Origin of the sequence: Mangrovicoccus sp. HB161399 (assembly GCF_013184745.1) — a bacterium.
Taxonomy (GTDB): domain Bacteria; phylum Pseudomonadota; class Alphaproteobacteria; order Rhodobacterales; family Rhodobacteraceae; genus Mangrovicoccus.
Window position 1 is genome coordinate 1 of the sequence record NZ_JAATVU010000025.1, and the last position, 90,046, is coordinate 90,046.

General features: G+C 69.5%; 76 protein-coding genes and 1 pseudogene. 42 read left to right on the plus strand and 35 right to left on the minus strand.

The window, feature by feature from the left end; translation table 11 throughout:
* The 5 genes and pseudogenes from HCC78_RS33750 to HCC78_RS15310 all read left to right on the plus strand — a co-directional run.
* A pseudogene (locus HCC78_RS33750) lies at positions 1-194 on the plus strand (IS5/IS1182 family transposase); the annotation flags it as partial.
* 493 nt (positions 195-687) lie between these two features.
* Entirely contained in the window at positions 688-1,041 is a 354-nt protein-coding gene (locus HCC78_RS15295; RefSeq protein WP_216671174.1) for a hypothetical protein, read from the plus strand.
* Between the two features lie 56 nt (positions 1,042-1,097).
* Positions 1,098-1,475 (plus strand): DUF305 domain-containing protein, encoded by a 378-nt coding sequence (locus tag HCC78_RS15300; protein ID WP_172329662.1) that lies wholly within the window; start codon positions 1,098-1,100, stop codon positions 1,473-1,475.
* Between the two features lie 103 nt (positions 1,476-1,578).
* Complete coding sequence (locus tag HCC78_RS15305; RefSeq protein ID WP_172329663.1) at positions 1,579-2,307, plus strand: class I SAM-dependent methyltransferase; 729 nt, start codon at positions 1,579-1,581, stop codon at positions 2,305-2,307.
* A gap of 26 nt (positions 2,308-2,333) precedes the next feature.
* The gene (locus tag HCC78_RS15310; protein WP_253949188.1) at positions 2,334-2,645 is read left to right on the plus strand and encodes a hypothetical protein; all 312 of its coding nucleotides are present in this window, start codon (positions 2,334-2,336) and stop codon (positions 2,643-2,645) included.
* 518 nt (positions 2,646-3,163) lie between these two features.
* On the opposite strand, the gene HCC78_RS15315 is transcribed toward HCC78_RS15310, so the two are convergent.
* The 4 genes from HCC78_RS15315 to HCC78_RS15330 all read right to left on the minus strand — a co-directional run bounded on the left by HCC78_RS15315 (position 3,164) and on the right by HCC78_RS15330 (position 9,351).
* Positions 3,164-4,696 carry a Ppx/GppA family phosphatase gene (locus tag HCC78_RS15315; protein WP_172329665.1) on the minus strand — a complete coding sequence of 511 codons (1,533 nt, stop codon included), beginning with the start codon at positions 4,694-4,696 and terminating at the stop codon, positions 3,164-3,166.
* Between the two features lie 554 nt (positions 4,697-5,250).
* Entirely contained in the window at positions 5,251-7,473 is a 2,223-nt protein-coding gene (locus HCC78_RS15320; protein WP_172329732.1) for an RNA degradosome polyphosphate kinase, read from the minus strand.
* A complete protein-coding gene (locus tag HCC78_RS15325; protein ID WP_172329666.1) occupies positions 7,470-8,225 on the minus strand; it encodes a chromosomal replication initiator DnaA in 756 nt (251 codons plus the stop codon). The genes HCC78_RS15320 and HCC78_RS15325 overlap by 4 nt, the downstream gene beginning before the upstream one ends.
* Before the next feature lie 7 nt (positions 8,226-8,232).
* Positions 8,233-9,351, minus strand: coding sequence for an AI-2E family transporter (locus tag HCC78_RS15330; RefSeq protein ID WP_172329667.1), 1,119 nt, complete (start codon positions 9,349-9,351; stop codon positions 8,233-8,235).
* Between the two features lie 222 nt (positions 9,352-9,573).
* Between HCC78_RS15330 and HCC78_RS15335 the strand changes: the two genes are divergently transcribed.
* From HCC78_RS15335 to aqpZ, 3 genes are all read left to right on the plus strand, one after another.
* Positions 9,574-9,723, plus strand: a complete 150-nt coding sequence (locus tag HCC78_RS15335; RefSeq protein WP_172329668.1) for a hypothetical protein — start codon at positions 9,574-9,576, stop codon at positions 9,721-9,723.
* 557 nt (positions 9,724-10,280) lie between these two features.
* Positions 10,281-11,621 (plus strand): proline--tRNA ligase, encoded by a 1,341-nt coding sequence (proS, locus tag HCC78_RS15340; RefSeq protein WP_172329669.1) that lies wholly within the window; start codon positions 10,281-10,283, stop codon positions 11,619-11,621.
* A 174-nt stretch (positions 11,622-11,795) separates the two neighbouring features.
* The gene (gene aqpZ, locus HCC78_RS15345) at positions 11,796-12,512 is read left to right on the plus strand and encodes an aquaporin Z (RefSeq protein WP_172329670.1); all 717 of its coding nucleotides are present in this window, start codon (positions 11,796-11,798) and stop codon (positions 12,510-12,512) included.
* A gap of 36 nt (positions 12,513-12,548) precedes the next feature.
* On the opposite strand, the gene HCC78_RS15350 is transcribed toward aqpZ, so the two are convergent.
* From HCC78_RS15350 to ade, 4 genes are all read right to left on the minus strand, one after another.
* On the minus strand, positions 12,549-13,211 hold the full coding sequence (locus HCC78_RS15350) for a DNA-3-methyladenine glycosylase I (RefSeq protein WP_172329671.1): 663 nt from the start codon (positions 13,209-13,211) through the stop codon (positions 12,549-12,551).
* Between the two features lie 30 nt (positions 13,212-13,241).
* Positions 13,242-13,712: a DUF302 domain-containing protein gene (locus tag HCC78_RS15355; protein WP_172329672.1), complete on the minus strand. Its 471-nt coding sequence runs from the start codon at positions 13,710-13,712 to the stop codon at positions 13,242-13,244.
* Between the two features lie 68 nt (positions 13,713-13,780).
* The gene (locus tag HCC78_RS15360; RefSeq protein ID WP_172329673.1) at positions 13,781-14,461 is read right to left on the minus strand and encodes a hypothetical protein; all 681 of its coding nucleotides are present in this window, start codon (positions 14,459-14,461) and stop codon (positions 13,781-13,783) included.
* A complete protein-coding gene (gene ade / locus HCC78_RS15365; protein WP_172329674.1) occupies positions 14,454-16,148 on the minus strand; it encodes an adenine deaminase in 1,695 nt (564 codons plus the stop codon). The genes HCC78_RS15360 and ade overlap by 8 nt, the downstream gene beginning before the upstream one ends.
* A gap of 172 nt (positions 16,149-16,320) precedes the next feature.
* Here ade and HCC78_RS15370 point away from each other — a divergent pair, with 172 nt between their 5' ends.
* Both HCC78_RS15370 and HCC78_RS15375 read left to right on the plus strand, forming a co-directional pair.
* A complete protein-coding gene (locus tag HCC78_RS15370; protein WP_172329675.1) occupies positions 16,321-17,109 on the plus strand; it encodes an SDR family oxidoreductase in 789 nt (262 codons plus the stop codon).
* 174 nt (positions 17,110-17,283) lie between these two features.
* Positions 17,284-19,629 (plus strand): Tex family protein, encoded by a 2,346-nt coding sequence (locus HCC78_RS15375; protein WP_172329676.1) that lies wholly within the window; start codon positions 17,284-17,286, stop codon positions 19,627-19,629.
* Between the two features lie 114 nt (positions 19,630-19,743).
* On the opposite strand, the gene argE is transcribed toward HCC78_RS15375, so the two are convergent.
* The 13 genes from argE to HCC78_RS15440 all read right to left on the minus strand — a co-directional run bounded on the left by argE (position 19,744) and on the right by HCC78_RS15440 (position 35,440).
* A complete protein-coding gene (gene argE, locus HCC78_RS15380; protein WP_172329677.1) occupies positions 19,744-20,835 on the minus strand; it encodes an acetylornithine deacetylase in 1,092 nt (363 codons plus the stop codon).
* Positions 20,832-22,445 carry an amidohydrolase gene (locus HCC78_RS15385; RefSeq protein ID WP_172329678.1) on the minus strand — a complete coding sequence of 538 codons (1,614 nt, stop codon included), beginning with the start codon at positions 22,443-22,445 and terminating at the stop codon, positions 20,832-20,834. The genes argE and HCC78_RS15385 overlap by 4 nt, the downstream gene beginning before the upstream one ends.
* A gap of 56 nt (positions 22,446-22,501) precedes the next feature.
* Positions 22,502-23,515, minus strand: coding sequence for an extracellular solute-binding protein (locus HCC78_RS15390; RefSeq protein WP_253949189.1), 1,014 nt, complete (start codon positions 23,513-23,515; stop codon positions 22,502-22,504).
* Positions 23,516-23,550: 35 nt separating this feature from the next.
* On the minus strand, positions 23,551-24,357 hold the full coding sequence (locus tag HCC78_RS15395) for an ABC transporter permease (protein ID WP_172329679.1): 807 nt from the start codon (positions 24,355-24,357) through the stop codon (positions 23,551-23,553).
* Complete coding sequence (locus HCC78_RS15400; RefSeq protein WP_216671176.1) at positions 24,354-25,244, minus strand: ABC transporter permease; 891 nt, start codon at positions 25,242-25,244, stop codon at positions 24,354-24,356. The genes HCC78_RS15395 and HCC78_RS15400 overlap by 4 nt, the downstream gene beginning before the upstream one ends.
* Positions 25,241-26,314 (minus strand): ABC transporter ATP-binding protein, encoded by a 1,074-nt coding sequence (locus tag HCC78_RS15405; protein WP_172329680.1) that lies wholly within the window; start codon positions 26,312-26,314, stop codon positions 25,241-25,243. The genes HCC78_RS15400 and HCC78_RS15405 overlap by 4 nt, the downstream gene beginning before the upstream one ends.
* Positions 26,315-26,356: 42 nt before the next feature.
* Entirely contained in the window at positions 26,357-28,420 is a 2,064-nt protein-coding gene (locus HCC78_RS15410; protein WP_371743843.1) for an FAD-dependent oxidoreductase, read from the minus strand.
* 436 nt (positions 28,421-28,856) lie between these two features.
* Entirely contained in the window at positions 28,857-29,795 is a 939-nt protein-coding gene (locus tag HCC78_RS15415; RefSeq protein ID WP_172329682.1) for a LysR substrate-binding domain-containing protein, read from the minus strand.
* A 76-nt stretch (positions 29,796-29,871) separates the two neighbouring features.
* Positions 29,872-31,353 carry an aldehyde dehydrogenase gene (locus HCC78_RS15420; RefSeq protein WP_172329683.1) on the minus strand — a complete coding sequence of 494 codons (1,482 nt, stop codon included), beginning with the start codon at positions 31,351-31,353 and terminating at the stop codon, positions 29,872-29,874.
* Positions 31,353-32,027: a DUF1028 domain-containing protein gene (locus HCC78_RS15425; RefSeq protein ID WP_172329684.1), complete on the minus strand. Its 675-nt coding sequence runs from the start codon at positions 32,025-32,027 to the stop codon at positions 31,353-31,355. The genes HCC78_RS15420 and HCC78_RS15425 overlap by 1 nt, the downstream gene beginning before the upstream one ends.
* Positions 32,028-32,041: 14 nt before the next feature.
* A complete protein-coding gene (locus tag HCC78_RS15430; protein ID WP_172329685.1) occupies positions 32,042-32,455 on the minus strand; it encodes a Rid family hydrolase in 414 nt (137 codons plus the stop codon).
* Between the two features lie 21 nt (positions 32,456-32,476).
* Positions 32,477-33,751: an NAD(P)/FAD-dependent oxidoreductase gene (locus HCC78_RS15435; RefSeq protein WP_172329686.1), complete on the minus strand. Its 1,275-nt coding sequence runs from the start codon at positions 33,749-33,751 to the stop codon at positions 32,477-32,479.
* Between the two features lie 99 nt (positions 33,752-33,850).
* Entirely contained in the window at positions 33,851-35,440 is a 1,590-nt protein-coding gene (locus tag HCC78_RS15440; protein WP_172329687.1) for a GMC family oxidoreductase, read from the minus strand.
* A gap of 266 nt (positions 35,441-35,706) precedes the next feature.
* Between HCC78_RS15440 and HCC78_RS15445 the strand changes: the two genes are divergently transcribed.
* The 5 genes from HCC78_RS15445 (at position 35,707) to HCC78_RS15465 (ending at position 42,951) form a co-directional block, all read left to right on the plus strand.
* Entirely contained in the window at positions 35,707-36,555 is an 849-nt protein-coding gene (locus HCC78_RS15445) for a class I SAM-dependent methyltransferase (RefSeq protein ID WP_172329688.1), read from the plus strand.
* A gap of 101 nt (positions 36,556-36,656) precedes the next feature.
* Positions 36,657-38,945, plus strand: a complete 2,289-nt coding sequence (gene rnr, locus HCC78_RS15450) for a ribonuclease R (RefSeq protein WP_172329689.1) — start codon at positions 36,657-36,659, stop codon at positions 38,943-38,945.
* Positions 38,946-40,329: 1,384 nt separating this feature from the next.
* Positions 40,330-41,619, plus strand: coding sequence for a lytic murein transglycosylase (locus HCC78_RS15455; protein WP_172329690.1), 1,290 nt, complete (start codon positions 40,330-40,332; stop codon positions 41,617-41,619).
* A gap of 161 nt (positions 41,620-41,780) precedes the next feature.
* Complete coding sequence (rpmB, locus tag HCC78_RS15460; protein ID WP_172329691.1) at positions 41,781-42,071, plus strand: 50S ribosomal protein L28; 291 nt, start codon at positions 41,781-41,783, stop codon at positions 42,069-42,071.
* A 190-nt stretch (positions 42,072-42,261) separates the two neighbouring features.
* The gene (locus tag HCC78_RS15465; RefSeq protein WP_172329692.1) at positions 42,262-42,951 is read left to right on the plus strand and encodes an amino acid racemase; all 690 of its coding nucleotides are present in this window, start codon (positions 42,262-42,264) and stop codon (positions 42,949-42,951) included.
* A 48-nt stretch (positions 42,952-42,999) separates the two neighbouring features.
* Here the strand turns inward: HCC78_RS15465 and HCC78_RS15470 are convergent, their stop codons facing one another.
* Entirely contained in the window at positions 43,000-44,106 is a 1,107-nt protein-coding gene (locus HCC78_RS15470; protein WP_172329693.1) for a mannitol dehydrogenase family protein, read from the minus strand.
* 103 nt (positions 44,107-44,209) lie between these two features.
* Between HCC78_RS15470 and HCC78_RS15475 the strand changes: the two genes are divergently transcribed.
* On the plus strand, positions 44,210-45,085 hold the full coding sequence (locus tag HCC78_RS15475; protein ID WP_172329694.1) for a GntR family transcriptional regulator: 876 nt from the start codon (positions 44,210-44,212) through the stop codon (positions 45,083-45,085).
* Between the two features lie 3 nt (positions 45,086-45,088).
* Here HCC78_RS15475 and HCC78_RS15480 read toward each other — a convergent pair whose 3' ends face one another.
* A complete protein-coding gene (locus HCC78_RS15480; protein WP_172329695.1) occupies positions 45,089-46,228 on the minus strand; it encodes a lytic murein transglycosylase in 1,140 nt (379 codons plus the stop codon).
* A gap of 222 nt (positions 46,229-46,450) precedes the next feature.
* Between HCC78_RS15480 and HCC78_RS15485 the strand changes: the two genes are divergently transcribed.
* From HCC78_RS15485 to HCC78_RS15505, 5 genes are all read left to right on the plus strand, one after another.
* The gene (locus HCC78_RS15485) at positions 46,451-47,299 is read left to right on the plus strand and encodes a GH25 family lysozyme (RefSeq protein ID WP_172329696.1); all 849 of its coding nucleotides are present in this window, start codon (positions 46,451-46,453) and stop codon (positions 47,297-47,299) included.
* 108 nt (positions 47,300-47,407) lie between these two features.
* Positions 47,408-48,412: a helix-turn-helix transcriptional regulator gene (locus HCC78_RS15490; protein ID WP_172329697.1), complete on the plus strand. Its 1,005-nt coding sequence runs from the start codon at positions 47,408-47,410 to the stop codon at positions 48,410-48,412.
* Between the two features lie 43 nt (positions 48,413-48,455).
* Positions 48,456-48,851, plus strand: a complete 396-nt coding sequence (locus tag HCC78_RS15495; protein ID WP_253949190.1) for a Rid family hydrolase — start codon at positions 48,456-48,458, stop codon at positions 48,849-48,851.
* Positions 48,852-48,960: 109 nt separating this feature from the next.
* Positions 48,961-50,154 carry a serine hydrolase gene (locus HCC78_RS15500; RefSeq protein WP_172329698.1) on the plus strand — a complete coding sequence of 398 codons (1,194 nt, stop codon included), beginning with the start codon at positions 48,961-48,963 and terminating at the stop codon, positions 50,152-50,154.
* An 85-nt stretch (positions 50,155-50,239) separates the two neighbouring features.
* On the plus strand, positions 50,240-51,124 hold the full coding sequence (locus tag HCC78_RS15505) for an AraC family transcriptional regulator (protein ID WP_172329699.1): 885 nt from the start codon (positions 50,240-50,242) through the stop codon (positions 51,122-51,124).
* Between the two features lie 90 nt (positions 51,125-51,214).
* On the opposite strand, the gene HCC78_RS15510 is transcribed toward HCC78_RS15505, so the two are convergent.
* Positions 51,215-52,849 (minus strand): NAD(P)/FAD-dependent oxidoreductase, encoded by a 1,635-nt coding sequence (locus tag HCC78_RS15510; RefSeq protein ID WP_172329700.1) that lies wholly within the window; start codon positions 52,847-52,849, stop codon positions 51,215-51,217.
* Between the two features lie 255 nt (positions 52,850-53,104).
* On the opposite strand from HCC78_RS15510, the gene HCC78_RS15515 reads away from it, so the two are divergent.
* The 3 genes from HCC78_RS15515 to HCC78_RS15525 are packed head-to-tail and all read left to right on the plus strand — an operon-like array spanning position 53,105 to position 55,682.
* The gene (locus tag HCC78_RS15515; RefSeq protein ID WP_172329701.1) at positions 53,105-53,758 is read left to right on the plus strand and encodes a protein-L-isoaspartate O-methyltransferase; all 654 of its coding nucleotides are present in this window, start codon (positions 53,105-53,107) and stop codon (positions 53,756-53,758) included.
* A gap of 54 nt (positions 53,759-53,812) precedes the next feature.
* Positions 53,813-55,231 carry a TolC family outer membrane protein gene (locus HCC78_RS15520; protein ID WP_172329702.1) on the plus strand — a complete coding sequence of 473 codons (1,419 nt, stop codon included), beginning with the start codon at positions 53,813-53,815 and terminating at the stop codon, positions 55,229-55,231.
* A 34-nt stretch (positions 55,232-55,265) separates the two neighbouring features.
* On the plus strand, positions 55,266-55,682 hold the full coding sequence (locus HCC78_RS15525; RefSeq protein ID WP_172329703.1) for a hypothetical protein: 417 nt from the start codon (positions 55,266-55,268) through the stop codon (positions 55,680-55,682).
* A gap of 87 nt (positions 55,683-55,769) precedes the next feature.
* On the opposite strand, the gene HCC78_RS15530 is transcribed toward HCC78_RS15525, so the two are convergent.
* A complete protein-coding gene (locus tag HCC78_RS15530) occupies positions 55,770-56,090 on the minus strand; it encodes a DUF6280 family protein (protein WP_172329704.1) in 321 nt (106 codons plus the stop codon).
* A gap of 209 nt (positions 56,091-56,299) precedes the next feature.
* Between HCC78_RS15530 and efp the strand changes: the two genes are divergently transcribed.
* Positions 56,300-56,863 carry an elongation factor P gene (gene efp, locus HCC78_RS15535; RefSeq protein ID WP_172329705.1) on the plus strand — a complete coding sequence of 188 codons (564 nt, stop codon included), beginning with the start codon at positions 56,300-56,302 and terminating at the stop codon, positions 56,861-56,863.
* An 80-nt stretch (positions 56,864-56,943) separates the two neighbouring features.
* Here the strand turns inward: efp and HCC78_RS15540 are convergent, their stop codons facing one another.
* Entirely contained in the window at positions 56,944-58,161 is a 1,218-nt protein-coding gene (locus HCC78_RS15540) for an FAD-dependent monooxygenase (RefSeq protein ID WP_253949191.1), read from the minus strand.
* Between the two features lie 86 nt (positions 58,162-58,247).
* Between HCC78_RS15540 and HCC78_RS15545 the strand changes: the two genes are divergently transcribed.
* The 4 genes from HCC78_RS15545 (at position 58,248) to HCC78_RS15560 (ending at position 64,800) form a co-directional block, all read left to right on the plus strand.
* A complete protein-coding gene (locus HCC78_RS15545) occupies positions 58,248-59,576 on the plus strand; it encodes an amidase (protein ID WP_172329707.1) in 1,329 nt (442 codons plus the stop codon).
* A 223-nt stretch (positions 59,577-59,799) separates the two neighbouring features.
* Positions 59,800-60,984, plus strand: a complete 1,185-nt coding sequence (locus HCC78_RS15550) for an aminotransferase class I/II-fold pyridoxal phosphate-dependent enzyme (RefSeq protein ID WP_172329708.1) — start codon at positions 59,800-59,802, stop codon at positions 60,982-60,984.
* 11 nt (positions 60,985-60,995) lie between these two features.
* Positions 60,996-64,010 carry a DNA translocase FtsK gene (locus tag HCC78_RS15555; RefSeq protein ID WP_172329709.1) on the plus strand — a complete coding sequence of 1,005 codons (3,015 nt, stop codon included), beginning with the start codon at positions 60,996-60,998 and terminating at the stop codon, positions 64,008-64,010.
* A 178-nt stretch (positions 64,011-64,188) separates the two neighbouring features.
* A complete protein-coding gene (locus tag HCC78_RS15560) occupies positions 64,189-64,800 on the plus strand; it encodes an outer membrane lipoprotein carrier protein LolA (RefSeq protein ID WP_172329710.1) in 612 nt (203 codons plus the stop codon).
* A gap of 12 nt (positions 64,801-64,812) precedes the next feature.
* Here the strand turns inward: HCC78_RS15560 and HCC78_RS15565 are convergent, their stop codons facing one another.
* The 4 genes from HCC78_RS15565 to HCC78_RS15580 form a co-directional block, all read right to left on the minus strand.
* Positions 64,813-66,012, minus strand: coding sequence for a GNAT family N-acetyltransferase (locus HCC78_RS15565; protein WP_172329711.1), 1,200 nt, complete (start codon positions 66,010-66,012; stop codon positions 64,813-64,815).
* An 18-nt stretch (positions 66,013-66,030) separates the two neighbouring features.
* Positions 66,031-66,825 (minus strand): glycerophosphodiester phosphodiesterase family protein, encoded by a 795-nt coding sequence (locus tag HCC78_RS15570; RefSeq protein WP_172329712.1) that lies wholly within the window; start codon positions 66,823-66,825, stop codon positions 66,031-66,033.
* Positions 66,822-67,289, minus strand: coding sequence for a RidA family protein (locus HCC78_RS15575; RefSeq protein ID WP_172329713.1), 468 nt, complete (start codon positions 67,287-67,289; stop codon positions 66,822-66,824). The genes HCC78_RS15570 and HCC78_RS15575 overlap by 4 nt, the downstream gene beginning before the upstream one ends.
* 81 nt (positions 67,290-67,370) lie before the next feature.
* The gene (locus HCC78_RS15580; RefSeq protein WP_172329714.1) at positions 67,371-70,061 is read right to left on the minus strand and encodes a PAS domain-containing protein; all 2,691 of its coding nucleotides are present in this window, start codon (positions 70,059-70,061) and stop codon (positions 67,371-67,373) included.
* A 733-nt stretch (positions 70,062-70,794) separates the two neighbouring features.
* On the opposite strand from HCC78_RS15580, the gene HCC78_RS15585 reads away from it, so the two are divergent.
* The 8 genes from HCC78_RS15585 to eutC all read left to right on the plus strand — a co-directional run bounded on the left by HCC78_RS15585 (position 70,795) and on the right by eutC (position 78,943).
* Positions 70,795-71,625, plus strand: coding sequence for a DUF6502 family protein (locus HCC78_RS15585; protein ID WP_172329715.1), 831 nt, complete (start codon positions 70,795-70,797; stop codon positions 71,623-71,625).
* Positions 71,622-72,752: a DUF5666 domain-containing protein gene (locus HCC78_RS15590; RefSeq protein ID WP_172329716.1), complete on the plus strand. Its 1,131-nt coding sequence runs from the start codon at positions 71,622-71,624 to the stop codon at positions 72,750-72,752. Before HCC78_RS15585 ends, HCC78_RS15590 begins: the two co-directional genes overlap by 4 nt.
* Before the next feature lie 227 nt (positions 72,753-72,979).
* Positions 72,980-73,744 carry a DeoR/GlpR family DNA-binding transcription regulator gene (locus tag HCC78_RS15595; protein WP_172329717.1) on the plus strand — a complete coding sequence of 255 codons (765 nt, stop codon included), beginning with the start codon at positions 72,980-72,982 and terminating at the stop codon, positions 73,742-73,744.
* Between the two features lie 93 nt (positions 73,745-73,837).
* Positions 73,838-74,281: a TRAP transporter small permease subunit gene (locus HCC78_RS15600; protein WP_216671178.1), complete on the plus strand. Its 444-nt coding sequence runs from the start codon at positions 73,838-73,840 to the stop codon at positions 74,279-74,281.
* On the plus strand, positions 74,278-75,606 hold the full coding sequence (locus HCC78_RS15605; RefSeq protein ID WP_172329719.1) for a TRAP transporter large permease subunit: 1,329 nt from the start codon (positions 74,278-74,280) through the stop codon (positions 75,604-75,606). Before HCC78_RS15600 ends, HCC78_RS15605 begins: the two co-directional genes overlap by 4 nt.
* 65 nt (positions 75,607-75,671) lie before the next feature.
* Complete coding sequence (gene dctP / locus HCC78_RS15610) at positions 75,672-76,706, plus strand: TRAP transporter substrate-binding protein DctP (protein WP_216671181.1); 1,035 nt, start codon at positions 75,672-75,674, stop codon at positions 76,704-76,706.
* Positions 76,707-76,802: 96 nt separating this feature from the next.
* Positions 76,803-78,185 (plus strand): ethanolamine ammonia-lyase subunit EutB, encoded by a 1,383-nt coding sequence (locus tag HCC78_RS15615; protein ID WP_172329721.1) that lies wholly within the window; start codon positions 76,803-76,805, stop codon positions 78,183-78,185.
* Entirely contained in the window at positions 78,182-78,943 is a 762-nt protein-coding gene (eutC, locus tag HCC78_RS15620; protein WP_172329722.1) for an ethanolamine ammonia-lyase subunit EutC, read from the plus strand. The genes HCC78_RS15615 and eutC overlap by 4 nt, the downstream gene beginning before the upstream one ends.
* A 181-nt stretch (positions 78,944-79,124) precedes the next feature.
* Here eutC and HCC78_RS15625 read toward each other — a convergent pair whose 3' ends face one another.
* Positions 79,125-79,403 (minus strand): hypothetical protein, encoded by a 279-nt coding sequence (locus tag HCC78_RS15625; protein WP_172329723.1) that lies wholly within the window; start codon positions 79,401-79,403, stop codon positions 79,125-79,127.
* A 159-nt stretch (positions 79,404-79,562) separates the two neighbouring features.
* Here HCC78_RS15625 and HCC78_RS15630 point away from each other — a divergent pair, with 159 nt between their 5' ends.
* Positions 79,563-79,745: a hypothetical protein gene (locus tag HCC78_RS15630; RefSeq protein WP_172329724.1), complete on the plus strand. Its 183-nt coding sequence runs from the start codon at positions 79,563-79,565 to the stop codon at positions 79,743-79,745.
* Here HCC78_RS15630 and HCC78_RS15635 read toward each other — a convergent pair.
* Positions 79,733-80,503, minus strand: coding sequence for an alpha/beta fold hydrolase (locus tag HCC78_RS15635; protein ID WP_172329725.1), 771 nt, complete (start codon positions 80,501-80,503; stop codon positions 79,733-79,735). The genes HCC78_RS15630 and HCC78_RS15635 overlap by 13 nt on opposite strands.
* Positions 80,504-80,626: 123 nt before the next feature.
* On the opposite strand from HCC78_RS15635, the gene HCC78_RS15640 reads away from it, so the two are divergent.
* A complete protein-coding gene (locus HCC78_RS15640; protein WP_172329726.1) occupies positions 80,627-81,013 on the plus strand; it encodes a hypothetical protein in 387 nt (128 codons plus the stop codon).
* A 135-nt stretch (positions 81,014-81,148) separates the two neighbouring features.
* Here HCC78_RS15640 and HCC78_RS15645 read toward each other — a convergent pair whose 3' ends face one another.
* Positions 81,149-82,033, minus strand: coding sequence for a calcium-binding protein (locus HCC78_RS15645; RefSeq protein WP_172329727.1), 885 nt, complete (start codon positions 82,031-82,033; stop codon positions 81,149-81,151).
* A gap of 266 nt (positions 82,034-82,299) precedes the next feature.
* Positions 82,300-83,595: a serine hydroxymethyltransferase gene (gene glyA / locus HCC78_RS15650; protein ID WP_172329728.1), complete on the minus strand. Its 1,296-nt coding sequence runs from the start codon at positions 83,593-83,595 to the stop codon at positions 82,300-82,302.
* A 182-nt stretch (positions 83,596-83,777) separates the two neighbouring features.
* On the opposite strand from glyA, the gene HCC78_RS15655 reads away from it, so the two are divergent.
* Together HCC78_RS15655 and HCC78_RS15660 are read left to right on the plus strand one after the other, a co-directional pair.
* The gene (locus HCC78_RS15655; protein ID WP_371743844.1) at positions 83,778-84,545 is read left to right on the plus strand and encodes an NAD kinase; all 768 of its coding nucleotides are present in this window, start codon (positions 83,778-83,780) and stop codon (positions 84,543-84,545) included.
* A 45-nt stretch (positions 84,546-84,590) separates the two neighbouring features.
* Positions 84,591-84,854 (plus strand): hypothetical protein, encoded by a 264-nt coding sequence (locus tag HCC78_RS15660; protein ID WP_172329729.1) that lies wholly within the window; start codon positions 84,591-84,593, stop codon positions 84,852-84,854.
* 1,812 nt (positions 84,855-86,666) lie between these two features.
* Here the strand turns inward: HCC78_RS15660 and prpE are convergent.
* Positions 86,667-88,562 (minus strand): propionate-CoA ligase PrpE, encoded by a 1,896-nt coding sequence (prpE, locus tag HCC78_RS15665; RefSeq protein ID WP_172329730.1) that lies wholly within the window; start codon positions 88,560-88,562, stop codon positions 86,667-86,669.
* A 357-nt stretch (positions 88,563-88,919) separates the two neighbouring features.
* On the opposite strand from prpE, the gene HCC78_RS15670 reads away from it, so the two are divergent.
* Entirely contained in the window at positions 88,920-89,810 is an 891-nt protein-coding gene (locus tag HCC78_RS15670) for a hypothetical protein (protein ID WP_172329731.1), read from the plus strand.
* The last annotated feature ends 236 nt before the right edge of the window (positions 89,811-90,046 follow it).

Here is a 90,046-nt window from a genome sequence, read left to right on the forward strand (position 1 = left end):
CTTGCATCCCCGGCCGGAGGAAACGGAAGACGTCCGTCCGCCACGGCAAGCGCCGATGCAAGCGGCGCCACCGCAGCGGGATCTTGTCCGGCAAGCTGAAGGACTGGCGGAGGGGCGCGACACGCTACGGCCGCTGCCCGAAAACTGTCTTCCCAGCGATCGCCCTCGCCGTAACCGTCATCTTCTGGCTTTGAGAGAGAACGAGTCCTCACCCGAGATTCCCAGCCTGGCCCGGCACTTTTGCCGGGCAGCAAAGGTCAGGCGCAGGGCGTCCGCGCCGCTTGGCGGATTTCCGTGTATCGGCCTGGACCCTGGCAGCCCTCGCGGCATTCGCCGCGGGGCCGCGTGCAGAGGCGAACGCTCGCTGGCTCGGGAGGCATGGGACGCCCAGCAGTGCGTATCCCATTGCACGGCCCGGATAGGGCCGGTCTCCGCCGTTGCGGCAGGGTGCACCCGAAGGCGGCGGCCAGCTGGGACATGCCGTCCGGCCGGGTCGCCGGCCCGGAGCCGGGCTGGGCACTGCGGGGCATCCTGCCGGCGGGGGGACATGCAGCGCAGGCCGCCGCGGAACTTCCGGCAGGAGGCGCGTCTGTCCATGCGGTCCGGTGGGTGCGGTGGCAGCGCGACTTTCCGGCCTTCACGCCGGTGTCATTGGACTTGCCGGTGCGGCCGGTGCTTCCTGCCGCCATGATCCGAGCCCTCCGCAGCGCCCTCATGGTTCTCGTGCTCGCCGCGAAGCTCGCGGCGCTGGCCGTGGCCATTCCCGCGCTGCAGGCCGCCGCCGCCCATGCCATGGATGCCGCGACGGGCGCGCAGGCCGCCGCGGACATGCACCATCCGGGGGGCGGGACGGCCGCGGCTCAGCCCTGCCATGCCGGGGATGCCACCGGGACCGGGGCCGCCCTCTGCTGCGCGCCGCTCGCGCTCCCGTGCTCCGGCGCGGCCGGCGGGACGCTCCGCCAGATCCGCTATGCGCGGCCGGGAATCGAGCGGCTGGCATCGCCGGGGCTTTCCGGTCCCGACCATCCTCCCAAGGCGTGACCGCTCCGCCCGCAGGACGGGCAGACCCGAGACCGCACCTTGAAGAGGACAGACAGATGACCCGATTCCCACTCGTTGCAGGCGCTGCCCTGCTGCTTGCCGCGCCCGCCTTCGCCGAAAGCGCCATGACCATGTCCGGAATGGACCATTCCGCCCATGGGCACGAGGGCTCCGGCGCGGCCATGCAGGGCTACATGGACGCAATGGACGACATGATGGGCGCGATGGCCGAAATGCCCTCCACCGGCAATGCCGATGCCGATTTCCTGGTCATGATGATCCCGCATCACCAATCCGCCCTCGACATGGCGAAGGTGGAGCTCGCGCACGGCACCGACCCGGAAACCCGCGCGCTTGCGGAGCGGATCATCGCTGCGCAGGAGCAGGAGATCTCCGAGATGACGGAAATGCTGGCCCGGCTCGCCGCCGATTGACGGACGGCGGGAGGCCCGGCCAGGGCCTCCCGCATGCTGCCGTTAACCCCGGCTTCACCATGTCGGGCCAGCCTGCCCGCGCAGGAGCGCGCAGGGGGCAGGCATGGCAGGCATACGCGAGAGGCTGGGGCTGGAGGATCCCTTCGCCAGCTACGTCCACGACCCGGGCCGGGCCGACCGGCAGGGCTGGAACTCGTCCCATCCCTTCCTCGAGGCGGCGCTGCGCGAGGTGGAGCCGCGGCTGGTGATCGAGCTCGGCGTCTGGAAGGGCATGTCCGCGATCCACATGGGCGGGCTGCTGCAGCGCCAGGGCAACGGCGCCGAGATCCTGGCGATCGACACCTGGCTTGGCTCGGCCGGGCATCTGGCGGCGGCGGGACGGCGGGCCGAGCTGGCGCCGGTGGACGGCTATCCGACGCTCTACCGCACCTTCCTGGCCAATGTCTTCGAGGCTGGGCTGCAGCAGGCGATCGTGCCCTTGCCGATGGACGGCCATTCCGCGGCGCGGGCACTGGCGGCGCTCGGCGTGACGGCCGGGGTGATCCATGTCGATGCCAGCCATGACCATGCCGCCTGCCTGTCGGACCTGCGCGGCTACTGGCCGCTGCTGGAGCCCGAGGGCATCCTCGTCGCCGATGATTACGGGACCTGGCCGGGAGTGACCCGCGCGGTCTGCGAATTCGCCGCCGAGGTGGGACGGCCGGTCTTCGGCTCGATGGGCAAGGCGCTTCTGCCAAAGGCCGAGGGCCTGGGGTTCGAGCTGAAGGTAGCGCGGGCGCGGCGGCGGCGGGGCGCGGCGATGCCGCATCGCCGTCCGGCCGGAGCAGGGTAGAACGGGACGGACCGCCAGCAGAACGGATGCCGCAGATGCCCTCGCTCCATGTCCTGATCCACGCGCCGACCGAAGCCGCCCTGGCCCGCGCCCGCAGCAATGCGCGCAACCTGATGAAGGCGCGGCCCGACGCGCTGGTCGAGATCGTCGCCAATGCCGCGGGCGTTGCCCCGGCGATCGCGACGCCGGATCCCGCCACCGATCCCTTCCTGCGGCTCTGCGGCAATTCCCTGGCCGGTCAGGGGCTGGAGGCGCCCGTCCACCTGGCCGTGGTGCCCGCCGCCGTGGTGCACCTGGCCGAGCGCCAGGCCGAGGGCTGGGCCTATATCCGGGCCTGACGCCGGCCGCTTCGAGGCGGGCCGCTCCGGCAGCTGTCCGCGCGGGCTTTCCGCGGCATGGGGCGCGCCAGCCACCTGATGCAGGCGGGCCGGTGGTCTCCGGCAGATGAATGGTGCCGTGGCCTTGCCTCCGCCAAGGCGGGGCTGGAGGCAGGGGAACTCCGCCGTCTTGCGGCGCGGCACCGGCCGACAGGCGCGCGCGGCTGCCGCGGTGCAGTAAAACTGTCCGGACCCGCCGCTTCTGCGCCCGCGGCAAGGGCAGGGTCGTGCTGCGGGTGCGGCCGTCGCCTCCGGACGGACCTGCCCGTGGGGGCAGCGGCAGTCCAGGTTGGGCAGTGCGGATCGGAGCCATCCTGCGCCGCAGGACGCGGCTCTTTCGCGGCGCCTGCCGCTGCAGGCAGATGACGCGCAGTCGATCATCCCCGCGCGGAGTGGCCCGGTCCGGTCGCCGGTTCTCGTCCGATGCCGCCGCTGCGCCGGGCATGCCGGTCCGGCGGAGCCGGCCGCTCCGGGGCCGTTCAGCCCGCCAGCGATTCCGGCGCCAGCACCGACACCTCGGCCTCCAGCGCCTTTGCCAGCGCCATGAAGCGCGCCTCCGAGACTTCGCCGAACAGCGGCTGCGTGTGGTCCGACAGGTGCAGCACCAGCCGTTTCGCCGCCGGATCCCAGTCGAGCCGCCCCATGTCTTCGTCGCCGCCCAGCGTCAGCATTGCCCCGAAGCGCAGCGCGCGGCCGAGGATCTCCGCCTCGCGCACCTCTTCGTCGGTCAGCAGCGGCCGCAGCGCGTCGAAGCGGGTGCCCGCGCGGTTGTTCTTGTAGCGGTGCAGCAGCGCCAGCCCCAGATAGACCCGCTCGCCATGGCTCAGCCCGCCCATGTTGGCGCGGGCGGCATAGTCGAAGCACACCTCGGCGCGGTAGTCCGGATGGGTGCGCCAGCTGACGTCATGCAGCAGGCAGGCCGCCTTGATCAGCCGCAGCCGCGCGCGGTCGGCATCGGGGAAGAGGCTGCGCACGTAGCCGTATAGCGTGGCGCCGAAGCCCGGCACGCGGGCCGAGCTCATTTCGGCATGGCGGCAGGATTCGATCAGCGGATCGGCGGTGCGCAGCGCTTCGGGCATCTCCTCGTAGAGCAGCCCCTCGCGCAGCCCGTAGGCCGAGACGAAGATTTCCTCGGGCTCCAGCACCTTGAGCAGCCCGCGCAGCACCTGGCCCGCCATCGGCAGCAGCGCCATGCGCTCGCCCGAGATGCCGGCCTGCTTGCGCAGCGTGTAGGGATCGGCGCTGTCGATCAGGTCGAGCGTGGCCGGCAGGGTGTCGCGGTCGAGCCGGTATTCGTGCAGCACCTGCAGCGGGTATTCGCGGCGCACCATGTCGATCTTGGCGATCGCGCGCCAGGAGCCGCCGACCAGGTACAGCCGCGAGGGCTGGTCCGGCATCGCCTTGCGCAGCCGCTTAAGCTGTTCCTCGACGCGGGCGCGCACGGCCTTCTCGGAGCCGAGCTGCGACAGCGCCAGCGGCCCCAGGGCAGAGGTGTCGCGCCAGCCGATCTCGCCCGCGGAAACCTGTGCCAGCTCCATGGACGACCCGCCGATGTCGCAGACATAGCCCGACGCTTCGGGCCAGCCGAGCAGCACGCCCTGGGCCGCGAGCCGGGCCTCCTCGGCGCCGTCGATCACGCGCAGCCGCATGCCGGTGCGGTCCAGGATCTCCTGCTGGAAATCCGGCCCGTCCTCGGCCACCCGCATCGCGGCGGTGGCCACGGCCAGCATCGGCGTGATGCCGAGGCTTTCGCCGATGTGCTGGAAGCGGTTGAGCGCGGCCAGCGCGCGGGTCTTGCCTTCGGGGTTGAGCCGGCCGGTTTCGGCCAGATCGCGGCCGAGCCCGCAGAGCACCTTCTCGTTGAAGAAATAGGCCGGGGAGCGGGCCGCCCCGTCGAAGATCACCAGCCGGACCGAGTTCGAACCGACATCGACGACGCCGACTCGGGACAGGCGCTGGACTTCTGCCGGATCGACCGGCGGCGGGCCGAAAAAGCCTGGATCAGGTGACACGTGCTTGGGTTCCGTTGATGCCAATCCGGTGTCTACCTAGGGCCATTGGGGACGGGGACGCAACCTCCGCGTTCCCGCCTGCGACGCAGCGGCGGCAAGGACCGGAACCGCGCAGCGGGTTGCTGCAGCGCGGCAGGGGCCAGGGCGGTGCGTCGGAACATGATGGCCGCGCGGGCGGGGGCGCAAGGATCATGCTTCTCTGCAGGCCCGCCGCCGATGGGATAGCGGCTACAGGTGTCCTGCCTTGGGACGGCTGCGACCGGCTGCGGCAGCCCGATCCGCCAGCCGGTTTCCCCGGGCATGCCGCGCGGGCGGCCACTTCCGCGGAGCCGCCGCGCTCGATCAGATCTCCGGGCAGTGGCAGGAGGCCGTCATGCGACCGATGCTGCACCGGGAAGGTTGTCCCTCCCGTAACGTAAGGCGCACACGCTGCTTCCGGCAAGCACCGGCAGCCTCTGCGCGGACGTCCCCGGCACGGTCGCCTGCCGGTTCCGCCGGGCCGCTTTGGCCGCCGATGGCGATGCGCCCCCGCTGCGACGGCGGAGGCGCGGATGTCAGTCGCGGGCCAGGGGCGCGCGGTCGGGATCGTTGCCGGGGCGGATCTCCTGCGGCAGGGTGAGCTGCGGCACGTCGCCGATCCCCGCCGAGCCGCGGCCCGAGAGCGAGGGCGTCTTCATGAAGAAGTCGTGGCAGCTGAAGGCGCCCGGGGCCTGCGCGGTCTCGGGACGCATGAAGTGCCCGTCGGGCATCAGCACCCAGCTATGCGCCTCGTCGCGCAGGTTGGCGGCCATGATCTGCTCGACGATCTGGTCGCGCACCGTGTCGTTGTGGATCTCCACCAGCGTCTCCACCCGGCGGTTCAGGTTGCGCCCCATCCAGTCGGCGGAGGAGATGAAGACCCGCGCCGCATCCGAGGGCAGCCCGCCGCCGTTGCCGAAGCAGACGATGCGCGAATGCTCGAGAAAGCGGCCGACGATCGACTTGACCCGGATGTTCTCGCTGAGCCCCGTAATGCCGGGCCGCACGCCGCAGATGCCGCGCACCACGAGGCTGATCTTCACCCCCGCCTGGCTGGCCTTGTAGAGCGCGTCGATCACCTCGGGGTCGATCACCGCGTTGAGCTTGGCCCAGACCTCGGCGGGCCTGCCCTGCGCGGCATGCAGCGCCTCGCGCTCCAGCGCCTCCAGCAGGAAGGGCTTCAGCATGTGGGGGCTGATCTTGAGGTTCTCCAGCGTGTCCGGCTTGGCATAGCCCGAGAGGTAGTTGAACACGCGCGTCGCGTCGCGCCCCAGCGCCTCGTCGCAGGTCAGCAGGCTGACATCGGTATAGATGCGCGCCGTGATCGGGTGGTAGTTGCCGGTGCCGTAATGGGAATAGGTCACCAGCCGGTCGCCTTCGCGGCGCACCACCGAGCTGATCTTGGCATGGGTCTTGTAGTTGGTGAAGCCGTAGACGACATGCACGCCGGCCCGTTCCAGCATCCGGCTCTGGCGGATGTTGGCAGCCTCGTCGAAGCGCGCCTTGAGCTCGACCAGCGCGGTGACCGACTTGCCGTCCTCGGCCGCCTCGCAGAGCGCCGCCACGATCGGGCTGTCGCGCGAGGTGCGGTAGAGGGTCTGCTTGATCGCCAGCACGTTCGGATCGCGCGCCGCCTGCTGCAGGAAGCGCACCACCATGTCGAAGCTCTCGTAGGGGTGGTGCAGCAGCATGTCCTTCTGGTGGACCGCGCCGAAGATGTCGCCGTCGAAATCCTGCACCCGTTCCGGGACGCGCGGCGTGTAGGACGGCCACAGCAGGTCCGGCCGGTTGTCGAGCACCAGCTCCTTGAGGTCGACGACGCCGATCATCCCCTTGATGTCGACGACTTCCTCGTCCTTCAGCCCGGTCTCGCGCACGATCATCCGGCGCAGCTCCGCCGGCGCGCCGCCGGAGATCTTCATGCGGATCACCTCGCCGCGGCGGCGGCGCTTCAGCGCGACCTCGAATTCGCGCACCAGGTCCTCGGCCTCTTCCTCCACTTCGAGATCCGAGTTCCGCAGGATCCGGAAGGCGCAGTCGCCGATCAGGTCATGGCCGGGGAAGAGGTGTTCGACATGCATCAGCAGCAGCTCTTCGAGCGGCAGGAAGCGCTGGCGGCGGCTGCGGTCCCTGGGCAGCGACAGGAAGCGCGGCACCTGTCCCGGCACCGGCAGCAGCGCGCGCAGGTGGCGCTTGTCGCTGCGCCGCTCCAGCATCAGCGCCAGCGAGAAGCCGCCATTCGGGATGAATGGGAAGGGATGCGCCGGATCCACCGCCAGCGGCGTCAGCACCGGGAAGACCTGGGAGAGGAAATGCTGCTCCATCACGGTCCTGTCGGCGGCGTTGAGCCCCTTGCGGCCCACGACGACGATGCCCTCGGCCTCCATCTCCTTGCGGAGCAGGTTCCAGCAGCGCTGCTGCTCCAGCATCAGCGCGCGGGCATCGGCGTCGATCAGCGCCAGCTGCTCGGCCGGGGTGCGGCCGTCGGCGGCCGGGGTGGTGATCCCGGAATTGGCCAGCTCGCGCAGGCCCGCGACCCGCACGGTGTAGAATTCGTCGAGGTTGTTGGCGGAAATCGAGACGAAGCGCAGCCGCTCCAGAAGCGGCACGTCGGGATTGCCGGCCTCTTCGAGCACGCGCCAGTTGAAGGCCAGCCAGCTCAGTTCGCGGTTGAAGAAACGCTGCGGACCCTCGGGATCGAACCCGGCAAGCTCGGTCGGTTCGGGAAAATCTGAATTCAGGAAATCAGCGGTGCTCAGCGCCGCGGAATTCGTGGGCGGAAAGGCGATGTTAATTCTGGGCCTCCTCGGGGATCGGGTCCCTCTTGTTCTTGTGTAAGGATCTCGCGGATCATGCTGCGGTCGATCCTGCGGTTCCGCAGCAGGTTGGTCTGGTCGAGCGCGGCAACCAGGGCGGAGGCCGCGGCGAAGGACCGTTCCATCCGCTGTAGGGCATATTCCACCGTCTCCGGCGGGACTGCAAGCTGACGGTCGGAAAAAAGCTTGATCAGCACCATCCTGAGCGTGTCCATGTCGGGGTTCGTGACGCGGATCTGTGCAGCCGCGGTAAGCCGGCTCGACAGGTCGGGCAGGCTGAGCCCCCAGTCGCGCACCGCGCCGCGCCCGGTGACCAGCATCGGATGGCCGAGGTCGCGGGCCTGGTTGAACAGGTGGAAGGCGATCTGCTCGCGGATCGCGTCCCCGGCCAGCCGGTGGGCATCTTCCAGCACCAGCGCCGGGCGCTCCGCGGCGCGCGGCACGCTGTCGGCGGCCAGCCGGTCGGCGGAGAGCGCCAGCGCCCCGGTTTCCTGCGCGAAGACCTGCGCCAGGTGGCTCTTGCCGACATTCGCGGTGCCGGTCAGCACCCGAGGCTCGCCGTCCCAGAAATCCGAAGTCAGGATCTCGGACAGGGCGACGGTGTTGCAGGGGCCCTCGAAGAAGCTGCCGCGCGTCATGCAGACCGTGCCTGAAAGCACGTCTAGGACAAGCTGGGCTTCGGCGGCGTCGGTCATCCGGGGCTTACGGGCTTTCTGTCGGGTCGGGTCTGTCGTGCTGCGGATCGGGGGCGCCGGGACGCCGGGTCAGCGCCTCGTAGCCCAGGTAGAGTCGTCCCGTCTTGTACTGGTCCACGAAGAACCGAACAAGAACGCCGATCATCGCCGCCAGCGGAACGGCGACCAGCAGGCCGACGAAGCCGAAGATCGCGCCGAAGACCGACAGCGCCAGCAGCAGCCACACCGGGTGCAGCCCGACGGACTCGCCCACCAGCTTCGGCGTGATCAGGTTGCCTTCCAGGAACTGGCCGAGGAAGAACACCCCCGCCACGGCGCCGATCATCAGCGGCGTGTCCCAGAACTGGACGATGGAGACGCCGATGGCCAGCACGCCGCCCAGGATCGCCCCGACGAAGGGAATGAAGGTCACGATGCCCGCCAGCGTGCCGATCAGAAGGCCGAAATTCAGCCCGGTCAGCATCAGCCCGATGGCGTAGTACGCGCCCATGATCAGGCAGACCGTGCCTTGGCCGCGGATGAAGCCCGACAGGGTCTCGTCGATTTCGCCTGCGATGCGGCGGATCGCCGGGGCGTGGTCGCGCGGCAGAAGTTCGTCGATCCGCGCGATCATCCGGTCCCAGTCGACCAGCAGGTAGACCGACACGACGGGCACGATGACGATCAGCGTCAGCACGTTGACGAAGCTCATCGCCGAGGAGAGCGCGGTGTTCAGCAGCTCGCCGCCGCGGGATTTCAGCGTCTCGATCACCGTGGACAGCCCCTGCTGCAGCGCGGATCCCTCCTGCAGCTGGTCGGGGAAGCGCGCGGCGAGGAAATCGCGGAAGGCCTGCAGGTAGCCCGGCAGCGCCTCGACGAAGGAGACCGACTGGCTGACCAGCGACGGGATGATCAGCAGCAGGCAGATCGCGAAGACCAGCACTGCCACCAGCGAGATCACGGCGACGGACAGGGCGCGGCTCAGCCCCGCGGCCTCCAGCCGGTCGGCCACCGGGTCGAGCAGGTAGGCGATCGCGGCGCCCATCACGAAGGGCAGAAGCTGCGGCCCGAGGAACCACAGGACGGCCAGGGTCAGGACGGCGGCGACGCTCCAGATCTTTGCCTGGGTCTTGGAGGGCAGGGCCATGAAACCTCTCGCTGGTTACCTTGCACGCGGGGCGCGCGGCCTCTGCCGCAGCCCCCTTCCGGACTATAGCGGGAAGTTCCCTTCCGGGGAGGGCCGTTTTCGGCAAATGCCGCGGCATGGCCGCCTGCAGGGCAAGGTTATCCCGACCCTGCCTCCGGGGCGGAGTGACAGGCGGGACCGGACCGGGCACGATGTCCGGATTGCCATGAAGGAGATTGCCCCATGAAATCCGCTCTCGCCGTCGTCCTGCTCGTCCTGTCGGCCGCATCTGCCCATGCCGGGTTCTTCGGGACGCCGACCGAAGGCTTCGGCGTCAAGGGCAGGGCCGAGGCGCCGCCCCCCGACCGGCCGTCCCCCAAGCCCGGAGACTGAGGGGCAACCCGCTTCCCGAGGAGCCTCCTGGCCCGGTTGCCGCCGTCCCCGGAACCGATGCGCGGGAATGGCCCCGGCAATGTCCGGTGCCGCCCGCCGCGGTGACTGCCGATCCGGACGCGGAGGGAACGTCTCCGGCCGGTGCTGTCATCCGGGGCCCCGCGCCAACGGCATGCTTTCCGTGCCCTCTGCCGGGAACGGACCAGCCATGCAGCACCCCATGCCGCGGTCCCGGTCTCGGGTGCGGTCCTGACGATCGGCCGGCCCGCGGCCGATGCCGCCGGCAATCCAGGGGGCATTTCCGGCACCGGCAGCGCAAGCACCGGCGGCGGCCTGTCCTGCATCTGGCCTGCACGGCGCCTTGCCCGGCCCGGGCGCCTGCGGTCCGGCAGGGCCGCGCGCCGCGGAGATGCCGGAGCGCCTGCCGCTCCCGGCGCGGGCCCCGGGGCTTGCGGTGTCCGGCTTCGCCGCCGCTCCGGCCGAAACCGCCGCCCTCCCTTGCCAAGCGCCGCGCAATCGCCGAAAACCCGCCCGACCGTTTTCCAAGGGGACCATCCATGCGCCTGAGCCGCTACTTCCTGCCCGTCCTGAAGGAGACGCCCGCCGAGGCGCAGATCGTCAGCCACCGCCTGATGCTGCGCGCGGGCATGATCAAGCAGGCCTCTGCGGGCATCTATTCCTGGCTGCCGCTGGGCTTCCGCGTGCTGGAACGCATCCAGCAGATCGTCCACGAGGAGCAGGAGCGCGCGGGCCACATCCCGCTGCTGATGCCGACGCTGCAATCCGCCGACCTGTGGCGCGAATCCGGCCGCTACGACGCCTATGGCGAGGAAATGCTGCGCATCAAGGACCGCGGCGGCCGCGACCTGCTGTTCAGCCCCACGGCCGAGGAGCTGATCACCGACATCTTCCGCAGCTACGTGAAGTCCTACAAGGACGTGCCGCTGACGCTGTACCAGATCCAGTGGAAGTTCCGCGACGAGATCCGGCCGCGCTTCGGCGTGATGCGCGGCCGCGAATTCCTGATGAAGGACGGCTACAACTTCGACCTGACGAAGGAAGCCGCGCTGCATGCCTACAACCGCCACCTGGTCAGCTACCTGCGCACCTACGAGCGGATGGGCCTGAAGGCGATCCCGATGCGCGCCGACTCGGGCCCGATCGGCGGCGAGGACACGCATGAATTCCTGGTGCTGGCGGAAACCGGCGAGTCCGAGGTGTTCTACGATTCCGAGGTCACCGATCTGACCTTCGGCGACCGCGCCATCGACTATGACAGCGTCGAGCAATGCCAGGGCGTGCTGGAGGAGTTCACCTCGCGCTATGCCCGCACCGACGAGACCCATGACGAGGCGGTCTTCAACCAGATCCCCGAAGAGCGCCGCCGCGTCGCCCGCGGCATCGAGGTCGGCCAGATCTTCTATTTCGGCACCAAGTATTCCGAGCCGCTCGGCGCCACGGTGCAGGACGCGGAAGGCAACAAGGTGCCGGTCCACATGGGCAGCCACGGCATCGGCGTCAGCCGCCTGCTGGGCGCGCTGATCGAGGCGAACCACGACGACAAGGGCATCATCTGGCCCGAAGGCGTCACCCCGTTCCATTGCGGCATCGTCAACCTCAAGCAGGGCGACGCGGCGGCGGATGCGGCCTGCGAGAACCTCTACGACCAGCTGAAGACGGCTGGGCTGGAGCCGCTCTACGACGACCGCGACGAGCGGGCAGGGGCGAAGTTCGCGACGATGGACCTGATCGGCCTGCCCTGGCGGATCACCGTGGGTCCCCGCGGCCTGAAGAACGGCGTGGTGGAGCTGACCTCGCGCCGCACCGGCGAAAGCGTCGAACTGGCGCCCGAGGCGGCGGTCCACCAGGTCACCGAGATCTACCGCAAGCATCCCTGACCTTTCCGTGCCGGGCGGCAGCGCGCTGCCCGGCACATCTCCCCGCACCGGAACAATTTCCCGCATTCCCGCCGATTTGCGCAGGTCCGAAAATTTCCGCTAGGGCATTTTCCGGCTCTCCCTGTACGAATTGACCATTGCAGCAGCTTTGCTGCGGGTTGAGGAGATTGAGAGATGTTCCAACGTGCCCTGGCCGAGTTCCTGGGAACTTTCTGGCTTGTATTTGCGGGTTGCGGCAGCGCGATCCTGTCGGCGGGCGTTGCCGATGTCGGGATCGGCTGGCTCGGCGTCAGCCTCGCCTTCGGGCTTTCCGTCACCACCATGGCCTATGCGGTCGGCCATATCTCCGGCGGGCATTTCAACCCGGCCGTGACGCTCGGCCTCGCGCTTGCGGGGCGGTTCGATCCCAAGGACGTCGCGCCCTACTGGCTGTCGCAGGTTGCGGGCGCCATTGCCGCCGCGGCGCTGCTCTATTTCATCGCCGCCGCGCAGGACGGCTTTGCCGGGACCGGCGGCTTTGCCACCAACGGCTTTGCAGAGGCCTCGCCCGAGCATTACGGCATGGTGGCGGCCATCGTCACCGAGATCGTGCTGACCGCCATCTTCGTGATCGTGATCCTCGGGGCCACCGCGCCGCGCGCGCCCGCGGGCTTCGCGCCGCTGGCGATCGGCCTGACGCTGACGCTGATCCACATGATCTCGATCCCGATCGACAACACCTCGGTGAACCCGGCGCGATCCACCGGCGTGGCGCTCTTCGCCGAGGGACCGGCGCTGCTCCAGCTCTGGGTCTTCTGGGTCGCGCCGCTGGCAGGGGCCGCGCTGGGCGCGTTCATCTGGCAGGGGCTCGAGGGCGACGATCCCTACGGCATGCGCCATCCGGCCGAATGACCTTCCGGGGCGGGGCCGTCCGGTCCCGCCTCCGCCTCAGATGCTGGCAGCGAGGACGCGGCTGATCTGGCTCAGCCCGCGGCCCGATTCCGCCGCCCAGGCGTTGAAGGCGGCCTGCACCTTCTCCATCGAAGATTTCGACCCCGGCGCCTTGTCGACCACGCCTTCGGCGACCAGCCGCGCGGTGACGTCCTTCGACAGGACCCAGCCGTCGCGCCCCAGCGTCCTGAGCGCATAGGGCCCGGTGCTTCCGCCCAGCCGCGAACCGCGGTCCTTCAGCATCGCCACCAGCTTGTGGTACTCCGTGCCCGGCCAGTCCGCCACCACGCGGCCTATCCCGCCCTCGGCGCGCAGCTCGCGCAGGAAGACGGCGTTTTCCTGCACCGCGCGGATCTTGGCGCCGTGCCGGACGATGCGGGTGTCCGACAAGAGCGCGTCCAGCCGGTCCTCGACGATCATCGCGCAGGCATCGGGATCGAAGCCGTCGAAGGCCTCTTCGAAGCCCGGCCATTTCGCCTCGATCACGGTCCAGCTCAGCCCGGTGGCGAAGAGATGCCGCGCGAAGGCGGCAAGCCAGCGGTGCTCGGGGATGGCGGCCAGCGCCTCCGGCGCGATCGGCACCGGCAGCAGCGCCTCCATCGCGGCGGCGCCGCCCTTGCGGTCCGCCGCGATGGCGTAGATCTCGTCGAAGCTGCGCATGGCGTCCTCCCGGCCGGATTCGCGTGCAGTCTAGTCTGCCGCGGCCTCCCGCGCGATGGCGGAGAAGACCGCGTCCAGCTCTTCGGCGGCTTCGGCCAGCGGCTTGCCGCCCTCGCCCGCATAGGGGCCAAAGACCGCGCTCGGCAGCTTCCAGGACAGCGTCGCCGTGCCGTCCGGATTCTCGGTCACGTACATCCGCAGCGGCGCCTCGATCATCGCGGCGGTGGAGAGTCGCAGGATCCGAACGGCGTAGTCGTTGCTGAAGATGCCGATCACGCGGTTGCCGGGGATGTCGATGCCGCGCGCCTCCGCGGCCTCGGTGGGGCCGGCCTCGGTGACCACGGCCATGCCCTCGGCCGTGGCGGCGGCTTTCACCGCGGCGACGAGCCGGGAATAGCTCTTAGAGGTGTCGATGCTGCCCCAGCCGGGGCGGTCGATCGCGGCGGCAGCGGGCAGGGCGGCCGCAAGGGCGAGGCAGAGGGCAAGGGCGAGGCGCAGCATGGTAGTCTCCTTCCTGGAGGCGATCCTGCCACGCTCCGCCGCTCCGGCACAGTCACTCGCCTGCGAGGTCAGTTGCAGATTCCCTGGATCTTGGCGCCGCTCCAGGGGATGCGGACATCCCCGGCGGCTTCCTCGGACTGCATGCCCGGAAAATAGGGATCGAGCATGTCGCGCAGCCGCCCGGTGCGGGCGCCCTCGGGATCGAGTGCCCGGCAGCAGACATATTCCTCCACAAGGCTGGCCTGCTGTTCGTAGCCGTAATCGAGGAAGTCGCGGTCCCCGGCGATCTCGAACAGGTAGGGATCCTCGCTGACGCCGTGCTCGGCCGCGGCCTTCCAGGGGGCGTAGCCGGTCACCTTGCGCTGCTGCCACTGCCAGACATGGGTGGCCTCGTGCGCCAGGAACATGGCGCGGGCCAGCGGCAGGGTGTCGGGGTATTCCTCCAGGAAATCCGAGTCGTAGAGCCGCCGGGCGATCATGATCCGGTCGAAGGCGGTGACGCCGCCGACATAGCCGGTCACCGTGCCCTTCTCGGGCGGCCAGATCTTCTCGCGGCAGGTCAGCGAGGGCCGGGCGGGCCGGGTCATCGGCCAGGTCCCGATGAAGGCGCCCTTGGCCAGCGTGATCTGCCCGGCATCGAGCCCCGGCCCCAGCGTGGAGCCGAGGAAGCTCTTCTCGGTCTCGGTCAGGTAGCGCGTCGTGCAGCCCGCAAGCAGCAAGAGCGCGGCCAGGACCAGGACCCTAGGCAATGATTTCGAACTTGGTGACATCGACCATGCCCCGGTCCGTGATCTTCAGCGCCGGGATGACCGGCAGGGCGAGGAAGGCGAGCTGCAGGAAGGGCTCCTCCAGCTTGACGCCCAGGGACGTCGCGGCGGCGCGCAGCTCGACCAGCCGGTCGCGGACCTCCTCGAAGGGCGAAAGGCTCATCAGCCCGGCCACCGGCAGCGCCAGCTCGGCGAGGATCTCGCCGCCCTTGGCGACGACGAAGCCGCCCTCGATCTCGCTCAGCCGGTTCGCCGCCAGCGCCATGTCGGCGTAGTCCGCGCCGACCACGGCGATGTTGTGGTGGTCGTGGCAGACGGTGGAGGCGATCGCCCCGGCCTTCATCCCGAAGCCCTTGACGAAGCCGTTGGCGATGTTGCCGTTCTTGCCGTGGCGCTCGATCACGGTGATGCGCATCAGGTCGCGCTTGGTGTCGGGCTTCTTGTCGCCGTCGGCGATGGCGATGGTCTGCTGCAGGTGGTCGGTCAGGATCTGCCCCTCGCGGATGCCGATCACGTCGGTGGTTTCGGCGTTCCCGGCGAGGCGGAAGCTCTCGGCCTCGACCTCGGGCGCGCGGACCGATCCGCGGCCGATCGGCTGCACCGGCGTGCGCGTGGCAAAGGCGGCATCGGTGACTTCCACGCCCGCGGCCAGGACCAGCTGGGCATGGCAGCCCTCCAGGCTGTCGATGGCGACGATGTCGGCGCGCTTGCCCGGCGCGATCATGCCGCGGTCCTTCAGCCCGAATGCCTCCGCCGCCGAAAGGGTCGCGGCGCGGTAGGCGGCGAGCGGCGGGGTGCCGAGCGAGATCAGCGTGCGGATCATGTAGTCGAGATGGCCGTGCTCGGCGATGTCCAGCGGGTTCCGGTCGTCGGTGCACAGGCACATGTAGGGCGAGGTGCGCTCGGTCAGCAGCGGCTGCAGCGCATGCATGTCCTTCGAGACGGAGCCCTCGCGGATCAGGATGCGCATGCCCTTGCGCAGCTTCTCCAGCGCTTCCTCGGGATTGGTTGCCTCGTGCTCGGTGCGGATGCCCGCCGAGACATAGGCGTTGAGGTCCTTGCCCGACAGCAGCGGCGCATGCCCGTCGATATGGCCGCGCTGGTAGAGCCTGAGTTTGGCCAGCGCTGCCGGGTCGCGGTGGATCACGCCGGGGTAGTTCATGAACTCGGCCAGCCCGATCCCCGACGGATGCCCCATCAGCGGCCTGAGGTCCGAGGCCTCCAGCTTGGCGCCCGCGGTCTCCATGTGGGTCGATGGCACGCAGGAGCTGATCTGGACGCGCAGGTCCATCAGCGTGTGGCGCGAGCATTCCTGGAACCAGCGGATGCCCTTGGCGCCCAGCACGTTGGCGATCTCGTGCGGGTCGCAGATCGCGGTGGTGACGCCGCGCGGGGTGACGCAGCGGTCGAATTCCATCGGCGTGACCAGCGAGCTCTCGACATGCAGATGCGTGTCGATGAAGCCCGGCACGAGGATCTGGCCGGTGACGTCGATCACCTTCTCGGCCTCGTATTCCGCGCAGATGCCGACGATCGTGTCGCCGCAGATCGCGACGTCGCCGTCCAGCAGCTCGCCGGTGACGAGGTCCAGCACCTGTCCGCCGCGCAGCACCAGATCGGCGGGCTGGTCGCCCCGTCCTTGCGCGATTCGGTTTTCGAGATCTGACATGGGGGCGCGTCTCCGGCGGCATCTGTTCGGCGCGATTATGTCGGAGCCCGAAGCGATTGGAAAGGCGGCCGCGTGCGCCGAAAGCCGCGGATTCGCGCAGCTTCCGGGTCGCGCCGGCGGCGGCCCGGTGCTGTGATCGGGGCAGGACAAACGCCTTCGGGAGGGCCGGAAGATGCAGCTTCAGGGAAAGACGGCGATCGTGACCGGGGCCAGCAGCGGGATCGGCGCGGCAGCGGCGCGAATCTTTGCCGCGGAGGGTGCGCGGGTGGTTCTGGGCGCGCGGCGGGGCGACGCGCTGGAGGCGCTGGCCCAGGACGTCCGCGCGGCAGGCGGCGAGGCGGCCTGGCTGGCCGGGGACGTGCGCGACGAGGCGTTCGCCGCCGCGCTGGTCCGGCTGGCCTGCACGCGCTTCGGCGGGCTCGATGCCGCCTTCAACAATGCCGGGATCACCGGCGCGCTGGGACCGGTGCCGCAGATGGCCCGTCCGGACTGGGAGGAGGTGCTCGAGGTCAACCTGACCGCGGCCTTCCTGGCCGCCAAGCACCAGATCCCGGCCCTGCTGGCGCGGGGCGGCGGGTCGCTGGTCTTCACCTCGTCCTTCGTCGGGCAGGGGATCGGCCTGCCGGGCATGGCCGCCTATGCCGCCGCCAAGGCGGGGCTGGCCGGGCTGGTGCAGGTCCTGGCGGCCGAGCACGGCGCGGCGGGGCTGCGGGCCAACGCGCTGCTGCCCGGCGGCACGATGACGCCGATGGCGGGCACCGATCCGGCCTTCCACGCGGCAGTGCGCGGAATGCATGCGCTCGGGCGGATGGCCGCGCCGGAGGAGATCGCCCGGGCGGCGCTGTTCCTGGTCTCGGACCAGTCGTCGTTCGTCACCGGTTCGGCGCTCTATGCCGATGGCGGCAACGCGATCTTCAAGATGCCGCCGCCCGCGGAGGCCGCGCAGGGCGCGGGCGCGTGATCTCCGCCCGGCCTGCTTGCGCCGGACCTGTCGCTGCGTTGGCACCGCCGGGCGCAGGGCTGGCCGGACGGATCAGGGCTGGCCGGGCGGATATCGGCACGGTGCCGCCCGGCGGCCCTTGGCGGCGGGACGGCGCGGGGCTAAGACTGGCCTCCCGCAACAGGAGGATCCGCCTTGGACCAGACCGCCGACCGCATCGCCCGCTCCATTGCCTCGGAAATCAGCGCCACGCCGAAGCAGGTCGCGGCGGCGGTGGAGCTGCTCGACGGCGGCGCGACCGTGCCCTTCGTCGCCCGCTACCGCAAGGAAGTCACCGGCGGGCTCGACGACACCCAGCTGCGCACCCTGTCGGAACGGCTCGACTACCTCCGCGAACTGGAGGCCCGCCGCGCGACGATCCTCAGCTCCATCGACGGGCAGGGCAAGCTGACGCCGGATCTGGCCCGTGCCGTGGCTGGCGCCGAGACCAAGGCCGCGCTCGAGGACATCTACCTGCCCTACAAGCCCAAGCGCCGCACCAAGGCGATGATCGCGCGCGAAAACGGGCTGGAGCCGCTGCTGGAGGCGATCCGCGGCAACCGCGGCGCCGATCCCGAGGCGCTGGCCGCGGGCTACATCACCGAGGCGGTGCCGGGCACCAAGGAAGCGCTGAACGGCGCCCGCGACATCATCGTCGAGGAGCTGTCCGAGAATGCCAACCTGCTGGGCCGGCTGCGCGACTTCATGCGGGCCGAGGCCGACATCTCGGCGGCGGTGGTGCCGGGCAAGGAGGCCGAGGGGGCCAAGTTCTCCGACTATTTCGACCACCGCGAGAAGTGGAAGGACATCCCCTCGCACCGCGCGCTGGCGATCCTGCGCGCCGCCGCCGAAGAGGTGGTGACGCTGTCCATCGCGCCCGATCCCGAGACCGGTGCCGACCGCGCCACCGGCATCATCGCCGCCGAAATCGGCATCCGGGGCGATGCGCCCGGCGACAAGTGGCTGCAGAAGGCGGCAGGCTGGACCTGGCGGGTGAAGCTCGGCCTGTCGATGTACATGGACCTGCTCGGCGAGGTGCGGACCCGCGCCCATGACGAGGCGATCCAGGTTTTCGCGCGCAACCTCAAGGACCTGCTTCTGGCGGCGCCTGCCGGCCCGAAGGCGGTCCTGGGCCTCGATCCGGGGATCCGCACCGGCGTCAAGGCCGCCGTGGTCGACGCGACCGGCAAGCTGCTGGACACCGCCACGATCTACCCGTTCCAGCCGAAGAACGACGTGCGCGGCGCGCAGACCGCGATCCTCGACCTGGTCAGCCGCCATGGCGTGCAGCTCATTGCCATCGGCAACGGCACGGCGAGCCGCGAGACCGAGCGGCTGGTCGCCGACACGCTGCGCATCCTGCCCGAGCGGCTGGCGAAGCCCACCAAGGTGGTGGTCTCCGAGGCCGGGGCGTCGGTGTACTCGGCATCCGAAATGGCGGCGAAGGAATTCCCGCAGCTCGACGTGTCGCTCCGCGGCGCGGTGTCGATTGCCCGCCGGTTGCAGGACCCGCTGGCCGAGCTGGTGAAGATCGAGCCGAAGGCGATCGGCGTCGGCCAGTACCAGCATGACGTGGACCAGCGCAGGCTCGCCAAGACGCTGGAGGCCGTGGTCGAGGACGCGGTGAACGCGGTCGGGGTCGACCTGAACACGGCCTCCGCGCCGCTGCTGTCGCATGTCGCCGGGCTGGGTCCGCGGCTCGCCGAGGCGATCGTGGCGCATCGCGACGCCAACGGGGCGTTTGCCTCGCGCAAGGCGCTGCTGAAGGTCGCCGGTCTCGGTCCCAAGGCCTTCGAGCAATGCGCGGGCTTCCTGCGCATCCAGGGCGGCAGCGAGCCGCTCGATGCCTCTGCCGTGCATCCGGAGGCCTATGGCGTGGCGCGCAAGATCGTCGCCGCCTGCGGCCGCGACCTGCGGTCGATCATGGCCGATCCGGCGGCGCTGAAGGGCCTGCGCGCGCAGGATTTCGTCGATGCGGAATTCGGCCTGCCGACGGTGCGGGACATCCTGGCGGAACTGGAGAAGCCCGGCCGCGACCCGCGCCCCAGCTTCAAGACCGCGAGCTTCGCGGACGGGGTGGAGGACATCAAGGACCTCAAGCCCGGCATGCGGCTGGAAGGGACGGTGACCAACGTGGCGGCCTTCGGTGCCTTCGTCGATATCGGCGTGCACCAGGACGGGCTGGTCCATGTCAGCCAGCTGGCCGACCGTTTCGTCAAGGATCCGCATGAAGTGGTGAAGGCGGGGCAGATCGTGCAGGTGACGGTGACGGAGGTGGACGTTCCGCGCAAGCGCATCGGCCTGTCGATGAAGAAGGACGGGGGCGCCTCGGCGCGCGAGGACCGCAATGCCCGCGGCCCGGGCAAGTCCGGCGGTCCGCGCGGCGATGGACCCAAGGGCGGCGGACCCCGCGGCGGCAAGGCCGGGCCGAAGGGCAAGCCGCAGGAGAGCACGGGCGCATTCGGCGCGGCGCTGATGGACGCGATGAAGAAGAAACGCTGACCCCTTGCCGCGGCGCGGATGGTCGCCGCGGGCCCGACTCGGCTGCCCGCGGAAAGAAGGCCCGACGGCAGCCGGGTCGGGCCTTCCTGTCCCTCCGGCGGTGTTCCGGGGATGTCAGGCGAGGCGGGCGAGGAGCCTGCGGCAGGCCTCCAGCTCGGAGACGGCGATCGACTCGTCGGGCTGGTGGCCGTCCTTCATCGTTCCCGGGCCGCAGACCACGGTCGGGATTCCCAGCCCGGCGAAGAACCCGGCCTCCGTGCCGTAGGCGACCTTGATCGGCCGCGGATCGGGCAGCAGGGCCGCCAGAGCCGCAATGGCCGGGTCGGCGGGATCGGCGGCGAGGCCCGGATAGCTGCCGGTTTCCGCGATGCCGATGCCCTCGGGCAGGCCCTCTGCGATGCGCGCGAGGATCTCCGGGGCGGTTTCCTCGGCGAGGTGGCGGATCTCGAATGCCACTTCGGCCAGTTCCGGCACCATGTTCAGCGCCACGCCGCCCGACATCTTCCCGGCATGCACGGTCGAGCATGGCATGTCATAGGCGGCATCCTGCGCGCCCCCGCGCATCAGCCGGTCCTGCTCTCGCCTCAGTGCGCCGATCAGGTCGCAGGCCAGATGCAGCGCGTTGGCGAAATTCGGTGCCATCGCCGAATGGCCGGGCTCGCCGCGGCAGGTGGCGAGGTAGCTCGCCTTGCCTTTGTGGCCGGTGCAGAGCCGCATCGAGGTCGGCTCGCCGACGAGGCAGAGCTCGGGCCGCCCCAGCACCGGGATCACGCGGCCGATCATCTCCGGGATGCCCTTGCAGCCGATCTCCTCGTCCCAGCTCAGCGCAATCATCACCGGGCGCGACGGAGGCGCCGCCTTCAGACGTCCGGCCAGCGCCAGAGCGCAGGCGAGGAAGCCCTTCATGTCGGTGGCGCCGCGTCCCACCAGCCGGTCGCCGCGCTGGGCCAGCACGAAGGGATCGGTGGTCCAGCTCTGCCCCGCCACCGGCACGACGTCGCTATGCGCCGACAGCAGCACGCCGCCCGGGCCGTCGCCGAGGCGTGCCAGCAGCCCGGCCTTGGTGCCGCAGGAAGACGGCACGCGGGTGACGGCAAAGCCGCAGTCCTCCAGGCAGTCCGAGACCCAGGAGATCATCTCCAGGTTCGGGCCGTTGGTGACCGTCGGGAAAGCGACGAGGCGGGCGAGCAGCTCGGTTTCGGTCATGGCAGGGCCTCATGGGTGATCTCGCCGCCGCAGACGGTCAGCGCCGCGCGGCAGGCCTCCGGGCCCGCGGCCAGCCCGGCCGGATCGCCTTCGAGCAGGACGAGGTCGGCCGCCATGCCGGGAGCGAGCCGGCCGCGGCTGCCCTCGGCATGCAGCGCATGGGCGCCGCCCGCGGCATAGGCCGCCAGCACGTCTGCCAGCGGCAGGCGCTGGTCGGGCACGCCGTCGGCCCAGGGTTCGCGGGCGAGGGCGGAATGGATTGCGTTGAAGGGCGAGAGCGGCGCTGTCGGCCAGTCGGTGCCGAAGGCGAGCGGCACGCCCGAAGCAGAGATCGCCGCCCAGGGGAAGGTGTCGCCCCAGCGGTCGCGTCCCATGATCGAGACGGTCGGTTCCAGCGGCAGCCCGCTCGACCCCGGCGGGTGCACGGGCTGCATCGACGCGGTGACGCCGAGGCTGCGCAGGCGTGGCAGGTCACCGGAATGCAGCATGTCGATATGCTCGACCCGGTGGCGGGAGTCGCGGCGGCCGTTGGCGCGCTGTGCCGCCTCGTAGCCGTCGAGCACCGCGCGCACCGCGCCGTCGCCGACCGCATGGGTCTGCAGCTGCAGGCCGCGGGCATCCGCCGCGATGCAGATCTCCGCGAAGCGTCCGGGCGGGAAAAGCGGTTCCGAGCGGAAGCCGGGGCGGCCGGGATAGTCGTCGGTCCGGAACGCGGTCCAGGTGTCGAAGACGCCGTCCATGAACATCTTGATCCGGCCGAAGCTGAGCCGGCCCACGGGCGTGCGGCAGGCGGCGTCGATCAGTTCCGCGACGCGGGCGTCGCCGTGATCCGGCGCGACGGTCATCGGCAGCGAAACGCGGACCGGCAGGTCTCCGGCCGCGGCCATCTCCGCCAGCAGGTCGGCCAGATAGAGGCTGCCATCCATCATCGCGACCGAGGTGATGCCGAAGCGGGCGCATTCCGCCATCGCGGCCGCAAGCGCGGCGCGGTCATGGGAGCGGGCGGCGGCATCGGCTGCCGGGGGCTCGCGGCCGATCAGGCCCAGCCCCTCGCGGCCGCCGCTGGCGGCATGGCGCTGCACCAGCCCCATCGCCTCGAATTCCTGCAGCTCGCCATTGGGCAGCCCGTCGGCGCCGAGGATCGCGCCGGGAACCTCCGGCACGGCCTCCGTCAGCCCGGCGAGGCGCAGGGCGGCGGTATTGGCCCAGGCGCAGTGCCAGTCGACCGAGGTCATCAGCAAGGGCCGGTCCGGACAGATGCGGTCGAGGCGGTGGCGGTCCGGGCGGGTGCCTGGGCCGAAAATGTCGTAATTCGCCGACCAGCAGCAGAGCACCGGATCGGCATCGCGCCCCTGCGCGTGGGTGGCCAGGGCGGCGCGGAAGGCGTCCTCGCCCTTCACGTCCAGCAGGTTCAGCTGGCCGAGCGCCACGCCGCCGGTCAGCAGGTGCAGATGGCTGTCGATCAGCCCGGGCAGCAGGAACAGGCCGCGCCCGTCGATTGCGCGCGAGCCGGGGACGGGGGCCGGGACGATCAGCCCGTCCTCCATGGCGACGGAGATCTCCGCGCCGGTGAGCGGATCGGTGGCGCCGGTGATGTGAAGGGGGGGCATGGGGTCTTCCGGAAGGTCGAGGCTCCGCCCCGGGGCGGGGGCGGAGCCGGGCCAGATTACTGCAGCAGGTCGGTCCAGACCTTGGTCACCAGGTCCTGGGCGGCGGGCGAGCAGGCCTTGGAGAACTGGACCGGCACGGTCGGGAACAGCTCGGGCGCGTTCTCGGGCGTGTATTTCGCCTGTGATTCGTCGATCTTCACCGGTGCCGAATGGGCGTAGTAGTTGTACTGGATCGTGGCGTTCTCTTCGGTCGACATGAACTCGATGAACTTCTTCGCCAGTTCGACATTCGCCGCCCCCTTCGGCACGACATAGCTGTCGAGCCAGCCGACCAGGCCTTCCTTCGGCATGGCGTATTCCAGGTTCGCGCCGGCATCGCGGGTGCGCAGCACGTTGCCGTCCCACCAGAAATGCGCCGCGACCTCGCCCGAGCCCAGGCGGTTCTCGATGTTGTCCGACGAATAGGCGGCGACGAAGGGCTTCTGCGCCATCAGCAGGTCATAGACCTTCTTCATCTCGGACTTGTCCTCCGAGCAGAAGGGCACGCCCAGGTACAGCTCGGCCGCGCCGACGACCTCGTCGGGGTAGGACAGCGAGGCGATCTTGCCCTGCAGGGATTCCGGCGGCTCGAAATAGACCGACCAGCTGTCCACCGGGCCGTCATAGAGGTCGCGGTTCACGGCGAAGCCGGCGGTGCCGTAGGCCATCGGGATCGAGTAGTCGTTCTCGGGGTCCCACCACTGGCCCTTCCAGCGTTCGTCGACGGCGCCGTAGGCGGCCAGGTCCTTGGCGTCGATGTCTTCCAGCAGGCCCTCGTCGATCATGATCTTCACGAAGTGCTGGGAGGGCGTGACGATGTCGTAGCCCGAGGCGCCTGCCTGCAGCTTGGTCAGCGCATCCTCGTTCGAATTGAAGCCGTCGAGGTTGACCGTGGCGCCGGTCTCGGCCTCGAACTTCTCGATCAGCTCGGGGGCGATGGAGTCGGACCAGTAATAGATGTTCAGCTCGTCCGCGAAGGCCGGGGCGGCGAGGCAGAGCATCGCGGTGCCGGTCAGCAGGGTCTTTTTCATGGGAGGTCTCCTGTTGGATCGTTTGTGGTTATGGATCAGATGTCGCGCCGCATGGCCCGCGCGCTGGCCAGCAGCGCGATGGTGGCGATGACCAGCGAGGCCAGGATCAAGAGCGTCGAGATGGCGTTCAGCTCGGGCGTGGTGCCGCGCTTGATCAAGGCGAAGATGTAGACGGGCAGGGTGGTGGTGCCGCCCGAGTTCAGCATGTTCGAGGTGATGAAGTCGTCCATCGACATGACGAAGGCCAGCATGGCGCCCGCGAAGACCCCCGGCGCGATCAGCGGCAGCGTCACCCGCCGGAAGGCGGTGAAGGGCGGGGCGTAGAGATCCTGCGCGGCCTCCTCGAAGTCCCGGCTCATCCCCTGCAGGCGGGCGCGGATCGGCAGGAAGGCGAAGGGCGTGCAGAAGGCCATGTGCGCCAGCGTCAGCTTCAGCATGCCGTTGGCGATGCCGAGCTGCGAGAAAAGGATCAGCACGGCGACGGCGACGACGATCTCGGGCAGCATCAGCGGCAGGTTCACCACCACCTCGGAGAGCCGGTAGACGCCTTTCGCCGGCGCGCGGCTCAGCACCATGGCGGCGGCGAGCGCGATCAGCGTGGCGCCGGTGGTCGCGATGACCGCGACGGTCAGCGAGACCTGCAGCGCGTCCATCAGCGCGGTGTTGGCAAGGGCGGCCGCGTACCATTCGGTGGAGAAGCCGGTCCAGACCGAGACCAGGCGGTTCTGGTTGAACGAGAAGCCGATCACCACCGCGATGGGCAGGTAGAGCCAGAGGAAGAAGACGACGGTCAGCAGCCGCGCGCCGGGATAGCGGCGGATGTCGTGGGCATGGTCGCTCATGCGGCGGCCTCCTTGCCGGCCGATGCCGCGCGGCGGGCATTCAGGATCAGGACGATGACGACGAGCGCCATCAGCACCATGGCGACGGCGGCGCCGAAGGGCCAGTTGCGGCCGCCGCCGAACTGGGTCTGGATCAGCGTGCCCATCATCATCTGCTTGCCGCCGCCGAGCAGCATGGGTTCGAGCACGGTGCCGATGGCGGGGACGAAGACCAGGATCGCGCCGGCCGAAAGCCCCGGCCAGGTCAGCGGCAGGATCACCCGCCGCAGCGTGGTCCAGCGGTTGCCGTAGAGGTCGTGCGACGCCTCCAGCAGCGCCGGGTCGAGCTTCTCGATGGCGGCATAGACGGGCAGCACCATCAGCGGGATGTAGCTGTAGACCATGCCGGTCAGCATCGCGCCGGGGGTGAAGAGGAACGTGTCGACATCGCCGCCGCCGAGGAGCTTCCACGCCTTTTCGGCCAGGCCCTCGTTGCCGAGGATGATCAGCCAGGCATAGACGCGGACGATCATCGACACCCAGAAGGGCAGGGTGACGAGATAGACCAGCAGCGGCTTCCAGTTCTCGCGGGCATTGGCGATCACGTAGGCGACCGGCACGGAGAGCGCCATGCAGATCGCCGTGGTGGCCAGGCCGTAGGCCAGGGTGCGGCCGATGATGGCCAGGTACTTGGGATCGAATTCCAGCTCGTCCGTCCAGCCCATGGTGAACAGGATTTCGCGGTAGCTGGAGAAGTTCAGCGCCCAGTCGAAGCCGCCATAGGGGCCGCGGTCGCCGAGGCTGACGCCCGCCACGATGCCGATGGGAATGATCAGGGTCAGCCCCATCAGCAGCCATGTCGGCGCGAGGCCCCAGAAGCGGAAGGTCTTCAGCGCCTTCATGTTCATCGCGCCAGCACCCTTGCGCTGTCCTCGCGGAAGCCGATGGTCACCGGCTGGCCGGGCGCGTAGCTGTCGGCATGGGACAGCGAGTTGCGGCGCGAGACGCGCAGGCTCTGTCCCGAGACATCGACGGTGTAATGGGTGTAGCCGCCCATGTAGTTGCGGCCCGACACTGTGCCTTCCAGCATCCAGCCGTCGGCCTGCGCCTCCATGCCGATCTTCTCGGGGCGCAGCGACAGGGTGGCCGGGCCGGGGCCGGTCAGGCCCTTCTGCCGGGCGGTGATCTCCAGCCCGAAGGGCGTCCGGACGCGGGCCATCTCGCCCTGGACCGAGAGCACCTCGGTTTCGATGAAATTGGTCTCGCCGATGAAATCCGCGACGAAGCGGTTCGCGGGGTCTTCGTAGATTTCCGACGGGCTGCCGATCTGCTGGATCCGTCCGTTGCCCAGGACGCAGATGCGGTCGGACATGTCGAGCGCCTCCTCCTGGTCATGGGTGACGAAGATGAAGGTGATGCCGGTCTTCTTCTGCAGGCTCCTCAATTCGTCGCGCATCGCCTGTCGCAGCTTCAGGTCGAGCGCCGAGAGCGGCTCGTCGAGCAGCAGCACCTTCGGCTCCGGCGCCAGCGCGCGGGCCAGCGCGATCCGCTGCCGCTGGCCGCCAGACAGCTGGGCGGGACGGCGCGCGGCAAAGGGCGCCATGTGCACCAGCTCCAGCATCTCGGCCACGCGGGCCTCGCGCCGCTTGCGGTCCCAGCCCAGGTTCTCCAGCCCGAAGGCGATGTTCTGCGCCAGCGTCATGTGCGGGAACAGGGCATAGCTCTGGAACACGGTGTTCACCCGCCGCTTGTGCGGCGGCAGGGTCTCGATTTCCTGCCCGGAGAGCAGGATTGCGCCCTCCGAGGGGCTTTCGAACCCGGCGATCATCCGCAGGAGCGTGGTCTTGCCGCAGCCGGAGGGACCCAGCAGCGTGAAGAACTCGTTCTCGTGGATGGTGAAGCTGACCTCGTCCAGCGCCTGGTAGGTGCCGAAACTTTTCGAGACGTTGTAGACCTCGACCGCCTTGCCGCGCGCCATGCGTGTTTCCCTGTTCCTGTCCCGCCTTGCCGCGGGCAATCGTTACGCCAGTTCGGTGATTTCGCGCCGGAATGGCAGCGCGTCGCCGATCGGTTCGCCGTCGAGTTCCCGGGCATAGCGGTGCCCGGCATAGGTGGCCCAGGCAATGGGACCTGGTGCCTCGGCATCGCCGATCAGCTTCACCGACCTGATGCCCGCGTCCTGCCAGTCGGCCTGGCGCGCTTTCAGCGCCCGGTAGACCTCGTCCTGGCCGGTGCGGGAGGCGACCATCACCACCGCGTCGCAGCCGATGGCGCCGCGCGCATCGGTGTAGCTGCAGCAGGTCTCCACCCCGTCCGCGCGGATCGAGGCGATGCCGGCGTTCAGCACGATCTTGACCCCGGCCTCGACGAGGCGGCAGTGGATCGCCGCCTGTTCCAGCGTGTTCAGCGTCCAGTCGGACACGTAGGCGGAGGGGGTGACAAGCGTGACGTCGCAGCCCTTCTGCGCGCAGAGCTCGGCGAGGACGCCGCCCATGTAGTAGTGGTCGTCGTCGAAGACCACGACCTTGCCCGAGGGCAGGCGGCCCTCCATCAGGTCGTCGGGGGTCAGCACCGCCATGCCCGGCGCGATCGGCAGCGGCACGACATGCTGGCGCGACACGCCGTCGGCGCGCCACCTGGCGCCGGTGGCGAGGCAGACATTCTCGAAGCCGAACTCCAGGATCTCGTCCGCGCTCAGCGGGCTGTCGAAATAGGTCTCGACATTCGGGCGCTGGCTCAGCTGGTAGGAGCGGTAATCGGCGACGCGGCCCCAGGCCGACAGGCCCGGCAGCAGGCGCTCCCTGGCGACGCGGCCGCCAAGCTCGGTCCCGGCCTCGGCCAGCGCGACGTCATAGCCGCGCATGGAAAGCGCGCGGGCGGCTTCCAGCCCGGCCGGGCCGGAGCCCACGACCAGCACGTTGGAGCTGCCGCCCTTCGCGTTCATCTTCTCCGGATGCCAGCCCTTGCGCCATTCCTCCATGAAGGTCGGGTTCTGGGTGCAGCGGCTGATCGACATGGTCATGTCGCCGGTGACGCAGATGTTGCAGCCGATGCATTCGCGGATGTCCTCGATCCGGCCCTCTTCCACCTTCTTCGGCAGGAACGGGTCGGCGATGGACGGCCGCGCGCAGCCGATGAAATCCAGCGTGCCCTGCCGCACCAGCCGCGCCATGACGTCGGGCGAGGTGAAGCGGCCGACGCCGACAACCGGCTTCGAGGTCAGCTCGCGGATGCCCTTGACCAGGACCTCCTGCGCGGCCTCTTCCTTGAAGCGCGAGGGGCCCGAGCAGTCCTCCCAGGTGCCCTGCGCCAGGTCCCAGAGATCGGGCAGGTCGGCATTCATCTCGATGAATTCGCGGACCTCGGCATTGGAGAAGCCCAGCTCGCCCACGGTCTCGTCGAGGCTGACGCGCAGGGTGATCGCCATCGTGTCGCCGACCGCGTCGCGGATGTCGCCCACCACTTCGTTGACGAAGCGCGCGCGGTTCTCGAGGCTGCCGCCGTACTCGTCCGAGCGCTGGTTGGTGGCGCGGCTGAGGAAATGCTGGAAGATGCCGAAGCCATGTGCGCCGTAGAGGCACAGGAGGTCGAACCCGGCCAGCTTCGAGCGCTTCGCGGCGTTGACGAACCAGCGGCGCAGGTCGCGGATGTCGGACTTGTCGAGCGCGCGCGCCTGCACCGGATCGTTGGTGAAGGTGCGGATCGGCAGGGCGCTGGGCGCCAGCGGCACCTCCTTGGTGTAGAGGTTCGGGCCGTTGATGCCGGAATAGGCCAGCTGGATGCCTGCCAGCGCGCCGTGGGTCTTCATCGCGTCCGACATGCGGTTCAGCGCCGGGATGTCGCGGTCGTCCCAGAGCCGCAGCTCGATGAACGGGGTGATTTCCGAGGTGTGGTGCATCTCGGTCTGTTCGGTGAAGATCACGCCCCAGCCGCCCTCGGCCTTGATCCCGCGCATCGCCGCGGCAGCCGAGGGGTCGCGGTAGCCCCCGCCGTTGCAATGCGGCACCTGGTAGAAGCGGTTCTTGGCAGTCAGCGGGCCGATTTTCACCGGCTCGAACAGGATGTCATAGGGCTTGGGGGGCACGCTTGGGTCCTCTCTCCGTGTCGGCGGCAGGAAAGCGTGAATCTCCGGCGAACGTAAATTACGGCTTGCGGAAGCCCGCATTAGGCATGGCCTAATCGCCATGTGTTTCAGCGCAGGTGCTGCCTTATCAGGCATCCTGCGAATTATTTAGTCTATACATTATCGGATCAACCCCGCGCAGGGCTGGGTTCCCGCCCCGAAACCGGGGAGGGATCCGGCAATGCGGATATCCGGAAACGGCCCTGGAACGGCGGGTCTGCGGCGCGCGAAACCGGCCGCCCTGCAAGCGCGCAGAGGCAGAGCCTTCCCGCCGCGCCTTGGCCCGCGCCCGCAGGGCCGCCTGCGCCGGGCGGGCAGGCGGCGACCTATCGGGATGGGGGATGGAAATCGGGCGGTCCGAGGTGCCGAGACCTGCGGGCTGCGGCGCGCTGCCCGGTCAGGGCGCGTCGGGCATGTGGATGCCCGGCGTGCGGGTCGGCGTGATTTCGGCCTGGCAATGCTCGATGAAGGCGCGCACCGTCAGCGCGGCCTGCGCGCCCTGCGGGACCAGCAGGCCCAGCGTCATCGGCCGCACCGGACCGGTCAGCGGCACGAAGCGCAGCCGCCCGCCATCGGGGGCCAGGTCGGTCACCGGGCGGATGTTGGCGATCGAATAGCCGAAGCCGTTGGCGACGAGCGAGCGCATCACCGCCATGTCGCGGGTCCGCTCGGCAATGTCCGGGGCGACCCCGGCCTCGCGGAAGAAGGACAGGAAGTATTCGGCGCTCAGCGGCAGGTCGAGCAGCACCATCGGGAACCCGGCCAGCATCTCGGGCGTGATCGCGTCGAGATGCGCCAGCGCATGGTCCTCGGGCAGCAGCACATAGGGCGGCAGCGACACCAGCGGCACGAAGTCCAGGTCGTTCGGGATGTCGAGGTCATAGGTCACGGCCAGGTCGAGCTTGGCCGAGCGCAGCCCGTCGAACAGTTCCGACTGGTCGCGCTCGAACTGGCGGAAGACCACCTCGGGATAGCGGTCGACGAAGCCGCGGCGCACCTGCGGCAGCACGATCTGCGCGAACGTGCCGAGGCAGCCGACGTTGAGCGGGCCGCGCACCTGGCCGGTGATGTCGTTCGACAGGTCGTTGAGCCGCCGCGCCCGGTCGAGCACGTCGCGGGCATGGTCGAGGAAGCGCAGCCCGCCCTGGGTCAGCGACAGGCCCTGGGCATGGCGGCGGACGAAAAGCTGCAGACCGAACTCGGCCTCGAGCTGCGAGATGGCGGCCGAGATCGAGGGCGAGGAGACGTTCACCTTCTCCGCGGCGAGCGCGATCGAGCCGCATTCGCCGACGGCGACGAAATATTCCAGCTGTCTGAGGGTGAAGCGCAGCGCCATACCGTCCCCCGTCCCGCACCGTTCAAAACCGGAATCCAATGTCGGCACGGCACGGGACGGGGTCAATGGGGCTGCGTCAATACTTGATCCATACGGTCTTGAGCGCGCTATATTTGTCGAAGGAATGGATCGACAGGTCGCGGCCGAAGCCCGACTGCTTCATCCCCCCGAAGGGCGTCATCGCCGAGAGCGCATCCACCGTGTTGACCGAAACCGTCCCGGCGCAGAGCCGGTCGGAGACCTCCATCGCGCGGCTCAGATCGCGGGTCCAGACCGAGGCGGCCAGGCCGTAGACGGTGTCATTGGCGATCTCCACCGCCTCTTCATCCGTCGCGAAGGTCTGCACCGACAGGACCGGGCCGAAGATCTCGTCCTTCGCGATTTCCGCGTCGCGCGGCACGTCGGCGAAGATCGTCGGCTGGATGAAGGCGTCCGAGCCCCCGACGGTCACGCGGTCGCCGCCGGTGACGAGGCGCGCGGAGGCGCGGCCCTTTCTCAGGAAATCGGCCACGCGGGCGGCATGATGCGCGTCGACCATGGCGCCCATCTGCGTTTCCGGATCGAGCGGATCTCCCTGGCGGATCGACTCGGCCTTCTCCTTCAGCCGCGCGATCATCTCCTCGGCGATGCTTTCATGCACCAGAAGGCGGGAGTTGGCCGAGCAGACCTCGCCCTGGTTGAAGAAGATGCCGAAGGCGGCCATCTCGGCGGCCTTGTCCAGATCGGCATCGGCGAAGACCAGGTTCGGGCTCTTGCCGCCGGTTTCCAGCCACACCTGCTTCATGTTGCTCTCGCCGGCATAGCGCTGGAAGAGCTTGCCGACCTGGGTGGAGCCGGTGAAGACGAGGCAGTCGACATCCATGTGCCGTCCCAGCGCCTGGCCGGCATCCTCGCCGAAGCCCGGAACGACGTTCAGCACGCCGTCGGGCAGTCCCGCCTCCTTCGCCAGCTCTGCCAGCCGCAGCGCGGACAGCGGCGACTGCTCGGCGGGCTTCAGCACGACGGAGTTGCCCGCGGCCAGCGCCGGGGCCAGCTTCCAGGTCGCCATGTCGAGCGGGAAGTTCCACGGCACCACGGCGCCGATCACGCCGAGCGGCACGCGGCGGATCAGGGCGATGTCGCGCCCGCCGGTGGGGGCCACTTCGTCATAGAGCTTGTCGATGGCTTCCGCGTGCCACTGGAAGAAATGGGCGGAGCCCGGCACGTCGACATTCACCGTCTCGGAGATGGGCTTCCCCATGTCGAGCGTGTCGGTCAGCGCAAGCTCTTCGAGGTTCTCGCGGATGAGCTGGGCGAGCTTGAGGATCACCTCCTTGCGCTCTCCGGGCGTCTTCCGGGACCAGCGGCCGTCCTCGAAGGCGGCGCGGGCGGATTTCACCGCGAGGTCGATATCCGCGGCACCGCCGCGGGCGACCCGGGCCAGAACCTCGCCGGTGGCGGGGTTCACGCTCGTGAAGGTGCCGCCGTCGGCAGCGGGGCGGAAGGCGCCGTCGATCCAGATGCCGGTGCGGAATTGGATCGCCTCAGCAGCGGCCTGGTAATGGGCGTGGCTCTGCATCATTCGTCTCCCGGCACGCCGTAGGAGGGCGCGTCCGTCGGGTTCAGGGCGCGGGTCACATAGGCGTCCGCCTGGGGCTTGTAGACCTCCCACGCAGCGGCAATTGCCGCGACGGGACAATCCTCTGTCCAGTCGGCACGCAGTTCCGCATAGGGCCAGGCCTGCTTGTCCACGACCAGCATGCCCGCCGAATGCACCGGCCCGGCCTCGCCGCCGGCCGCAAGCCCGGCCTGCATCGCCGCGATCAGCCGGTCGCCGAGCGCGCCCGGCGCCGCCTCGAAGGCGGCGACCATGGCGGCTGGCACGCCGTCATTGGCAAGAAGGTTGCCGCCTGCGGCGCAGTCGGTGCCTTCCGCGGCGGTCCATATGCCGAGCGCATTGCCGCCCGAATGGATATGCGTCCCGCCGTTGACGTCCACGGCGAGAAGCTGGCGGTAGTCCGGGAAGGCGTCCTTCTCCGCCGCCAGCGTGACTGCGGCCTCGGCCGTCATGCCCTCGGCCAGCCGGTCGAGCATGAAGGGCCCGAGCGCGGGGTTGGTCACGTTCTGCGAGGCGGCAGCACCCACGCCCGCGCGGGCGAAGGCGCAGCGCGCGGCGACGGCGGGGGAGGAAGACGAGATCGCCACTCCGAACTGCCCTGTCTCGGCGCAGCGCGCCACGATGGAAAAAGTCATGCCCTGCCTTTCGCTCAGTCCGGGATCACGGCGGTGGCGTCGATCTCCACCAGCCATTCCGGACGCGCCAGCGCCACGACGACGAGCCCGGTGCAGACCGGGTGCACGCCTTTGATGTACTCGCCCATGGTGCGGTAGACGGCCTCGCGGTGGCGCACGTCGGTGAGATAGACGACCAGCTTGCAGACATGCTCCATCTTGCCGCCGGATTCCTCGACCAGCTGGCGGATGTTCTGCATCACCTTGTGGGTCTGCTCGACCGGATCGTTGCTGGCAATGTTCTCGGCGGTATCCAGATCCTGCGGGCACTGGCCGCGCAGGAAGATCGTGGTGCCGCGCGCCACCACCGCCTGGGCGAGGTCGTTGTCGAGCTTCTGCTCGGGATAGGTGTCCTTGGTGTTGAACGGACGGATGCGGGTATGGGCCACTTTGGGTCTCCGGGTCGTGTCTCAGGCGGTTTCGGTTTCCGGCGCATGCGCCGGTTCATGGGCAAGATAGGCGCGCTGCTTGGCGATGTGATCGGCGATCGCCGCGGCATCGTGCCAGACGCCCCAGATGAAGGACGATCCGCGGCGGGTCTGCCAGGGCAGGCCGAGGAAGTAGATGCCGGGCTCGGTCACCGAAACGCCGCGGGAATGGCGGGGGCGGCCGCTATCGTCATGCGCACCCTCGGGCAGCCAGGAGTAATCCTGGGTGAAGCCGGTGGCCCAGATGATCGACGTGATGTTCTCGGCCGCCAGTTCCAGCGACAGGATCGGGTTGGCGACGCAGTCCGGGTCGGGCAGGATGCGGTGCGCCTCGGGTTCCTCCGGCAGGTCGAGCCCGTTGCGGGCGACGAAGTCGTCGGCCTCCTTCAGCACTGCCAGGTAGTTGCGGTCGCCATGGGCCAGGCTCTCGGCGAGATCGGCGGTGAAGCTGAGCCTGCCGTTGTCGTAGCGGTCGGCCTTGCCCAGCAGCGTCATGCCCTCGTTCGCCAGGCGGCGGAAATCGACGGTCTGGCCGCCATGGGCGCCGGAAACCGCGAAGGTGACATGCTCCGCGCCCGGCGTGGTCTCCATGTCCCACTTGTTCAGCACGCCCAGCCACCAGACGAAGTCCCGGTCGCGGTAGCGCCGCGGCGGGCGGTCATGCGGGCCGACGGCGAGGAAGACCTTGCGGCCCATCTCCATCAGTTCCTGAGCGATCTGCGCGCCCGAGGCGCCGGCGCCCACGACCAGGACCGCGCCCTCGGGCAGTTGGCCCGGGTTGCGGTAGCCGGTGGAGTGCATCTGCACGATGCCGGCTTCTTCCGGGACGATGGCGGGGATCACCGGCTTCTGGAAGGGGCCCGTGGCGGCGACGACATTCCCGGCCTCGATCACGCCCTCGGAGGTCTCGACGCGGAAGCCCGGGCGGCCCTCCAGCCGGGTGACCTTGCCGACCTCGACGCCGCAGCGCACCGGCGCGCCCAGCTTGGCGGCGTAGCGCTCGAAATAGTCGGCGATCTCGTCCTTGGCGATGAAAGCATCGGGCGAGCGGCCCTCGAATTCCAGCCCCGGGAAACGGTCATGCCAGGCCGGGCCGTTGGCGACCAGCGAGTCCCAGCGCTCCGAGCGCCAGCGCTCGGCGATGCGGGCGCGCTCCAGCACCAGGTGGGACACGCCCATCCGGCCCAGATGCTCGCTCATCGCGATGCCGGCCTGTCCGGCGCCGACCACCAGCACGTCTGTCTTCTCAACCGGCATGTTCCTGTCCTTTTCCGGGGAGTTCCTGTTGGCGTCCCTGCTGCCCGAGCGGGAGCTTCGGGAAAAGCAAAACCTCTGTCATCCTTGCTTAGCCCTGTCCTAAGCTGCGAGGATCGCGCGGGCGCAGCGCTCGCCGATCATCATGCTGGGCACGTTGGTGTTGCCGCCGATCAGCGTCGGCATGACCGAGCTGTCGGCGATGCGCAGGCCGTCGATGCCGCTGACCTTCATCTCCTTCGGATCGATCACCGCCATCGGATCGGTGCCCATCTTGCAGGTGCCCACGGGGTGGTAGACGGTCAGCGCCTCGGCGCGCAGATAGGCGAGGATCTCGTCGTCGGTCCGCACGTCCGGGCCGGGCAGCATCTCGGGGCCGCGGATCGCCTCGAAGACCGGGTCGGCAAAGATCTTGCGCGCGATCTTGATCCCCTCGACCAGCGTGGCGGCATCTTCCGGCGCGGAGAAGAAGCGGTGGTCGATCTCGGCGGCGCCATCCGGAGCCAGCCGGATCTCGCCCACGGATTTCGGCCTGAGCACGCAGGTATGGATGGCATAGCCATGGCCGTATTCGACGAGCCGCCCGCGATGGCTGCGGTAGCCGGGGACGAAGTGGAACTGGATGTCGGGCTCCGCCCCTGCGTATTTCGTCCGCGCGAAGCCGCCGGCCTCGACATAGTTGGTGCTCAGCATGCCCTTCCTGGCGGCGAGCCACTGGAAGGGCGCGGCGATCATCGAGGGCAGGTTGCCGACCGACAGCCCCAGCGTCATGATCGAGTCGGAGCGCACGGTGATCATGCCGTCGACATGGTCGCGCAGGTTCCGGCCGACGCCCGGCAGGTCATGAACGACCTCGACCCCGGCTGCCTTGAGCATCTCGGCGGGTCCGATGCCCGAGCGCATCAGGAGCGTCGGCGAGCCGATCGCGCCGCCCGAAAGGATCACCTCCTTCGCGGCGCGGATCTCCCGCTCTCCTTCGGGGCCGGAAACGACCACGCCGGTGACCCGCTTGCCCTCGACCACCAGCCGCCGCGTCTCTGTGCCGGAGATCACCGTCAGGTTCTGGCGGTCCTCCACCGGCTTCAGGAAGGCGCGGTAGGAGGACCAGCGCTTGCCGTCCTTCTGGGTCACGTTGTAGATCCCCAGCCCTTCCTGCGAGCCGTCGTTGAAATCGGTCTTCTCCGCCAGCCCGACGGCGCGGCCGGCCTTCACGAACATCGACGAGACCGGGTTCGGGTCGCGGGCGCGGTCGACATGAACTTCGCCCCCCGTGCCGTGCCAGTCCGGCGACTGGCCGATCATGTTCCGCTCCAGCGACTTGAACACCGGCAGCACGTCGTCCCAGGCCCAGCCGTCGCAGCCCAGCTCCGCCCATTCGTCGTAATCCGAGCAGGCGCCGCGGATGAACACCATCGAATTGATCGTCGAGGACCCGCCGAGCGCCTTGCCGCGGTTCACCGGGATGCGGCGGCCGTTCAGCTCGGGCTGCGGCGTGCCGACGTAGGAATAATCGTATTTCGGGTTGCCGTAGAGCGACAGGATCCCCGCGGGCACCTGCACGTTGGGCGCCGCGTCGCTGCCGCCGCCCTCGATCACGCAGACCGTGGCCGATCCGGCCGACAGCCGGTTGGCGATCACGCAGCCCGCCGAGCCCGCGCCGATGATGATGTAGTCGTAAGTCTCTGCCGCCATCTGGGCCTCCGGTCGAAATCCGCGCAAAGCCAGACGCAAGCGGCCGGGCGCGGCCAGAAGGTTTTCGCTCCGCAGGGGATCGGAAAAACCGAACGCTGCGCGGCATCCTTCATTTGCTGGGGCAGGCGGCGCGGTCCGGGCCGGGCCGCGGCGGACGGCGGAAAATTTCGGCACGCCTGCCTGCCCTTGAGGCAGCGGAAAAATGATCTTTCGGGCCTCGACCCGGTGCGGCGCCGCGGCTAGCGTCGCGCCGAGGGAGATCAGCCATGACGCATGCAAACGACGCCCAGGAAGCCTTCTGGAACAAGGGGCCGGGCCAGCGCTGGGTCGAATACCAGCCCGATCTGGACCTGCTGCATGCCGAGGTCACCTCGCTGCTGCTCACCGAGGCGCAGGCGTGGCCGGGCATGAAGGTGCTCGACATCGGCTGCGGCGCCGGGGCCTCTGCCTTCGCCGCGGCACAGGCGGTCGGGCCGGAGGGGCAGGTGACCGGCGCGGACATTTCCGCCGTTCTCCTCGACCGGGCGCGGCAGCGTGCGGCGGCGGAAGGGACGGAGAATGTCCGCTTCGTGCTGGCCGATGCGCAGGATGCCGATCTGGGCGGCCCCTACGACCTGGCGATCTCGCGCTTCGGGGTGATGTTCTTCGCCGATCCGGCGGCGGCCTTCGCCAATATCCGCCGCCATCTGGCGCCGGGCGCGCATTTCGTCTTTGCCGCCTGGTCCGCGCCCGGCCGCAACCCGTGGTTCCAGGTGCCCCGCGCTGCCGCCGCCGCGCGGCTGGGCGCGCCCGCGCCCGCTGATCCGGACGCGCCGGGGCCGACCGCCTTCCGCGACATCGGCCGGGTCTCCGGGCTGCTGGCCGAGGCCGGTTTCGCCGATCCGGAGGGGCATGCCGTCGAAGCCGTCCTGCCGCATCCCGGCGGGATAGAGGCGGTCCTGGCGATGATGCCCTATATCGGCCCCGTCGGCAGCATGATGCGCGAGAAGGAGGGAACCGAAGAGGATCTGGACGCGATTCTCGGCAGCATCGCGGTGGCCTTCTCGCAATGGGACGGCCCCGGCGGGCTGGTGATCCCCGCCGAGGTCAACCTGTTCTCGGCCCGGGCGGACTGACTGCCGCGGAAACCGCCGCATGACGGGCTTGCGCGCACCGCAGGCGCCGGGGCTCGCGCTTCCCCGTGACGCCGTCCCGGGGCCGTGATATGCGCGAATCCATGACCCGAATTCCGACGAAGGAAGAGGTCCTCGCATGGATCTCCGACAACCCCGCGCTCAGTTCCAAACGTGACATCGCCAAGGCCTTCGGCCTGAAGGGCGCCGAACGGATCGGGCTGAAGGCCATCCTCAAGGACCTCGAAGCCGAGGGCCACCTGGAGAAGCGCCGCAAGAGCTACCGCGACCCCGAGCGCCTGCCGCCCGTGTCCATCCTGCTGGTGGAGGAGCCCGACATCGACGGCGACCTCTTCGGCCGTCCGCTGGAATGGCAGGGCGAGGGCCCGGAGCCGCGCGTGCTGATCCGGCCGCGCCTCAACGATCCGGCGCTGGCGCCGGGCGAGCGCATCCTGGCGCGGGTCACCAAGGCCGATGGCGAGGAAGACTACGCCTATACCGCGCGGCTGGTGCGCCGCATCGGCCACAACCCGCACCGCATCCTCGGGCTCTACCGCAAGACCGCCGAGGGCGGCCGGATCGTGCCGATCGACAAGAAGTCCGACCGCGAATGGCGCGTGCCACCGGGGGCGAGCCATGGCGCGAAGGACGGCGAGCTGGTCGAGGCGGAACAGTCCGGGCCGCGCGTCCGCATGGGCCTGCCCGCCGCGCGGGTGATCACCCGGCTGGGCGATCCCAGCCAGCCCAAGGCGGTGTCGCTGATCGCCATCCACCAGCACGGCATCCCGGACGATTTCCCCGATGCGGTGATCGAGGAGGCGGACAAGTCCAAGCCCGTCGGGCTGTCGGGCCGCGAGGATCTGCGCGACCTGCCGCTGGTGACGATCGACCCGGCCGATGCGCGCGACCATGACGACGCCGTCTACGCCGCGCCGGACGAGGATGCAGGCAACCCGGGCGGGCACATCGTCTGGGTCGCCATCGCCGATGTTGCCGCCTATGTCCGTCCCGGCTCGCAGCTCGACCGCGAGGCGAGGAAGCGCGGGAACTCCACCTATTTCCCCGATCGCGTCGTGCCGATGCTGCCCGACCGGCTGTCCGGCGACCTGTGCTCGCTGCACGAGGGCGTGGCGCGTCCGGTCATCGCGCTGCGCATGGTCTTTGATGCCGAGGGCAACAAGCGCGGGCATTCCTTCCACCGCGCGCTGATGCGCTCCGCCGCTTCGCTGACCTACGAGCAGGCGCAGGCCGTCGCGAATGGCGAGCCGTCCTCCGACCAGGCCGAGATGCTGGCCGAGACGGTGATCAAGCCGCTTTTCGCCGCCTATGCCGCCTGCGCCAAGGCGCGCGACCGGCGGCAGCCTCTGGAGCTGGACCTGCCCGAGCGGCGCATCCAGCTTTCCGAGGAGGGCAAGGTGACTTCAGTGGCCTTCCGCGACCGGCTGGACGCGCACCGGCTGATCGAGGAATTCATGGTCATGGCCAATGTCTGCGCGGCCGAGACCCTGATCGCCAAGCGGCGGCCGCTGCTGTTCCGCATCCACGAGGAACCCGATCCCGACAAGCTGGAGGCGCTGCGCGAGACCGCGACGGCCTCCGGGCTGGTGCTGGCCAAGGGGCAGGTGCTGAAGACCGCGCATCTCAACCGGCTCTTGAAGCAGGCGGCGGGGACCGACCAGGCCGAGCTGATCAACCTGACCACGCTGCGTTCCATGACGCAGGCCTATTACAGCCCGGTCAACCTCGGCCATTTCGGCCTGGCGCTGCGGGCCTACGCGCATTTCACCTCGCCGATCCGGCGCTATGCCGACCTTGTCGTCCACCGCGCCCTGATCGCGGCGCACGGCTGGGGCGGCGACGGCATGACGCCGGAAGAAGAGGAAGTGCTGGAAAAGACCGCGCAGCACATCTCGGATACCGAGCGCCGCTCCATGGCGGCCGAGCGCGACACGACCGACCGCTATCTTGCCGCCTTCCTGTCGGAGCGGCTGGGCGCCGAGATGACCGGGCGGATCGCGGGCGTGGCCAAGTTCGGGCTCTTCGTGAAGCTCGACGAGAGCGGCGCGGACGGGCTGGTGCCGGTGCGGACGCTGGGGCACGAGTTCTTCCACCATGACGCTGCGACCCAGACGCTGATGGGCGCCGAGTCGGGGCGGGTCTTCACCACCGGCCAGCGCGCCCTTGTGAAGCTGCAGGAGACCGAGCCGGTGACGGGCGGCGTGCTTCTGGAACTTCTGGAGGTCGAGGGCGAGGAAGTGACCCGCACCGGCGCGCGCCGGGCGCCGCCCTATGGCCGCAAGGCGCCGAAGGGCAAGGGACCGAAGCGCAAGCCCGGTGCCCGCGCTCCTGCCGGCGGGACCGGCCGCAAGGTGACGCGCAGCCGCCGCAAGTAGCGCGGCGCGCTGCTGCCTGCGCGAGCGCAGGACATCCTGCAGCCGGATTGCGGGCCTGCCGGTCGCCGCGGAGGTGGACGCACGTCCGGGGCCGACGGCAGGGCGCGTGCCTGCCTCCGCTCTCGCTGCGGAGACGCAGGGCCTGGCGGTCCTCTCCGCCGTCCTTGCGCGGCCCCGGCACGGACTGGGCGCCGGCCGCGCGCATCGGGTCCGCGTCGCTGGTTGTGCCCAGCCTTCCCCAAGCGGTGCCTGAATCGCAGCGCGGTCCGGGCGTCTGCACGGACCGGACTGCCAGGGATGCGGCCTTCGCAACTGGCATCGCCTCGCACGGGCCGGATACGTTCTTCGGTGGCCTGAGGGGAGCACATCTTCTCGCACAGCAGGCGGGTGCTGGTCTCCGGTGCCGGACAGGTCGACCGGCAGAATATTCTTGGCTCAGGATGGCGCCCTCCGGTTCGGCCCGAGATGTCGCTGGATGCGGGAGGGCAGGCCCGCCTGCCTGCGCCCGGGCCGGATGTCCGGCTTGCGGAGACAGGGGCGCGCCCTGTCCGGGCCTTGCAGGCTCGTTGCCATGAGCCGGAGCAGGCCGGACCTCAAGGCGGCTTTCGGCACGGGCAAGAGGGCGTGCGGCTTCCGGGGCGGTCCGGGCTTCCCGGAACAGGAGGGATGCGCGGGGAAGCGGGCCGGGTCCCCTCGGCCGACCCAGCCGTTGGGTCTGCCCGGAGTCCGGCCGGCGGGGCGCCGGGCCCAGCCTCAAGGCCGTGTCCCGCCGAGGCGATCTTGACCATCCTAGCTTTGGTCCGGAGCGCTTTTGCCATTTGCTCTTGCAGGCGTGTCCATGGGCTCCGTACGCGCCTCCGGGCGGGCGGCAGGGGCGGCAGGGGCGGCAGGGGCGGCAGGGGCGGCAGGGGCGGCAGGGGCCGCTGCGGTTCGGGGGGAGGCGGAGGATGCCGTCCCGGCCGCCGCCAAAATGCGGCTGGATCGGCATCCTCCCTCGCTTGCCAATGGCCCTTTGCCCGCAGCCCCGCCAATGGGACCGCCCGGTGGTGCCGCGCCTCTGCCTCGGGAAGGGACAGGCTTCGCGGTCCAGCCGGACCGGGCGAAAGGGATTGATGAAATAATTTCGTCATGAAAGCGGGAAACCCGCTCCGGACTGCTGCCGGATCCCCGGAAGGCCGCGGCTGCCCTGATGTGTTGGCATGCGCAGAGTTAAGACAAAGTTTCCGGAACAAAATAATCTCGGAGGCCCGCCGGGCACCGGCCTGATCCGCCTGCCGGGAAGGCTAGGAGACGGCCCGGTTTTGAGGTAGAATCCCGGAAAAAACGAAGACCAAAAATCACGAGAACAAGACGGCAAGAGCAGTCTCAGAGCAGGAGCAGGACCATGGCAGCCAGGATGATGGCGCTCGCCTATGCAGGCATAGTCTCGATTTTTCCGGTTTTCTCTCCCGCCCATGCCGCGGACGGACCTGTGGTGACGCGGGCGATGATGCCGTCGCCGCGGCCCGTGGCGCGGCCCGGCGAGGTGGCGCTGCCGGTCGTTCCGGTGGTGGCCAATACCGGCTTTGCCCGCTGGATCAGCGGGTTCCGCAGCCGCGCCATGGCGCAGGGTATTTCGGCGCGCACCTTCGACCGCGCCTTCCAGGGCGTCGAGTACAATGCGGACGTGATCTCGCGCGACCGCAACCAGGCGGAATTCGCCCGCACGCTCTGGGACTATCTCGACAGCGCGGTCTCGGACACGCGGGTCGCCAACGGCCGCGCGGGGCTGGCCTCCTACGGGCCGGTGCTGGACCGGATCGAGGCCAAGTACGGCGTCGACAAGGAGGTCGTTGTCGCGATCTGGGGGCTGGAAAGCGCCTATGGCAGCTACCGAGGCTCGACCCCGATCGTCCCGGCGCTGGCGACGCTGGCCTATGACGGCCGCCGCGGCCCGTTCTTCGAGGAGCAGCTGGTCGCCGCGCTGAGGATCATCCAGGCGGGCGACATCGACCCCGCGCACATGACCGGCAGCTGGGCGGGCGCGATGGGGCACACCCAGTTCATGCCGACCTCCTTCCTGGAATACGCGGTGGACTTCACCGGCGACGGGCGGCGGGACATCTGGTCGGACGATCCCAGCGACGCGCTGGCCTCCACCGCGGCCTATCTGGCGCGCTTCGGCTGGATCCGGGACCAGCCCTGGGGTGTCGAGGTGCAGCTGCCCGCGGGATTCGACTTCGCCCATGCGGGCCATGACACCAAGCGCCCGGTGGCCGACTGGACGGCGCTGGGCGTGCGCGGCATGGACGGGCGGCCGGTCGCGGATCACGGCAAGGCGGCGGTCCTGGTGCCCGCGGGCGCCAACGGCCCGGCCTTCATGGTGTTCCGCAACTTCAACGTCATCGAACGCTACAACGCGGCCGATTCCTACGTGATCGGCGTCGGCCACCTGAGCGACCGGCTGAAGGGGCAGGGCGGATTCGTGCAGGACTGGCCGCGCGGCGACCGGGCGCTGATGTCGGCGGAGAAGAAGGAGCTGCAGACCCGCCTGACCGCGGCCGGCTACTCCACCCAGGGCGTCGACGGGCGCATCGGGCCGAACACGATCGACGCGATCCGCGCCTACCAGATCGCCCGCGGGCTGACCCCGGACGGCTATCCCAGCGCGGCGCTGCTGGAGCATCTGCGCTGACGCAGGGTGGGGCCGGGAAGCGCCGCCTTTGTGCTTGACCTTCCCGGAGACTCCCCATAAGACACCGCAACTCAGGCGGCGCGGGGACTTCCGCGCTCCTTTCAGTTATAACCCACGCCATGCCGCTTGTCGTATGGCTGACACCAGACGAGGATACCCCCATGTCGCGCCGTTGCGAACTGACCGGTAAGGGCCCGATGGTTGGCAACAATGTCAGCCACGCCAACAACAAGACCAAGCGCCGCTTCCTGCCGAACCTGAACGACGTCACCCTGATCTCCGATACGCTGGGCCGTTCGTTCAAGCTGCGGATCTCCGCATCCGCCCTGCGCTCGGTCGATCACCGCGGCGGTCTGGACGCCTTCCTTGCGAAAGCCAAGGACACCGAGCTGTCCGACAACGCGCTGAAGATCAAGAAGGACATCGCCAAGGCGCAGGCCGCAACGGCCTGATCCGGCGAAGGCCCGGGCAGCCGGGCGCCAAGCTGACAAGTTGATCGCGCGGCAGGCCCTGCCGCGCGTTTTCCGTTTCCGGGCCAGCGTTCCGCCGGAACGCCGCGGCGGCGGCCTGCGGGTCTTGCCAATCTCCGCCAGCTGCACATTCTGCGCGCCGGGCAGGGAAACAGCTTTCCGGGGAACGGCAGTGAAGACGATCGGCATACTCGGCGGCATGTCCGCCGCATCGACCCAGACATATTACCGGGAACTTTGCGATCTCGCGCGGGCTCGGCTCGGTGGGCTGCATTCGCCCGAACTGCTGATCCGGTCGCTGGATTTCGCGCGGATCGAGGTGCTGCAGGCGCAGGGCGACTGGGATGCGGCCGGGGCGATCCTGAACCGCGAGGCCAGGGCGCTGGAGCGCGGCGGCGCGGAGCTGCTGATCCTGGCGACCAACACCATGCACAAGCTCGCCGGTCCGATGATGGCGGGCGTCGGCATTCCGCTGCTGCACATCGCCGACGCGACGGCGCAGGCGATCACGGCGGCAGGGCTGAAGCGGCCGGGGCTGATGGCCACCGCCTTCACCATGGAGCAGAGCTTCTACACCGACCGGCTGGCCGCGGCCGGGCTGGCGCCGCTGGTGCCGGCGGCGGCGGACCGGGCCGAGACGCACCGGATCATCTACGAGGAACTCTGCCGGGACGTCACGACGCCGGAAAGCGAAGCGACCTATCGCGGCATCGCCGGGCGCCTGGCAGAGGCGGGGGCCGATTGCCTGATCCTGGGCTGCACCGAGGTCGGCATGCTGCTCAACCAGGACAATGTCCCGGTTCCGGTCTTCGACACGACCCTGATCCATTGCGCGGCGGCGCTGGACGCCGCGCTGGCCTGACCAAGGGCATTTCCGGGCAGGGAGGAAGTCCCGCCCGGAAAAGTCCCGTCAGGCGGGCACCACGGAGGCGCAGATCGCGTCCAGCTCCGGCGCGGCGAAGCCCGGCCGGGCGCCGCGCACCCAGGTCAGGAAGGCGCCGATGCGGCGCTCCACCTTCTGCGGGTGGTTCTGCGCGATATCGGCGATGCGGTGGTCGAGGAACGGGTTGGCGAAGCGCTCCACCGTCTCCGCCAGATAGGCCAGCGCCTGGTCCTCCATCCCGCGCGCGGCGAAGCCGGGGATCACTTCCGCCTGCATCACCGCCGACATCCGGGCGCCGACGGGGCCGTTCAGCAGGTCGCGGACGATGGCGTCCGGGTCGGCGCCGGCCTCCTGCCAGAAGGCCGCCATGGCGGTATGGCCGAGATTGAGGATGTGCAGCTTCAGCCGCTCGATGGTCTCGAGCTTCTCCACCACCTGCACCGAGGGATGATCGACCGGCGCGGCCAGCCCGGGCTGCGCCTCGATCGCCCAGAGCGCATAGGGTTCCGCCACCGCCCCCACCGGGTCGAGCGGGGCCGAGACGATGCGGTCGACGAGGCTGTTGGCCCAGATGCAGTCGCCGAGCCAGCCGGCCAGCGCCGCGCCGGCGCCCTGCTGCGCCGCGATCTCCAGGATGCGGGCCTTCAGCACGTGGCCGTTGTCGGGGATCAGCTCCATCGGGAAGATCGTCAGCGGGGCCTTGCCTGCCGCATGCCGCGCCTTCAGCAGGTGGAACAGCTTCGCCGGATAGCTCATCGCCTGTTCGGGCGCGGCGGCGGCATCGGCAGGCTTCGGATCGTAGCCCGAGTCGCCGGTGTTCGACAGGATCGCCTCGGCTTCCTCCGTGACGATCCGCTCCAGCTCCGCCCAGTCGGTGGCGGTCGAGAGCGTGCGCTTGACCGAATGCACGCGGCGCTCCTCGTCGACGGTCTTGCCGTCCTGCATGCCGCGGATCAGCACCGGATAGCCGGCCGGATCGGCCAGCGCGCCCAGCCGTCCGGCGCGGGACGGATCGCCCGAGCTCTGCACCACCGTGATCGCGCCTTGGGGCGTGCCTTCGGAGAAGAACAGGTCGGCATGGGCCTGCAGGAACCGCGAGGTTCCGAACTGGACGATGGGAGTGGTGACGGGCATGACGGTCCTCGCTGGGCTGGGGCGGCGCGCGGGCCGCTTGTCGGTCTTTTATTTATAAAGTACCAAACAGGTCAAATCCTGTCTCGCGGAAAGGGTGAATGCGATGTCGCGGCGCAACCAGACCTTCCTTGCCGGTCTCGACCGGATGCTCGGCGCGCTGGCCGGGATGGATCCGGGGCAGGGGCTGGGCTCGGAACAGGAGATCGCCGCGCGGCTTGGGCTGAGCCGCACGACGGTGCGCGGGATCCTGGCGCATCTGGCGGAGACCGGGCTGATCGCCTGGGAGGGGCGGCAGAAGCGGCTGCTGCGCGCGCCGGGACCTCAGGACCGGCCCGAGGCCGCGCCGGATCCGGCGGAGACCTTCCCCGAGCGGTTCCTGGGCTGGATCCTCGAAGGCGACGTGCCGCCCGGCACCGCGCTCAACGAAAGCGAGCTGTCGCGTCGCTTCGGCGTGCCTGTCTCGGCGGTGCGCGACTTCCTCATCCGCTTCGAGCCGATGGGGCTGATCGAGAAGGAGCCGAACCGGCACTGGCGGCTCAAGGGCTTCACCCGCGCCTTCGCGGCCGAGATGTTCGACATGCGCGAGCTGATCGAGATGCAGGCGGTCCGCGCGCTGGTCGCCGCGCCGGACCGCGGAAAGGTCGCGGCGCTGGCCGAGGCACACCGGCGGCTGCTCTCGGGCCCGGAAGCCGGGCTGGCGGAATTTCCCGGGCTCGATGCGCAGTTTCACGCGCTGGTCTGCGATGCGGCGGGCAACCGGTTCTTCGGGGAGTTCATGCAGCGCATCTCGATCATCGTCCATTACCACTACCAGTGGCGCAAGGACGACGAATTCGCCCGCAACCGCGGCGCCGCGGAAGAGCACCTGGCAGTGCTCGGGGCGATTCTCGGCGGCCGCGGCGAGGAGGCGGTCCGGCTGTTCGCGGACCACCTCGCCACGGCGCGGGGCAACCTCCTGCGGTCGGTTGCCTGGGACTGAGCCTCAGCCCAGCATCCTGAGCAGCTCCAGCGACGGCTCGCCGGTGACCGGCAGGCCGCGGGCGCGCTGGTAGGCGGAGATCGCTTCCAGGCTGTTCGGCCCCAGCACGCCGTCGACCCCGCCGGTATCGTAGCCCGCCCGGGTCAGGCGCGCCTGGAGCGCCATGCGGTCCTCCTTGGTCATGCCGTACCTGTCCGGTGGGAAGGGGGTGCGCAGCGGCCCGCCGCCGGCGATCCGGTCCGACAGGTGGCCGACGCCGATCGCATAGGCGTCGGAGTTGTTGTAGCGCTTGATGACGCTGAAATTCTTGGTGACGGCGAAGCGCGGGCCGCCCGGCTGCGGCTGGATCAGCGTGCCCGAGACCGGGCCGCCGAGATATTCCTCGCCCCAGGGCAGGCCGCGCACCCAGCCGTTCCGCGCCAGGTAGGCAGCGGTGGAGGCCAGCGCGTCGGTCGGGTCCTCCGACCAGATGTCGCGCCGCCCGTCGCCGGTGAAATCCACCGCGAAGGCAAGGTAGGAGGTCGGGATGAACTGCGTATGGCCCATCGCCCCGGCCCAGCTGCCGGTCATGTGCTCGGGGTCGATGTCGCCCGACTGGATGATCTTCAGCGCGGCGACCAGCTGGCTTTCGAAGAACTGGCCGCGGCGGCCCTCATAGGCCAGCGTCGAGGTGGCCGAGATCACCGGGACATTGCCGCGGCGCTCGCCGTAGAAGCTCTCCAGCCCCCAGATCGCGCAGATGATCTGGGCATCGACGCCATAGCGCGACTGCAGCGCTTCGAGCGTCGAGCGGTGCCGCGCGAAAGCCGCGCGGCCCTTCGAGACCCGCTCGTCCGAGGCGGCGATCGACAGGTAGTCCTCCAGCGTGCGCGAGAACTCCGCCTGGTTGCGGTCGCGGTCGATGACGCCGGGCAGGAAGCCCGCGCTGCGGAAGGACCGGTCGAAGGTGGCGCCGGAAATGCCCTTGGACGCCGCGCGGCTCTCGAACCCGGCCACCCAGGCGTCGTAGCCGGGATTGTAGGCGGGCTTGAGGTCGGCGGGCAGCCCCGCGGACGCATCCGCCCCCCGCGTGACCGATTGGCTGCAGCCCGCAAGCCCGGCCGCTATCGCGCCGAGCCCGAACTCTCTCCTGGTGATCTGCATGGTGTTCGCCTGTGTTCTTTGGTGATTTGCCTCGCTTCCCAGAGTAAGGCTTCGCGGCGTCCAGGCAATGACCGCCGGCGGCCAGATGCGGGAATTCCGGGTGTCTGCCCCCGAAAATTAGCGAATTCGCATGCTTCGCTGGCGCATGGTTCGTGCTATCCTCCGGCCAAATCCCCGGGCCGGACCGAGCAGAAACTACCGGCCGAAAGAATGGAGAGCAGAATGTCCCATCCGTTGGCGCTTCCGCGCGCCGGAGCCGCAGCCCTGTTGCTGGCCAGTGTCCTCCTGTCCGCCTGCGGGGGCGGCAAGGTGGACCATTCCCCGTCTTCGCTGGGCGCCCCCCGCCAGCTGGTTCCCTCGGACCACCGCGCCGAGGGCATCCCGCGCCAGTTCGGCGACCTGCGCCCCAGTTCCTGGGACGTGCTGGCGCCCGACCGCTACAGCGTGCACGGCATCGACGCCTCGCGCTACCAGGGCGAGATCGACTTCCACCGCGCGCGCGCCTCCGGCGTGTCCTTCGCCTGGCTGAAGGCGACCGAGGGCGGCGACCATTCCGATCCGGCCTATGCGCTGAACTCCACCAAGGCGCGGGCGGCGGGCGTGCCGGTCGGGGCCTACCACTTCTACTATTTCTGCCGCACGGCGCGCGAGCAGGCGGAATGGTTCATCGACAACGTCCCGCGCCGGGCGGGCGACCTGCCGCCGGTGCTGGACATGGAATGGAACCACCAGTCCAGGACCTGCCCCTACAAGCCAGACGCAGGCACCGTCCGCTCCGAGATCCGCACCTTCCTGCGCATCGTCGGCAACTACTACGGCACGGTGCCGGTGATCTACACGACCCCCGATTTCTACGAGAGCAACGGACTGGGCGCGATCCAGGGGGCCGAGTTCTGGCTGCGCTCGGTCGCGGGCCATCCGTCCGAACGCTATCCCGGCGAAAGCTGGTCCTTCTGGCAGTATACCGGCACCGGCGTGGTGCATGGCGTCGGCGGCCAGGTCGACCTGAACGCCTTCGCCGGCAGCGAGCAGAGCTGGCAGCGCTGGCTCGCCGCCCGGCGCCAGCGCTGATCCGCAGGCGGGCGCCCGCCTGCAACCAAAGTCGGTGCCGGCAATCGCCCGCAGCGGCGCGGCCCGTGCTATGCTGCAACCCGGAGGAGATTTCGGGAGGACGCCGGCATGCTGGAGGATGCACTGCTGCTGGACGCGACGGGCGCGCCTGCGCGGCATCGCGGTCGCACGCGGTCGCGGGACTGGGACGAGGTGGAGGAATTCTGCCGCCAGGTCTACATGCCCTACCGGGTGCGGCCGCTGGAACGCGGCGCGCGGCCCGACGCCACGATGATCCCGGCGCGGGCGGGGCGGGTCACGATGACCCGCTTCTCCTACGGGACCGGCATCCATCTCGACCGGTTCGACCCGGCGGCGGGCAACATCCTGGTGCTCAACACCCTGCAGGGTGCGCTGCGCCACCAATGCGACGGCGGATCCGTCGCCACCGGCGCCGGAGAGAGCTTCGTCGTCGACTGCTCGCGCGCGGAGTACTGGCTCGACGGCGGTCCGGACCACATGCAGTTCAACCTGACGATCCCGCATGCCGCGATGGAGGAAACCGCGCGGCGCTGGTTCGGCTTCGTTCCCGATGACGCGCTCTGGGCGGCGCGGGTGAAGATCGGAGGACCGCAATCGGCCTGGGCGCGCCTGCTGGATTACGCGGTGCGTACGCTGGCCGGGGCGGGAGACCGGCCGCCGGGGGGCGCGCTGGAGCGCCACCTGGAGGAAACGATCTGCCTGGAGCTGCTGCGCGAATGGGCGGCGACGGCCGGGGTGCGGCTGGACGGCGGCGCGCGGGCGGCGGCGCCGGGCTATGTCCGCCGTGCCGAGGAGATCATGGAGGCGGAGGCGCGCGAGGCGCCGGTGATCGGCGATGTGGCGCAGCGGGTGGGCGTCTCCGCCCGCACGCTCTCGGGCGGGTTCCGGCGGTTCCGCGGCATCTCCCCGCGCGAGTTCCTCGCCGCGCGGCGGCTGGAGGGGCTGCGCGCCGAGCTGGAAACCGCGCCGCCGGGGCGCACCGTCGCCGAGATCGCGGCGGATTGGGGCTTCGGCAATTTCGGCGCGCTGGCCGGACGCTACCGCGCGCGCTTCGGCGAGCTGCCGTCGCATACGCGGGCCCGCGCCCGCTAGGGGGCCGCGCCCGCCCCGGGCGCCGCGCGGAGGGAGGACCGCCATGGCGGAGGGACGGAGACTGGTATCCAACGGCAATCCGATGGAAAGCATCGTCGGCTTCAGCCGCGCGGTGCGCGTCGGCAATTTCATCGCGGTGGGCGGCACCGCGCCGGTCGGGCCGGACGGGCAGACGGTCGGCATCGGCGATGTCCATGCGCAGACATGCCGGTGCTTCGAGATCATCCGCGACGCGTTGGAACAGGCCGGGTCGGGGCTGCAGGACATCGTCCGCACCCGGGTGATCCTGACCGACATCGGCAGCTGGAAGCAGGCCGTCGAGGCGCGCAAGCTCTATTGCCTCGGGGCCCGGCCCGTTGACACGATCATGGCCGTCACCGCCTTCGTGAACCCGGACTGGCTGGTGGAGATCGAGGCGGACGCGGTGGTGCCGGACTGAGCCCGGCGCGTCCGTTTTCTTCCGGAACCGGACATGCGATGCCGGTTGCGGACAGACCGGCAGGGCGTTCCCGCGCTAGCCTCCCCTGAAAAGACCAGGGGAGGAAACGATGGAAGATCTGAAAACGGCGCTCGACGGCGTGCTGCAGGGCGTCGCCGCGGGCAGCGCGCGCGTGCCCGGCGTGGTGGCCATGGTCACCGACCGCGAGGGCGACATCTATTCCGGGGCGGCCGGCGACCGGCGGCTGGGCGACGGGGCGATGAGCGAGGACACGGTCTTCGCCATATTCTCCACCACCAAGGCCATCGCCGGAACGACGGCGCTGCAATGCGTCGAGGAGGGGCTGCTCGATCTCGACGCGCCCGCGAAGGACTATGCCCCCGCCATCGGCAAGCTGCAGGTGATCGAGGGCTTCGGCGCGGACGGCCAGCCCCGTCTGCGCGCGCCGAAATCGGATGTCACCACGCGGCAGCTGATGCTGCATACCGGCGGCTTCGGCTACGACTTTTTCAACGCGACCTACAAGCGGCTCGCCGAGGAGCATGGCCAGCCCTCGGTGGTCACCGGCACGCGCGAAGCGATCGAGACGCCGCTGCTGTTCGATCCGGGCGAGAAATGGGAATACGGCACCAATATCGACTGGGTCGGGCAGGTCGTCGAAGGCATCCGCGGCAAGTCGCTCGGCGCGGTGATGCGCGAGCGGGTCTTCGACCCCCTGGGCATGGACGAGATCGCCTTCACCCGCAGCGGCGCCACGAAGGCGCGCACCGCGACAATCCATGCCCGCGGCGCCGATGGCGGGCTGGAGCCGATGGACGGCTTCGCGCTGCCCGACAACCCGGAGGTGGAGATGGGCGGCCACGGGCTCTATGCCACCATCCCCGAATACATGAAGTTCATCCGCATGTGGCTGAATGACGGCGCCGGGCCGCATGGCCGCGTGCTGCGTGCCGACACGGTCGACTGGGCGGTGAAGGGCGCGCTGGTGCCGCCGCAGAAGGTGACGATGCTGCCCGGCGTGATCCCGTCCCTGTCGAACGACGCGGAGTTCTTCCCCGGCACGGCGAAGGACTGGTCCTACACCTTCATGGTCAATTCCGAAGCCGCCCCCACGGGCCGTCCGGCGGGCGCCATCGGCTGGGCGGGGCTGGCCAACTGCTTCTACTGGATCGACCGGGCGAGCGGCTTCGGCGGCTACTGGGCGACGCAGATCCTGCCCTTCGGCGATCCGGTCTCCTTCGGCGGCTACCTGGAGTTCGAATCCGCCGTCTACCGCGCCATGGCCGCCTCGAAGGCCGCCTGAACCGCAGACCGTCCCGACCGGAAGAAACGATGCGGGGGGCGGCTGCCGTCCCCCGCCATTTGCCGTTCAGGGAGGAGGAATGGCGATGAGCGGACTGATCGACTACCGGGATCTGCCGGGCTGGGTGCCGGGGCAGGTGCTGCTGTCCAGCGACGGGCTGGGCTGGAAGAACGTGAATCTCAGGTCCTACCGCTACGAGGGGCAGGACGTGGTCGTCCCGGCGATGCGGGACTTCATGCTGGTGGGCTATCGCGGCGGGGTCACGCCGATGCAGCGCCGCTTCGACGGCAAGTGGCGCCGCGAGACGCTCTGTCCCGGCGCGGCCTCGCTGCTGACCCGCGCGCAGCAGGCCTTCTGGACCTGGCATGCGCAGATCGACGTGGTCCATGTCTACCTGTCTGCCGGGCTGGTCGCCGAGGTGGCGGGCGAGATGCTGGAGTGCGACGGGGCCGAGGTGGTGCTGAACGACGTGCTCAGGACTGACGACCCGGTGATGACCCATGCGCTCGACACGATCGCGGGCGAGGCGCAGAGCCAGGGCATGGGCGGGGCGCTCTATGTCGACGCGGTGTCGCGCGGCCTGATCGTGCATCTGCTGCGCCGCTACGCCTCGGTGCGGCTGCCCGAGGCGCGGCCCGCGGGCGCGCTGAGCCCGGCGGAGGAGCGGCGGATCCGCGGGCACATAGAGGAGAACCTCGCCAGCCAGATGGAGCTGAAGGAGATGGCGGCGGTCCTGGGCATGGCGCCCTGCCGGTTTTCCCGCGCCTTCCGGCGCAGCTTCGGGCGGCCGCCCTATGCCCATGTGACGGCGCGGCGGCTGGAAGAGGCCAGGCGGCTGCTGGCGCGCACGTCGCTGCCGATCAAGGCGGTGGCGGCGGATTGCGGGTTTTCCGACCAGGCGCATCTGACGCGGATGTTCTCCGCGGCCTTCGGCGAGACGCCCGCCGTCTTCCGGCGGCGGGCGCAGTGAGGCGGTCCGGCACCGCGCATCCCCGTCCGGGCTGGAGCCGGAGGGTTCAGGCTGCCGGCGCGGGGCGATCCCGCGCCGGACCGCCCTCGCTCATTCGGCGGCTTCCGCCTCTGCCGGGGCGCGGCGCATATCGAAGCCTTCGTAGCCGTTTGCGGCGATCTCTCTGCATTTCTGCCGGTAGGTGCCGACGCCGCCGGTATAGCTGAGCACGCGGCGCGGTTTCCCCGGCACGTTCGACCCGGTGTACCAGGAGTCCGTCTTCGCGATCAGCGTCGCATTGGCGGTCTCGTCATGGTGCCGCACCCAGGCCTCCTCGCCCTCGGCGGTGGGCTCGATCGCCGTGGCGCCCGTGTCGCGCATGTGGCGGATGCAATCGGTGATCCACTCGGTCTGCTGCTGCAGGCAGGTGGTCATGTTGCACAGCGCGGCCGAGGGCGCCAAGGGCGCGCCGGTCATGAACAGATTGGGGAATCCGTGCTTCTGCAGGCCCAGGGTGGTGCGGATGTCCTTCGCCCATTCGTCGCGCAGACGCCGGCCGTCCCGCCCTGCGATGTCGATCCGCGCCAGCGCGCCCGATCCGGCATCGAAGCCTACCGCCATGATGATGACGTCAAGCCCGTGGACCGTGCCGTCGGCCAGCTCCACGCCTTCGGGGACGATCCGCGCGATCGGGTTGCTCCTGACCGGGACCGCCTCGACATTCGGCTGCAGGTAGACCTCCAGGTAGTTGGTCTCGAGCGGCACCCGGTGCGTGCCGAAGCCGTAATCCCCGGACTTCGGCACGAGAATGTCGATCAGCTCCGGATCCTTCAGCCGCGCTGCCATCTTCTCGCGCACGAAGGCGGAGATCTCGGCGCTGACCGCCTCGTCGAAGAACATTTCGGCGAAGGAGGCGAGCCAGAGCTTCAGCGAGCCGTCGGCATGGAACTCCTCCAGGACCGCGCGGCGCTGTTGCGGCGTGAGGTCGGCCCATTTGTGCTCGAAATCGTATTCGAAGCCGGTGAAGGTCGCGGGCAGGTTGCCCTTGAGCTCGTTGAAGCGCGCCTTGTAGGCCTTGGCCTCGCCGGGGCCGTATTTCGGGTTCTTCATCGGCAGGACGTATTGCGGCGTGCGCACGAAGACCTTCAGCGAGCCGACCACCGGGGCGATGGTCTGGATCACCTGGATGCCGGTCGCGCCGATGCCGATCACGCCGACGCGCTTGCCTTCCAGATCGAGACCGCCCTTGGGGTAGCGCGCGGTGTGCAGGATGGTGCCGCGGAAGGTCTCCTGTCCCTCGAAGCGGTTCTCCAGCGGTGCCGAGAGCATGCCGGTGCAGCCGATCAGGAACTGGGTGTTGTAGGTTTCGCCGGCATCGGTTTCGACCAGCCAGCGGCCGGTATCCTCGATGTACTCCGCTTTCGTCACCTTGGCCGAGAAGGTGAAATCCTTGCGCAGGTCCAGCCGGTCGGCGACGTAATGCATCCAGCGCTCGATCTCCGGCTGGGCGGGAAATCGTTCGCTCCAGGTCCAGTCCTTGTAGAGATCCTCGTCGAAGAGATACTGGTAGATATAGCTTTCGGAGTCGAATTTCGCGCCCGGGTAGCGGTTCCAGTACCAGGTGCCGCCGACATCGCTCCCGGCCTCCACCCCGTGCACGTCGAACCCTTCGCTGCGCAGCTGGTGCAGCTGGTAGAGCCCGGCCACGCCGGCCCCGATTACCAAGGCGTCAAGTTTCCTCGTCATCCCGTTCCTCCCTGGATGGGCGGCCGGGGCTTGCTGCCGCGGCCTTGCGGGAAGGCTAGGCGGGGCGGCGGGGGCCGGTATTGAACGATCCGGAAAAGCTGTTGAACGAAATCCTGCCGCAGCGCGACATGGCCGTCCGGGCCGCCGGGTCGGTTTCATGCGTCCTTATTACTTTGCCGTCCACATTGCCCCCTGCGGGGGACTGTGCCATTGCTTTCCCGTATCCGCCCAGCAGCCCGGGGAGAGCTCTCGCAGATGACCGATTTTGTCCGTCGCCGCACCCTGATGGTCGATACCCAGGTCCGGCCCGCCGATGTCACCAGGTTCCCGATCATCGAAGCGATGCTGCGCGTGCCGCGCGAACTCTACGTGCCGGACGAGCTGAAGGACGCCGCCTATGTCGGCGAGAACCTGCCGCTGGGCGAAAACCGCGTCATCCTGGAACCGCGCACCTTCGCCAAGATGCTGGAAACGGCCAATGTCCGGCCGACCGACCTGGTGCTCGATATCGGGCCGGGGCTGGGCTATTCGGCCTGCGTTCTGGCGCATCTCGCCGAGGCGGTGGTCGCGGTCGAGGAGGACGGGGACATGGCGCGCGAGGCCGCGGCCAACCTTTCCGAACACGGTGCGGACAATGCCGCGGTGGTCGAAGGGCCGCTCTGCGAGGGCATGGCGCAGCACGGTCCCTATGACGTTATCGTGATCGAAGGTGCCGTAGAGGCCGTCGGTGATGCCCTATTGGCACAGCTGAAGGACGGCGGTCGCATCGTCGCGCCGTTTGTGGATGGCGCGCTGGGGGCCGTGAGGGTAGGGTACAAGCTGAACGGATCGGTTTCGTGGCGGTTTGCCTTCAATGCCGGGGCACCCGTCCTTCCGGGATTCGAGCAGACGAAAGACTTCGCGCTCTGAGGGCCCGCCTTCTCCGGCGGCAGGGCGCTGCAGGATAAAAACGAGGACCCCAAGGTGCGCAAGATCAAGACAACCCTGCTGGCCTGCGCGGCGGCAATCGCGGTCTCGGCCGCGTCGGCGGAAACCCTGACGGACACGCTGGTTTCTGCATACAACAATTCCAACCTGCTGGAGCAGAACCGCGCGGTTCTGCGGGCTGCCGACGAGGATGTCGCGATCGCGGTCGCCGCGCTGCGGCCGATCTTCGCCTATTCGGCCTCTCGCAGCTATTTCTGGGACCTCGACACCGACGTGCTGCAGACCGTGGCCGGGCCGGTGCGCGAGGACAGCCAGACGATCACCAACACGCTGGAGCTCACCGCGCAGATGAGCCTCTACGAGTTCGGCCGCAACCGGCTGGCCGTCGGCGCCGCCAAGGAAGCCGTGCTGGCCGCGCGCCAGGCGCTGGTCGCGCAGGAGCAGGATGTGCTGTTCTCGGCGGTCCAGGCCTATACCCAGGTGCGCCAGGCCCAGGCCTTCGTCGACCTGCGCCGCAACAACGTCCGCGTCCTCGAAGAGGAACTGCGCGCCGCCAACGACCGCTTCGACGTGGGCGAGGTGACCCGCACCGACGTCGCGCAGGCCGAGGCCTATCTCGCCGCCGCACAGGCCAGCCTCGTGGCGGCCAACGGCGACCTGGAGATCGCGCGCGAATCCTTCAACCTCGCCGTCGGCCGTTATCCGGGCGACCTCGCGCCGCCGCCGGCCTTCTCCAAGCGTCCCGAGAGCCTGCAGAGCGCCCGCGACGTCGCCGTGCGCGGCCATCCGGCGATCCGCCAGCAGCAGTTCCTGGTCTCCGCGCAGGAGATCAATGTCGACATTGCCCAGCGGCAGATCCTGCCGACGCTGAGCGCCACCAGCTCGATCGGCTATTCCGACTCGGCCTCCAGCTCCAACACCAACGACATGGAGCCGGTCGCCAGCCTCGGGATCGAGTTCGGCGGGCCGATCTACCGCGGCGGCCAGATCAACGCGCTCTACCGCCAGGCGGTGGCAAATCTGGAGCAGAACCGCTCCGGGCTGCTGCAGACCACGCTGAACGTGCAGGAGCGCGTCGGCTACGCCTGGGCCAACTTCCAGGTCGCGATTGCCAGCCTCGATGCCACCGAGCGCCAGATCGAGGCCTCGCAGGTCGCCTTCGAGGGCACGCGCGAGGAAGCCACGCTGGGCGCGCGCACGACGCTCGACGTGCTGAACGCCGAGCAGGACCTGCTCGACGCCCGCGGCAGCCGCATCGAGGCGCTGACCGTGGAGCAGGACGCCTACTACTTCCTGCTCTCCACCATGGGCCTGCTGACCGCCGACAGCCTAGGGCTGGACGTGATCGCCTATGACGACAACGCCTATTACGAGAAAGTCCGCGCCGCGCCGACTGTGTTCACCTCCGAACAGGGCATCAAGCTCGACAAGGTGCTGAAGGCGCTCGGCAAGTGATCGCATGTCGGAAAACGGAAAGCCGGGGGCACAGATGAGCGCGTCCAAGAACCCCGAGGAAGTCCTCGCCTCCATCCGGCGCCTGGTCGCCAAGGAAGTGCAGCACCAGCAGGAGCGGGAGGCGGCCGAACGGCCCGACCGCGACATGCCGGTGGTCAGCGAGAAGGCCAGCGCCGCGGCGCGGCGGCTGGTGCTCGGAACCGGCGCGCGCGTGGCGGCGAACGGGATCGCGACGCCCGCGGCCGCGCAGGTCTGGGACGAGCCCGAACCCGATGCTCCGGCGGCACGGGGCGGTCCGGCAGAGCCGCAGTCCGGCGAGGCCGAGCTGCGCGCCATGATCCGCGAGATCCTGCGCGAAGAGGTCCGCACCCGCATGGGGCCGCGGATCAACGAGAACATCCGGCGCATCGTGCGCGAGGAACTGCGCAGCATTCTCGGCAGCGAGAGCTGACCGCGCCCGCAAAGACAGAAGCGCTCCCCAAGGGGGAGCGCTTCTGCAAGGTCTCCGGCGTCCCGGCGCCGTGCCGGGACCCTGAATTCAGGCCGCTTCCGCGGCTTCGGCAGCGTGACGCCGCTCCGATTCTTCGCGCGACAGGGCCACGGAGGTGCGCACGCCCTTCGAGACGAACTCCATGAGGCCGCCGACCACCCGCTCGTTCGGGTCGATCCCTGCGCAGCTCAGCACTTCCCGGCCGTCGCGCGACCGCGCCCAGCGGGCGATCTGCTCGGGGCCGTTGCCGTATTTCTTGTCATCCGCAATCGCGTCATCCAGTGCGGCCAGCACAACAGCCGCGAACAGTTTGCGGGCACGGTTGCCCTGCTCATGATTAAAAGCAGTGCCATCGACGAATTCGCCCATTTCGTTTCCTTATTCTTGCTCTTGCTTCTTTCGAGGTGCGGCGCAATATGCATCTTCCGCACCGATTCGGTATTGCGTTTTGAGCATGGTAGGCATGCGCTCAGTGCATAGTCTATCCCGCCCGGCCCGCAAGCGTCCTTGTTGCCACGCCGGTACCTTCGGCGATATAGGGGCGGCTACCTCTCGTTCAACACTCAATGGGCTCCGAAATGCCGAAAATCAACGGGAACGAAATCCGTCCCGGCTTCATCCTCGACCATGACGGGGGCCTCTGGTCCGCGGTGAAGGTCGATATCGTCAAGCCGGGCAAGGGCGGAGCCTTCGCCCAGGTCGAGCTGCGCAACCTGCGCAACGGCTCCAAGCTGAACGAGCGGTTCCGCTCCGCCGATAAAGTCGAGCGCGTGACGCTCGAGCAGAAGGACCAGCAATTCCTCTACGAGCAGGACGGCAAGCTGGTCTTCATGGACACCGAGACCTTCGAGCAGATCGAGATACCGGCGGAACTGCTGGGCGAGCGCCGCCCCTTCCTTCAGGACGGCATGACCGCGGTGGTGCAGTATTACGACGAGGAGCCGCTCTCGGCGCAGCTGCCGGCCAAGGTCGTCTGCACCGTCGCCACGACCGAGCCGGTGGTCAACGGGCAGACCGCGTCGAAGAGCTTCAAGCCCGCGACGCTCGACAACGGCATCCGCATCATGGTGCCGCCCTTCATCGGCCAGGACGAGGCGATCGTGGTCAACACGGAGACCATGGAATATTCCGAACGGGCCTGATCCGGGTTCCGCGCTACCCTCCGGGCGGCGCTCTCTCCCTCTCCCCGCCGGGGAGAGGGCCGGGGTGAGGGGGCGCTGCCCTAGAGCGCGCGGCCCTGAAGCAGCCGCGGCACGTCCCCGGACAGACCGGCCGCCTCGCGCATGAAGCCGCGGCGCAGCGCGGGCACCGCGTTTGCCAGTCCCAGCCCGATGTTGCGTCCCAGCCGCAGGAGCGGATTGTCGTTCGAGAACAGCCGGTTGAATCCGTCCGTGGCAATCGCCAGCGTCGTCGAGTCGAAGCGCCGCCACGCGGCATAGCGGTCCAGCACCAGCGGCCATCCCAGATCTTCGCCGCGGCGCGATGCCTCGACCAGCACCTCGGCCAGCGCGGCGACGTCGCGCAGCCCGGCATTCAGCCCCTGTCCGGCGATCGGATGCACGCCGCGCGCGGCATCTCCGGCCAGTGCCAGCCGCTCGGCGGCGAAGCTCTCGGCGATCGTCATGTTCAGCGGATAGGTGTAGCGCGCCCCGGCGATATGGATCCGGCCCAGGAAATCGCCGAAGCGCGGCCGCAGCACCTCCAGATATGCCTCGTCGTCCAGCGCCTGGATCGCCGCCGCCTGCTCGGTGGTCTCGCTCCAGACGATCGACGAGCGGTTGCCGGTCAGCGGCAGGATCGCCAGCGGGCCCGGCGGCAGGAAGATCTGCCAGGCGCAGCCCTGGTGCGGCTTCTCGTGGCCGATGGCGCAGACCAGCGCCGTCTGGCCGTAGTCGGTCACCCGCCGCTTGATGCCCGCGCGTTCCGCAGTGCCGCTCCTGCGCCCGTCCGCCCCCACCAGCAGCGGCGCCGCGAATTCCCGCCCGTCCGCCAGCGTCGCCACCGCGCGGCCCGGCTCCACCCGCTGTGCGGCCACGGCGCCCTCGATCCGGACGATCCCGGGCGTTTCCGCCAGCGCCGCCAGCAGCGCGGCGCGCAGGTGGCGGTCCTCGACCATCTGGCCCAGCGGGCCTTCGCCCAGCTCGCGGCTGTCGAAATGCAGCGTCAGCGGGCTGGTGCCTTCGCCCGCGCGCCCATCGCCGACGCGGATGTCCAGCATCGGCTGCGCATCCGCGGCCAGCCGGTCCCAGATTCCGAGGACGCCCAGCATCTTCACGCTCGCCGCCGCCAGCGCATAGCTGCGGCCGTCGAACTCCGGCACGGTCTGGTCGGCATCGGAGAGCGGATCGATCACCGCCACGCGCAGTCCGGCGCGGGCGAGGGCAAGGGCGAGGCTGGCGCCGTTCAGGCTGCCGCCGACAATGAGGACGTCCTGTTCCATGGCGCAGGAATGAAGCGGCCGGGCGGGATTGTCCATCCGGATCGGGGCGAATAGCTTGGCTGCGACACCATTGACGAGGACGTGACATGGACGAGTGGCGGAGCCGGACGGCGGCAGACCTGGGGCGCGGCATCGGTGACGGGACCATCGACCCGGTGGAGCTGGCCGAAGCCTTCCTGGATGCTGCCGTGGCCCATGAGGCCGGGACGCGCATCTATGCCCGCTTCACCGCGGAGCGCGCGCTGGCCGAGGCCGGGGCGGCTCGGGACCGCGCCCGGCTGGGGCTGCGCCGCGGCCTGCTCGACGGCGTGCCGATCTCCTGGAAGGACCTCTTCGACACCGCAGGGGTGGCGACCGAGGCGGGCTCCCGGCTGCTCGAGGGGCGGGTGCCGGAGCGCGACGCGCTGGTGCTCGAAGCCGCGACGCTGGGCGGCTCGGTCTGCCTCGGGAAGACCCACATGACCGAGCTCGCCTTTTCCGGGCTGGGCCTCAACCCGATGACCGCGACCCCGCCCAACGTGACCGATCCCGCGCTGGTGCCGGGCGGCTCCTCCTCGGGCGCCGCCACCTCGGTGGCCTTCGGCCTGGCGGCGGCGGGGATCGGTTCGGATACCGGCGGCTCGGTCCGTGTGCCGTCCGCCTGGAACAACCTCGTCGGGCTGAAGACCACTGCCGGGCGCATTCCGCTGGACGGCGTGGTGCCGCTGGCGGCGCGCTTCGACACGATCGGCCCGCTCTGCCGCTCGGTGGAAGATGCTGCCGAAGTGCTGGCGTTGATCGAGGGCGGCAAGCCTGCCGACCTGCGGGGGGCATCGCTGGCGGGGCAGCGCGTCGCGGTGCTGGAGACCATCGCGCTCGACGACCTGCGCGACCAGCCGGGCTATGCCTTCGAGACCGCCGTATCGCGGCTTGCGGCCGCCGGGGCCAAGGTGGAGCGCATCCAGGTCCCGGCCGTGGCCGAGGCGCTGGCCTCCGCCTCGATGCTGTTCCCGGGCGAGGCCTACGGCACCTGGGGCAAGGTGATCGAGGCGTCGCCCGAGAAGATGCACCCGCCGATCCGCGACCGTTTCCGGCTGGGCGCAGATGTCACGGCCGAGGCCTTCGTTGCGGGCTGGCAGGCACTCGACCGGCTGCGCGCCGCCTATCTGCAGGCCACGGCGGGCTTCGACGCGGTCCTGCTGCCGACCACGCCGATCCTGCCGCCGGATGCCGCGCGGCTGGAAAGCGATCCGGACTATTTCCGCACCGAGAACCTGCTGGCGCTCAGGAACACCCGGATCGGCAACCTGATGGGGCTCTGCGCGCTGACCCTGCCGACCGGGACCGATTGCTGCGGCCTGATGCTGATGGCCGCGCCGGGCCGGGAGGAGCGCCTGCTGCGCACCGGCAGGGCGGCCGAGGCGGCGCTCGGCTGAGGCGGCGCCGTCCCGTTCCGGAGCCGTCCTGCCGCCCGCGCCGCCCGCGGACGGGACGCTCCGGGCCTGACCCTTGGGAAGGCTGGGTTAACTATTCGCCGCCAGGTCACAATCTTGCCTGAAGGAGGGGCAGGTACCGGTCGCGGGCTGGACGCAAGGGGGCCCTTCCGGTATCGTCCCTGCCAGATACCGGGGCGCAAGATCCCGGGAAACTGAGGCACAGATGCAGTATCCAGACCGGTTCTCCGATCTGCCCGCTTACGCATTTCCGCGTCTGCGGGCTCTTCTCGACCATCACCAGCCCGGCGGGGCGCCCTTGTCGATGTCGATCGGCGAGCCGAAACATGCATTTCCGGACTGGGTCAGCGCCATCATCGCGGAAAACGCAGCCGGTTTCGGCAGTTACCCCGCCAATGACGGCACGCCCGAGCTGTTGTCGGCGATCGCCGGCTGGATCGGGCGGCGCTATGGCGTGACCGTCGACGGCGCCACCCAGATCATGGCGCTGAACGGCAGCCGCGAGGGGCTCTACAACATTGCGATGGCGATCGCGCCGGAGACGAAGAACGGGCGGAAGCCCGTCTTCCTGATGCCGAACCCGTTCTACCAGGCCTATGCCGTGGCCGCGATCTCGGTCGGGGCGGAGCCGGTGATGATTCCCGCGACGCGAGAAACCGGGCATCTGCCCGATTATGCGGCACTGCCGTCGGAAATTCTCGACCGGGTGACGCTCTGCTACATCTGTTCGCCGTCCAATCCGCAGGGCGCGGTGGCGGGCGAGGATTACTGGCGCGGGCTGCTGGCGCTGGCCGAGAAGCACGATTTCAAGATTGTCGCCGACGAATGCTATTCCGAGATCTACCGCGGCGCGCCGCCCCCTGGCATCCTCGCCGCGGCGGCCGCGACCGGCGCCGATCCCGAACGCGTCCTGGCGATCCATTCGCTGTCGAAGCGATCGAACCTGCCGGGGCTGCGCTCGGGCTGCGTGACCTCCGGTCCGGAAAACATCCGCCGCATCCGCCAGCTGCGCGCCTATGGCGGCGCGCCGCTGCCGCTGCCGCTGCAGGCCGCCGCCGCCAAGGTTTGGGCCGACGAAGAGCACGTGGTCGAGAACCGCCGACTCTACGGCGTGAAATTCGAGCTGGCCGACCGGATCTTCGGCGACGTGCCGGGCTACGAGCCGCCGGTGGCCGGGTTCTTCCTCTGGCTTCCCGTGCCGGACGGGGAGGCGGCCTGCCTGAAGCTTTGGCAGGAGACCGGCGTGCGCTGCCTGCCCGGCGCCTATCTCGGCCGCGACAGCGGCTCCGGCAACCCCGGCGCGGGCTTCATCCGCACCGCGCTGGTCGCGCCGATGGAGCAGACCGAGACGGGGCTGACCCTGATCCGCCATTGCCTTTATGACAGTTGAGGACCTGAGCCATGGCCTATTCGACCCGCGGACGTGATCCCCTTCTGGATGCCGAGACCCAGGCGGCGCTGGAACGGCGGACAAGCGAGCTGATCGGCCTGGCGCTGATCGCCGGGGCCGTCGGCCTCGGGCTGATCCTGGCGAGCTATTCGCCCTACGACCCGTCCTTCCTGGGCAGCACCACAGGCGATCCGCAGAACCTGCTGGGCTATCCCGGCGCCTATGTGGCCTCGGCGCTCAGCTTCATCTTCGGCCGCGGCGCCTGGGCGCTGGTGGTGGCGCTCGGCATCTGGGGCGGGCGCTTCCTGTTCCACCGCGGCGGCGACCGGCTGCTCAGCCGCGGCGTCTTCCTGCCGCTGTGGGTCGCGCTGGCCGCCATCTATGCCTCCAGCTACGTGCCGGGGCCGGAATGGACGCATCATTTCGGGCTCGGCGGCATGCTGGGCGATGCCGCGCTCGGCATCCTGATCGGCATCCTGCCGCTCGGGCTCGGCCTGTCGCTGAAGATTTCCGCCGTGCTCCTGGGGCTCGGCGTGCTGGCCTTCGGGCTGTTCTGCACCGGCTTCACCCGGGCGGAGCTAGGCGGGCTCGGCCGGTTCCTCGGGATCGGCACGGTGCTGGCCTATGACAAGCTGCTGCGCCGTGCTGGCGAGGCGGGGCAGGGGGCGGCCGCCGGCATGTCCGAAGCCCGCGCCCGCCGCGCCGAGGCCCGCGAGGAGCGCCGCGCGGTCAAGGCGGAGCGCAAGGCCGCCGCCCGCGCGGAGCCGAAGAGCTCGCGCCGCGCGGTGCTGCCCGACGACGACGACATACCGGTGCTCGACGAGGACGAGGACTGGACCCGCGACCCGCTGTTCCAGACCGCGGCGGAACGAGCCGCCTATGGCGGCGAGGCCTACGAGGATGACGGCGCCGACGGGCGCTGGGACGCGGAAGAGCCGGACGGGGACGGCTATGACGACGGCTATGGCGACGATGACGGCGGCTACGAGGAGCCGCGCCCGGCGAAGGCGAGCTTCCTCAGCCGCATTCCGGTGATCGGTCCGCGCATCGCGCCCGAACCGGCGCCCGAGCCTTACGACATGTATGATGACGAGGACGAGGAATTGAGCGACGAGGCCGACGACCGCCTGCAGGCCCGCATCACCGGCGCGATCCGCCGCCGCCAGCGCCAGGACCGTGCCCAGCTCGCGGCCAAGCGCCGGCGCGGGAAGGCGCCTGCCGCCGCGCCGGAGCCCGAGCCCGAGTCCGGGGAGGAGGCCGGCAGCCCTGCGATGTTCATCCGCCCGCGCCGGGCGGAGCCGCCGGTCGCAGGCCGTCAGATGCCGCGGTTCGAGGAAGTGGCGGACGACATGGATGACGAGGACGATTTCGCCCCGGCTCCCGCGGCGACCGCCACCGAGATCCCGCGCTTCCTCGCCCAGAAGGCCGTGGTGCGCCAGCCGGTCCAGGCGCCGCCGAAACCTTCCGCCCGCGTCCGGGCCGAGGCGCAGCCGGATTTCCTCGGCGTGCCGGAGGAAGGGTATGCCCCGCCGCCGCTGGCGCTGCTGACCGACCCCTCGACGGTGGAGAAGCACTACCTGTCGGACGAGGCGCTGCAGGAAAACGCCCGCATGCTGGAGACCGTGCTCGACGATTACGGCGTGAAGGGCGACATCGTCTCGGTCCGCCCGGGCCCGGTCGTCACCATGTACGAGCTGGAACCGGCCCCGGGCCTCAAGGCGAGCCGCGTCATCGGCCTGGCCGACGACATCGCGCGCTCGATGTCGGCGCTTTCGGCGCGGGTGTCCACCGTTCCGGGCCGCACCGTGATCGGCATCGAACTGCCCAACGAGCACCGCGAGATGGTGCTCCTGCGCGAAATACTGGCCTCCACCGATTTCGACGACGGCAAGGCGCGCCTGCCGCTGGCGCTCGGCAAGGACATCGGCGGCCGCCCGATCGTGGCGAACCTCGCCAAGATGCCCCACCTGCTGATCGCGGGCACCACGGGCTCGGGGAAATCCGTCGCGATCAACACGATGATCCTGTCGCTGCTCTACAAGCTCTCGCCGGAAGAGTGCCGCCTGATCATGATCGACCCGAAGATGCTGGAGCTTTCCGTCTATGACGGGATCCCGCATCTGCTGTCCCCCGTGGTCACCGACCCCAAGAAGGCCGTCGTCGCGCTGAAATGGGTGGTGGGCGAGATGGAGGACCGCTACCGCAAGATGTCCAAGATGGGCGTGCGCAACATCGAGGGCTACAACGGCCGCGTCGCCGATGCGCTGGCCAAGGGCGAGCTGTTCTCGCGCACCGTCCAGACCGGCTTCGACGACGAGACCGGCGATCCGGTGTTCGAGACCGAGGAGATCCAGCCGGTCAAGCTGCCGTTCATCGTGGTGATCGTCGACGAGATGGCCGACCTGATGATGGTGGCCGGCAAGGAGATCGAGGCCTGCATCCAGCGCCTGGCGCAGATGGCGCGGGCCTCGGGCATCCACATCATCATGGCGACGCAGCGTCCCTCGGTCGATGTCATCACCGGCACGATCAAGGCGAACTTCCCGACCCGGATCTCCTTCCAGGTGACCTCCAAGGTCGACAGCCGCACGATCCTGGGCGAGATGGGGGCCGAGCAGCTGCTCGGCATGGGCGACATGCTCTACATGGCGGGCGGCGCGAAGATCACCCGCGTCCACGGGCCCTTCGCCTCGGACGAGGAGGTCGAGGAAGTCGTCACCTACCTCAAGGCCTACGGTCCGCCGGAATACGTCAACACCGTGCTCGAGGGGCCGGATGACGAGGCGGCGCCGGATATCGACGCGGTGCTCGGCCTGGGCGGCAACACCACCGGCGAGGATGCGCTCTACGACAAGGCGGTGCAGATCGTCATCAAGGACCGCAAGTGCTCCACCTCCTACATCCAGCGCAAGCTCGGCATCGGCTACAACAAGGCCGCGCGGCTCGTCGAGCAGATGGAGGAAGAGGGCCTGGTCTCGCAGGCCAACCACGTGGGCAAGCGCGAGATCCTCGTGCCCGAACAGTGACGCGGGCGCCGGCAGCGCCTCGGGGCGCTGCCCCCCATGCCCCGCCCGGCGTGCCGCCCCGGCGGTGCGCGGGGCGGGGCTGCCTCCTTCAGGCGGAACCGCGCCGATGACGCGCTTGTCAGCGGATCGGGCAGAACTGCTGCTGTTCTTTTCCGCGCCGATGCCTATCTAGGCTGGCATGAAACGCAGACAGTTCCTCTCCGCCTCCGCGGCGCTCGCCGCCGCCCCGCTCGCCACCGCGGGCCGGGCCATGGCTGCGCCGGTCCAGATCGGCGCGCTTTCCAGCTACCTCAACTCGCTGCAATCGGTGCAGTGCCGCTTCGTCCAGGTGAACCCGGACGGCAGCCAGGACCGCGGAACCCTGTCGATCAAGCGCCCGGGCCGCGCGCGCTTCGACTACGACAAGCCGAACGAGACCCTGGTCATGGTCGGCGGCGGGCAGGTCGCGATCTTCGACAAGTATTCCGGCGCCCAGCCCGACGAATACCCGCTGAAGCGCACCCCGCTGAACCTCATCCTCGGCCAGAGCGTGAACCTAGCCAATGCCCGCATGGTGGTCGACCACCGCGAATCCGCCGACCGCACCCTGGTCGTGGCGCAGGATCCGGACCATCCCGAATACGGCCAGATCGGCCTCTATTTCGAGGAATCGCCGGTCCGCCTGGCGGAGTGGATCATCACCAACGAGGCGGGCGAACGCACCCGCGTCGTGCTCGGCGCCTTCTCCGAGCGCCAGCTCGGCTCCTCGCTGTTCAACGTCGCGGGCGAGAAGATGCGGCGCGCCCGCTGAGGCGCCGCCGCCTCATTCCTGCTGGTCGGCCTCCGCGCCGGTCCGCCGGAACGGGCCGTAGCCGGTGAGGATCTCGATTTCCTCGTCCACCGCTGCCCGCTCCGCTTCCAGGTATTCCGCAATGGCCCCTGCGAAGCTCTCGTTCGCCACCCAGTGCAGCGAGTGTGTCGGCGCGGGCAGGTAGCCGCGGGCCAGCTTGTGCTCGCCCTGCGCCCCCGCCTCGACCCGCTTCAGCCCCGTCTCGATCGCGTGGTCGATCGCCTGGTAGTAGCAGGCCTCGAAATGCAGGCAGGGATGGTGTTCGATGGCGCCCCAGTAGCGGCCGTAGAGCGCCTCGCGCCCGAGGAAGTTCAGCGCGCCTGCCACCGGACGCCCGTTGCGCACCGCCAGCACCAGCAAAACGTCGCGGCGCAGATGGTCATGCGCCTGCCGGAAGAAGTCCCGCGTGAGGTAGGGCGTGCCCCATTTGCGGCTGCCGGTGTCCTGGTAGAAGACCCAGACCGCGTCCCAGTGCTCCGGCTGGATCTGGTCGCCGGTCAGCCGCAGGATCTCGCCGCCGAAGCCCTGCGCCGCGGCGCGCTCCTTGCGGATGTTCTTGCGCTTGCGCGAGCTGAGGCTGGCGAGGAAGGCGCCGAAATCGGGGTAGCCTTCGTTCACCCAGTGGAATTGCTGGGTGACGCGGCGCATCAGCCCGGCGGCGCCGCCGCGCTCGGCCTCGGCGCCGGTGCAGAAGGTAACATGGACGGAGCTCAGCCCGTGATTGGACGCCACCTGCAGCGCGCCCTGCAGCAGCGCCTCGGTGCCGGGCACCTCCCAGCCGGGCTTGGTCAGGAAGCGGCGGCCGGTTGCCGGGGTGAAGGGCACCGCGACCTGCAGCTTTGGATAGTAGCGTCCGCCCGCGCGCTCGAAGGCATGCGCCCAGTTGTGGTCGAAGATGTATTCGCCCTGGCTGTGGCTCTTGGCATAGAGCGGCGCGCAGGCCACCGTTTCGGCGCCGTGCCGCACGGCGAGGTAGCGCGGCTGCCAGCCCGAGCGTCCGCCGACGGACCGGCTGTCTTCCAGCGCCTTGAGGAAGCGGTGGGTGGTGAACGGGTCGAGGGGCGGGCCGCCATCCGCCGTTTCCGGACAGGCGCAGTCGTCCCACTCCGCGGCCGGGATCGCGTCTAGGCTGGCGAGGACGGAGACCTCGAGCACGGCATCATCGCTGGGCATGGGATGGGTCATGCCCCATCAATTGGGAGTCGCGCCTCCGGGGTCAAGAGCCGCCTCCGGGCCGGCGGGGCGGTATCGCTCGAAGGTGATATTTGCGGCAAAGCGGCGGGCCTCTGCCTCCTCTTCGGGGCTGCGCACGGTCCAGGCGAGGATCGGCAGGCCGGCCGCCTTCAGCGCCGACAGCCAGGGCGCGCGCCCCTCCCGGATTCCGTGCGAGAGAAAGCCCGCCCCGTAATCCCGCGGATCGAGCGCGCGGCCCGTGATGCGGGCGTCGGTTTCGGGATCTTCGGGGAACAGTCCCGGCCCGTGGCCGGTGGTGATGCCCCAGCACAGGTCGGGCCGCAGCGCCGCGCCATGGGCGATGGCGAAGGGGTTGAAGGACATCAGCGCGACCTCGCCGGGATAGCCCGCCAGCGCCGCCAGCGCCAGTTCGGCCAGCTTGTTGGTGGCGACGCAGGGGGCGCCCGGCTGGCTCTTCAGCTCGATCAGCAGCGGCACGCGGCCGGCGACGAGCGCCAGGAACTGCGCCAGCGTCGGCACGGTCTCGGCGGTGCCGAGCAGCGCCATCCGCCCCAGCTCCTCGGCGCTGCGCCCGGTGACGGGCCCGGCCTCGTCGGTGAGCCGGTCCAGCGTGCCGTCATGGAAGACCATCGGCACGCCGTCGCCGCTGGGCTGGATGTCGAGCTCGATCCCGTAGCCCTCCGCGCAGGCCGCCTCTGCGGCGGCCAGGCTGTTCTCGGGGATGCCCCGGCCTGCGTCATGCAGGCCGCGATGGGCGATGGGCCGCGCCAGCAGCCCGGCCGGGAAGGTCATCGTACCTGGAAGATGCCGTCGATCTCGACCGCCACGCCGAAGGGCAGGGAGGGCGAGGAGACGGCGGAGCGGGCATGGCGCCCGGCATCGCCGAGCACTTCGACGAGGAAATCCGAGGCGCCGTTCACCACGGCGGGCTGCTGGCCGAAATCCGGCGAGGAATTGACGAAGGCGCCCAGCTTGACGACGCGGACCAGCCGGTCGAGATCGCCGCCGCAGGCCGCCTTGACCTGGGCGAGCAGGTGGATCGCGCAGAGCTTCGCCGCTGCGGCGCCGTCGGCGACCTCCAGCCCGTCGCCCAGCTTGCCGGTGACCAGCGTGCCGTCCTCCGCCTTGGGCAGCTGGCCCGAGACATGCAGCAGATCGCCTGCCTGGACAAAGGGCACGTAATTGGCGGCCGGGGCCGCCGCGTCCGGCAGGGTGATGCCGAGCGCGGCGAGGCGGGACTCGAATTGACCGGACATGGCGGCTCTCCTTGGTGGTTCCGGCGGCACCCTAGCCGCGAAGCCCGCCCGCAGGAAGCCGGCAATCCGGCGCGCGCCCTGTCAGTCCGCCGCAGGACCGGCGGGAGGTTCCTCGCGCCCGAGCGCGGCGCAGAGCGCCTTGGTCAGGTCGGTGCGGCTGATCGGCTTCATCAGGCTGATGTCCTGCGGGTTCAGGTCATCGCAGTTCATCGCGCTCTCCTTCGGATAGCCCGACATGAAGATCACCCGCAGATGCGGCGCCAGCCTGCGCAGCCGGTCGGCCAGCGCCGGCCCCTGCAGGCTGCCCGGCATCACGATGTCCGTCAGCAGCACGTCGGCCCGCGCGTGCGGGAAGAGGTCGAGCGCCTCGTCGCCGGAGGCGGCCGCAGTCACGCGGAGCCCCATGCGCTCCAGCCGCAGCGTGAGCACGCGGCTGACGCCGGGATCGTCCTCGACCAGCAGCACCCTGCCGTCGAGGCGGACATTGCCCAGCCTGCGCGCCTCGGCGCTGCGGGCGCGGACCGGATCGACATCGGAGGCCGGCAGGAACAGCTTCACCGTGGTGCCGAGCCCGGGTTCGGAATAGACCCGCACGCCGCCGCCCGACTGCTTGGCGAAGCCCTGCACCATCGGCAGGCCCAGTCCCGAACCCTTCGACGGCGGCTTGGTCGAGTAGAAGGGGGTGAAGACCTTGGCCAGCTGCGCCTTGCTCATGCCGATGCCGGTATCGGTGACCGCGACCACCGCATAGAGCCCGGGCGGCAGATCCTCCTGTCCTTCCTCGAGGAAAGGTTCCTCCAGCGCGACATTCTGGGTCTCGATGGTCAGCCTGCCGATCCCGTCCATCGCGTCGCGCGCGTTGATCGCCAGGTTCAGCAGGGCGTTCTCGAAGGAGTTGCGGTCGGCATGGACCGGCCAGGCGTCGGCGGCGAAGCGGGTCTCGACCTCGATGGTCGAGGGCAGCACCCGCTTGAGCATCTGGTTGAGTTCGCCGATCAGCTCGCCCAGGTCGATCCGGGCCGGTTCCAGCGTCGCCTTGCGCGCGAAGCTCAGCAGGTTGCGGGTCAGCCCGGCGCCCTTCTTGGCGGCGTCGATGGCGGAGCGGATCAGGTCGGCGCCGCCGGGCAGCTGGCTGGTCTCCTCCAGCAGCTCGAGATTGCCGACGATCACCGCGAGCAGGTTGTTGAAGTCATGCGCGACGCCGCCCGCCATCTGGCCGACGACCTCCATCTTCTGCGCCTGGACCAACCGCTTCTCCGTGTCGACGGCATCGGTGATGTCCTGCACCGTGCCGACCATGCCCGTCGGCGTCCCGTCCTTGTCGACCTCCAGCAGCGCGTTCCATTCGCAATGGCGGATTTCGCCGTCGCCGCGGATGATGCGGGCGCGGATCCGGTCATGGTCGCCGCAGTTCAGCTTTCCTTCCTGCAGGGTCCGGCGCATGGCGTCCTGCAGGATGAACTTGTCCTCGGGATGCATCAGATAGGCCATCTGCTGCATCGTCGGCTTGAACCGCGCGGGGTCGAGCCCGTGGATGCGGTAGCATTCCGGCGACCAGTACATTCCCGGCGGGTCGAGCTTCAGCGACCAGTTGCCGATCTTGGCGATCCGCTCGGCGCGCAGCAGCCGCTCGCGCAGCAGGGTTTCCTCTGTGACGTCGGATTCGGTCCCGAAAAGCCGCACGGGCGTGCCGTCATTGTCGATGATCACCTGGCCCTGGACCGAGATCCAGTGCGGCCGCCCCCGGCGGTCCACCATTCGCACGACATGGGTGAAATGCCCGCTTCCGGAGACCGCCTCGTCCACCGCCTCGCGCAGCTTGTGCAGATCCTCCGGGTGGTAGAGCCGGGCGAGGAAATCCTCGCCGGGCTCGATCTCGCTAAGGTCGTAGCCCAGCTGCGCCATCAGCCGCGGCGAGAAGGTGATGCTGCCGCTGCGCAGATCCCAGTGCCAGACCCCGACATCGGTGGCGCGCAGCGCATCCGCGGCCAGCTGCAGCCAGCGGGCATCGGCATTGAGCTGCCCGGGCGCGCCGAAGGTCATGCGGCGGCGGTCCATCCAATGCGTCACGCGGCCGTTCTGGCGGTTCACCGGCCAGAAGTCCCACTGCATCAGCGAGAAGCCGCGGCCTTTCGCGGCGGCGGTGTACATCGTCGTGTAGGAGCGGTTGGTGGCGAAGGCTGTCTCGGCCTCGTGCCAGAGCCGCTCGGGCAGCTCGATCCCGCCGAGTTCGTCCAGCCGCCGCCCGCGCAGCGGCGCGCCGCCGCTGAGCTGGGCCAGCGACTCGGCATTCGCGGCGGCGATCCGGCACTGGCCCAGCTTCGGCGCGGCCTCCAGGACCATCAGCGTCTCGGCGTTGCGCGACAGTCCGGTGCCGCTGGCATTTGCCGGGTCCAGGGACGAGAGGAGCCGCCAGGGCTCGCAGCTCAGCAGCAGGTAGTCCTGCCCCGAGGCATCCTGCACGATGCGGCCCTCGGCCTTCAGCCAGGGGGCGCCGTCCGTCCCGCCGGCGGCAATCACGATGGCCGCGTCCGCGCCGGTGCGGCTCCACAGGCCGTCGGCGAAGGCGCGGAAATCGCCGCGGTCCGCCTCCCGCCACAGCGCGCCGCAGCTGCAGCCTGCGACCTGCGCGGGGCCGTCTGGCCGGACCAGGCGGGCAAAGGCGCCGTTGTGCCAGCATACGACGCCTTCGGCGTCGAGCAGCGCCAGTCCGAAGGGCACGCCTTCAAGCACCGTATCCGAGAAGGCCACAGGATCCCTGTATGCACCCACCTAGTCATCCCCCACGCCTGTGCTGGTCCCTGTCCGCGGAGCCCCGGGCGGATGCACTGGTCCGCCACGGCCCCCCGCAGGACACGTCAGGACCGGCAGGGCGCCAGTCTAGGTCCGCAGAGGTAAAGGAGCTGTTTCCCGCGGCCGGAGGGCGGAAAGGATGGTTAACGGGGCACGGTGCGAGGGAAGGGGGTGCAAGGGCGGACAGAGTTGGGGGGAAGCCCGCCCTTGCCATTTTCGTTCGGGCCGGCCTGCGGGGCGGCGGGGGCTTGGGACATCCGGTGTTGGGGGGATGGATGCCCTGCCGGACCGCAGCACCCTTGGCAGGCGGGCGCAAACGAAACCGTCGAATTCCTGTCCTGTTCGCCCCGGACGGGGGCGTAGTGGTCCGGCGCGGGCGCGGGGCCGGTCCGCTGCGGCGCCCGGAACAGCCGGGAGCCGCGGAGGCGTTTCCGCCGGGAGGATCGCTGGTCAATCCTCCCGGCCTGGCGGCCGCCCCGAGAGGGCGGCTGCAGATGGCGGCGGCTCCTCCCAGGCCTCCGCCATCACGGCCGCTGTCCGGCGGTCCCGCGCCTGCCCCCGTCCCGGAGCGGCGCCGGGGCTGCCGGACCGCGTTCCGATCCGTCAACCGAATAAATGGGCAATAAGCCCATTTGCATGCATGCCCCGCCCGGGAGTTTCCTGTCAACCTAAAATGGGTTAAATGCACATTTGACGGGAGACTTGCCGAAACGTGACCGAGAAGACCTTCAGAATTGCGGTCGACCGCATCCTCCGTCCGCTGGTGCGGGCGATGATCGGGCGCGGGCTGACCTATCCGCAGCTGGCCGAGCTGCTGAAGCCGCTGTTCATCGAACAGGCGGTCCGCCATTTCGGGCTGCCCGGGCGGCGCATGACCGATAGCCGGATCAGCGTGCTGACCGGGCTGCAGCGGCGCGACATCCGCACCCTGCGCGAGCAGAGCGAGGCGCCGCGCGGCCCCGAGCGCGGCCATGGGCCGATCCCGCGGCTGGTGGCGCTGTGGCAGGGCGATCCGCGCTTCCGCGACGCGTCGGGCGCGCCGAAGCCGCTGCCGCGTTCGCCCGGCGCCGGAGAGAGCTTCGAGAGCCTGGTCGCTGAGATCGGCCGCGACGTGCATCCGCGCACGCTGCTCGACGAGATGCTGCGCCTCGGCCTGGCGGAGGCGGAGGGGGACAGCGTCCGCCTGCTGGAGGACAGCCTCGTGCCGAGCCGTGACGAGGAGATGATGCTCCGCTACTATGCCGCCAACCTCGGCGACCATGCCGAGGCCGCGGCGGCCAACCTGCTTGCCGCGCCGGAGCCGGGACCGTTCTTCGAGCGGGCGGTGCATTACAACAAGCTCTCGGCGGCCTCGCTCGATGCGCTGGAGGAGATGGCGCGGAGCCGCCAGCTGGCGCTGCTGAAGGAGCTCAATACCGAGGCGCTGCGGCTGCAGCGGCAGGACATGGAGCAGGGCGCCGCGGCGGGCCGGATCAGGATCGGCGCCTTCGTCTACCGCGACACGGCCGGGGGCGGGGGCACGCAGGGGGGAGAGGCGCCATGACGCAGATGCGGAGGCTGCCGGCCGGGCGGGCAGGAGTGGCGGCGCTGGTCGGTTTCGCGGCCGCCCTGGCGGGCTGCGGCCTGCCGGAACGCGCCGGGCGCGAGATGTCCCTGACAGAGGACCGGGTGAGCGAGCAGTTCTGCCGCAAGTCGCTGGCCGGGGGGACAGCCGAGCCGGAAGAGGAAACCGATGGCGGGCTCGGCGGCACCGGCATCCTGGGGGTGATCACTGCCGCGGGCGAGCTGCGCATCGACGGGCGCAGCTTCCTCTACCGTCCCGAGGCGCAGGTCGACTCGCAGCTGGGCGCCTTCCCGGTCTCGGAGCTGCGCCGCGGCGACACGGTGATGGTGACGGCAATGAAGACCGCCAGGGCCTCCTGCGCCGTCGGCATGGCGCATTACCTTCCGGTCGTCGGCCAGGTCAGCAGGCCCGGCGGCGCGGACGGCGGCGACAGCTTCCGGGTGCTCGGCGCCGAGGTGGTGCTGGCCGCGGGCAGCAGCATCGAGGACGGCGACGGCCGCATGGTTCCCGCCAGCGCCCTGGATGACGGGCGCAAGGTGGCCGTCTCGGGCCTGTGGGAGGGCACGCGGATCCGCGCCACCCATGTGCGGATCATCGACGGCATGCCGCGTGTGCGCGACTCGATCACCGGCCCGGTCCGGGTCGACGGCAACGGCGAATCCTATATCGGCAGCGTCCGGGTGCGGCTGCCCGCCTCGCGCCGCGTGCCGGGCCGACAGGTGACGCTGGACGCCTCGAAGATCGAGCGGGAGGGCGGCGACGTCGTCCTGGGCATCTTCCGTCCGGACGCGCCGGCGCGGGAGGATGGCGGGTCTCCGGCTGGGGCGCTGCCCGCGATTGCGGCCGGAAACGCCGCCGCGGCGGTGCAGGACACTCCCGCATCGGGGGCGCCGCCGCCCGGCCAGATCCGCGCGGATGCCGCGGAACGCTGGGCGGACCGGGCCCGGGAGGACAGCACCGACAATCCGGCCCGCGACCGCAGCGGGCGGGACGCCGGCCGCGGCAGCGGCGGCGGGAACGCGGAGCGGGAGCGTCCGTCCCGGGCGCGCGACAAGTCGATCGGCGCCGCGTCCGAGCGGCGCACCTCGGGGCTGGCGCGGGAATGATCCGCCGGGGCCGCCGTGTGCGGCCCGCTCCGGAAGGTCTGCGGAACGATCAATTTTCAGGCGAAGTTTGCCCGAACGGTCACAAGATCCCGCCAGAACGGAAAAATTCGGGCATTTTCCGGTCAAATTCATTGGCAATATGCGCCCGGATGACCGTAGCTTGGCCGCGGACGGGCCTTCTGCAGCCGTAGCGGAGCCGCCTGGGACAGTCGGCAACGGAGACGGGGATGAAGCCCAGGGATCGCAGGGGCGAGATCGCGAAGCTCGTGGAGCGCAGCGGCGAAGTCGGCGTCGACGAACTGGTGCGCCTCTTCGATGTCTCCGCCGAGACGATCCGGCGCGATCTCAGCCAGATGGCTGAAGAGGGCGCGATCCTGAAGATCCATGGCGGGGCCAGGGCGCTGGGACGGATCTTCGTGGAGGACAGCTTCCAGGCGCGCATGCAGGAAGAGCCGCTGGCCAAGTCGGCGATCGCCGAGAAGCTGTGCGACGTGATCCGCGCGGGCGACACGGTGATGATCGACACCGGCTCCACCACCGTGATGGCCGCCGAGCGGCTGGCCGCGCTGCGCGGGCTGAAGGTGATCACCAATTCGCTGCATGTCGCCGAGACCTTCGGCCGCCATGGCGGGCAGTCGGGGATCGAGGTCTTCCTGCTCGGCGGCAGCTACGCGCCGGGCAACAACCAGACGACCGGGCCGGAAGCGATCGCCCAGCTCGATCTCTACCGCGCCGACCACGCCATCTGCACCGTGACCGCGGTCTCGGCGGAGGAGGGCGCGACCAATTCCAACGTGCACGAGGCGCATCTGGCGCGGGCGATGATCGCGCGCGCCCAGAACGTCATCGTGCTGGCCAATTCCGCCAAGTTCGGGCGCCGCGCGGCCTTCCGGGTCTGCGGTTTCGACCGGATGGACATGCTGATCAGCGACTGCCGCCCGGAAGGGGCGCTGGCCCGCGCGCTGGAAGGCGCCGCGGTGGCGGTCAGGTGAAACCAAGGGGTAACAAGTAGAGCGATGCCAAACGCCGTCAGAACCTATGTGCGGGTCGTGGACCGCCTTTCCGACTGGGTCGGAATAGTGGCCATGTACCTGATCTTCCTCATGATTGCAGTCCTGCTGCTGGATGCTGTCACCCGCAACGTCATCGACATCCCGCTGCACTGGTGCATCGAGTTCACCCAGTTCACGCTGGCCGCCTACTACTTCATGGGCGGGGCGATGACGCTGAAGAACGAGTCCCATGTGAGGATGGACCTGTTCTACGAGCGGCTCTCGCCCAGGGGCAAGGCGCGGCTCGACGCGGTGACGATCCTCTGCCTGCTCTTCTATCTCTGCGTGCTGCTCTGGGGCTCCGTTTCCTCGCTGGAATACGCGATCCAGACCAACGAGAAGCGGTTCTCGATGTGGAACCCCTCGATGATCCCGATCAAGGCGCTGATGGTCGCCTGCATCGTGCTGATGATCCTGCAGAGCCTGTCGATCCTCGCCAAGACCGTCGGCTTCCTCAAGGGGGAGGAGCTGGCATGAGCTACGAGATGATCGCGCTCCTGATGTTCGCGTCGATGATGGTGCTGCTCCTGACCGGGCAGCGGGTCTTCGCGGCCATCGGCTTCGTCGCCTCGGCCATGGTGCTGATGCTCTACGGGACGGGGGGCGTGGAGATTCCGTTCTCGGCGGCGTTCAAGCTGTTCAACTGGTTCCCGATGCTGACCCTGCCCCTGTTCATCTACATGGGCTACATCCTGTCGGAGGCAGGCATCGCCGAGGACCTCTACCGTGCCCTGCATGTCTGGTTCGGCCGGGTGCGCGGCGGGCTGGCCATCGGCACGATCTTCCTGATGGTGATCATCTCGGCGATGAACGGCCTGTCGGTCGCGGGCATGGCGATCGGCGCGACCATCGCGCTGCCCGAGATGCTGCGCCGGGGCTATGACAAGGCGCTGATCACCGGGGTGGTGCAGGGCGGTTCGTCGCTTGGCATCCTGGTGCCGCCCTCGGTGGTGCTGGTGCTCTACGGCATGATCGCGCGCCAGCCGGTGTCGCAGCTCTGGCTCGCGGGCGTGATCCCGGGCCTGCTGATGGCGGCGATGTTCATCGTCTACGTGGTCATCCGCGCGAAGATGAACCCCGCGCTGGCCCCGACCGTGCCGGAGGAAGACCTGAACATGCCGCGCCGCGAGAAGCTGAAGCTGCTGCGCGCGGGCATCATCCCGTTCCTGATCTTCTTCCTGATGACCGGGCTCTTCGTGATGGGCATAACCTCGCTGGTGGAAAGCTCCGCCGTCGGCGCGACCTCGGCCACGCTGGCCGCCGCCATCAAGGGCCGCCTCAGCTTCCGGCTGATCCACGAGACGGCGCGCAAGACGCTGGGCGTGTCCTGCATGTTCCTGTGGCTGATCCTCGCGGCGCTGGCCTTCGGCTCGGTCTTCGACGGGCTGGGCGCGGTGCGGGCGCTGGAGAACCTGTTCATCAACAACTGGGATCTCAGCCCCTGGCAGGTGATCATCATGATGCAGGTCAGCTTCATCGTGATGGGAATGTTCCTCGACGACACCGCCATGCTGGTGATCGTGGCGCCGCTCTACGTGCCGCTGGTGAAGATGCTGGATCTGGGCTTCGACAACCAGCTGATCTGGTTCGGCGTGCTCTACACGATGACCTGCCAGATCGCCTACATCACGCCGCCCTTCGGCTACAACCTCTTCCTGATGCGCGCCATGGCGCCCAAGGAAATCACCCTGACCGACATCTACCGCTCGATCTGGCCCTTCGTGATCATGATGGCCGCGACGATCGCGCTGGTGATGCTGTTTCCGCAGATCGCGCTCTGGCTGCCCGCGGCCGTGCGCTGATGACATCCAACAACAAGGGAGCAAACTGGATGACCGAGAAGAAACTGACGCCGTCGGAGAAGATTCTGGCCTCGCGCCGCAAATTCCTGAAGACCGGTGCCTTCGGGACGGCGGGCGTGCTGGCGGCCCCGGCGGTCGTGGCGCAGACCGGCCCGATCAAGTGGCGGCTGCAGACCTATTCCGGCGCCCCGCTGGGCGCGCATGTGATCAAGCCGCAGATCGAGGCCTTCAACGCCGCGGCCAACGGCGAGATGGAGATCGAGCTGTACTACGCCGACCAGCTGGTGCCGACGGGCGAGCTGTTCCGCGCGATGCAGTCGGGCGTGATCGACGCGGTGCAGTCTGACGAGGCCTCGATGGCCTCGCCGGTCGATATCGGCGTCTTCGGCGGCTACTTCCCCTTCGCCACGCGCTACTCGCTCGATGTGCCGGCGATGTTCATGTATTACGGCCTCGACGAGATCTGGAAGTCGGCCTATGACGAGGTCGACAACGTCACCTGGCTGTCGACCGGCGCCTGGGACCCGCTCCACATCTTCACCAAGGAGCCGATCCGCAGCCTCGCCGACATGAAGGGCAAGCGCGTCTTCGGCGTGCCGACCGCGGGCAAGTTCCTGTCGCAATACGGGCTGATCCCGGTCACCGTGCCGTGGGATGACGTCGAGGTTGCGCTGCAGACCGGCGAGCTGGACGGCGTGGCATGGTGCGGCTTCACCGAGGCCTACGAGGTCGGCTGGGCCGACATCTGCAACTACGCGCTGACCAACTCCGTCACCGGTGCCTGGTTCGGCTCCTACTTCGCCAACACCGCCAGCTGGGAGAAGGTGCCGCCGCATCTGCAGCAGCTCTTCAAGTCCACCATCGACCAGAGCCACTACTACCGCGACGTCTGGTACTGGGGCGGCGAGGCGAAGCTGCGCGTCGAGGGCGAGAAGATGGAACTGACCTCGATTCCGCCGGAGGAATGGGCGCAGGTGACCAAGGACGCCGAGACCTTCTGGGACGACGTCGCCAGCTCCTCGGAGCGCGCGGGCAAGGTCGTGGAGATCTTCAAGACCTATGCTGCCAACATGGAAAAAGCGGGTTATCCCTACCGCTGAGGAGGAGGCGCCGGGCCGGGCCCGGCGCGTCCCAGCTCCCGGCACGGGCGGCAGCCGGTCCCTCCGGCCGCCGCCCCACAGAGAAGAGGCCCGCAGATGACCCTCTACCGCACGACCATCGGCGGCGAGCGCCATTCCTTCGACGACCTGCGCGCGACCATGGCTGCCGCAACGCCCCTGCGCTCGGGCGACGAGCTGGCAGGCATCGCCGCCGCCTCCGAGGCGGAGCGCGTCGCCGCCCAGGCGGTGCTGGCCGACCTGCCGCTGGACACGTTCCTGTCCGAGCAGGTGGTCCCCTACGAAACCGACGAAGTCACGCGGCTGATCGCCGACACGCATGACGCCGCTGCCTTCGCGCCGGTGCGCCACATGACCGTCGGCCAGTTCCGCGACTGGCTGCTGTCCGACGCGGCGACGGGCGACGTTCTGGCGGCGCTGTCGCCGGGGCTGACGCCCGAGATGGTGGCCGCCGCCTCGAAGCTGATGCGCAACCGCGACCTGATCGCCGTGGCCCGCAAGATCCGCGTCGAGGTGGGGTTCCGCAATTCGCTGGGCAAGCCCGGCCGGATCGGATCGCGGCTGCAGCCGAACCACCCTTCCGACGATCTCAAGGGCATCGCGGCCTCGGTGCTCGACGGGCTGAGCTACGGCATCGGCGACGCGGTGATCGGCATCAACCCGGCGACCGACAACATCCCCAACGCGATCGCGCTGATGGAGATGCTGGAAGAGCTGCGGCTGCGCTACGACATTCCCACGCAGAGCTGCGTGCTGACCCATGTGACGAACTCGATCGAGATCATCGAGCGCGACGCGCCGATCGACCTGATCTTCCAGTCCGTCGCCGGCACCGAGGCCGCCAACCAGGGCTTCGGCGTCGATCTGAAGGTCCTGGACGAAGCCTATGCCGGGGGCCTGTCGCTCGGCCGCGGCACGGTGGGCGACAACGTGATGTATTTCGAGACCGGGCAGGGCTCGGCGCTCTCGGCCGATGCCCATCACGGCGTCGACCAGCAGACGCTGGAGGCCCGCGCCTATGCCGTGTGCCGCCGCTACAAGCCGCTACTGGTGAACACGGTCGTCGGCTTCATCGGGCCGGAATACCTCTATGACGGCAAGCAGATCATCCGCGCGGGGCTGGAGGACCATTTCTGCGGCAAGATGCTGGGCCTGCCGATGGGGGTGGATGTCTGCTACACCAACCATGCCGAGGCCGACCAGAACGACATGGACGTGCTGATGACGCTGCTCGCAGATGCCGGTGCGACCTTCCTGATCGCGGTGCCGGGGGCGGACGACATAATGCTGAACTATCAATCCCTGAGCTTCCACGACATCGCCTACCTGCGGAATTCCTTCGGGCTCCGGGCAGCGCCGGAATTCGAGGCCTGGCTGGAGGGGATCGGGCTGGTCGATCCGCAGGGCCAGCTGGCCGACAGCGGCGCGGGGCAGCAGAAGTTGATCGGAGCGGTGGCATGAGCGGCGTGGTCAAGGACCCCTGGGCGAAGCTGCGGGCGGCGACGCCCGCGCGGATCGGGTTGGGGCGGACCGGCGCCGGGCTGCCGGTGAAGGCCAATCTCGAATTCCAGTATGCCCATGCCCGCGCCCGCGACGCCGTGCACCGCGCGGTCGACTGGGAGGCGCTGAAGGCACAGCTGGCGCCGCGCGATGTGGTCGAGGTGGCCAGCCAGGCGCCCGACCGCGCGACCTATCTGCGGCGCCCCGATCTGGGGCGGCGGCTGGGCGAGGGGGCGGATCTTCTCCCGGCGGCGGGCTGCGACGTGGCCTTCGTCGTCGCGGACGGGCTGTCCGCCGATGCGGTGCAGGAACACGCGGCCGAGGTGATCCGCGCCTGCGACGGGACGCTCGCGGGGCTGAGCCTCGGGCCTGTCGTGCTGGCGCGGCAGGGCCGCGTCGCGATCGGCGACGAGATCGGCGCGGCGCTGAAGGCGCGGCTGGTGGTGGTGCTGGTCGGCGAGCGGCCGGGGCTGACGGTGGCGGATTCGCTCGGCGCCTATCTGACCTGGGGACCGCAACGGGGACGGCGCGACAGCGAGCGCAACTGCATCTCCAACATCCACCTCAAGGGCGGGCAGAGCTATGCGCAGGCGGCGGCGAAGATCGGCTGGCTGGCGCGCGAGGCGCTGAAGCGCGGGCTCACCGGCATCGGCCTGAAGGACGAGGCTCCGGCGCTGGCCGCGGCGATGGAAGAGACCGGCAGGCTGCCGGAGGGATGACCGCCGCGATGGGTTGAGGCCCCGGAGCTCCGCAACTTGTGGGGGCAATGAACGCTCGGCTCCGGGGTCTGTCCGCCATCTGGCGATGACACGTGTCTAGCCCCCGGACATGGCGCCATCGGGGAGCCCCCGCGGCGGCGGACGGGTCATTTCGCGGCGGAATTGCGGCAGGCGGGTCCGGCTACTGCCGGATGCCGTGCGCTGCCTCGGGATGTTCGGCCATGAAATGCCGCAGCGTGGCGAATAGATCGCGCGCATGGGGCAGGTCGCCCTTGTGCAGCGCCGCACGGATGTCGTCGCAGATCATGTCCTGCACCTTGGCCGCGCCGTTGTGATGCTCCAGCACGTATTGCGCCAGCGCGGCGGCGTTGACCCGGCACAGATGCTCGTGCTCGGCAACGGCTTCGATCTCGTCCGGCGTGAGATCCGTCATGTCGATGATGTCCTGGACGCTGATCATTGCGCTCTCCTCCCAAAGATGCACGTTGAAGCTGCGCCATCCTAAGGGCAGGCCGCCGCCGGAGGCCATGATCCAGATCAGCAGCCCCGGCCTGACAGAGATCAAAGCGGCAGCGGCCATGCATGATTAGGACGGGGCCATCCCGCGGAAGGACCGGACATGCTGCGCCTCGCCTCGCTTCTCTACAGCCTGATTTCCACCACGCTTGCAGGGACCGGCGTTGTCCTCGCGCTCGTGGCCGGGGCCGACGGGCCCGCCGTGCTTCTGGGCGCGGCGGCCGCGGGAGCGGTTGCCGCCCTGCCGGTGGCGTGGTTTCTCGCGAAGCGGCTCTACGGGGCCTGACCGGCGTCGAGGAAGACCCGCGCCGCAGCCTCGAATTCGCGGGGCTTCTCGGCATGCAGCCAATGGCCCGCGCCGGGGATCTTGACGAAGCGCGCCTTCGGAAACAGCGCCTTGATCGCCCCGCGGTGGTCCGGCGTCACGTAGTCCGACTTGCCGCCCGACAGGAAGAGGGTCGGGTTGGCGAAGCTGCCGCCGGTTTCAGGGAAGGACAGCACCTTGTCCATCTCGGCGGCGAGCACATCGAGATTGAGCTTCCAGCGCTTCTCCTTCACGTCGAGGCTCTGCAGCAGGAAGGCGCGGATCTGCAGTTCGGGCACCGTTTCCTGCAGCTGCCGGTCGGCATCGCCGCGGGTCTCGACCTTGGACAGGTCGACGCCGCGCATCGCATGGACATACTGCATCTGCGTGTGGCCATAGGCGACCGGCGCAATGTCCGCCACGATCAGCCGGTTGACCAGCTCGGGCTGCGTCAGCGCCAGCACCATCGACGCCTTGCCGCCCATCGAATGGCCCAGCACGTCCGCGCGGCCGCCGATCGACGCGATCGCCTCGGCAATGTCGCCGGCCATGTCGGGATAGGAATGGGTGTCCGTCCACGGGCTGTCGCCGTGGTTGCGCTGGTCGACCGCGTAGACCGGCCGGGTGTCCGAGAGCCGCTTGGCGATCACGCCCCAGTTGCGGGCGGAGCCGAAGAGCCCGTGCACGATCAGGAGCGGCGTTCCGGTCTCGGCGGTGCCGTGGCGGATGATGTTGAGCATGGCCTGTTCCCTTGCCTGTGCCCTGCGGTATTGCGGCCCTCCGGCAACAGGTCAAGGCCCGGCGGCCGACGCGCGGCGACACGCCCGCGCGATGGTGACAATCTGTGCGCGGGAGGGTCCGCGATGCAGGAGAACAGGATCGGCGAGATGTCGGGCGCGCTGTCGGCGCAGCTCCATGCCAAGCTGGGGCTGGCCCATGCCGGGCTGGGCGAACAGGTCCGCGGGATCGGGCGGCGCGTGCCGCGGCGGGTGCGCCGGGCGCTGCAGGAGATCGCCGAGGCCGAGCGGCTTTCGGAGAACCCGCGGCTGCAGTCCAAGGTCGATCTTGGGCGGCTGGAGGGCTGCTACCGCCGGGCGCATGTCTGGCTGTCGGAGTACGACCCTGCCCGCCACCGCGCGCAGGCCTGGCGGGCCCTGGCGGCCGAGCTGGCCTTCAACCTGCTCCTGGGCATTGCTGCGGTGATTGCGGTGCTAGCGATCCTGGGCATGATCGGGCCGGACGCCCGTTAGGTCGGCACTGCCGGCGGCCCGTTAGGTCCGAATTGCCGGAGGCGCGTCAGGTCCGGGGCGCGGGAAGCGGGCCGGGGGCGCCTGGCCCCGGGATCCGGCGGATCTCGCAGGGCCGGAGATCCGCGTCCGGGCGGATCAGAACCACTCGATGGAGATGTCGGATGCGGTCAGGTTCACCCATTCCAGGGTGATGGTGCTGGCATGGTCCGCACCGTAGCTGATCACGGTGTCGAAGCCGACGATGTCCAGGGTGAAGTCCTGGTTCGGGGAATGCATGCGCAGCACGTCCTCGTCGGCATTGAAATCGGTGATCACGTCATGGCCCTGGGGGGCGCGGGCGAAGACGAAGGTGTCTGCGCCGCTGCCGCCGGTCATGGTGTCATGGCCCTGCTCGCCCCAGATCACGTCGTCGTCGGCGCCGCCCTCGAGCACGTCATTGCCGGTTCCGCCGCGCAGCGTGTCCATGCCGGTGCCGCCCAGCAGGGTGTCGCGGCCCTGGTTGCCCTGGATCAGGTCGTTCTCGCCGCCGCCGTCGATCATGTCGTTGCCGATGCGGCCGTAGAGGCGGTCGTCGTCCCAGCCGCCGCTGATGACGTCGTTGCCGCGGTCGCCGGAGATGTAGTCGGCGCCATGGCTGCCCGAGAGGATGTCGTCGCCGTTGCCCCCGCGGATCATGTCCTCGCCCCAGGAACCGTGGATCGAGTCGGCGCCGTCGCCGCCCAGCAGGCTGTCATTGCCCCAGGAGCCCAGGATCGTGTCGTCGCCTGCGCCGCCATTGACGCGGTCATTGCCTTCGCCGGCCTCGATGGTCTCGGCGGCGCCGCGGCCGCGGATGTTGTCGTTGCGGTCGCTGCCGAAGATGGTGCCGGCCCCGGCATCGCTGTCCGCGAGGGTCTGGGACAAACCCGCGGGGGCATCGAGGTCGGGCCCGGCGGCGGATACGTCGGCATCCGCGGCGGTGGCTGCAGGAACGGCGAAGGGGACCGACTGCCATTCGATGGCATCGTACAGATTGATCATGGCTACCCACCCAGAATGTTGCGCGAAGCGGACTTGGCCCCCACAACCTAAGCGCCCGTTTCGAGGACGCTTATGCACCTGGGGGTCTGAACAAGTCCTGAATTTTGCCGGGGTTGCCGAAAAAATTTCAACAGGAACAGTGTGTTAGTGGCTGTGTCCGGAATGGGGCGCAATCCGGGCAGCCCTGCGCCGCCGGTGTGGCGCAAAATGCAAGCGGGCCCCTGGAGGGGCCCGCAGAAGCGTCCGATGCCGCAAAGTTGCCGGCTTCAGAGGTCCTGGTAGATCGGGAAGCGGGCGCACAGTTCCGCCACTTTTGCCTTCACCGCCTCTTCGACCTCGCCGTTGCCGTCCTCGCCGTTGGCGGCGAGACCGTCAACGACCTCGACGATCAGGTCGGCGATCTGGCGGAATTCGGGCTCGCCGAATCCGCGGGTCGTGCCGGCCGGGGAGCCGAGGCGCACGCCCGAGGTCACCATCGGCTTCTCCGGATCGAAGGGAACGCCGTTCTTGTTGCAGGTGATGTGCGCGCGGCCGAGGGCTTTCTCGGTCGCGTTGCCCTTCACGCCCTTCGGGCGCAGGTCGACGAGAACGACATGGGTGTCGGTGCCGTTGGTGACGGTGTCGAGCCCGCCCTTCATCAGCTGGTCGGCCAGTGCCTGGGCGTTCTTCACGACCTGCTCGGCATAGGTCTTGAACTCGGGGCGCAGCGCCTCGCCGAAAGCGACGGCCTTGGCGGCGATGACATGCATCAGCGGGCCGCCCTGGATGCCCGGGAAGATGGCCGAGTTGACCTTCTTGGCGATCTCCTCGCTGTTGGTGAGGATCATGCCGCCGCGCGGGCCGCGCAGGGTCTTGTGCGTCGTGGTGGTGGCCACGTCGGCATAGGGGAAGGGCGAGGGATGCGCGCCGCCCGCGACGAGGCCGGCGAAATGCGCCATGTCGACCATCAGGAAGGCGCCGACGCTGTCCGCGATCTCGCGCATCTTGGCGAAATCGATCTGGCGCGGGATGGCCGAGCCGCCGGCGATCACCAGTTTCGGCTTGTGCTCGGTGGCCAGCGCCTGGACTTCGTCATAGTCGATGGTCTGGGTCTGGCGGTTGACGCCGTACTGCACCGCGTTGAACCACTTGCCCGACTGGTTGGGCTTCGCGCCGTGGGTCAGGTGGCCGCCCGCATCGAGGCTCATGCCGAGGATGGTGTCGCCGGGCTGGATCAGCGCCTGGAACACGCCCTGGTTGGCCTGGGAGCCCGAGTTCGGCTGCACGTTGGCGAACTCGCAGCCGAAGAGCGCCTTGGCACGGTCGATAGCCAGGTTCTCGGCGATGTCGACGAACTGGCACCCGCCGTAGTAGCGGCGGCCCGGATAGCCCTCGGCGTACTTGTTGGTCATCACCGAGCCCTGGGCTTCCATCACCGCCTTGGAGACGATGTTCTCCGACGCGATCAGCTCGATCTCGTCGCGCTGGCGGCCCAGCTCCTTGGTGATGGCGCCGAACAGTTCGGGGTCACGGTCTGCGAGGGACTCGGTGAAAAATCCCTGGTCGCGATGCGGTGCATTCATGGTCGTCTCTCCCTCTGCGGGTGGGCTCGGGCTGGTTGGGATGCGCGTCTTTATATCCGATCCCCGCCGGAGCAAAGCCCCCCTGTGGGCAAAACGTCCGGATCCGGTCTGTCGCAGGTCCCGGGACTTGAGTTTCGCGTGGCCGCGCGCGATGACGGAAGGGCAGACATCCGGGGGGCCGAGTGACGAAGGACCTGAAAATTGCGTTCCGTGCCAGTACCTCGCCGGTCGCCCAGGCGGCGCTGCAGGAACTGTCCCGCTTCTACGGAAACGCGCCGATCGACCGCGCCGATGTCGTGGTCGCGCTCGGCGGCGACGGCTTCATGCTGACCACCCTGCACGAGACCGAGGGCATGGGATTGCCGGTCTACGGCATGAACCGCGGCACGGTCGGCTTCCTGATGAACGAGTTCTCGGTGATCAACCTGATCGAGCGGGTCTCCCGCGCGGCGGAGGAGGTCATCAACCCGCTGGAAATGCGCGCCATAGACGAGGCGGGCGAGGAACACCGGCGGCTGGCGATCAACGAGGTGTCCCTGCTGCGCGCGGGGCCGCAGGCGGCCAAGCTGCGCATCCTGATCGACGGGCGCGAGCGGCTGGACGAGCTGGTCTGCGACGGGGCTCTTGTGGCGACGCCGGCCGGGTCGACGGCCTACAACTATTCCGCCCACGGGCCGATCCTGCCGATAGGGGCGGATGTCCTGGCGCTGACCGCGATGGCGGCCTTCCGGCCGCGGCGCTGGCGCGGGGCGCTCCTGCCCAAGACCGCGCATGTCCGCTTCGAGGTGCTGGAGATCGCCAAGCGTCCGGTGATGGCCGATGCCGACAGCCGCCAGGTGCGCAACGTGGTCTCGGTCGACATCCGCAGCCGCGGCGACATCCGCCACCGGCTGCTCTTCGATCCGGGCCACGGGCTGGAGGAGCGGCTGCTGCGCGAGCAGTTCGTCTGAGCGCCGGAACGCCCGGCTGAGCCCGGCAAGGACGCGCGTCTCGCCATGGCTGACGGCTGCGGTGCCGCTCTCCAGCTGCCGCGGCTCGATCTCCGGGTGGGGCCTGATGCGCAAGGCGGGGACCGGTCCGGCCTTCACGATGCGCAGGATCGCCAGCCAGTCGCGCTCGTCGGGATCGTCGGCAAGGGCCGGGTTGGGGGATGGAGGAAGTTGCGCCACCAGGTTCCGGCCGCGGCGGTGAAGCTCGGCCCGAAGGCGGCATCGAAGCTGCGGGTGACGGCCGGGCCGGTGCGCAGCTGTCCGCCGTGATGGCGGCGGGCTCGCGGGCTGTGGCCGAGAGCGTGGCCGAGATCGCTGCGCGGCCGCCGAGGCTGGTGCCCGTGCCGAGCGCCTCCGGGTCGCGGTGCCATCCGCTGCTCTCCCGGACTTGCCGATCAGGGCGCATCCGGCCGCCGCGGAGAGGACGGGCGCGGCCGCGTCCCGCCATTTGCCTGGGGAGCCCTCGCCGCCCTGCCAGATCCCGAAGCGCTGTCCGGTGATGTCACGGCAGCCCGGACTGAGGATCGCGGTGAGCGTCTGGCCCGGGCGGCTGTCGCGCAGTTCTCTAGGTAGCGCCTCCTGCCGGCATGGCCGCCGAAAGCGAAGGGCACGGCAAAGCCGGTGACGGCTTGGCCCGGCCGCTCCGGCAGCGGCACCGGGCGGCAGACCCGGGCCGGGACGGCAAAGCCAAGCTCCCGCGTGCGCTCGCGGCGGCGCTCGATCTCGAAGGGCAGATCGCCGCCGAACACCCGGTGCGCGATCCGGTCTCTCCAGCAGCGGCGGCTGCCGCGGAGCCCGGTGGCGGCGGCAGCGAGGCTCCAGCTCATCCCCGATGGGCGTCGACCCGGGGGGGACCGGCCGGCGCGTTGCAGCGGACCGTGGTGGACAGGCCGTTGGCCTGGAACACCGGCTCGCATGCGTGCCGCGCCTTTTCCCGCTGGCCTGCATGGAACAGCGCGCGGCCCAGCTCTGGCCGCACGCGCACCGGAGAGGAATCGCCTCTGCCGGCCGGCTGGTCTCCTTCGCGAGCGGCACGCGGCCAGACGTCGTGGAGTCCGGCGCAATTGCGCGCGGCTGCCGGCAAGAGCGCCAGCGGCGGGATCGGACGGAGCAGCTGGCCCTAGGCTCCGGGCCGGACGATCCTCGAAGGCGCCGGCATGTAGGCCTTCGCTGCCGCGCGCGCTGAAGGTGCCGCCGGTCGCGCCGGGGTCCGGCCCGCGGGCGGGGGCATCGGCGCCGCCGGAGATCCCGGTGCCGTGGATGCCGTCTGCCGTTGCCCCAGCGGTCACCCCCGGTGACGGAGACGTCGGGGCCTGGCACCGGGGTGGACGCGGCGGCGCCGGGCCGGGACAGTTGGCGCCGACGGGGGACCGGGACAGCCGCAGGCCGACCAGGGGCGCGGCGCCTGTGCCGGAGGCGATGACTCCGGTGCCGCGGACGTGCCGGCACAGGCGGCCGAAATGCCGGAAGGGCGCCACCTTCCCGCGGGCCGCATCAGGGTTCCGCTGCTGAAGGCGGAGACACGGGCATTCCGCCGGTCGCCCGCGGCCGGCGGGGCATCCGGTCCGCCGCGTCGCCGCGGCTGCTCGGCCGCCGCAATCCCCCTGCGTGATCGCCGTGGTCCGGTTGCCCTGCGCCGCGGCCAGGAGGCCGCTGCGGGTGCTGCAGCCATCGGGTATGCCGGCGAGGATGATCCGAGCCGACCCGAGGGTCTGCGCGACCGCCTCGGCGTTGCCCCGGGCGTCCCCGCAGAGCCCTGGTCGCAAGGCGCGCGGGCCGCCTTTGGCGGGGCGGAGGTCCCGGACGGGCCGGACAGCCGGGCGCGGCGGACAAGGCCCGGGACAGGACCCGTGGGAGGCAGGCGCAGACCCGGTGCCTCCGCCGCAGGTACCGGGCAGGCGAAGGCAGAGCGGGACCTGCGGGGTTGCGCTCGCGGGTCTCCGGGTGCGCTGGTTCCGGCCCCTAAGGGAGGGAACGCCTGAGGAACCGCCGGGAACGGCTGCGCGAATTCGGTCCGGATACTGTTGGGATGTCAAATCGGCGGCGCGGAGCCGGGCAGGGAGGACCCCGCCCGGCCCGGGCTCAGCCCGCCTTGGGGTAGCCGATATTCGACAGCGCGCCCTTGATCTCGTCGAGGATCGCCGGGTCGTCGATCGTGGCCGGGGCCTTGAACTCCTGGCCGTCGGCGATCTTGACCATGGTGCCGCGCAGGATCTTGCCCGAACGGGTCTTGGGCAGGCGGTCGACCACGCAGGCCAGCTTGAACGCCGCCACCGGGCCGATCTTGTCGCGAACCATCTTGACCACTTCCTTGACGATCTCGTCCGGGTCGCGGTCCGTGCCCTTGTTGAGGCAGAGGAAGCCCATCGGCATCTGCCCCTTCAGCGGATCGGACACGCCGATCACCGCGCATTCGGCGACATCCGGATGCGCGGCCAGGACTTCCTCCATGCCGCCCGTCGACAGCCGGTGGCCGGCGACGTTGATCACGTCATCGGTGCGCGCCATGATGTAGAGATAGCCGTCCTCGTCCTTCATCCCCGCATCGCCGGTTTCGTAGTAGCCCGGGAAATGGGTGAGGTAGGATTTCCTGAACCGTTCCTCGGCATTCCACAGCCCCGGCAGCGTGCCGGGGGGCAGGGGCAGCTTGATCGCGATGGCGCCCAGCGTTCCGTTCGGCACCTCGTGGCCGCCCTCGTCGAGGATATGCACCTCGTAGCCCGGCATCGGCACCGAAGGCGAGCCCAGCTTGACCGGCATTTCCTCGATCCCCAGCGGGTTCGCCGCGATCGCATAGCCCGTCTCGGTCTGCCACCAGTGGTCGATGACGGGGACGTTCAGGAGCTTCTGCGACCATTCGATCGTGTCCGGATCGGCGCGCTCGCCCGCGAGGAACAGCGCCTGCAGCGAGCCGAGGTCGTACTTGCCGACATATTCGCCCTTGGGATCGTCGCGCTTGATCGCCCGCAGCGCGGTCGGCGCGGTGAAGAGGATCTTGACGCCGTGCTCCTCGATCACCCGCCAGAACGTTCCGGCATCGGGCGTGCCCACCGGCTTGCCCTCGAAGACGATGGTGGTGCAGCCCGTCAGCAGCGGCGCATAGCAGATGTAGCTGTGGCCGACGACCCAGCCCACGTCCGAGGCGGCCCAGTACACGTCGCCCGCCTGCACGTTGTAGATGTTCTTCATCGTCCACAGCAGCGCCACCATGTGCCCGCCATTGGGGCGGATCACGCCCTTGGGCTGGCCGGTCGTGCCGGAAGTGTAGAGGATGTAGAGCGGATCGCTGCCCTTGACCGGCACGCAGTCCGCCGGTTCGACGCCGTACTGGAACGTGTGCCAGGCGACGTCGCGGCCCTCCTCCAGATGCGCGACTTCCTGTTCGCGCTGGAAGATCACGCAGAAGTCCGGCTGGTGCTTGGACACGGCCAGCGCGCCGTCGAGCAGCGGCTTGTAATGGACCACGCGGCCCGGCTCGATCCCGCAGGAGGCGGCGATGATCGCCTTGGGCTTGGCATCGTCGATCCGCACCGCCAGCTCGTTCGCCGCGAAGCCGCCGAAGACCACCGAATGCACCGCGCCGAGGCGGGCGCAGGCCAGCATCGCCTCCAGCGCCTCGGGGATCATCGGCATGTAGATCACGACGCGGTCGCCCTTCTCCACGCCCTTGGCGCGCAGCGCGCCAGCCAGCGAGGCGACGCGGCTCTGCAGCTCGCTGTAGGTGATCTCGTGCTTGGAATGGGTGACCGGGCTGTCATGGATGATCGCGACCTGGTCGCCGCGCCCGGCCTCCACATGGCGGTCCACCGCGTTCCAGCAGGTGTTGCAGACGCCGTCGGCGAACCATTCGTAGAGCGGCGCATTTTCGTCGAACAGCGCCTTCGAGGGCGCCTTGATCCAGTCGACGGCACCCGCCTGCTCCATCCAGAAGCCTTCCGGATCTCCCTGCCATGCGGCGTAGATGTCAGAATACGACATGCCTTCCTCCTTATCCCTGGGCGCAAGGGTATCCGTTGCGATCCGTCCCGCAACGTGGCTGATTTGCCGCAACCGAAGGTGCAGACATGCATTTTTCATAATTGGTCATGTTTCCGGACCGCATTGGCGGTGCTAGCGCTCGCAAATCCGGGAGGGAGGAGGATTTGTAAATGAATTTTCCAATAAAAATCTTTGCTGTCAATGTATTGAAGGCACCTTCCGGGGGGTGCTGCGTGCCTGTCCGGCGCTAACGCCGGGCCGGAGGCGATTCGGCGGGCGCGGGAGGGGTTGCGCAGGGTCGCAAACTCTTAACCATGTCGGGACTACCTTGCCCCCGGATGACTCTCAGGAATGCCCATGCCCGCCGCTGACCTTCTCCGCCCCGTTCTCCTGGCGCTGCTGCTCTGCCTGCCGGCGGCGCTGCGCGCCGAAAACTGGAACTACCTCTCGGGCGGCCCCGGCGGCCAGCGCGCGGCGGCGATCTGCGATCTCGGCGATGGCGGGCTGACCTGCCTGTCGCTGCTGTGTTCCGACCGGCAGGAGCTGGGCCTGGCCTTCCAGTCCTCGCTGCCGCTCTCCGGACCGGTCGAGGCGACGATTTCCGTGGACGGAGGAACCGTGCAGGCGCTGCGCTTCGAGCCGCCGGTCGCGCCGGGCAGTCCGGCCGTCGCGCGCTGGGACGCCGCGCGCGACGCCCCGCTGGTGGAGGCGCTGAAGCGCGGCAACCGCGCGCTGCTGACCTATGACGAGGGGCGGGGCGAGCGGAGCCTGGATTTCACGCTGCTGGGGTCGGCCAGGTCGATCGCGCAGGTGCAGGAGTCCTGTCCCGCGCCGCGGCCGCGGGTGGCCGATCCCGTGAGCTATGCGATGCAACGGATGGAGCCGGTCTGCCGTGCTGCGGGCGTCGCCTTCTCTGCCGGCGACGGGCTGGTCCGGTCCCATGACCTGGACGGCGACGGCGTGCAGGACGCGGTGATCGACTGGAGCAAGGCGGGCTGCAATTCTGCGGAGACCTTCTGCACCGGGCCGTATTGCGATTTCACCTTCCTCTACACTCTCGGGCCCGGGAGCATGGTCCCGGCCCTGACAGTGCGCGGGAAAAGCTATCTGGTGCTGCCGATCCCGAACTTCTCCACCGATCTGCAGATAGCGGTCGATCCCGCGCTCTGCGACGAGCCGACCGACGATTGCGCGGTGATCTACCACTCGCGGCCCGGCGGGAGTGTCGAGCTGGTCGGATACTACTGAGCAGTTCCGGACGGCGCAGGGACGTCAGCGCCATGCTCCGGGCGGCTGCATGCCTGCCCTGGGTCCAGCATCGGCGGGACCGCGGCAATCTGCGATCATGCCCGGCACGCTGTCGGGCCGACATGCGGCGCTGCTGGATAAATCAGCTGGCGAGCGCAATCTCCCTTTCCCCGGGCACACCTATCCTGCGGCCACCGTCATCGGGATGCCGAGTGCCGTGGAGCAGTTGAGGAATG

Bases quoted from the DNA above. Each gene is read 5' to 3' on its own strand.
- HCC78_RS15295 (WP_216671174.1), top strand. From the start codon at position 688: ATGATCCGAGCCCTCCGCAGCGCCCTCATGGTTCTCGTGCTCGCCGCG.
- HCC78_RS15300 (WP_172329662.1), top strand. From the start codon at position 1,098: ATGACCCGATTCCCACTCGTTGCAGGCGCTGCCCTGCTGCTTGCCGCG.
- HCC78_RS15305 (WP_172329663.1), top strand. From the start codon at position 1,579: ATGGCAGGCATACGCGAGAGGCTGGGGCTGGAGGATCCCTTCGCCAGC.
- HCC78_RS15310 (WP_253949188.1), top strand. From the start codon at position 2,334: ATGCCGCAGATGCCCTCGCTCCATGTCCTGATCCACGCGCCGACCGAA.
- HCC78_RS15325 (WP_172329666.1), bottom strand. From the start codon at position 8,225: ATGACCGACGCCGCCGAAGCCCAGCTTGTCCTAGACGTGCTTTCAGGC.
- HCC78_RS15330 (WP_172329667.1), bottom strand. From the start codon at position 9,351: ATGGCCCTGCCCTCCAAGACCCAGGCAAAGATCTGGAGCGTCGCCGCC.
- HCC78_RS15335 (WP_172329668.1), top strand. From the start codon at position 9,574: ATGAAATCCGCTCTCGCCGTCGTCCTGCTCGTCCTGTCGGCCGCATCT.
- proS (WP_172329669.1), top strand. From the start codon at position 10,281: ATGCGCCTGAGCCGCTACTTCCTGCCCGTCCTGAAGGAGACGCCCGCC.
- aqpZ (WP_172329670.1), top strand. From the start codon at position 11,796: ATGTTCCAACGTGCCCTGGCCGAGTTCCTGGGAACTTTCTGGCTTGTA.
- HCC78_RS15350 (WP_172329671.1), bottom strand. From the start codon at position 13,211: ATGCGCAGCTTCGACGAGATCTACGCCATCGCGGCGGACCGCAAGGGC.
- HCC78_RS15355 (WP_172329672.1), bottom strand. From the start codon at position 13,712: ATGCTGCGCCTCGCCCTTGCCCTCTGCCTCGCCCTTGCGGCCGCCCTG.
- ade (WP_172329674.1), bottom strand. From the start codon at position 16,148: ATGTCAGATCTCGAAAACCGAATCGCGCAAGGACGGGGCGACCAGCCC.
- HCC78_RS15370 (WP_172329675.1), top strand. From the start codon at position 16,321: ATGCAGCTTCAGGGAAAGACGGCGATCGTGACCGGGGCCAGCAGCGGG.
- argE (WP_172329677.1), bottom strand. From the start codon at position 20,835: ATGACCGAAACCGAGCTGCTCGCCCGCCTCGTCGCTTTCCCGACGGTC.
- HCC78_RS15385 (WP_172329678.1), bottom strand. From the start codon at position 22,445: ATGCCCCCCCTTCACATCACCGGCGCCACCGATCCGCTCACCGGCGCG.
- HCC78_RS15390 (WP_253949189.1), bottom strand. From the start codon at position 23,515: ATGAAAAAGACCCTGCTGACCGGCACCGCGATGCTCTGCCTCGCCGCC.
- HCC78_RS15395 (WP_172329679.1), bottom strand. From the start codon at position 24,357: ATGAGCGACCATGCCCACGACATCCGCCGCTATCCCGGCGCGCGGCTG.
- HCC78_RS15400 (WP_216671176.1), bottom strand. From the start codon at position 25,244: ATGAACATGAAGGCGCTGAAGACCTTCCGCTTCTGGGGCCTCGCGCCG.
- HCC78_RS15405 (WP_172329680.1), bottom strand. From the start codon at position 26,314: ATGGCGCGCGGCAAGGCGGTCGAGGTCTACAACGTCTCGAAAAGTTTC.
- HCC78_RS15415 (WP_172329682.1), bottom strand. From the start codon at position 29,795: ATGGCGCTGCGCTTCACCCTCAGACAGCTGGAATATTTCGTCGCCGTC.
- HCC78_RS15420 (WP_172329683.1), bottom strand. From the start codon at position 31,353: ATGCAGAGCCACGCCCATTACCAGGCCGCTGCTGAGGCGATCCAATTC.
- HCC78_RS15425 (WP_172329684.1), bottom strand. From the start codon at position 32,027: ATGACTTTTTCCATCGTGGCGCGCTGCGCCGAGACAGGGCAGTTCGGA.
- HCC78_RS15435 (WP_172329686.1), bottom strand. From the start codon at position 33,751: ATGCCGGTTGAGAAGACAGACGTGCTGGTGGTCGGCGCCGGACAGGCC.
- HCC78_RS15440 (WP_172329687.1), bottom strand. From the start codon at position 35,440: ATGGCGGCAGAGACTTACGACTACATCATCATCGGCGCGGGCTCGGCG.
- HCC78_RS15445 (WP_172329688.1), top strand. From the start codon at position 35,707: ATGACGCATGCAAACGACGCCCAGGAAGCCTTCTGGAACAAGGGGCCG.
- rnr (WP_172329689.1), top strand. From the start codon at position 36,657: ATGACCCGAATTCCGACGAAGGAAGAGGTCCTCGCATGGATCTCCGAC.
- HCC78_RS15455 (WP_172329690.1), top strand. From the start codon at position 40,330: ATGGCAGCCAGGATGATGGCGCTCGCCTATGCAGGCATAGTCTCGATT.
- rpmB (WP_172329691.1), top strand. From the start codon at position 41,781: ATGTCGCGCCGTTGCGAACTGACCGGTAAGGGCCCGATGGTTGGCAAC.
- HCC78_RS15470 (WP_172329693.1), bottom strand. From the start codon at position 44,106: ATGCCCGTCACCACTCCCATCGTCCAGTTCGGAACCTCGCGGTTCCTG.
- HCC78_RS15475 (WP_172329694.1), top strand. From the start codon at position 44,210: ATGTCGCGGCGCAACCAGACCTTCCTTGCCGGTCTCGACCGGATGCTC.
- HCC78_RS15480 (WP_172329695.1), bottom strand. From the start codon at position 46,228: ATGCAGATCACCAGGAGAGAGTTCGGGCTCGGCGCGATAGCGGCCGGG.
- HCC78_RS15485 (WP_172329696.1), top strand. From the start codon at position 46,451: ATGTCCCATCCGTTGGCGCTTCCGCGCGCCGGAGCCGCAGCCCTGTTG.
- HCC78_RS15490 (WP_172329697.1), top strand. From the start codon at position 47,408: ATGCTGGAGGATGCACTGCTGCTGGACGCGACGGGCGCGCCTGCGCGG.
- HCC78_RS15495 (WP_253949190.1), top strand. From the start codon at position 48,456: ATGGCGGAGGGACGGAGACTGGTATCCAACGGCAATCCGATGGAAAGC.
- HCC78_RS15500 (WP_172329698.1), top strand. From the start codon at position 48,961: ATGGAAGATCTGAAAACGGCGCTCGACGGCGTGCTGCAGGGCGTCGCC.
- HCC78_RS15505 (WP_172329699.1), top strand. From the start codon at position 50,240: ATGAGCGGACTGATCGACTACCGGGATCTGCCGGGCTGGGTGCCGGGG.
- HCC78_RS15510 (WP_172329700.1), bottom strand. From the start codon at position 52,849: ATGACGAGGAAACTTGACGCCTTGGTAATCGGGGCCGGCGTGGCCGGG.
- HCC78_RS15515 (WP_172329701.1), top strand. From the start codon at position 53,105: ATGACCGATTTTGTCCGTCGCCGCACCCTGATGGTCGATACCCAGGTC.
- HCC78_RS15525 (WP_172329703.1), top strand. From the start codon at position 55,266: ATGAGCGCGTCCAAGAACCCCGAGGAAGTCCTCGCCTCCATCCGGCGC.
- HCC78_RS15530 (WP_172329704.1), bottom strand. From the start codon at position 56,090: ATGGGCGAATTCGTCGATGGCACTGCTTTTAATCATGAGCAGGGCAAC.
- efp (WP_172329705.1), top strand. From the start codon at position 56,300: ATGCCGAAAATCAACGGGAACGAAATCCGTCCCGGCTTCATCCTCGAC.
- HCC78_RS15540 (WP_253949191.1), bottom strand. From the start codon at position 58,161: ATGGAACAGGACGTCCTCATTGTCGGCGGCAGCCTGAACGGCGCCAGC.
- HCC78_RS15545 (WP_172329707.1), top strand. From the start codon at position 58,248: ATGGACGAGTGGCGGAGCCGGACGGCGGCAGACCTGGGGCGCGGCATC.
- HCC78_RS15550 (WP_172329708.1), top strand. From the start codon at position 59,800: ATGCAGTATCCAGACCGGTTCTCCGATCTGCCCGCTTACGCATTTCCG.
- HCC78_RS15555 (WP_172329709.1), top strand. From the start codon at position 60,996: ATGGCCTATTCGACCCGCGGACGTGATCCCCTTCTGGATGCCGAGACC.
- HCC78_RS15560 (WP_172329710.1), top strand. From the start codon at position 64,189: ATGAAACGCAGACAGTTCCTCTCCGCCTCCGCGGCGCTCGCCGCCGCC.
- HCC78_RS15565 (WP_172329711.1), bottom strand. From the start codon at position 66,012: ATGCCCAGCGATGATGCCGTGCTCGAGGTCTCCGTCCTCGCCAGCCTA.
- HCC78_RS15570 (WP_172329712.1), bottom strand. From the start codon at position 66,825: ATGACCTTCCCGGCCGGGCTGCTGGCGCGGCCCATCGCCCATCGCGGC.
- HCC78_RS15575 (WP_172329713.1), bottom strand. From the start codon at position 67,289: ATGTCCGGTCAATTCGAGTCCCGCCTCGCCGCGCTCGGCATCACCCTG.
- HCC78_RS15590 (WP_172329716.1), top strand. From the start codon at position 71,622: ATGACGCAGATGCGGAGGCTGCCGGCCGGGCGGGCAGGAGTGGCGGCG.
- HCC78_RS15595 (WP_172329717.1), top strand. From the start codon at position 72,980: ATGAAGCCCAGGGATCGCAGGGGCGAGATCGCGAAGCTCGTGGAGCGC.
- HCC78_RS15600 (WP_216671178.1), top strand. From the start codon at position 73,838: ATGTACCTGATCTTCCTCATGATTGCAGTCCTGCTGCTGGATGCTGTC.
- HCC78_RS15605 (WP_172329719.1), top strand. From the start codon at position 74,278: ATGAGCTACGAGATGATCGCGCTCCTGATGTTCGCGTCGATGATGGTG.
- HCC78_RS15615 (WP_172329721.1), top strand. From the start codon at position 76,803: ATGACCCTCTACCGCACGACCATCGGCGGCGAGCGCCATTCCTTCGAC.
- eutC (WP_172329722.1), top strand. From the start codon at position 78,182: ATGAGCGGCGTGGTCAAGGACCCCTGGGCGAAGCTGCGGGCGGCGACG.
- HCC78_RS15625 (WP_172329723.1), bottom strand. From the start codon at position 79,403: ATGATCAGCGTCCAGGACATCATCGACATGACGGATCTCACGCCGGAC.
- HCC78_RS15630 (WP_172329724.1), top strand. From the start codon at position 79,563: ATGCTGCGCCTCGCCTCGCTTCTCTACAGCCTGATTTCCACCACGCTT.
- HCC78_RS15635 (WP_172329725.1), bottom strand. From the start codon at position 80,503: ATGCTCAACATCATCCGCCACGGCACCGCCGAGACCGGAACGCCGCTC.
- HCC78_RS15640 (WP_172329726.1), top strand. From the start codon at position 80,627: ATGCAGGAGAACAGGATCGGCGAGATGTCGGGCGCGCTGTCGGCGCAG.
- HCC78_RS15645 (WP_172329727.1), bottom strand. From the start codon at position 82,033: ATGATCAATCTGTACGATGCCATCGAATGGCAGTCGGTCCCCTTCGCC.
- glyA (WP_172329728.1), bottom strand. From the start codon at position 83,595: ATGAATGCACCGCATCGCGACCAGGGATTTTTCACCGAGTCCCTCGCA.
- HCC78_RS15660 (WP_172329729.1), top strand. From the start codon at position 84,591: ATGGCTGACGGCTGCGGTGCCGCTCTCCAGCTGCCGCGGCTCGATCTC.
- prpE (WP_172329730.1), bottom strand. From the start codon at position 88,562: ATGTCGTATTCTGACATCTACGCCGCATGGCAGGGAGATCCGGAAGGC.
- HCC78_RS15670 (WP_172329731.1), top strand. From the start codon at position 88,920: ATGCCCGCCGCTGACCTTCTCCGCCCCGTTCTCCTGGCGCTGCTGCTC.